Genomic DNA, 114,915 nt, shown 5'->3' on the forward strand with positions numbered 1-114,915 from the left:
TCAAACAGTTTCTTTGCCTTTTTCACATTAGAAATATCTTTTTTCGATTGCGCGCTTGCAGAAAAGCCCTTCATTTCGTTATGTACGGATGAGAGGCTTTTATTATCCTTCACCTTGAAAATAACCTTTGTTGTCTGAACTTCACTTTTTGCTGCAATATTGTTTTCAGTTAAAATTGTTCCTGCTGTTTTGCCTTGCAGCTGCTTAATATTTAATCGATCCGCCTGATTCTTTATTTCCTCTTTAAGGAAAGACGGTACCGACTGTAAAGCTTTGTCATATAGCCGATTGATCGCTTTTTGATCCTTTTCAGTGACCTTATATGAAGATGACGTTCCGTTTTCTGACACATCGTCAAATAACGGCTTTAATGTCACAAGGTCCTGATAGATTTCATTTCTTGCTGTTTTATTGAGTGCGAGCTTTGCAACGATAAACGGTGCTGCTTTGTAATAAAGGCTTGTCAGTTCTTTGCCTTCTGCTGTTTGGCTCAGCTGCTCATCCCGAATCGCTCTCAGCTTATCCAGAATGCCTTTTCCAGATTTCTTCTGATCGACACTCATTTCAACCGGACAAGCTTCTTCCTCTTCTAAATCTGATGGCTGTTTTTTGGTGCCTTTATACCCAATCGTATACTTGGCTTCCGCAGCTGCTTTTGCTGTTCCGCCGTCCTCTGGTTCTTCTTCTCCGAGGTATTCAACTTTTACATAGTAAGGGCCGCTCCACGCGTATGGAAAAATGATTTCGCTTTTTCCATCCTCCGCTGTGAAAGATCGATACATCTCAAACGTTTCATCTTTAAGCGCTTTTTCCTTACTTGGATATACAGATACATTCAGTACTGAATCACTCTTTACGGTCAGTGCCATATGTGAGTTTTTCTGAATATCCGTCTTTCCCGGAGTCACTTTGTACCATTTCACCTGTTCCGGCTCCTTCATGGCGCCTGTCTGCTCTTTGCCGTTTTCCAGAGCAGCCGCCTGATCAATCGCTCCGGCCGCTGCGGCTTTGGTTCCCGGAGAAAACAGGCTGAAAATCAGTGCAAAAATAAGCACTGCCGCCACAAACGAGCTGAATTTTCTACGTTTCATGATATCCCTCCTGCAAAATAATGAATCTCCTTGAAGGTATCATAATTTCATAGGACGAGATACCGCTTACAGGGAATTTTAAGGTTATTTTAAATGATTTGGTATATAAGGGGATAATTATAAAAAAACCCAACTCTATCAAAGAGCCGGGTTCACGGGATTTTCGATTAAAATAATTGAAAACCGATTGGCAAATGCAGACCAAGCAGCACTGTCAGCACAAGAACAATGACAAAGCCGATCCACAGGCCTCCTGTTGATTTTTCTTTTTTCTTGCGGATGAGGAGCATTTCCATCAGTCCGATGGTGATAATGCCCAGAATCATTTTGCCGGCATATTCTCCGTTCCAGTTGGCAAAGCGGACAAACAGCTCAGCTCCTGTCAAAATAATAAGGATATAGAATAACCGCAGAATCATATGAGTGATCTTTGCGCCCTTCGCACTTCCTGAAGAATACAGCGAGTAGCTGACGAAAAGCAGAATCAGCGCCACTACCCATGTTGTAATATGTAGGTGTGTCATATATGTTCCCCCTATCAGATAAATTACCCCACTTATAGTACCATGAACATGTCCTCTGCCACAAAGAAGATTGTCAGAAAAAACGGGCGGGTCCAGGTCCGCCCTCCAGTTTTATTCAGCCGATTTGGTTTGACAGCGTTCCGATCGGGTCGATTGTAATATCAATTTTGTCGCCTGGCCGCAAAAATTTTGGGGGCGTAAACCCCTTGCCGACACCAGACGGGGTACCGGTGGCAATGATGTCTCCCGCTTCAAGCGTCATCCCCTTTGAGAGGGTTTCAATTAATTCAGGAATAGAAAAAATCATATCGCTTGCTGAACCGGATTGGCGCAGCTCACCGTTGACTCTTGTTTCAACCTTGAGGCGCTCCGGCTCCTGAATCGATGATTTATGTACAAGCACGGGTCCCATCGGACATGTCGTATCCAGGCTTTTTCCAATAAAAAACTGCTTATGCCTTTTTTGCAGATCACGCGCCGTGATATCATTCACAATCGTATATCCGAAAACATGGTCATATGCGTCTTCTTTTGAAATGCGGGTTCCGCTTTTTCCGATCACGACAGCAAGTTCTCCTTCATAATCAAGCTGGGAGGTGACCTCTTCATGTCCCTTGACGATATCTCCATGCCCCGTAACCGTTACCGGCGATTTAGTAAATACCATCGGATGCTCCGGAATATCAGCCTCACTTCCCATTTCAATCGCGTGATCCCGGTAGTTTTTGCCGATGCAGATGATATTTTTTGATGGCTTCGGAATGGGTGCATGGAGCTTCACCTCTGATAATGAATACATAAATGATCCAAGCTCATCATTCGGTTTCTTCGCCCACTCGGCCAGCTGCCTTGCATGCGCAACGAATTTATCCCCTTCTGCGATACATTCAATCAGCGATCCCGGAATCGTCTCAAGTTCAAACAGTTTTTTTTCAGCCTTTTGCAAATCCATAATTTTCTCATCATCAATGATCAGGCCGACAAACATTCGGTTGTAAAGTTCCCCTGTCGCAAATTTCATGTTATTCCTCCATCATCTTTTAAATCAGAATGCTCCTTCATGTATTCTCTGTCGAATGCTGAAATCCCTTTTTCTCATATTCGTTTTCATTTCGTTTCAGGACGGGCTTGCTGTACATATCATACAAATGTCGTTTTGAGAAGGAGGAAAGAATATGGAGAGCGTGCATTTATTTTTTCACCGGGAGCAGTTGAAAAGGAAAGGTACTGCCAAGGGGCTTTTCGTAACAGACCGATCTGTTTCTCCCATTCTTCTCACACAGCGTGACAGAGCGGAAAAGGCATCCTATGAAATCAGCTGGGAAAGGTCTCTGCTTGGTGAAAGGACACTTTTTTTGAATGCGGAACAGGATGATCCGTCCCTGATGCGGCGCAGACTCGCCTATTGTTTTTTTGACCAGATCGGCGTACCTGCTCCCGCTGCCTCGTACAGCTTCCTGACCATCAATGGCCAGCCTGAAGGCATTTATTTGAACATTAAGAACCATCAGCCAGCCGGTAGAACGAGTTACGAAGTGAAGACCGCCGATCCAAGGATTCCAGTGTCTGTTTTTAACGATGATTCTTCCGCATTCTTGCATGAATTTTTCATACTGATCCGCACAGCTGGAGATGACGAATTGGCCGAACGCATTAAATTGTATCTGGATGTCAAGCTGTTTTTTTTGTGGCTGATTGGCAATGCCTGCACCAATCAAGGCTTTTATTACACATTTTGTTTAAATGAATCCAGCCGGATTTACGTTTCTCCGATAGAGACTAGATCACTTGCCTTTCAAGGAAGGTATAATGAGGACCCGCTTCTGGCAAAAGGAGAGACACTTTCGTCAAGGCTTCTTTCCATTCCCGCCTTCCGTTCGCAATATCACACATTAATGAAAAACGTGCTGAACCGGTCGTTTACTATTGAACGATTGTCTCCTTTCATCAGCGAATGGCATCTTGACATTTGTCAAAGAGCTGATGATGATCCTTTTCTAAAAAAAATCCCCTTTCAAATCGAAAAGGAGCAGACAAACATACTTAGAGAAATTGAGGAACGGCAGGACTTTTTACAAGCACACTTAGCAAGACTATAGTCCTTTCTCCTTCAAAAAAGCCGCAGCAAAAAATGTCGCTTTTTTAGTCAAATTGACGAAAGGCAACCTTTTCAGCCAAAATAGGTTATACTAACGATATCCTGTATTTATATCAAAATAAAATCTAGAATTGGAGATAGCGTAATGAACTGTAAAATTGAAGAAAAGAGAATCACACTAATTGAAACAGCACAAAAATACGGCATGAATTCAAAGGAAACGATTCAATGCAGCCAAGAGCTGGATATCCTGCTGAATACCCGGATAAAAGAAGAAATGATGTTTTCGGGATATCTTGAAAACTCCCGTATGTAAACCATTTTCGATAACGATTCGAATACACCACATGCAACTCCGCTTTTTGCTCAGCACTTCTGGGATATACCTCAGGGCGAGAATGTGCCCGCCCAACAATCGAATACCGCAGCACGACATACTCCAAAAAGCATTTCTACACGCAAAAACACCAAAGAAACAAACCAAAATAACCATAGGCGGATCGCGGCATCCTTAGCCGCATGTCCGCTCAACTTATACACAAAACATAACGGCTCGAAAAATTAAAGCGTTTTCACCAAGAGCCGATATGTCCCCTTTAAATTTCTCTCACACATATGTGCGTTTGTCATAAGCTATCGTGAATAGCCCAAGTGAAATCAGAATTGTATTTTCACTTTACTTGTTTTTTTAAAATTTTTCAACAAAGGATGTGCTCGTATGCCAGCCATTGTCGGAGCGTTTAAAATTAATGCGATTGGTACGAGCGGAGTCGTTCACATTGGGGACTGCATTACGATTTCTCCTCAGGCTCAGGTCAGAACATTTGCCGGCGCTGGCAGCTTTAATACCGGCGACAGCCTCAAGGTGATGAATTATCAAAACGCGACGAATGTGTATGACAATGATGCGGTTGATCAGCCGATCGTAGCCAATGCGTAAAAGGAGTGAGGCTCATGAACTTCTATATTAATCAAACCATTCAAATCAACTATCTCCGGCTGGAATCAATCAGCAATTCCTCCATTCTGCAAATTGGGAGCGCCGGATCAATCAAGTCTCTGTCAAATTTGTATAATACGGGCAGCTATGTAGAACCGGCACCAGCGGTTTCAGGCACAGGGCAACCGCTCCAGCTGCAGGAACCCGACACAGGTTCATTGGTCCCGCTCCAGCCTCCTGGCCGTTAATCATATGAAAGAGGTGAAGAACATGTATGATCAATCTGTTTCCTCTTACTTGCAAAACTTGAATTCCTTTGTTCAGCAGCAGGCGATTCACATTCAGCAGCTCGAACGCCAGCTGAAGGAGATTCAAACTGAAATGAATACGATGAAACAGCGGCCGGCCACTACCATTGAGCGTGTGGAATATAAGTTTGATCAGCTGAAAATTGAAAGGCTCGACGGGACTTTGAATATCGGCTTAAATCCGACTGATCCGAACAGCGTCCAAAACTTTGACGTCAGCCAGTCGACACCGCAAATCGGGATGATGCAGCAGGAAGAGAGCGCTCAGCTCATGCAGCAGATCCGCCAGAATGTCGACATGTACTTAACCGAGGAAATCCCAGATGTTTTGGAGCAGCTTGAAAACCAATATGACAGCAGACTTGACGATACAAACAGACACCATATCATTGAAGACATCAGAAAACAAATGGACAGCCGAATCCACTATTATATGTCCCATATCAAAAAAGAAGAGCATACACCGCCTGCACAATATGCAGAACATATCGCTGAGCATGTGAAGCGTGATGTGATCCGCGCTGTAGAACACTTTCTGGAGCATATTCCATCCGAAATGAAAGGAGATGAGCAAGCATGATCTTTACAGTCATCAACCGCAGCTTGGAAGTCGGGGACATCCGGATGAACGGTGTGTCCAGTTCCTCCGTTTTCCACATCGGAGACACTGAATCGATCTACCTGTCTTCTATTTTTGATACACCGCCTGAATCTCTTATTATCGGGCCGTTTGCTCCGCTTGCGCCAGAATAATGCTTAAACGCATATCGCGCATCAGGCTAGTTAAGTTTAATTCTCTCGGGATCGCAAGTGTGTTTCAAGTTGGCGACACAAATGAAATCGATATGAGTGTAAAAGTATTTGCTGTGCAGCGTTCTCTGTCCACGTTTTACCATAATGAAGGCTCATTTAACAAAAAGGAGTATCAGATCTTTCAGCAGCAGGCCGTGAAGCCGCTCCCCGAAACAGGTGTACAAAGCGCGTTTTGCCACGAGGTGCCGGCTATTTATGTTCGCAGCATCAAAATTCAAGGGGTCTCAGCCTCTTCTGTTTTACATGCCGGATCAGCTTCGCATATTCGCGGTGATGCGAGACTCAAACATATCAGACAGATTCAGTCTCCGCGCTCACAATCGCCCGCCAAGAACATATAATAAACAGAGACTTCGATAAAGGGTGTCGTTTATGCCAGCAATTGTCGGGCCTATAGCTATCAATTCCATATCGGGCGGAGTCGTAAACTTTGGTGATTCCTTTTACCTTTCTCCGAAAAGCTCTTCAAAATCTGCGCTCGGTTCGGGAGCAGGAAACACGGGAGATTTCCTTCTATTAAATAACGCAGTCAACGCGACAAATTATATAGACCCCGATGTCAACGATCAGGATATGGTTGGAAACGGATAAAAGCAGCCGCTCTGCAAAGAGATGGCTGCTTTTTAGTCATTTTTTCTTTTTTCGCTCATTTGATTTCTTGGTTTTGATCAGCTTTTCAGGCGGCTGTTTTCTGATCCATTTAACAAACCGGGCAAGCTCTGGATCGCTTCTGAGCTTTTCTATTCCGTTTAAGCGTACAGCGATCTCTTGATTAGTATATAAGGCATGAATTTGTTTATGGCAAGGAATACAGAGCATCGCTGTCGGCAAAAACGTTCCGCCTTCTTCTTTCGGTGTGAGATGGTGCTCTGTCAGCTGGACATCGCTCCGGCCGCACAGCTCACATATTCCGGCAGTCTGCTTTGCCATACCAGCTCCCCCTTTACATCAACTCAAGTGATACCAGTGTACCGCGGCCGCTCGGTTCAGCCGGATGGACGATCAGTTTTTTCGGAAGCCGTGCACGCAGTTCCTGCACATGGCTGATGACACCGACAGCCAGATTGTCTGACTGAAGTTTTTCCAAGGCCGTTACAACCGTATCAAGCAGATCTTGATCCAGTGTGCCGAATCCTTCATCTAAGAAAAAGAACTGGAGCGGGTATTCTCCGCGAAGCTGGATCTGGGCAGACAGCGCAAGAGCAAGTGATAGCGAAGTGAGGAAGGTTTCTCCTCCAGACAAACTGGATACCGGGCGTCTTACGCCTCCGTTCGCATTATCCCGCATCACAAAGCCGCCCTCAGAATCTACTTCGATGGCATAGCGCTGTCTCGTCAGCATGCCGAGTCTTGCTGAGGCGTCCCTCGCAACGCTTTCAAGCTGCTCCTCAGCTAAAAATTCGACGAAGGTATTGCCTTTAAACACAGCTTGCAGCTTGTCCAGCCTGTCGATATGCGTCTGCCACTTTTTCAGTTCCACTTCAATTTCTTTAAATCGTTTATGATGGTCGCGAATGACGGCCAGTGCTTTCGCAGCCGCGCCTTTTTCCTCTATAGCAGCGCCAAATGCGTCCTCAGCTTTTTGTAATGCTGCAACGGTTTCGCTCCATTCGCTCTCTGATATCGCTCTGCCATCAAGTATCTCTGCTACTCGTTTTAAGTTTGCAGCATTTTGCTTCAGTTTATCCATAAACTGGTCTATGCCGGTTTTCATCTTTTCAAGTTCATCGGCTGGGATGAGACTTTGTTCAACCTCCTCAGTCCGGGTAAAGCAGGTGTTTTTGGCATGCTCAAGCCAAGCAGCTTTTGCTTTTTCCAATCTCCCCTTCGCCTCTTGAAGAGTGAGCTCGCTTGCCGAAGCGCGGCTTTTCGCCTGATTGAGGTTCATTTGGGCGCTTTGCAGTTCTTCATATAAAGATTGTTCTTTTTCCTTTAACAGCTTTAGATCCTGCTGGACAGAGCGGAGTTTGACTTGAATAGAATCTCCTTTTGCATAATCTCCAAGTTCGTTCTCATAATCAGCTATCACGCTCTTGATGCGTTCAGCGGCATAATGAAGCTCCAGTTTTTCCCGTTCAAGCCGATGCCCCGATTCCCGCAGTTTTTCCTTTTGTGCTTCATGCTCAGCAAGAAACGCGATACTCTTCTCAATTCGTTTTTCACATTCTTCTGCAGCCCGGTCCTTTTCTTCAATGGCTTGCTGCCATTTTTCTGCTTCGTCCACAGATTGATCCTGAAATGCTTCTTTGAACATGTTCAGACGGCTGTCCAATGAGGTTTGAAGCTCGGTGATGATGCTTTCAATACGGTCAGCCTCTCTTTTTTCAAAACCGATTTTTTCATTAACCTGCTCGGCCTTTTTTAAAGACTCCTGATAGGCGCCGATCATTTGTGCCATCCGTGTTTTAACAGAAAGAATGTCCTGCTTGATTCGTTTCCATTCAAATTTGGCAGTTTCAAATGCTTCATACACCGGCTGATTCTCGAAGGAAGCCGCCGCTTCAAGGTTCTTCGCTTGACTGGTCTGCAAAAACGGACACTGTTCTATAAAGCGCGCGGACTGTTCTTCAAGCGTAATTTTGGCTGAAAGAATCTCTTGGCTGAGAGCTGCTGCCTCCGTCAATAACACATCTGTCCGTTTGATGTCCTCTTCAAGATGGCTGTCGGCTTCATATGTTTCATGTACTGACGCGGATGGATCGTGATCGGTTGAACCGCAGACCGGGCAAGGCTTTCCAGCGGTCAGTTTTTGCGCTAACTCTTTTGTCAGGAGTGCCATCCTTGCTTTTTCACGCTGTAGGTGAAGCGTATGTTGATTCTTTCTAGCCTCTTCAGTCATACGTGTTAATGAGTGTTCCGCCTCGCACACCAAATGGTACACGGTTTGCACAGCCTCATATGCCTGAATGATGTTGTTTTCTTCCGCTTCCGTCCTTTGAACAAGTGTATTCTTCTCTTCATTCATCTTCTGCAGCACGAGGCTCAATTCGTCACTTCGATTTTTCTCTTTTTTGATTTGCTCTTCAGTTTGCCTGATGTGCAATGCCATTTCTGCGGCCTGCTGGCAGCTTCTTCGCTCATCGGATGTCACCTGCAGGGATTTGAGCTGCTGCTTCAATTCCGTCTGTCTGTTTTGCCCTCGTGTCAGGCGGTCTGTTACCGTCTCCAATTCACTCATGACAGATTGAAGAGCCTCTTCTTTCTGCCGGAGTTCAGCCTTTTTGCGCTCTTCCTCTTGCTTGGCCTCACTCAGTTTCATTTCGATTTCCTGCAAACGGGAAAGCTGTTCCTGCTTAGTTAAAAGCTCAGGCTCTTTCTCGCTTTTATGCTGGCGCCACGCTTCATACTCTTCATGTTTTTGCTGAAAGAAAGCATTCCGGTCTTCTAAATCCTTGCGGGCTAGCGTTTGTTCCTTTTCAGCTTTCGCTTCATGCTGGATCGCTTCTGCGTATCGGTCCGCATAGGGCTTAAGAGCGGCGGCTGTTTCTGCTTCCAGCAGGCGTTTTTGCATAATGTCTACATGCGGCTGTTCTTCCGCGAGACGTTTTTTCTCTTCTTCATAAGCGGATTGTTCCTTTTGGACATTCCAAATCTCCTGATGCTCCGTAAATCGCTCTTTCGCCTGATCACGGCTCTTCCTCATCGCTTCCAGCCTGGTTTCGGCTTGTTCGAGAGCCTTTTCCGCTTGCTCAACTGCCTCTGAACTCGCCTCACCGAGACCAGACTGCTCAGCGAGCATTTCATTTTTTCTCGCGTTGGCCTCCTGTGCCTGCCGCCTCAGTTTTTTCACAAGCCTGTCTCCGTATTGCTCCAAATGAAATAAACGCTGAAGCATATGCCTGCGCTCTGCCCCTTTTAAAGACAGAAACTCAGCAAATTTCCCTTGCGGCAGCACCACCGCTCTCGTAAAATCGTCGATCGTCAGCCCCAAGAGCTCCTCCACTCTTTTATTCACTTCGCTGGCTTTATCAGCCAGCACCGTATGCTCATCCTTGATTTCGATGAAGCGGCAAAGTGCCGTTTTCACCTTCATTTCATCCGTTCTCTTAAACACACGCTCAACTTTGTATGAGATTTGATGATTCGACTGAAGCGCAAAGGTAAAGGAAACAGACAGCGTATCTTCGGCGTGATTTAAGATTCCGTGCGTATTATTTGCCGCCCGTTCCACCTTTCCGTATAAAGCAAGCGTCATTGCGTCGAGAATAGAGGATTTACCGCTTCCTGTCGGGCCGAAAATGCCGAAAACACCAGCACCGGAAAGGCCTTCAAAATCTATCGTCTGCTCCTCTCTAAAGCTGTGGAGCCCCTTAATGCTTAAGGCGATTGGCTTCATTTCGCATCCTCCTCTTCAACGCCTGATGCAAGCTCTAAAAACAGCTTCACCATTTCTTCATCCGGCACCGCGCCGCCAGTTTGTTTTTCATAAAATTTCTTAAAGCGGTCCTCGATTGAGACATGTTTAACCTCGATCCGTTCCCGGTCTTTATTCTGTTCTTCAAAAACCGGCCTGATATGGATAAAACCCGGGTGCGCCTTCCGCAGCCTGTGAATCTCTTCAAGTGACAGCTGGTCCGTGACACGGATTTCCAGGTCAATCCAAGCATTCTGATCCCTGCCTTCATCCAGCCAGCTGTACACCTCACTTAATCCATTTGCCGCTTTCCACTTCACAAGGGGCTTGCCGCTTGATAATAATACCTCACGCCAAGTGGCGTCTTCCCCCGGCTTTGCGTCCACAATCGTCACTGATTTAGCGTAGCCTGCTTCAGAAAAGCTGTAGGCGAGCGGAGATCCTGAATAACGCGCAAGCGTCCGCGCCCGCTTGATCGTTTGCGGGCGATGCAAATGGCCGAGCGCGACGTAAGCGGCATCCGCAGGCAGGCTTTCAGCAGCCACCGTGTATGCACCGCCGACTTCAATCGGCCGCTCTGAATCGGTTTGGTTTCCGCCTGCGACATAAATATGGCTGGCGGCAATCTTCACTGCATCGTTCCGGAAACGGCTTGTCATATGTTCAAACGCCTGCCTGATTTTCACGTCATAATGATCACGGAGCAGCTTTTCATCAAACGTATCGGATAGCACTTCATTCAACCGCGCTTCTGATGGATACGCCAGCGCTCCAACCGCCAAAAGCTCCCCTGCTGAGGGCACTTCAATATGAATCGGCTCTGTTGTCGGATAACCGATTAAATAAATGCCGTTTTCATGTGTCAGCGGTGAAGCGGCGGACAAACGATCAGGATTATCATGGTTTCCGGCAATGACAACGATCGGGCGCTTTCCTCTGTCACTGAGCGCAGACAGGCTTTCATAAAACAACTGCTCAGCTAAAGCCGGCGGGTTCACGGTGTCAAACGCATCTCCCGCCATTACAATGGCATCAATTTGCTCATCCTTTACAATCGTATTCAGTTCATCCAGCACATCGGCCTGCTCACTCAGCCTGCTTCTTCCTTCAAGCGTTTTTCCAAGATGCCAATCAGCTGTATGTAAAATCCGCAAATGCTTTCACCTCTCTTTTATATAGAAAACGAGACCCGCTCCGCCTGAAATCCCGGAGCTTACGGATCTCGCTATAATGTGAGAATGTGCCCTCCGTCAAAGAAATAAAGCGCACATCCCTTTACCTTTGTTTTTGCAATTTGCTCAACTGCCTTCGTGTACAGCTGAATTTGGGTATCATATCGTTTCTTCAAGATCGGGGCCGCTCCTTCAAATCCATGTTGGAATTTGCCCTCAATCCGGTCCGACTTATAATCCAATAAATATAATCCGTCCTCAGTTTCATAGAGACAGTCAATGATCCCCTGCACTAAAAGCGGCTCATCCGCCTCGTGTGCATCAGGATAGATCTCCTTAGCCGGGAGCGCCAAGCTGAAAGGTATTTCCCGGTCCTTCCATTTCGCACCGATCAGCTGTCCCCCGATTTCTGTATGGAAAAATTGCACGATTTCTTCTATATCAATAGCGTCTTTTTGTTCTTCAGTAAGCAGCTCTTTTTCATAAAGCCTCTGAACCGTCTGCTCAGCTTCTTCTATCGACGGCACATGTGACAACGGGATATGCTGCATCACCGTATGCATGGCAGTACCTTTCTCTGCCGCTGTCAGGCCTTTTTTCATCATAAAAGCGGGACGTCTGTACAGAATGCTTCCGTCAGCCGGTTTTACAGGGGCCCTGCCGCTGTATTCATCCTCGTACTCTCTTTTTCTCTTGATCTCAGAAACCGACTGCTTTGTCCGAATTTGTGTCACCTCTTGATGCGGGTAGGTCCAGTTCAGCTGCTCGCGGGCTTTTTCATCAAACGCAAACGAGCCGGGAACTGGTTCCCCTCGGCGGATCGCTTCCAGACGTTCACTTTTTTCTTCCATTCTTTCTTCCACATCATCATCAAGCAAATCATAGGAATGAATCATTTGAACGGCAAAACGAGCTGGGTGGCCTGAGATATCAGCGTGTACTGGTGCACCGTTTCCAGCCAAAGCCTCCAAGTCTCTATGTCTGGCAAGAGCCGGTCCGATGAAATCTAAATATGTTTTCGCCTGATAGCGGTCAAATTCCGGAAGGAGCCAATCAGTTTGGGACGCGGATGCCTGCCATTTTGCGAGCTGTTTCTGATGATTCTTGCACGAGCCAATCAGAAACAGCTTTTCCTTCGCTCTCGTTAATGCAACATAGAGAACACGCAATTCCTCTGACAGCAGCTCCCTGCGCATTTTTTTCTTCATCGCAATGAGAGGCAGCGTCGGGTAGCTGATGCGCAATTGCGGATGAATATACTTCGTGCCGAATCCAAGCTCCTTGTCCAGCAGGTACGATTTATTTAAATCCATCATGTTAAAATTCCGGCCGAGACCCGCTGCAAACACGACTGGAAATTCGAGCCCTTTGCTGCTGTGAATCGTCATTAAGCGGACAACATCCTCCTGCTCGCTGAGCGCTCTCGCCGTACCAAGATCATCGCCCCGCTCCTGCATGCGTTCGATAAACCGCAGGAAACGAAACAAGCCGCGAAATGCCGTTGATTCATATTGGCGCGCCCTGTCATAAAGAACACGCAAATTGGCCTGGCGCTGTTTTCCGCCCGGCATCCCGCCGACATAGTCCATGTATTTCGTGTCGCGGTACACTTCCCAAATCAGCTCTGATACTGAGTGGTTTTTCGAAAAGACGCGCCATTTTTGCAGATGTCCGTAAAACGTATGCAGCTTTTGATAAAGCTCATCGTTCCGGTCACCAGCAGCCAGGTAGTCTTTCATCGCTTCATAGTACGGCGCTTTTTTATTTTCAAGCCGGATCAAAGACAGCTCGTTTTCATCTGCTCCGACAATCGGTGAGCGCAGAACAGAGGCAAGCGGTATATCCTGATACGGGTTATCGATCACCTTCAGCACTGAAAGCGCGACGGCGACTTCGACCGCTTCGAAATAGCCTGACGTTAAATTGGCGTAAACCGGTATGCCCTGTGCTCTCAGCTCTTCCATGATTTGCGGAGCCCACGGCATGGAGCGGAGCAAAATCACAATATCTCGGTATTGAATATTGCGATGTGTTTTCGTTTTTCCATCATACACCTTAAATGGCGATGAAATCAGCTTGCGAATTTCCTTAGCGATGGCTTTGGCCTCAAACTGCACGGTTTCAAGCTCTTCTGCTTCCTCGCTTGCATCCGTATCTTCTGCGTTGTCGATCAGCAGCAGCTCCGTTTCCGTCTCGTCATTGTCCGGATACGCTGCACCAAGCTTCAGCTCAGCCTGCTCGTCATAATCGACCTCACCGATTTTGCCGCCCATCAGCTGTTTAAATAAAAAGTTTGTGCTGTCTAATATATCTGAACGGCTTCGGAAATTTTTATTCAAGTCGATTTTCCGTCCCGTGCCTTCCCCGCTCTCTGTAAACCGTTTGTATTTAGAGAGGAAAAGAAGCGGCTCCGCAAGCCTGAATCGATAAATTGACTGTTTGACATCGCCTACCATAAACAGGTTGCCAGTCTCCTCCGGCCCGCTTGTGACGAGCTGCAGAATCGATTCCTGTACGAGGTTGGTATCCTGATATTCGTCAACGAGCACCTCATGAAACTGCTCCTGATAAAACCTTGCAGCCTCGCTCGGCTCATATTCACCTTTGTCATTCTGAGCTGTCAAAATCGCTAAACAGTAATGCTCCAAATCAGAAAAATCGATGATTGATTTTTCCTGCTTCGCGGCTTCGAACCGTTTTCCATAGCTGATAACAAGCTGTACGAGCGTTTCAATGACAGGCTTCATCTCGGTTAGGCTTTTCAAGTGCTGTTCAGGACTTCTCGTAAAGTAGTCGGTTTTGAGCTTTTCGAGCAGTTTTTTTGCGCCGTTCCTCAAATCTGTCGCCTCTTCAAGGAGCGCCGGATCGAACTCATCCCCTTTTACTGCTTTGGCACGCTTAAAAGCGACGGCTGGCACACGACGATATAGTTCACTAAAATCGTCCTGGTGCTGAATCAGTTCATTAATCTGCGCTAGATCATCAAGAAAATTGTCAGCACGCGGCGCCGGGCCGCCCGGCGCTTTCGTCAGCTCAAGCGCGCGCAAGAGCTTTTCCTTCGCCCCGTTAAGCACCATTGCAATATCCTCTTTGACATATTGATAGAACGGTAGCTCCTCGATGGCGCTCTTTTCTGATACATCATACAAATGAACAAAGCTTTCCAGCCACGCCTCCGGGTTGGGATGGGATCGGGAATACTCGTACACTTGTTTAACGAGAAATTGGAGATCCAGATCGTGCCGGTCTGTCGTGTAGCGGTCAACAAGCTCAAAAAACGCCTTTTCGCCCTTTGCGTATTCGTCTTCAAATAGCTCGTCAAGCACTTCATCTCCAAGCAGCTCGCCTTCCGTCTGATCAGCTATCCGAAAGCCGGGATCAAGATCGATCAAGTAGTAATATTTTTTCAGCACTTGCAGGCAAAAGGAATGAAGCGTCGAAATGCTGGCCCGGTTCAAAAGAGAAAGCTGCCGTCTAATATGCAGCGAGCCGGGGCGTTGTACAAGCTCTTTTTCCAAGGCATCCGCAATTCGGTGTTTCATCTCTGCCGCTGAGGCGTTTGTAAATGTCACAACGAGAAGGCGGTCTACATCAATTGGGTTTTCCTCTGCGGTGATTTTCCGAATCATTCGTTCAACAAGCACAGCGGTTTTACCAGAGCCCGCAGCCGCTGCCACGAGAATATCCTGGCCGGTTGAAACAATGGCATTCCATTGGTCATCTGTCCATGTGCTGTCTGCCGGTTTAGGAATGTTCATTGCCATCCGCCTCCTTTTTTATCCACTCAAGTATCGTCTTGTCTTTTTCAGCTTTTAATGTGCGATACTCGTTTTCCTCTAGTGATTCATCAAATTGGCACACTGATTTGAACGCACAGTATGTGCACGGTGTCTTGTTCTTCATTTTGTACGGCTCAATGGATACGCGGCCGTCGGTAATTTGTTCGCCTGCTTCTTGGAAGGTACGGCGCACATGCTTTGTCAAAAGATCAAATTCCTTTTCACCGACTGCTGCCGAGTCTGATCTGAGAGAGCCGTCTTTTTTCAAGCCGGCGTTGATGATATTTGACCGTCCCTCTTGAAGGGTTGTATCCATGAGGCGAACCACTTCCTGATCGCCGAGGAGCAGGCCCTTCATTTTAAATTTCTTAAAAATCTCCTGTTCAATCTCGTCAAGCCCGAGCGGGAGATTAGATTGAATTATCGGATCATGAATATGGAAATACAGCACTCCTGCAGGCGTTGCCCTCATTCCGAGCCAGTCGGCTGAATGTGTAATCGATAAATCAAGGTACGTCAGCATTTGCAGCGCCAATCCGTAATATACTTCCGCTAAGTCAAGCCCTTTATCGCTTGATTTATAATCGACAATTCTGAGGAGCAGGCCTTTTGAGCTTTCAGCTTTATCCACACGGTCAATACGCCCAACGAGCTCCATCGTACAGCCGTTTTTCAGTTGAAAGGTCAGCGGCGGAAGCGGCCCTTTTCCTCCAAAGCCCAGTTCCAGCCCGATCGGTACGAATCCGCTCGCTTTCGCATGCTCGCTTAAAATACCAGACACACGCGTCACAATTTTTTGCAGTTTTTCCTTTACATAATAATGCCGGTTTGAGCTGAGCAAAATTTCCTTTTGCAGTTTCGGTGCCAGCCGCTCTACCGCATCATAAGAAAACAGCTCGCACTGCTCTTTCGTTAAATCTCGCCAATCCAGCTTTTGCTCACGCAGCCTGTCTGAAATCAGCTTTAAGCTGGAATGAAACAGCTGGCCAATATCCGGCGCTTCAAGCTTGAAAAATTGCCGTTCCTTCAGATGCAGCCCGTGTGACGCAAAATGGGAAAACGGACATGCGTTAAAGGTTTCCATTCTCGATACGCTGCCCTGAATGCGTTCACCATAGAGCTGTCTTGACACACTACGTTCAAGCTGCTTTACTTCATTCCGGAAAAACAGGCTTGAGAACAACTTTTTCGACTGCAGCCTGTCCGGCTCACTCATCAGCACATTGTACGTGCTCCACCAGACGTCGCTGATGTCATATTCCCGGGTCCATAATCTGAGCTGACTCGCAGTAAAGGACTGTGCCACGCTTTGATTGACGACATACTTCAGCTGTTCCTCATCGCTGACCTGCTCAGGTTCATTTGTCAACAGGCGCTCTTTATGATGCGGAAACAGTTCTTCCAGCCGTTTAACGACAATCGACGGCAAAAGCGTTTTTCCTTCCGCATCTGCAATCGGATACGATACATAAAGCCGGTCAGACGGACTTGAAAATGCCATGTAGATGAGGAAATGCTCATCAAGCAAACGCTCCCGTCCGCCTGAGGAAAGCTCAACCCCGATCGTTTTCAGCCATTCCCGGTCATCATCCGACAGAACCCCGTTTTCATCAGGGCGTGCCGGCAGAACGCCGTCGTTTGCCCCGAGCACAAAGGTACAGGATGTGCCATACATTCTGGACAAATCCATATTGCCGACAAATACCTGGTCAAGCGCAGGCGGAATAAGCGAAAATGTAAGCGACTCCGCGCCGGCTTCTATCATTTGCTGAAACAAATCAAGAGAAATCTCATCATCTCCCATCATTTCAACAAACTCCTCAAGCAGCTGAATGACTGCGTCCCACGCCTGCTGATGCTGCTGCGCTTCAATGATTCTGCCGTCTTCCTCAGCACGCTGCCTTTCCTGATCCAGCTTCAGCGGCACCTCCGTCTCTTCTAAATAGCGATAGAGCGCCTCCGCCTTCTCATGTACCGTCTTTGCTTTTTTCATTCGTTTTTGAAGCTGAAAAAGCGGCGGAACAATCCAATCGCGGGTGTCATTCAACATGTTTTCCATTTCGATTTCCTGATCGGTCTGCGCGAAATCATCATCCAATGATACAAAGCGCCTATATTGGAAACGGTCGCCCTTTGTCCAGCGGTCGCCTTTGATCCCATAAGCGATACAGTAATTTTCGAGCTGATCGACCTGTTCTCTCACTTTGGCCCTCGGTTCATTGAGCGGGAATAGCAGTTCGGTTTTCACACAGCGAAACACCGCTTCATAACGCCAATTCCCTTTCAGAACATCAAGGCTTGACCGGATAAATTCGATTAACGGATGGTTCAGCATAGATGCTTTTCCGTCAATGAAATAAGGAATCTCGTAATCTGCGAAAACTTCCTTCACCATATCCTTGTAGTCTTCCGGCTGGCGCGCAAGAATTGCTACATCCTTATAGCGATATCCTTTCTCTCTGACGAGGGCGTGAATTTCCCGGGCAATACCTTCCAGCTCAGCTCGTCTGTTCGCGGCCTGCATCACAGTCAGTACTTCTTGTTTTTCTGCGTAAAGAATGGCCGGACGCGCTTCATACTGCGCCTCTAGATGGGCCAATTCGGGCGTCTTTGTATGCCGCTCAGTCCCGCTCAGCTCTTTATACGTAATGTCCAAATTCAGTTCCTTCGCCTTCTGATGCAGGCGGTAATAGGTTTTCCCCGTCATTCTGAACAATTCCAGTTCATGCGGCTCCCGCTCATATGACGGCTTGTCCGCTGTGAGCGAAAACGTGATGTGCTCTGCATGAACCATAAGCTGCTCCAGCACCCTGAATTCCTGCGGTGTAAACTGATAAAAGCCATCCACATAGATATGCGCGCCTTTTACATCTTCTGCAAGCGGGATATGCTCTGCCAGCAATGTCAAATAATCCTCAGAGTGAAGATATTGATCTGCGAGGCTTTTTTCCATTTGCTGATACAGAATCGATAAGTCATGGAGCTTTTCAGATAACACACGTTCTCCGCGATATTCGGAAGCCGTTCCGCTTTCCGCCATCCGGCGGATATCCTCCGGTTCCAGACAATACCGCTTAAACTCTGTCAGCATCCGCTCAACCTGTGCGGTAAACCCGTTTTTGTCACTCGCTTTTTGATAGACTTTAAACTCCTGTTTATGCTCCTCAATGAGCTTCCGCAGGAGCATTTGTACGCCGGTGCTCGTCAGAAACGGCCTGCTCATTCCTCCCGTATGCTGAAGGATGCGCCAGGCCAATCGTGAAAAGCTGAACACTTGAGCGCGTATCATCCCGCCCATATCTGGCGTTTTAGCAAGCTCATATTCCATTAAAAACGTCATTTGATCCGGGACTAGAAAAATGATCGGCTTCCCGAATGGAGCCCGGCGCAATTCATCCTGAATGCTGTTGATGATCAGCTTCGTTTTTCCACTCCCGGACCTGCCTACTAAAAACTCTGCTCCCAAATTAGAAGACCCCTCTCTTTTTATCTTTATATATTTTATCGAATGTTGACGAAAATGACCAATCTGATCTATTGGTAAAAACGGCCTTTTCACATATAAAAAGCTGATTATCCCCGCACATCTCTCCTTGCCCAACATATACTTTTACAGAAGCCCAATTCCTAGGAATGGAGTTGAATCCTCTTGCATTACAGTTACTATCCCTATCCGGTGCCATACCGGGAAGATCCTGTTTTGATTCGGAATTTGCAGAAGGCCATCAACGGAGAATTCAGTGCAATTCAATGCTACCGCAGGCTTGCCGAACTAGCCGACCGCGATGAAGTCAGAAAACAGATTGAAGAAATCAGACGTGACGAGATCCGCCACCTTCGTGAATTTTCTACACTGTACGGATCGATTACCGGCAAGCACATCATGCCGAAACAAACGGAAGAGTGCCCGGACCATTTCACGAGAGGACTGGACGCCGCTTTTAAAGATGAACAAGAAACCGTCGACTTTTACTTGCGTGCAGCCGAGGAAACGTCAAACTTAAAAGCGAAAGGCATCTTCACGCGCGCCGCACGTGATGAGCAAAATCACGCTGTTTGGTTCCTATACTATCTGGCCAAACGTTAGATATACCCGTTTTAGGGTATATGTACATATCTCCTCAGCTAAAAACACATTCCTCCGTTTTTTTCAAATGCAGCCGGGAAACATAAAACCATACATTGCCATACAGGGGGAATCAACCATGGAGCAATATTCAGAAGCTTGTATTGAGGCTTGCATTGATTGTATGGAGGCTTGCAATCATTGTTTTACAAAATGTTTGGAAGAAAGCGCGCACCACGATCTCAGCGGCTGCATCCGGCTTGACAGGGAATGCGCGGATATTTGCGCCCTGGCAATCAAAGCCATGCAAACGAACAGCCCGTTTTTGAAAGAAATTTGTGCACTTTGCGCCGATATTTGTGAAGCGTGCGGCACTGAATGCGAAAAGCATGATCACGATCATTGTCAAGCATGTGCGAAAGCCTGCTTCGCCTGCGCTGAACAATGCCGCAGCATGGCGGCGTCTTAAAAGACGGAGAGGGTTCAATGATTGAACCCTCTCTTTTTATTTGGACAGCCACACGGAGTACAAATCAATCCATCCCTCTTCATCAAGCACCAGGCCTTTTACATTGTTACTTGATGTCACCTGTAGCACATTTTGATACAGCGGAATTGCATTCAGCTCCTGTGTAAGCTGACGGTCAATGTCACGCAGGATATTCATTCTCGAACAGCGGTCAGGCATGGAAAACATCCGCTCTATCATTCCCGAGCAGAATTGTGTCAGCTTTTCAGATAGATGCTGGCACAAGAAACTGTTCTCCGACAGCAGCAAATGCAGAAAACCAAACTCGGTATCTTGATAAAACGTCGCACTGTCATGAATGATATCCGCCATCTGCACGACTTCCGGCCGTCGCAGATCATCAGCATCACAGAATCGAAGTGTAAGCTTGATCCCGTGTTGGGCGCACATATTTTGAATCCATTCGGCGTCCTCACGATGATCCGTTTCCGAAAAGGTATACAGCACCATTGTTTCGCCCTCGTATCCGCTTTTCTTCAACAATTCAGATGGCGTAACGCCCTCTAACTCAAAAGAACTCGGATGCCAAAACGACGTAACCGGGATTCTTCGGTGCCCTCCCGCTTCACGAACGAGCCGTTCAGAGGAAATCAACAGCCGGAGCGCTTTTCTAAAGCTTCGGTGCTGAAGAGGCCCCTTCTTTTTCAGATTGAGCGACAAATACTGGACATGCCGCTCATCAAAAACAGTTTGCTGCTCAGGACATGTTTGTTTTTCTTGAATGGTAAATCCGTTCATCTCACCGGCTTGTTCAGAAAACACAAACTCCACGCGATCCAAATAGGGGCGCCCCTTAAAGTAGCGCTCATAGGCTTCAAGCACAAGCATCCAGCCGTGATGCTGATTCACCCGAAAAGGCCCTGTTCCATTGATCCCGCCGTCCTGTTCGGCCGACAATATGGACAGCCGTTCGTCACAAAGAGCATACGGCAAAAACTCATTCGGCTTATCAAGTATGATCTCCACACAATAAGGGCCCTTTTCTAAGACTTGTTTCACTCCGTGCAGCAGCCATTTATACGGGTTGTCAGCCAGTTCCAAAAAGCGCTGAAACGTAAACGCAACGTCCCGCGATGTCAGCAGCTGCCCATTATGAAACGACACACCTTTTCGAAGAAAAAATCTCCACCGTTTTTTTCCGTCCTCTTCCCATCCATGAACCAAATGAGGCTTCGGCTCCTGCATATCCGGATCAAACGTGAGAAGCGTATCAAATATCTGTTTGACGAAATGGCCCTCAGACCGCAAAAATATTTGGCATGGATCAAAACTGCTGGCAGATTCAGGGGAGATGAACATCCGGAGAACATCCTTTACCCCGTCCCGGCCGGACTCTGTCACAAAACCAAATACCTCAGAAAACCACATACCATATTCATTTTGAAGCTCCGGAAACGCGGACTGATACTGCTGAAGCAGCTCCTGTGCCTTTTTAAGCTTTCCAGCCATGGTATATTCCTTGGCAGTTTGAAGAAGCAGTTCCTCAGGCCTCCGAAGAAACGCGATTTTTGATTTACGCCCACGCCCCGCCCCGCTTTCCCGGGTAATCCAATTGCTGTTCTCCATCTTATGTAAAATGAGCTTTGCATTTCTTTCCGTACAAAATAAACTGGCGGCAATCTCAGTGAGCGTCATTTCGTTCATTTGCCCATACTCAACCCGTCCTGTTTTTACAAGTGCCACGTAGTGCTCAATTAGCTTCAATCCCCGCACCTCCCGACAAAAGGGGAACTTTTATCTCTTCTTTTCTTCACTTTTTGGGTCGCCGCCCCTTCTATACACTACTACTATATCAAACACCGAAAGGCGGCGATCACATGCTGACCAGCTTTCAATCTATTAAATCAAGATATACCGCTCCCGTTTGGCTCCGCTTTTTCGGCGAAATGCTGACAAGCCTGACAGGTGCAATGATGGGACCTTTTATGGTGCTGTATCTGCATGAACAATTAAACGGCAATGTCATGATGCCAATGCTGATCATCAGCCTTCAGCCATTTTCTGATCTTTTCCTGACGCTCGCTGCCGGACGGGTGACGGACCAGCTTGGTCGGCGTACAGCGATTTTGATCGCATTGCTTCTGCAATCATCTGCAATGACAGGGTTTGTATTTGCTGAGCATGCGTATGTTTTCGCCATTCTTTATGTCGTGAATGGCATCGGAAGATCGTTATACATTCCCGCTTCCCGCGCCCAAATCGCTGAAAACACGCCAGAAAGCAGACGTTCGGAAGTATTTGCGGTCATCAACGCGATCTATTCAGCCGGCCTGACGGCAGGGCCGCTGCTCGGAATGCTCCTGTACAAACAAAATCCTGAATGGATATTCGCTTTAGATGCCGCAGCCTTGTTCATCTACTTTCTGGCAGCTGCATGGAAACTTCCTGAGACAAAGCCGCAAAACACAGCTGTGACACAGGAAAAGTCTGCGAGCTTTACGATATACAGGCCCGTCCTGCTTCTTTTGCTGCTTTCTCTCCCCATCAGCATGTTATATGCGCAAACAGAAACAACATACCGACTGTTCAGCAAAAATATGTTTTCTGATTATCTGTCCATGCTGACCATCTACTCAGCAGCAAAGGCTTTATTCAGCTTTGTTTTCCAGGTTCCTCTTGTCAAAGGGACTGAAAAGCTTACAATGAAAACGATTCTTTTCATTACTTATATCTGCTACTCCCTTGCGGCTGCAGGCTTTGCATGCTCAACATCCCCGACAATGCTTTTAGTGACGGCAGCGGTGATGACGGTTGGCGAAAGCATCGGATTAACTCACATCCAGACCTTCATCTCAAAATTGGCACCGCCTCATTTGCTTGGCCGGTTCTATGCTGTCTATGGTCTGCATTGGGATATATCCCGCTCAATCGGACCGCTCGCGGGCGGGCTGATCCTGACATCGTTTGGCGGAGAAGTGATATTTTACGCCCTTGCCGTGTGTCTGCTGGCAGCGGGTTTATGCCTGACTTACACAATAGAGAAGCTCGAACATAAGGTCATAAGAAAAGTGAATCACTAATAGAAAATAATTCATAATTTCTTTATCAACAAAAATATACTATAGTAATAAATACATTCACTACGTGAACAATTGGAGTGTTACGCGAAAAGGAAGAAGGGTTTACATTGAAGAAAGACGAAAATCTCCTCAAAGATCTATGGTTTATCGCAATCAGTGCAGCCGGGGGGTTTATTCTTTCATTAACCGGAATATCAATTGGATGGATGATCGGAACGCTGATTGTCGCCTGCTGCCTCGCCATGATACGGCCGGCATGGCTGATGATGGCACCAGACCAAAAAGGAATTAACCGACGATGGCTCGCCCTCGGGCAGATGATCCTCGGCATCGAATTGGGCCAAAAGCTGAATTTATCCGTTCTCTCTGTTCTCAAAGACCATTGGTTTTCAGTCGGCGTTATGCTGATATTGTCTATCCTGCTGGCCATGCTGTCAGGATATGTGCTTTGGCGTTTCAGCAAAACGGATATGATGACTAGCTTTGTCGGCACAGCTCCCGGCGGGCTTTCCGCCATGCCGAGCATCGCACAGGAGGTCGGCGCCAACACCGCCATTGTCAGCCTCGTGCAAATGATGCGGGTGCTGCTCGTGGTCCTTTCCATTCCGTTTTTGGTTATCATGATCTATACAAAACAAGACAGTTCCACAAGTGCTGCGGCAGGGCTTTCTTCAGCAACGACAGATTTTAGGCTCGCTCCCGTTTTGTGGACCGTCATTCTGATTCTCGCTGCCTGGGGAGCCTGTAAAGCGGCGAAATGTTTAAAGTTTCCGGCTCCATGGCTGCTTGGCAGCATGCTTGGTGTAGCAATTGTACATGTTGGCGGAGCTGCGGCGATAGGGCACGACATGACGGCATGGTGGCCGTCACAAGCGAACCATGTATCACAAGTATTTCTCGGGGCAACGATCGGCTCTAAAATGTACAAAAGCATGTTTGCCGGCGTCACCCGCATTATCATCGTCGGGTTTATCTCGTCCGTCGGTTTAATCGCAGCTATGTTTTTGAGCGCCGTGATCGTTTCCGAACTGACAGGAATCTCGCTCATCACCTCTGTTCTGGCATTTGCGCCCGGCGGGATTGCAGAGATGGCGACGACGTCAGTTACATTACATGCTGATTCCACCTTTGTCGTTGCGGTTCAGGTCATCCGCGTCATCCTTGTCATTGCCCTGCTGCCGCCGTTTTATCGTCTGCTTCACCATCTCCATGGTGAAAAAAAAGGAAAAGAGGGCTCGATCAGCAGCAATGCATAATTGGAAACAAAATCCTTCCATGATACACTTATAGCAGATGGGGAAGGAGTGACTCTTTTGCTGCGCGACAATCCAGAGAAGGCAATGCACTTATATTATGGCATATGCTTAGGAATCTGGCTGATTTATAATTTGGTGGCAACCGGCTCCCCCGGACTGCCGCTTACGATTTTAGTCGGAGGAAATTTGATTTACCTCATCATCCTGAAAAAGAAAGAAAAAACGTAAAAAACACGCACCGCAGTGCGTGTTTTTTATTTGAAAATGCCGGGAAGGCCTCCTTCAATTTCTTCTGACGTCGGATACCATTTTGTCACAAGATCACGAAACAGCCGTTCCGCAAAAAGAATTTCCTCCTCGGTATAGCGGTCAAAAAATGACAGAAAACGCTGTTCAGCCTTCTGATGATAATATTTGTGCAAATTGTGCAGCTTTTTTCCAGCAGGCGTCAATCGGAAGTAGACTTCCTTTTTATTATCGCTGAGCTGTGTTCTGTGCAGGAAGCCTGCGCCGAGCAATTTTGTGCTGATGCGTGATACAGTCGCTTTTGTCGTATTCATTTTTTCTGCTATCGACGTGACATTGATTGGTTCATTGTCCCCGACACAGGACAGAACATGAATTTCTGTCATCGTCAATTGAGATTTACTCCCGTGCTCTACATCCAGCTTCCTCAATTCGTCGGATAAAAAAGCTTTAATAAGCCCCTCCCATTTCTCCTGCTGATGAATGAGCTCCGCATACAATTCAAAAAGATTACGTTTCGTATGATCTGTGTTCATCGGGTCTTCCATCCTTTTTCATTCGATTGTTTCTTCTATCATACCGTTTTGTTACAGATGAAACAATCGAATTGAATTATACTCGGCTGGTGACGGAAAACCAGCGGCTGATCCCTTTTTGAATCACCTCGGCACAATCGGGCGCTGATGCATCTACCGCCCAGGCTACATGTCCATCAGGACGAATCAATATGGTATGCACATCCCGCAACTTTTCATTCGGTTCTGCAAGCGAGGCGTTTACCGTTCGTAAGCCTTTCACTTTGATATGATCATCAGCTTCCTGCATCAACGACAGCAAAACGAATGTCCCGTTTCGGAGAAGGCTGTACAGCCATTCCGAACTGGCGTCGGAAAGAATCAGCTCCATATCAGGGAGCCTTGCCCCGTTCAAACGATGCGGCGGCATGATGAGATCAGCTTCATATCTGACATCGAGCGCAGAAATTTGCCCCGCTACATATCGATTCACATCAGGGAAGGCCAGCAGCTCCGACATCATCCCCCGCAAATGGAGGCCTGCTTGAGTAAAATCGATCAGCCTTGTCTGTGCCTCCGTGTTCCTCAAAAGCCCTTCAGCTGCCGGGTGCCGCTCGCCATGATAGCTGTCCAAAAGCCATGAAGGCGCAGAGCCCTTGATCGCCGCCGCCAGCTTCCACCCAAGGTTCATCGCATCCTGAAGGCCGACATTCAATCCTTGCCCTCCCGCTGGAAAATGAATATGTGCGGCATCACCTGCTAGAAAGATTCTGCCGTTCCGATACCGTTTTGCTTGGCGCGCGGCGTTTCCGAACCGCGACATCCACGAAGGGTCGGTTAAACCGAAGTCAGTCCCGCAAATTCGCAGAAGGTCAGCTTTCAGCTCCTCCTCAGTCACCGGCACATCTTTCGGCGTTTGTGTGCGATAAGGGCTGACGACAACTACACGGTATTGGCCTGGTGATAACGGAACAATCATAGCACCGCCCTCTTTTGTGCAAAGGGACAGTACTCCTGACGGCGGCGGAGAAAGGAGCACCACATCTCCAAGCGCAGCGGTGACAGTACTGTCTGTTCCCGGAAACTCAATTCCAGCCTGTTTCCGAACGGTACTTCCACCGCCATCGGCACCAACGGCAAACTTACTTGTGATCGTCCGTACACTGCCGTCCCGATCCTTAAAAATCGTTTGCACCGCTTCCCCGTTTTGCGTTACCGCGAGCGCCTCTGCACCCCGAAACACCTCTGCACCCAGACGTCGTGCATGATCTTCAAGCAGCTTTTCTGTTTTGGACTGCGGGAGCAAAAGCGTGTAAGGGCAACTCGTATCCAAGCCTGAAAAATCCAGACGGGTATCCAGCATTGAAAAATGTCCGGAAGGTATCTTGCTTCCCTTGGATACGAACCGCTCTAAAATCCCTCTCATCTCAAGGAGCTCCAGCGTTCGGGGATGCAATGTCAACGCTTTGGAATGTGGAACAGGTTTTTCAAGCCGTTCAATCACACATGTTTTCACCCCGGCCATCGCAAGCTCAGAAGCCAGCATAAATCCGACCGGCCCTCCACCTATAATCACTGCTTCATATTTCATCATCATTCACCACTCCTTTTGTTTCATAAAAAAACGATTAAAACCCAATAAAAATGGACCTTCAATCAAAAAGTATACGAATATTGTTACACTCGTAACAATATTGATTATAGCTCCTTACAAATTTTTCTTCAACACATTTTTCCAAACGGCATACAAAAAGACGCCTCTTCAATTAGCGTCTTTTTATTCGGCATCAGAAATCACACCGACAATATTTTTTTCTCTTATCGGACCAAAATGCCGACTGTCGAAGCTGTATATGCGATTATCTCCAACGACAAAATATTTTCCTTTCGGCACCTTGCTGGTTCCCGTCACATCTTTCAAAGAAAAATCACCTGTTACATGGCTTCCGGCAGAAACGGATTTTAAATGCTTCAAAAATGGCTCAGCAACCTGCTTTCCGTTCACATACAGCTGATCATCCTGATATTTGATCGTTTCACCGGGCAAGCCGATCACCCGTTTAATCAGCACTTTATGATCAGGGCCTTTAAAAAGAACGATGTCAAAACGATGGATGGTTTTAAATCGATGTGAAAATTTATTGACCAACAATTCGTTCCCTTCCTGAAACGTCGGGTTCATACTGACACCTTCTACCTTGTAATCAATAAAGACGGCATTTTTAACCTGAATGGCGAGAACGACGGACACTACACCGGCAAGAAACAAAAACCGTTTTTTCATGTTACTGTCTCCCTCCATCATGCTCACGCTGACTGGCTCTTACATGCAGATGCCGCTCCACCTTTTTGCCGACATACCATAAGACAGTGATCACCAATACGGCGATGACCGTTCGAATCGGCTGTGTAATCAGCGCGTGCAGATCATATCCGATGAAGCTGATCATAAAAATCATGACAAGCTTCCCTGAGGCTGCCGCCAAAATAAACGGCCGCGTTCCGATCCTTGACAAACCGGCAACAACATTCACCGCGGCTGACGGTGTAAATGGAAAACAAAGCAGAAGAAACATGGGGCCGAAGCCGTGTCTTTCCACCCATAACATCAGCTTTCTGACAGACGGATGACTGCGGATAAATCCAAGCAATTTTCTCTGTCCGTATTGACGGACGATCAAAAATACGAGAATGGAACCAGCAGTTGATCCCGCCCAGGACAGGATGAATCCTTCCCATAAGCCAAACGAGTTCGTATTCGCCACCACAAACACGATCAGCGGCAAAAACGGGAGAAACGCTTCAATTAAAGGCAGCAGCACAGCTATGAGCGGACCGAAAGCCCTATAGCTTTGAAATAATTCAGTTAAATGTTCTTGTGTCAAATAGGATAAAAAATGCTCCAACATTTATACTCCTTACCAGGTTTGTCTATCCTTATTCTACACATTATCAGCAGAAAACTAAAAAGTTTTGGTGTTTTTTTCTGTCTTGAAACATTTCACCAGCCGATATAGAATACAAATAGAACAAATGTTCCCTTTAGAAAGAAGGAGTCAACATGCCGAATCTGCAAGAGGAAATATACGATTTAATTGAACGTGCTCTCTTTTTGCCCATGGCCATTACGATTTTTAACCGTGATCTCGCCGCAATTGAAGAAAGCACATTAAAATTGAAGCATCCTTATAAACAGCTTATCAGCGAATCATTAAAAATAGCACAAAAGGATTTGATAGAGGTCAGAAAAGAACTGAGGAAGAGGAAAATTGCGATCCGCGAGATGGAACGCGATGAGGCGTTTACGCTCTATGTATTTGTCATGGACGGTTATGAAGAAAAGCACCGCTATTTTAATCCCCGAATCCGTGAGCAGGTCAGCGAATTATTAACATACTATCTATTTGCCCCGGACAGGACCTGAGCCTTTTGAATCATATTGTCCGTTCCCTCTTCGGGGCGATCCTGATCATAAATTTCAGACAATTCACACTATACAAACAAAATAAATTTATTTATAATTCGAACCACAGCCTTTCACCCCGAAATATGACATGTACTGCCATATCGACGACACCATTTTCAGTACGGCCGGGCTTGTACACCCCCAATCCTAATGAGAAGGAGGATTTTATGAAACTGATTCACGTTCTCGCCGCGTTGCCCTTTATCGGAATCTTACTCGGCATCCCTTTTGCAAATAAAGTGACCCCCTATGTGTTCGGCATGCCGTTTATCCTTGCCTATATTGTGATGTGGGCTCTTTTGACCTCTGCGCTGATGGCAATTGTGTATGTCCTCGACAAGGAAAATAAAAAGGAGGAAGCAGAATGAACGCAGCTCTCATCATCATTTTTGGCGTCCTGCTCTTGAGTATTTTTCTCGGTATACGCGCCCAAAAAGGAAAAGACATGAACCTGGAGCAGTGGACGGTTGGAGGACGCGGCTTCGGAACTGTGTTCGTCTTCCTTTTGATGGCAGGCGAAATTTACACTACTTTTACGTTTCTCGGCGGCAGCGGCTGGGCCTACGGAAAGGGCGGTCCAGCCTTTTATATCATCGCCTACGGATGCCTGGCCTACATCCTGTCTTACTGGCTTCTTCCGGCAGTTTGGACGTACGCGAAACAGCATAAACTGATGTCGCAGTCTGATTTTTTCACAAAAAAATACAACAGTCCGCTGCTTGGCATTCTCGTTTCACTGGTCGGCATCGCCGCACTCATTCCCTATCTTGTACTGCAGCTGAAAGGCCTCGGGCTGATTGTATCGGAAACCTCGTACGGCAAAATCACCCCGACCGCCGCCATCTGGATCGGTGCCATTTCCATTACGGTTTATGTTATGGTTTCCGGCATTCACGGGTCAGCCTGGATATCGGTTGTGAAGGACATCATGATTCTGGTTGTCGTTCTGTTTTTAGGTGTGTATTTGCCAATTCATTACTACGGCGGATTTCAAGACATGTTTCAGCAGATTGAAACGGCAAAGCCTGGCTTTCTTACGCTGCCCGAAACAGGACAAAGTACGGCGTGGTTCAGTTCAACCGTACTCTTGACAGCGCTCGGGTTTTACATGTGGCCTCACACGTTTTCCGCTTCGTATTCAGCTGAAAATCCAAAAGTCTTTCGCAAAAACGCCATCATCATGCCTTTGTACCAGCTGGTCCTGCTCTTCGTCCTTTTCGTTGGCTTCGCGGCTATCCTGCAAGTTCCAAATCTGAAAGGCGCAGACGGGGATCTATCGCTTTTGAGACTGTCCCTGCAAGCATTTGACCCATGGTTTGTCGGAATTATCGGTGCTGCCGGACTGCTGACAGCACTTGTGCCAGGCTCTATGATCTTAATGTCCGCCTCCACGCTGTTTGCAAAAAATGTGTACAAGGTGATCGCACCCCGCACGACAGAACAGCAAGTATCGGCGCTTGCTAAGTTTTTAGTGCCGGTGATCGCGCTGATTTCGGTGTATTTTACCTTCAAAGGCGGGAATACCATCGTTACGCTGCTTTTGATGGGCTACAGCCTTGTCACACAGCTATTCCCCGCCCTTTTGTTCAGCCTGTTCAAGCATAATATGGTGACAAAGCAGGGAGCCTTCGCCGGCATTATGGCAGGTGTTGGAGCAGTTACTTATATTACAATGACGGAAACGACGATCGGCACTTTATTTCCGGCGCTGCCGCAAGCCGCAAAAGACTTGAATGTCGGCATCGCCGCCCTGCTTTTGAATATCACGGTCATGACGGCAGTCAGCCTTATGACAAGGAAGGCGAAAAGCGCTGCGGCCGATCAGGCGGCTTAAGCAATAGAAAAAGCAATCTGGACATCAGATTGCTTTTTCTTATTTACCGTTCACAGGCGATAAGATCTTTATCGCGGTCTTTCTTTTTATTGGCATCATAAAGGTCCTTAGAGACGTAAGGCTTGTACTTCGTTTTTCCGCCTTTATTTTTCACCTTCGATGTGCGGGCCACTCCGCCTTTGTATACTTTGTTTAACTCCTTGCAGTTCTTATAGACCTTCACCTTTGTTTTGGCTTCCGCCACATGGTCAGCTCCGTATGAAAAACCGAAAACGAGACCGAGTGACAGCAAAACCGCCGCCGCTTTTTTCATGACAATTCACTCCCCCAACACCCAATATTTAGTTGATTTATAGCTCGAATTTATCATAATTCATATAGTCTTATTTGACAAGATAAATATGGAAGAAGGGTTTGTTTTTCTTGTTTTCTTTTTCCTTCACTATTCAAACTGCCAACACATGTTTTTCTCCACATGCTCAGGGGTACACATACGAATGTACACCAAACAGAAAAGGAGCGTTGATGATGTCTGATTCAAATCTTACGAATCCTATAAAAGCATTTTTCCATGATGAATTTCCTGAACAATATCAAGAGCCGCCAGGCCTGCAAAAGAACATGAAGCCTCTCCCTGATTGCGGAGAAAAAAGCTACAAGGGGTCAGGTAAACTAATCGGCCGGAAAGCGCTTGTCACCGGCGGCGATTCCGGCATCGGCCGCGCTGCCGCGATCGCTTACGCCAGAGAAGGCGCCGATGTGGCCATTAACTACTTGCCCGAGGAACAGCCAGATGCTGAAGAGGTAAAAGAACTGATCGAAGCAGAAGGTCGAAAAGCAGTGCTGATCCCCGGAGACTTGAGCGACGAATCCTTTTGCCAAGATCTGGTCAAACAGGCGCAGCAGGAGCTCGGAGGACTGGATGTGCTGGCGCTCGTTGCAGGCAAACAGCAAGCAGTCGAAAACATCGAAGATCTGCCTACTGAACAAATCTATAAAACATTTGAAGTGAACGTCTTCTCCCTTTACTGGGTTGTAAAAGCGGCGCTTCCGTATTTGCCGGAGGGAGCTTCAATTATCACAACTACCTCAGTTGAAGGCTATAATCCAAGCCCGATGCTGTTAGATTACGCAGCAACGAAAAACGCCATTATCGGCTTTACCGTCGGACTGGGAAAACAGCTGGCTTCCAAAGGAATCAGAGTGAATTCAGTTGCGCCCGGACCCATTTGGACACCGCTGCAAATTTCCGGCGGACAGCCGACGGAAAACATCCCGAAATTCGGACAAGGCACGCCTCCAGCTCCATTAAACCGCGCTGGACAGCCAGCGGAATTGGCGGATGTTTATGTATTTTTAGCTTCAGAGAATTCAAGCTATGTAACATCTCAGGTATATGGCATCACCGGGGGAATTCCGACGGCATAGCTTTATGAAAGGAGCTGCCCTGCGGGTCAGCTCCTTTCCATTTTTCTAATACCGCTCCCCGAGCTCACGCAAAATAAAATCATAAATCATCTTCGTCCGCTCTTCCTTCGGGTACAGCATAAATTCCTGCCTTTTCGGCACGTGGTGGTCGATTCTGTCCTGGAATTTGGTTCTGAGCCACGCTGTTCGGTATACCTGGTTCTCGAACGAATTATAGGAAATCGGCAGCTCCATCGTTTTCCCATTCGAAAACGTCACTTCCGTATCGTCGAATTCAGTCGCTTTGAATTCTTTTACATGCACATGGGAAATCCAGCCGCATTGAGGTCTTGTCGAAGAAAGTGTAGGGAATAAAAAGATTTGGTTCGAAGGGTCCACCATGATTGGCGGCTTGTGTGAAATTTTTGTCACTTCATAAGTTCCTGCTTTTCTTCCCGCATAGCTTGATCCAAAAAATCGGCAGCTTCTGTCGACAATTTGCAGCGGCTTCATGCTGACATAAAACACACAATCTTTTTCAATAATTTTGGAACAGATTTTGCCGTCTATTTCTTCTGGCAGCACGGCAATTGTTGCGCCGTTCACTTCATACGATTCTAAAGGTGCGTCTGTTTTCTGACTCATATTTTGGCCTCCATCCTTTTTCTGCAAAATTTATACTAATAATCTATCATCTGTTTTTATAAAACGACAGGTTTTTTTAACAATTAAGATAAAATCATCTTTTAATGATATTTAATGGTACTAAATGACTAGTAATAAACCGATTTTACTTTGATTAGACTTGCCGGTTTACGGCATTTTGCAGGATATGTCGATAGATTGCCAAGTATTAGTTGTCTAAAAATTATAAAAATTTATTGATTTTTTCGACCGTTATCCATATACTATAAAAAAGGCATTGGGGGGATTCTTTATGAAAGAGAAAAAATCGTACACTGAGCTCATGAAGTCCCGCAACACGCAAAAAACAAAAGAACTTGATGTCACAATGACGGATGTCTATATTCAAATGGTGCTCGATGAATCCTTGTATAAGCGTCGGCTGGCCATGCTGACGGACCAAATCAACAAAGCCTTGGACGAAAAAGATAAAGATGCGTTTCTGACGCTCTCTAAAGAATATGCAACGCTCAAGCAGAGCGAATAAGCCAATCCTTAAGGATTGGCTTTTTATTATCCATTCACAATGGTTCCGCCATTGACGTGAATTGTCTGTCCTGTGACATATGTGGAATCGTCGCTGGCTAGGTATAAATAGCTTGGCGCCACTTCGACCGGCTGTCCCGGGCGCTCCATCGGCACGTCTGAACCAAACACTTCCACGTCTTTTGCGGCAAAGCTGGCCGGGATAAGCGGTGTCCAAATGGGACCCGGTGCCACCGCATTTACCCGTATGCCCTGCTGAACAAGCGACTGGGAAAGGGATCTTGTAAACGTGACGATCGCTCCTTTTGTCGCTGAATAATCGATCAGCGTTTTATTGCCTTTATAGGCGGTAATTGAAGCGGTATTAATGATAGAGCTCCCTTTTTTTAAATGAGGCAGCACTGCCTTTGTTAAGTAAAACATGGAAAAAATGTTTGTTTGGAAGGTTCTGAGCAGCTGGTGGCTGGTGATTTTTTCAATGCTGGGCTGGACATGCTGCTCAGCTGCATTGTTAACCAATATATCAATGGATGGAAACGCTTGGCTTGCCCGCCCGACTACATCATTGCAAAACGCTTCATCCCCGACATCTCCTGCAATCAGCAGGCATTTTCCCCCTTCCTTTTCTACGTACTGCTTTGTTTCCTCGGCGTCCTGATGTTCATTCAAATATACAATGACCACATTAGCCCCTTCTTTTGCAAATAACACCGATACAGCGCGTCCAATTCCGCTGTCTCCTCCAGTAATAATAGCGGTTTTGCCCTCTAATTTTTTCGCTTTCTTCGGCTTATCAAAAACCGGACGCGGGTCCATGAGATATTCAAAACCAGGCTGCTGGTTCTGGTGCTGGGGCGGTAAAGTTTTCTTTTTTTGATTCGCCAATGAAATCACTCCTTTTCAACCTTATTATGTTATGAACAATGCCTGCTTCCTATGTATGAAAAGATAGAATATGGAAAAATTAAGAATAAATCTGATTGGAGGTATAACGGCTTGGCTAATCAACATTTTGCAAAGGAAGCACCTGAAACATACTGGAAAACATCAACTGACCTGCCTTCTTTTCCTGCACTTCAAGAGGACATTGAATGTGACGTCACCATTATCGGAGGCGGGATTACAGGAATTACAACGGCATATGAACTTACGAAGAGAGGCTTCCGTGTTGTCTTGATTGAAGCAAATCAGGTTCTCAACGGAACCACTGCCCACACAACGGCTAAAGTTACCGCACAGCATGACATGATATACGACGAATTTATCCGCAATTTCGGATTAAACCATGCGAGGCTTTATTATGAAGCAAACCAAAATGCAATTGATTACATAAAAGGGATTGTGGATGAACATCAAATTGACTGTGAATGGATTGAGCAAGACGCATATCTTTACACAGCAAATGAAAACGCTGTTCAAAAAATCCGCACTGAGCATGAGGCATACACAAAACTCGGAATTGAAAGAGACCTTATCAAGGATCTTCCGATTCCCGTAGGTTCTAAGCTGGCGCTTGTCATGAAGAATCAAGCTCAATTTCATCCGCTGCAATACTTAAAAGCGCTTCTGGAGCAAATTGTTCAAAAAGGCGGCCGAATTTATGAAGAGACCGTTGCGCTTGATATCAAAAAAGGCGAAAGGCCCGAAGTGATAACAAAAAGCCGGCACGCCATTAAGAGCCGCTTTGTCATATGCTGTTCCCACTTCCCTTTTTATGACGGAGGCGGGTTATATGCTGCGAGAATGTATTCTGACAGATCTTATGTCCTCGCCATCAAGCCGAAGATCGAGTATCCCGAGGGCATGTATTTGAGTATCGATCAGCCGTCAGTGGCCCTTCGCTATACGGTTGCAAACGGTGAAAAGCTGATTCTCTTCAGCGGAGTAAGCCATAAAACAGGCCAGGGAAAAGACATGTCCACACATTATGAAACACTGAGACAACTGGCCGAAAGCACCATCGGCATCGAAAGCATCCCATATTATTGGTCCACCCAAGATCTTGTGACGATCGACAAAATCCCGTTTATCGGGCCGATGTCGGAAAATGAGGATAATATTCTAGTAGCGACCGGGTTCAAAAAATGGGGCATGACTGCATCGGGGGTCGCAGCCACTTTATTATCGGACCTTGTAGAGAAAAAAGATAATCCTTACGAAAGCATTTTCACGCCGTCCCGGTTCCATCTGAACCCCGGTTTGCAGAAAGTGATTTCCTACAATGCCGATGTCGCCAAGCATTTAATTAAAGGAAAGCTTGAAAAGCCTGATGTCCAATTTGAAGACATTGCGCCTGGAGAAGGAAAAGCCGTCACCATAAACGGCAGGCGGGCGGGCGCATTTCGGGATGAGACAGGCTGCCTCCATCTCGTTGATACAACCTGTACCCATTTAGGCTGCGAGGTCGAGTGGAACGACAGCGAGCATACATGGGATTGTCCGTGCCACGGATCACGCTTTAAGCCTTCTGGCGAAGTTGTAGAGGGTCCGGCCATTAAACCATTAAAGCAAATAGATCCCGATTAAACCGTTCATTTTAATGAACGGTTTTTCAAATATTTTTCATCTGCAGCTTCATTCATGTTTCCCTTGGCCGATAAAAAAGTAAAAGGCTTAAAAAGCCAAAAAGTAAAAATTATATTTTTTCCCAAGGGGGATCATTGTATTGTTATTTAAAAAAGAGAGAAAACAAGAAACTGCTTACTTTTCTGATTCAAATGGACAGCAAAAAAACCGCATCCAGCTCACAAACAAACATGAAGATGTCAAAAAACAGCTCAAAATGGTCAGGCTGGGAGATGCTGAGCTTTACGTGTTGGAGCAGCTTCAGCCATTAATTCAAGAAAATATCGTATTCATCGTCGATGCGTTTTATAAAAACCTTGACCATGAAAGCTCATTGATGGATATCATTAATGATCACAGCTCAGTTGACCGTTTAAAACAAACGTTAAAACGGCATATTCAGGAAATGTTTGCAGGCGTTATCGATGATGAATTCATTGAAAAGCGAAACCGAATCGCCTCCATCCATTTAAAAATTGGCCTTCTGCCAAAATGGTATATGGGCGCGTTTCAAGAACTTCTTTTGTCAATGATTGACATTTACGAAGCTTCCATTACAAATCAGCAAGAACTGCTGAAAGCCATTAAAGCGACAACAAAAATCTTGAATTTAGAACAGCAGCTTGTCCTTGAAGCATTTCAAAGCGAGTACAGCCAGACCCGTGATGAACAAGAAGAAAAGAAAAACCTTCTTCATCAGAAAATTCAAGAAACCTCTGGATCGATTGCCAATCTGTTTTCAGAAACAAGCAGATCCGTTCAAGAGCTTGTGGACAAATCTGAAGGCATTTCTCAAGCATCCAAAGCCGGCACGGTGACATCCAGCACTGTTGAAGAAAAGTCGATCGGCGGGAAAAAAGAGCTAGAAGTCCAGCAAAAACAGATGAACAAAATTGACACAAGCCTTGTCCAAATCGAAAAAGAAATGGTCAAGCTGGATGAAATCGCGCAGCAAATTGAAAAAATCTTCGGCATCGTCACAGGCATAGCTGAACAAACAAACCTTCTCTCGCTCAATGCCTCCATTGAATCCGCCCGCGCCGGAGAACACGGCAAAGGCTTTGCTGTCGTGGCAAATGAAGTGCGGAAGCTTTCTGAGGACACGAAAAAAACCGTCTCTACTGTGTCTGAGCTTGTGAATAATACGAATACACAAATCAACATTGTATCGAAGCATATCAAGGACGTGAATGAGCTAGTCAGCGAAAGTAAAGAAAAAATGACGCAAATTAACCGCTTATTCGATGAAATCGTCCACAGCATGAAAATCAGCAAAGAGCAATCAGGCAAAATCGACGTCGATCTGCAGGCCTTTCTTGGAGGGCTTCAGGAAGTCAGCCGCGCCGTTTCCCATGTGGCCGCTTCCGTTGATTCGCTTGTCATTCTGACAGAAGAATAACCATCAAAAACCGGCCTGCCATACGGCCGGTTTTTCTGCGTTCATTATGTAAACTTAATTTAAAAATAAGTTGACATAATAATAGCCTGCATTTATTGTATAACCATATTTGATTACTGTTTGGAGGATTCACAATGCTGAAATTAATTGACATGATGCATATTGCTATTTTCACCGCACTGATGGCAGTGCTCGGCTTTATCCCCCCTCTCTTCTTATCCTTTACACCCGTTCCAATTACATTGCAAACGCTTGGTGTCATGCTGGCAGGCAGCATCCTCAAGCCAAAGTCTGCTTTCTTAAGCCAGCTTGTCTTTTTGCTGCTCGTCGCCTTCGGAGCGCCGCTGTTGCCTGGCGGACGAGGCGGTTTTGGTGTGTTTTTCGGACCGAGCGCAGGTTTTTTGATCGCTTATCCACTCGCTTCATGGCTGATCAGTTTAGCCGCTAACAGACTGCGAAAGGTGACAGCAGTGCGTCTCTTTTTCACTCATATCGCATTCGGCATCATCTTTATTTATCTGCTTGGTATACCGGTACAAGCTTTTATGATGCATATTGATTTGTCACAGGCCGCCTTCATGAGTCTTGCATATGTGCCCGGTGATTTGATAAAAGCGGCTGTATCTGCATTCCTGGCAATAAAAATCACTCAAGCCTTGTCTCTTTCTGATACGATGTTTACAAAAGGAGGATGACACTGCATGACAATTACTCATACCTATTCATCTACTGCCGAAACATCGCCCGGCCGTGTAGCGATCCTAACTGAATCGGAGCAAATCACGTACCAAGATTGGGATCGGCTTGTCGCCCAAACCGCAAATTGGCTGCGGTCACAGCCAAGCATGCCGAATCGTGTGGCATTTTTGCTCCCAAATAGTCTGGCGTTTTTACAGCTGTTTGCTGGAGCCGCAGCGGCTGGATGCACGGCCATTCCCCTCGACACACGCTGGAGCCCGGTTGAATGTATGGAGAGGCTATCCATAAGTGATGCGGATCTAGTGGTTACTTCAGACTTTTACAAAAACAAACTGATACATAGCAAGACACCCGTTGTTTTGCTGGATAACTGTATGGCAAATATTGAAGAGGAATCCGCTGCTCCCTTACCTATCATTGACCCGGAGCACCCCTTTTACATGGGATTTACGTCAGGCTCTACAGGAAAACCAAAGGCCTTTACGCGGTCTCACCGCTCATGGATAGAGAGCTTTACCTGTACAGAAACAGATTTTTCGATCTCATCAGATGACACGGTGTTGATTCCAGGAACGTTAATATCCTCTCACTTTTTATATGGGGCAGTCAGCACTTTATATCTCGGGGGAACGGTTTGTTTGCTGAATAAGTTTTCTCCTGCCCAGACAAAGGAATGGCTGAACCGTGAAGCCGTCAGTGTTCTTTATACCGTACCGACAATGACAGACGCACTCACCCGGATCGAGGGCTTTCCCGACAGCCCTCTTAAAATCATTTCATCTGGTGCAGACTGGCCGGCAGAATCCAAGAAAAAGCTTGCCGCTATATGGCCCCATCTCAGGCTGTACGATTTTTACGGCACTTCAGAGCTTAGTTTTGTGACGTTTTCTTCACCGGAAGACAGCAAACGGAAGCCGCATTCAGCCGGCCGCCCTTTTCATAATGTCCAGATTGAAATCCGCGGCGCCAAAGGAGAACGCTGCCAGCCAGGAGAAATCGGAAAAATATTTGTCAAAAGCCCGATGCGGTTTTCCGGCTATGTGAACGGCAGCACACCAGATGAATGGATGACAGTGGATGATATGGGCTGCGTTGATGAGGAAGGCTTTCTATACATATCAGGAAGAGAAAACGGGATGATCGTATACGGAGGATTAAATATTTTCCCAGAAGAAGTTGAACGTGTGCTACTCTCCTGCCCAGAGGTTGAAAACGCGGCTGTCGTTGGAATGCCGGATGAGTATTGGGGAGAAATCGCTGTAGCTGTCATTCGTGGAAGCGCTAATGCCAGAAAGCTGAAAGCCTGGTGTAAACAGAAATTAGCCTCCTATAAAATCCCGAAAAAATGGGTGTTTGCAGACAGCTTGCCGGAAACGAGCAGCGGAAAAATTGCCCGTTCCAGAGTGAAGAAATGGCTGGAAGAGGGTGTACAGTATAAATGAATGCGGTTATTGTTGATGCAAAACGAACGATCTTCGGAAAACAAAATGGACTGCTGAAGCCTTTCCTGCCGGAGGATTTGGCGGCTCCCATCATCCGGTGTCTCAGCCGAAAGCTAGAGGATCAAATTGACGAGGTCATTCTAGGAAACGCTACCGGCAGAGGCGGCAACCTCGCCAGACTGTCAGCCCTTCAAGCCGGACTGCCTTTATCGGTTCCCGGGATGACAATTGACAGACAGTGCGGCTCAGGCCTTGAAGCCGTACGCTATGCCTGCAGCCTCATTCAAACGGGAGCCGGCACGATGTATATCGCGGGCGGCTCAGAAAGCAGCAGCCAATCCCTTTTTTCAGAACGGGCCCGCTTTTCTCCAGATGCGATCGGCGATCCCGACATGGGCATTGCCGCAGAATATACAGCGGCACGCTATTCCATCAGCAGAAGCATGCAGGATGAGTACGCGCTTCTCAGCCATCATCGCAGCAGGAACGCGCATGATGAAGGATTCTACCGTGAAGAAATTGTTGCTCTCGGGGAATTGGATACGGACGAAGCATTTTTGAAGACGCGGCCGATAAAAGCAATTATTCCCCGTGCAAAGCCGGTTTTCGACACCAGCTCCGGAACAGTCACAGCAGCCAACAGCAGCGGCATAGCAGACGGAGCAGCTGCTCTTTTAGTAATGGAAGAAGAAAAAGCGGCAGCCCTCGGACTTAAGCCTGTGCTTCGGTTTATCGGCAGCGCTGTCAGCGGTATTCACCCCAACTATCCGCCCGCGGCACCGGTTGATGCGATTCGTCAGCTCTTACATACACACGATGTAACACCTGATGATATCGATTTATTTGAAATCAATGAAGCCTTTGCCGTCAAAATTTGTGTCTGCTCGCAAGAACTCGGCATTCCCTTTTCAAAAATCAATGTGCGCGGCGGCGCATTAGCTCTTGGCCATCCATACGGTGCATCAGGTGCGGCTCTGGTAACCAGATTGTTTTATGAAGCGAAAAGACGGACAGACTGTCAATATGCGGTTGCAGCCATCGGAAGCGGCGGCGGAATCGGACTGGCTTTATTATTTAAAGTGCTTGCATAGGCTTTTTCATAGGATGCACGCTTTCGATTTAGTATAATAGCAATATGAATAAAGTCAGGAAGGGGATTTTATGACAGCCGTTTGTTTAGTAAGACATGGAGAAACCGATTGGAACCTGCAGCAAAAATGCCAAGGCAAAACCGATATCCCGCTAAACGCAACAGGTGAACGCCAAGCAAGAGAAACCGGAGAATATGTAAAGGACTTTTCTTGGGATATTATTGTGACGAGCCCGCTGAAAAGAGCGAAAAGAACCGCGGAAATTATTAATGAATATCTGCATCTTCCGATTGTCGAGATGAATGATTTTAAGGAACGCGATTACGGCGACGCGGAGGGCATGCCGCTGGAGGAACGGACAAAGCGCTATCCAGATAACATCTATCCGAATATGGAAACCTTAGAAGAACTCACTGACAGACTGATGGGCGGGTTGGCAAAAGTGAACCAGGCGTATCCAGACAAGAAGGTGCTGATCGTGGCGCACGGTGCGGCAATTCACGCCCTGCTGACGGAGATATCCGGCGGTGACCCTGAGCTTAAAAGCACTCGCCTCGTAAACGCCTGCCTCAGCAACATTGAATTTGCAGAAGAAAAATGGCGGATTAAAGACTATAATATCAACAGCCACTTATCCGGCTTTATCAAATAAGAAAAGACAGGCGTCAGCCTGTCTTTTCTTTTATTTCTTATCAGCCGGCATCTCTTTCTGAAGCTCGTCCAAAATGGCATTCGCCCCGTCTACACTGCGGCGCAGAGACCACACTGCACGGTCCACGTGGTATACATGCCCGTTTTTCACTGCCTTCAGCTTTTTCCAGAGGACATTCTTTTCGATCGGGCGTTTCCCGTCGGCGTCGAGGTCATCTGTTTTTCCTGTCATCAGGATGATCACATCCGGATCTGTTTTCAGCAGCTGCTCCAGTGTCATTTTCATATTCACGGAGTCGCCGCCATTGCTTGAATCGCTATTGCCTGACGTACTGATTGCATATCGATAGCCGACCTGTGTTAAAAGTCTTGATGTAAAGAAGTTTTCATCCCTGGCCATAATCGTATCATTTGTATTTCCGATCAAAAGCACGGACTGGCTGTTCGCGTTGATTTTCTGCTTTGTCTCGCTAAGCTTTTCTTCATGCGCCGTCAGCTTTTTCTCCATTTCCTTCTCCTTGCCGACTGCTTTTGCAATCGTAAGGGAAGCGTCAATTGTATCCTGATAATCGGCATTTAAATTATTAAGCGCAATCGTCGGCGCGATTTTTTTCAGCTGATCGTACACCTTCTTATGCCGGGTCGTGTCAGCAATAATTAAATCGGGTTTTAATGAAGAGATTTTTTCCATGCTTGGCTGTGAGCGAGTGCCGACAGATGTGTAGCCGTCAATTTTCTTCAGCACATCCTTGTTGATCAGCTGCTTCGCTTTGTTGTCATCGGCAACCCCGACAGGCGTAATGCCGAGATCAAGCAGTGTGTCGATAAAACCAAGCTCAAGAACAACAACCCGCTTCGGATGCTCAGGCACATTCGTCTTTCCTAAATCATGTGTTATCGCCACTTTATGTTCTTTGCTGTTTTGATTGCCGCTTGTAGACGAGCAAGCAGCCGTTAAGACAGAAAGAAGTAAAACTGTAAGAATAATCAGTGTTTTTTTCATAGTTCCAGTCTCTCCTGTTAGCAGTTTCTATGATTAAGATGTCCAAGATTAGTATAACACGGAATGAGAATCATTATCACCAATTATTTTTCAAATGAGAATAGAAAGTTCCGCTTTCCAGGTCAATCTTGTTTCTTTAACATAGCGCAAACAAGAAACGGAAGATTGTTTCGTGGCACAGCTTAACACCCTGTTCACAAAAAAAGCTTGCAGAAACATACATTCCCTGCAAGCTGATCCTGTTAAAGCTTCACTATCACTCTTCCTTGAATGCGATTTTGCAAAATCTCTTTTAACGCAGCAGGCGTTTCTTCCAATGAGACTTCCCTATCCACAATGGTCAGCAGCTGATCAGGCTTGAGATCAGAAGCCATGCGCTTCCAAACAGCGGCTCTTACGTCCATCGGACAGTATACTGAATCGATCCCGAGCAGGCTTACTCCGCGAAGAATAAAAGGATACACCGTTGCAGGAACTTCTCCTCCTCCGGTTAAGCCGCTTACCGCGACAGCTCCGCCATATTGAATTTTGCTTAAAAGCGAGGCAAGCTGTTTTCCCCCGACTGGATCAACCGCTCCCTGCCATTGCTGCTTGGACAGCGCCTTAAGCGTTCCGTCATAGACATCTTCCCTGCTGATTACTTCGCTTGCACCGAGCCGATTCAAATAATCAGCCGCCTCCCGGTTTCCGGTGCTTGCCACCACATCATAGCCCCGCTTGTTCAGCATCGATACCGCAATTCCGCCGACACCGCCGGTTGCTCCTGTGACTAGCACACTGCCTTTTTCCGGAGACAGGCCGTTCTGTTCAAGCCGATGCACTGATAACGCCGCAGTAAACCCCGCCGTTCCGTACACCATCGCTTCTTGTAACGAAAGATTCTGTGGCAAAGGCACCAGCCAGTCACCAGGCACCGAAGCGTATTCACTTAATCCGCCATCACGGGAGACGCCGAGCTCATAGCTTGTCGCGATCACCTCATCCCCCTCTGCAAAACGCGGATCATTGGAAGAGACGACCGTACCCGCAGCATCAATGCCTAAAATAAGCGGATACTCTCTGACGATATTGCCTCCTGCTTTTCCGGCCAGACCATCTTTGTAATTAATGCCGGAATAAGCAACTTTAATCAGGACACCATCCTTCGGCAAATCCTCTGTTGATATGGTTTTCACTTGGACTGAAACATCATCGGCATTTTTTTCTGCCTGCAATGCTTGAAATAACGTTGACATTCGGCACACTCCTTTTCATTTATATCGTAACCGAAGAACGTTCCAAAAACCAAATCATCAAGCCGCCATTTTCACTTCGCCGGCACATTGAGATGATAGTGGACAAATGCGGTATCCTCTTCATAGCCATTTTGCTCATACAAGCTTCTTGCCTTCCGGTTGTGGTGCTCAGTTTGAAGCGTTAAACTTTTTGCCCCGTTTTCCGCTGCATAATCCTTTGCGGCCAAAAGCAACTGGCTGCCGGCTCCCTTTGTACGCGCATGAGGAGCAACAAATAAGTCATTTAATATGTAGATTCTTTTCATTGACACAGAAGAAAACGCGGGATAGAGCTGGGAAAAGCCTATGAGCTCTCCATTTTCTTCTGCTATCAAAATAATAGACTCGTGATTTTTCAAACGCGCTTTCAAAAAAGCCTCCGCCCCTTGCAAATCGGATGCCTGTCTATAAAATTCCCGATATTGGTTAAACAGCGGCGCGATGGCTGCCGCATCTGAAATCTTTGCTTGGCGAATGTTCATCTCAGTTCTTCCTCCCTCTCAATCATTTTTTCATTCTATCCCTAATCAAATTTTTCTGTAAAGTTTATTTTTCAGAATACTTTTATCATCATGCATTGAAAAAATATCACGATAATATCCATTGTTCTCACGAAAGCATATGCAGGTCATTCGAACGAATTTTTTCGACAGGAATTTGCCGGGACTCAGGAGCATTTAACCTGAAAAAGCATGACATTTCAGCATAATGAACATTTACTCATGTCTATTTTCGTTCTTTTCTGTATGAAAATAGTTATTTCGAGTCTCTACGGAAATAGCGAGAGATGATATACCTAAATAGAGATAAAATCATCTCAAAAAAATGGGTCTACTAAAATATTATTCCATCTATTACAATAAATTCACAGAATAGTCTTTTTAGTAAGTCTACTCTGAATTTTTTAAAAGGAGAGGGTAAAGAGTGAGAAACAAAAAATTGTGGATCAGCTTGTTGTTTGCGTTAACGTTAATCTTTACGATGGCGTTCAGCAACATGTCTGCGCAGGCTGCCGGAAAAAGCAGTACAGAAAAGAAATACATTGTCGGATTTAAACAGACAATGAGTGCCATGAGCTCCGCCAAGAAAAAGGATGTTATTTCTGAGAAAGGCGGAAAAGTTCAAAAGCAGTTTAAGTATGTTAACGCAGCCACAGCAACATTGGATGAAAAAGCTGTAAAAGAATTAAAACAAGATCCGAGTGTTGCATATGTGGAAGAAGATCATATTGCACATGAATATGCGCAATCTGTTCCTTACGGCATTTCCCAAATTAAAGCGCCGGCTCTTCACTCTCAAGGCTACACAGGCTCTAACGTAAAAGTAGCTGTTATCGACAGCGGAATTGACTCTTCTCATCCTGACTTAAACGTCAGAGGCGGAGCAAGCTTCGTACCTTCTGAAACAAACCCATACCAGGACGGCAGTTCTCACGGTACGCACGTAGCCGGTACGATTGCCGCTCTTAATAACTCAATCGGTGTTCTCGGCGTAGCGCCAAGCGCATCATTATATGCGGTAAAAGTTCTTGATTCAACAGGAAGCGGCCAATACAGCTGGATCATCAACGGCATTGAATGGGCCATTTCCAACAATATGGATGTTATCAACATGAGCCTTGGCGGACCTTCTGGTTCTACAGCGCTGAAAACAGTTGTTGATAAAGCCGTTTCCAGCGGTATTGTGGTTGCGGCCGCAGCCGGAAACGAAGGCTCGTCCGGAAGCTCAAGCACAGTCGGCTATCCTGCGAAATATCCTTCTACCATCGCGGTAGGTGCGGTAAACAGCAGCAACCAAAGAGCTTCATTCTCAAGCGCAGGTTCTGAGCTTGATGTGATGGCTCCTGGCGTATCTATCCAAAGCACACTTCCTGGAGGCACTTACGGTGCTTACAACGGAACGTCAATGGCGACTCCTCACGTTGCCGGAGCAGCAGCTTTAATTCTTTCTAAGCACCCGACTTGGACAAACGCGCAAGTCCGTGATCGTTTAGAAAGCACTGCAACATACCTTGGAAGCTCTTTCTACTATGGAAAAGGGTTAATCAATGTAGAAGCAGCTGCCCAATAATATCAAAAAGAAGCAGGTTCCTCCATACCTGCTTCTTTTTATTTGCCATTATCCTGTTCTGTGGCAGGATGTTCCGGCGTTTTCTCTTCTTTCTCCGCATGTTGAATCCGTTCCATGATCGAAGGGTGGCTGCCTCTGAAAATCTTCACAAGCACCGGAGGATCAACCTGGCTCAGCCCCGTCACGGCCAAATCCTGAAACGTTTTAACAGCGGCTTCTCTGTTCTCTGTCAACTCGATCCCATACTGGTCAGCCTTATTCTCCTGATAACGCGAGACAGCATTAGAAAAAGGCGAAATCGCAAAGCTCAAAACAGAAAACAAAAGCAATAACAGCGGAAGTGCCGCAAGATCATGCCGCCCTTCTAAATGAAACATGCTGCGGGTTAGGCGCACCGTCCGCTTGTATAGCTTATCAATGACATAAAATCCGGCGAGCGACACGAGCAAATAGCCAGCCAGACCGATGTAAACGTGCTTCATGACATAATGGCCCATTTCGTGGCCCATTATAAACAGAATCTCTGAATCGTCAAGTTTGTTCAGCGTCGTATCCCACAATACAATCCGTTTATTGGCCCCAATTCCCGTAACATAGGCATTCAGCGCATTTGTTTTTTCCGACATGTTCACTTCATATACATGATCAGCCGGAATATTGGCTTCTTCTGCCAGCTCTAAAATTTTGCTTTCAAGCTCTTTATTTTTCAGCGGATAAAAATCATTGTATAAAGGATCGATAATGACCGGCTGAATAAAAAACAGAAACAGCGAAAATGGCACTGTTAACAGCCAGGCATATAACCACCATTTTTTTTCATGCCTTTTGATCAGCCAATAAAACACGAGAACGCAAAGCGCAAAGATTGGAAAGCTGATCCAAAAGCTGATAACCTGATCCTTAGCCCAGCTGGCCGTAGTCTGTGTGGAAATATTGTAGTCAAGTGACACCTGATAGCCTATCCAATCTAAAGGCAGCGTCACCAATGTGGTAATCAGCGAAAGTACAAATACAAAACCAACGATCTGCAAAAACCGAAAAGGCACGGCCGCTTCCATCCATTTCTTGATTTTCTTTGAAACGCCGCTGACCAGCAAAACAAAAAACAGAAACCAATCAAGAGGTACCTCGATAAAAAATAAAAAATTCTTGATATTTGAATACTGCTCGGCCACCTCCAAATCAGACGGCTTCATGAAAGAAGCCGGATCAGCCTGCGTCCCTTTCACGGCTTCCGGTATTGCGGAATCACCGGACAGGAAGAAATACCAATAAAAAAACAGCCCGTACAGCACGTAAGCAAGCCCTGCTGCCGCAATCCATTTGCGCATAACACCTCACTCCTCACATCAACCCGTTACTTCTATTGTAATCATAAATTCAAATTCTTAGAACCAAGCTGTGTTCCGCACTTTTCCATCCTTTTAAGCATGGAAAGCCCGATCGCTGGGAAAACTAACAATGTTTGGAGTGATGCAAATGAAAAAAATAGTGGCAGCCATCGTGGTAATCGGTCTTGTGTTTATTGCATTTTTCTATCTTTACAGCCGGTCAGGCGATGTGTATCAATCGGTAGACGCGGATTTGATCACACTGTCTTCAAGCGGCCAAGAAGATATTAAGATTGAAAAAAGGCAGCACGTCAAAGATATGCTGGACATTATGAATCAGGGAAAACAGGTGAAGACAGAAAAAACATCAGCCCCTGATTACGAAGGGACAATCAAGTTTCATAAAGACCGGTACGACTCATTCAGGCTATGGATTGACGGCAGCCAGCAAGCCGTATTTTTGAAGGATGGCACATACTACAAATTAAGCAAAAACGATACAAAGGCGCTGCTAAACATTATGAAAAAAGAAGCAAAGGATTGAAAATGAAAAAGCGAAGCTAGCTGCTTCGCTTTTTCATTTTATTGAGGCAAAATATCTCTTAGCGCCCTTCTGAGCATTTTCCCCGTCGCATTTTTCGGAATGTCGTCAAGAAACGTAATGGCGGCAGGCCGCTTGTATTTCGCCAGATGCTTTTCACAGTGCTGCATGATGTCCTCTTCTGTTATGCCAGAACGTTTCGGTACCACATATCCCTTTACCGCTTCCCCGCTTTGGGCGTCCGGCACGCCGATGACAACGGCCTCCTTGACGTCCGGGTGTCTGTACAGCACCTCCTCCACTTCCCGCGGATACACATTGTATCCTCCTACAATGATCATGTCTTTTTTCCGGTCAACAATGTAAAAATAGCCGTCCTCATCCCGTCTTGCCAAGTCCCCTGTATAAAGCCAACCATCTTTTAACGCATGCTCTGTTTCCATCGGCATTTTATAGTAGCCCTTCATCACATTGGGTCCTTTTACGATCAATTCGCCTACCTGGTGAGCGGGCAGCTCGCGTCCGAGCGGATCTACGACCTTGTTTTCGACATGTAAGATACTTGTCCCGATGGAGCCCGGCTTTCTGCCCCTGTCAAACGGGTTAAAGCATGTGACAGGTGATGCTTCCGAGAGCCCGTAGCCTTCCAAAATGGTAACGCCGAATTTTTCTTCAAACGCCGTCAGCAATGCGACTGGCATGGCCGCTCCCCCCGAAATGCAAAGCCGGATGGAAGAAAAATCATCTTCTTTTCCATTCTCATGCTGAAACAAATAATTATACATCGTAGGAACACCGGCAAAAATGGTCGCCTGCTGCTGCTTAACAAGTTTAAAAACAGATGCCGGACTGAATTGAGGCTCAATCAAGACAGTTGCGCCGCTCATCAGCGGTGCATTCATGCAGACAGTTAAACAAAACACGTGAAACATGGGAAGAGCACAGACCACATTGTCCTTCTCATCCATTCCCAAATAGCCTGCGACATCGTTGGCATTGCTGTACAAATTCTGATGAGTCAGCATCGCGCCTTTCGGTTTTCCAGTCGTTCCTGACGTATATAAAATAACCGCGGTATCATCAGGAGCAAGCTCTTGGTTTTGTTTAGCGGCAGATGTCGGCCGCACTATTTTTGCAAACGTTGTCATTTTCATCCTGACCTCTGGGTCCGCGGCTTCCGGCTCAGCCTCTCCCGTCTGGCATAAAATGACGAGCTCAACCTTTGGCAGCGATTCATGCATGCTCTCATAAAGCGGCAAAAGCTGGCTAACGCCCACGATCGCCTTTACATCGCCATTTGTCAGCATATAACCAATTTCTGTCGGCGTGTACAACGGATTGATGGGAACAACCACGATCCCGGCTTTTAAAGCACCAAAAAACGCGATGATAAAATCAGGCGAGTTGCCAAGCAGCAAAGCTAGATGGTCCCCTTTCTCCATACCGGCTTCCTGAAGGCCGTCCGCAAATCGCTGAATTTGTTCATTCAGCTCTTGATACGTCATCATGTGATCCTTAAACCTGCATGCGATGCTGTCGGGCTTCTCAGATGCTGTTTCTTCCAATTTTGAAACAAGATTCATTCTCCCACCCCTTAAAGTGAATGAATAGTCATTCATTATTGAAGCCAAGCTTTCTCCTCCATTATAGAGAAACAGAAAAAAACACTCAAGAGCAAAAAGCCCCGAGTGTCAGTTCAGTCATAGTTTCTTCAATACTTCAGCAATCGGCGTATCTCCTTCTGTCAGATCAAAAGCCCGATTTTCCGTATTGTTTTCATCTAAAGAGGCAATGACCGTTTTTGCAACGTCATCACGGGAAATATAACCCCGCTCCAGATCCTTCGCAGCTGAAACAGTTCCCGTTCCAGGCTCGTTGCGAAGGCCTCCCGGACGGATAATCGTATAGGTTAAACCGCTTGCTTCCAAAATTTTATCGGCATAATGCTTGGCCACATAATAAGGTTTGAGTGCCTCATTCCAATTTTCACGGTTATGGGCTTGCAGGGCGCTGACCATAATAAACCGTTTGATTCCGGCAATGTCCGCCGCTTCAATGGCTTTTGCCGCTCCATCAAGATCCACCAGCAGCGTTTTATCATAGCCTGTACTGCCGCCGGAACCCGCTGTGAAAATGATGGCGTCGCAGCCTTTTGCCGCGGCGGCGATTTCTTCGGGGCTGCCCTCCAGATTCGCAAGCACAGCTTCTGCACCGGCAGCTTCGAGAGACGCTTTCTGTTCTTCTTTTCTGACCATCGCTCTAATGGAATGATCAGGATGATCCCGGAATAAAGAGACGAGTCTTTGCCCGATTTGTCCGTTCGCTCCGATTAAAAACACTTTCATCTGAATCCCTCCTGCCTCCATTATTTCAAACACACAACCGCTCTTTCAAAAGAAGTGCTTTGCCTTAATAAATTAGATCAAGGAAATCCTCTTTCGTAATGTTCCCAAAGTAATGCTTGAGATTCACATCTTCGAGCACCTCAGCGATGACACTCCGTTCGTATTGTTTTCCGACCAGCAGGTTTTCAATATCAGATACATCACCGACACCGAAGAAATCTCCGAAGATTTTGCAGTCCTCAATTTTGCCTTTCTTGACTTCCAGGCGCAAATCGATCGACCCAACCGGATAACGTTTCGAATGATTAAGGTTAAATTTCGGTGAGCGGCCGTAGTTCCAATCCCAATTCTGATAGCGCTCTTTCGAAATTTGATGGATGGTCTCCCAATCTTTTTCTGTCAGCTTATACTCCGGCACGTTTCCAATGTCGTTTGTGTTAAAAATATGGCGAAGCAAATGGCTGCGAAATTCTTCGGTGGTCATTTTATCATCGAGAAACTCACTGATGTTTGCCACTCGGCTTCTGATCGATTTGATGCCTTTTGATTCAATTTTATCCTTTTTCACCTTTAATGCTGACACAACATGATCAATGGCTGAATCAAACATGAGGGTGCCGTGGCTGAAAATACGGCCTTTCGTTGCAAACTGGGCGTTTCCGGATATTTTCCGGCCATCCACTACAATGTCGTTCCGGCCGCTTAATTCCGCTTCAACCCCGAGTTGATGTAACGCCTGAATCACCGGCTCAGTGAACTTTTTAAAGTTATGAAAGCTGTCCCCGTCATCCTTGGTGATAAAGCTGAAGTTCAAGTTCCCCAGATCATGGTACACAGCGCCCCCGCCTGATAAACGGCGGACGACGATAATCCCGTTTTCCTCTACATATTTTGTATTGATTTCTTCTATTGTATTTTGGTTTTTCCCAATGATAATAGACGGTTGATTCACATAAAAAAGCAAATACTGCTGTTCAGGGTCTAAATGCTTGACACAGTACTCCTCGATAGCAAGATTGATCCGCGGATCATTGATATTTTGATTGTCTATAAATAACATGGTGCTCCTCCTTTATCCTTCCCACACAAAACCTGATTTCGCAATATTCACTTCACCGTTAAAAACGGTTTTCGCTTCTTTGTGAAGATTGTCATGCACGCCAAAATGCGGCAAATGTGTCAGCAGCAGCTCTCCAGCTCCCGCTTCTTTTGCAATGCGCCCGGCTTCCAGGCTGTTCATATGGCCTGCGCTTGTCCCGTCTTGATCCGCATAAAAATTACATTCTGAGATCAGCAAATCAGCATCTTTCGAAAACGGAATAAATGAATCCTGATAGCTGGAATCAGCAGTATAAACGACAGTGTGGCTGCCGTCAGTAATCCGCATGGCATAACACGTCACCGGGTGAATCGTTTTTAAAAATGTGATCGTAAACGGACCGGCAGTCAGCGGCTGATCCGGCTGATAGGCAATGCCTTTCGTATGTGTTTTATATGTAAGCTTTTGAAACTGTTCTATATCAGCATCATGTCCGTAAATCGGAAGCGTATGCTCTCCTTTGCCGAGAAACGAACCGACTTGCTTGGCAAATTGCAGCGGCCCGATATCAGCAATATGGTCATGGTGATAATGAGACAGAACGACCGCATCCAGCTTTTCCGCCGGCACATAGCCGAACAGCTTAGACAATACGGCACTGCCGCAATCGACAAGCAGAGAGTAATCACCTGACTGAAATAAATAGCCTGACGTCGCTTCATTTGCGGCCGGGAAACCGCCATAGCATCCGATAACTGTAACTTTCATAATGTCCTCCTATCTTTTCAAGAAAATTGTTCCTCCTTCAATATACCCATTTTTCTTGAAAAAAGCATGTTTTAAATATTGTATCAAAACAGTTATTGATTTTTACAATCTGTTATATTACAATGAAGTCACTACAAAGGGGAAAGAGGGATTGGTTATGCTGGGAAAAATCACAGAATTTTTTAGAAACCTGCCTTCGAAAAAGTGCGCGGAATGCGGAAAAAAGATAGAAGAGCAGCATGAGTGCTATGGTAATATCTGCAATAACTGCATAAAAGTAAATGATTTGTCATAAGCAAAAATCCCACGCCCTGCGCGTGGGATTTTCTTATTTATTCACACATATCTTAATTTTGAAATAATAGTCAGGTTAGGTCAAAGCTCACCCGATTTTAGATAATTCTGGTGATTATCGTGTCATCACTGAATATTCTTTATTTTCGAAATATAATTTACTGTAGACGAATTCATTTCTTATCTATTATAATTTGATCTAATAGTGAGATTAAATATATGTCTATTCATGATATATGTTGATACTTTGTTTTTTGGGAGGTAATCTATGAAAAGAATTAAGTTTGGATTAGCCACACAAATATTCGTTGGACTTATTCTAGGTGTTATTGTTGGCGTCATTTGGTATGGCAACCCAGCATTGCCTACTTACCTGCAGCCAATTGGGGATCTCTTTTTACGCTTAATCAAAATGATAGTGATTCCTATTGTTGTCTCCAGCTTAATCATCGGTGTAGCCGGTGCAGGAAATGGAAAGCAAGTCGGTAAACTAGGCTTCAGAACGATTCTGTACTTCGAGATCATCACGACTTTTGCCATTATTCTCGGACTAGCCCTTGCAAACATCTTCCATCCGGGTACAGGAGTTAATATACACGAAGCTCAAAAATCGGACATCAGTCAATATGTTGAAACCGAAAAAGAACAAAGTAATAAATCAGTGGCGGAAACATTCCTCCATATTGTGCCGACAAACTTCTTCCAGTCGTTGGTCGAAGGGGATCTTCTAGCCATCATCTGCTTTACAGTACTATTTGCATTGGGTATTTCCGCGATCGGTGAAAGAGGCAAGCCAGTTTTAGCCTTTTTTGAAGGCGTATCCCATGCCATGTTCCACGTTGTAAACCTTGTGATGAAAGTGGCGCCGTTCGGCGTTTTCGCGCTAATCGGAGTGACTGTGTCTAAATTCGGGCTCGGTTCTCTTATCTCTCTCGGAAAGCTCGTCGGATTGGTGTATGTCGCACTTGCTTTCTTCTTAATTGTCGTATTTGGAATTGTCGCAAAAATGGCCGGCATCAGCATCTTCAAATTCCTTGCTTACATGAAGGATGAGATCTTACTGGCGTTCAGTACATCAAGCTCTGAAACGGTTCTTCCGCGCATCATGGAAAAAATGGAGAAAATCGGATGTCCGAAAGGCATTGTTTCATTTGTGATTCCGATCGGATATACGTTTAACTTAGACGGTTCCGTTCTCTATCAATCCATTGCCGCGCTGTTTTTGGCACAGGTATACGGAATTGATTTGACAATTTGGCACCAAATTACGCTTGTGCTTGTCTTAATGGTGACATCTAAAGGGATGGCTGCCGTGCCTGGTACTTCTTTTGTTGTCTTGCTTGCGACGCTTGGCACCATCGGCGTTCCGGCTGAGGGACTTGCCTTTATTGCCGGCGTAGACCGTATCATGGATATGGCACGTACAGTTGTCAACCTGACTGGTAACGCGCTTGCTGCTGTTGTGATGTCTAAATGGGAAGGCATGTTTAACCCTGCGAAAGCAGAAACTGTTATGTCCCAATCGAAAACAGAGCAAAACGCAACCATTTCCGGTTAATGAAAAGCCTGCGGGATTCTTATCCCGCAGGCTTTTTTAGTCTTGAACAAGCTCAAAAAGCTCTGTAATCAAAACCGTATCTTCATTCAGCTCCAGGTCACCGTTTTTAATCAGCTCCGCCCAAGCCATCCGATGATCCTTTTGAAATTCGTCAATTCGGTCTCCATTGCCCTCTCCTTTGACTAACCTCATATCAGGCGCACCAAAGGTGGTTTCAAAGACGTCTGTCACTTTTATATTGCATCTTGGATTGTCATGTTTATCATAAACGGTAACAAGCTGACCAGCTGTTTGATAAACGTCCCTCAATTCATCTTTTGAATATAATGATCTCGGCGCGCACGTGGCTGTTTTTTCTCCGGCAATGATCTGCTGAATCAGCTGTTCTCCCAGCCCGTCATCACCTTCCCAGCCGAATATGCTTTTCAGCTTATAAATCTTCATTCGCCCTTCCCCCCTTATACCATTTGTGACTGTACATAGTAATACAGAAGCTTAGCGGTATGGCGAAGAGATGATTTATGGGTGCGTTCAAATGCATGGGAAGCGTCAATTCCCGGCCCGATGAGGCCATGCACAATATCATGCCCGGATTTGATTGCTGCTGACGCATCAGACCCGTAGTACGGATAGATATCAAGCTTATAGTCAATATGATGCTTCTCGGCTAATTGAACTAAATGTTTTCTGAGCTGGTAATGATACGGCCCGCTCGCATCCTTCACACAGATTGATACTGAATATTCATCTGTGGCCTGTCCGTCTCCGATAGCTCCCATATCAACCGCCAAATATTCGACCGTTTCAGGAGGAATATTCGAATTTCCGCCGTATCCGATTTCTTCATTATTGGAAATAAGAAAATGGGTTGTATACGGCAGTTCAATGTCTTCTGTTTGAATTTGATGAATTAAGCGGAGCAATAAGGCGACGCTTGCTTTGTCATCCAAATGGCGCGATTTAATAAATCCGCTTGATGTGATTTCGACACGGGGATCAAACGACACAAAGTCTCCGACACCAATGCCAAGCTCCTCCGTATCTTTTCGGCAGTGAACAGGTTCATCTAGGCGGATCTCCATATTCTCTTGATTCCGCTCGGCCTTTCCCGCGTCTTTGTATACGTGCACAGACGTTTGATGCATTAAAATGGTGCCTGTGTACGTTTTTCCTGAGGCGGTTTCAATTTGGCAATACTCCCCCTCAATCGAGTTGTAGCGGAACCCGCCGATTAAGTCGATTTTCAGCCGGCCGTCCGCTTTAATTTCCTTCACCATAGCGCCGAGGGTGTCAACGTGCGCCGTCAGCATGCGATGCCGGGATGTGTCGCGTCCTGGAAGCGTTGCAAGTAAGCCGCCCTTGTGGTTCCGAACCGTTTCTACCTTCCATTCTTTTAAAAGGCTTTCAATATAATTAATTACCTCATATGTATTTCCTGTCGGGCTTGGGATCGATACCAGTTCTTTAATGAGCTCCATCGTTTTACGTACGGACGTCATAGGGCATTCCTCCTTTTATTTTCTACTTAAAATATACTCTTTTACCGAGGGACCCGTCCAATCTTTTCCTATCAATCTCTCATATGCTGTAGAGAGCATGGGAAGAGGAGGGATTTCTATGTGCTGTCGTCATTCACATGAACAGAAATGTCGTTGTCACGATTGGTTCGATGATTTTTGGTTCTTTGACGAGTGGTTCGATAAAGATTTCCACGACCATTGCAAGAAAAAGAAAGAATGCCATGACCCTTGCGAGAAGAAGAAAAAGAAACACCATTGTTTCTCTTGTAAAAAACACAGACATTCTTGCTGTCATTGCTAAAGACTGAATCAGAAATATTCTGATGACCCATGCTTAATGAATATTTCCATTCACATTTTTCCAAGCGGGCTTTGCTGCTGCTTGGACCTTTTATTGAAACAGCCTTTTTGCTTTTACAATCCAATACACTGATAAAGCAGCCATAAAAGCAACAATGATTTCAACAGCAGCGGCATGCTCTACGATTCCTCTTTGATATAAAACCGCCGGGACATTAAACAGTGCATGTAAAAGAATAGAATACAACAAAAACAGCGGCCGGCGGCTTTTAACCGCGTACAGGACTAGCAGCGACAGCCCGATTTGGACAGCAATGGCGCTGATTCTTTCTATTCCGCCCAGCAGCCATTCATACGAAGGGGTATGCAGCAGCTGCTCCTGTATCGGCAAAAGCGCCTGTTTGACGTCGCCATTGACCAAAAGCTGTTCAAACGTCCCGCTATTGATAGCAAATGCGTATACAATAAGTGAGATAGAGGACAAACCTGTAATCAGGATGGCTTCAAGCCCGCCATGGCCTGCCCCGAAAGCCAGGCCATCCGCCCAAGTACGATGGCGCTTCATAAAAAATCGCATCATCAAATACCTTCCGCACTCCTCAAAAATGCCGGCCATCAAGCAGCCGTAAATGCCATACCACAAAGGATGTTGCATCGCTTCTTTTGTCACTTCATTCACTTGCAGTACATACACATGAACGCCGCCTTCCAGCAGCTGTGCGAAGACAAAAAACGTAAGAGCGCCAATAAAAAACACTTTAAGCGAGGCGCCATATTTCCGCTTAAACCACACAATCAGCCCGATCGGCAACAGAAACGCAATAGCCCCGGATAACGCCAAAAAGACTACTGCTTCTTGACTGACCATTTTTCAGCCTCCTTTTTCTATTTCATAGCTTCCCTATCCTACACTTCTCTTTTTTTATCAAAAAACCTTCTTTTTAGTACCAGATACTAATATCTAGTGTTATAATCTGATCATAAGGAGTGATTCATATGTCAAAAGCAAAAATTACAGCTATCGGCACATATGCGCCGAGCAGACGCTTAACCAATGCTGATTTAGAAAAGATCGTTGATACATCTGATGAATGGATCGTTCAGCGTACAGGCATGAGAGAACGCCGGATTGCAGATGAACAGCAGTTCACCTCTGATTTATGCATCGAAGCAGTGAAGGACCTCAAGAGCCGCTATAAAGGCACACTTGATGATGTCGATATGATCCTCGTTGCCACAACAACATCCGATTACGCCTTTCCGAGTACGGCATGCCGCGTACAGGAATATTTCGGCTGGGAAAACACCGGCGCGCTGGATATTAATGCGACGTGCGCCGGACTGACATACGGTCTTCATTTGGCAAATGGATTGATCACATCCGGCCTTCATCAAAAAATTCTCGTCATCGCCGGGGAGACATTGTCAAAGGTAACGGATTATACCGATCGAACGACATGCGTTCTGTTCGGCGACGCCGCGGGTGCGCTGTTAGTGGAGCGAGAGGAAGAGGCGCCAGGATTTCTTGCCTCTGTCCAAGGAACAAGCGGGAACGGAGGCGATATTTTGTATCGTGCCGGACTGCGAAATGAAATAAACGGTGTGGAGCTTGCTGGCTCCGGGAAAATGGTCCAAAACGGCCGCGAAGTATATAAATGGGCCGTAAGAACAATCCCTGGCGAATTTGAACGGCTTTTACATAAAGCAGGACTCAGCTCTGATGGTCTCGATTGGTTTGTTCCTCACAGCGCCAACTTGCGCATGATCGAGTCAATTTGTGAAAAAACACCTTTCCCGATTGAAAAAACGCTCACTAGTGTTGAATACTATGGAAACACGTCTTCGGTCTCCATTGTTTTGGCGCTTGATCTCGCAGTGAAAGCAGGGAAGCTGAAAAAAGATCAAACCGTGATGCTTTTCGGATTTGGCGGCGGATTAACCTATACAGGATTGCTTATTAGATGGGGAATGTAACAAAAAAAAGAACTTGTTTCCAAGGAAACAAGTTCTTTTTCTTTATGAAGCCGGCTGTTCTTCCGATGTTTTTTCCTTCCGGCTTAACACTGTAAAGTAGGTAATGCTTAAGATAATCATGACAAGGGCGATGCCGATTAAGACGCCGGCCATCTGCCACATGTAGCCAAAGTCCCCGTTTGAAATGACCGCTCTGAATCCGTTAATGCTGTAGGTCATCGGCAATGCGCCGTGAATGACCTGATAGAAATTCGGAAGCAATTCCAGCGGGAAGGTTCCTCCGCTTGCTCCCAGCTGCAGCACTAAAATAATGACTGCGATAAAACGTCCAGGGTTGCCCATTGTGGTAGCCAAAAATTGAATCATCGCTAGGAAAGCGAGACTTGTAATAATCGTAAACACGTAAAATCTCCACGTGCTCTCTACCTCGAGCCCAATTCCCAATAGAAGAACTGTCGCCACAATCAGCGATTGAATGATTCCAACAAGCATCATGACATTGAATTTGCTGAAGAACCACTCAAAACCGTTTCTCGGACGTCCTGACGCCTCCTTCAGCGGGAAGACAACCGTCAGCATGATGCCGCCGACATATAAGCCCATTGACAGGATATAAGGTGTCAGCCCTGTTCCATAGTTAGGAACGGAATGAATGGCATCATCTTTGGTTTTCACCGGATCCGCAAACATGCCGTATGTTTGATCATCAGCATCGATATCTCCTGTTTGATCTGCCGCATCCTTCAGCTTATTAGACAGCTCCCCTGTGCCGTCCAATAGCTTGCCTAAGCCTGTATCAAGTGATGCAGATCCGTCGGCCAGTTTTGATGATCCGCTTTGGACCTGTTTAGACCCGTCTAACAGCTTAAACAATCCGCCGGATACTTGGCTGCTTCCTGTCACCAATTGCTCTGAGCCCGCTTTTGCTTTTGCGAACTGCTTATTATATTCACCAATGCCGGCTGTCAGTTTAGTTTGGCCATCTGTCACCTGCTGTGACGCATTGTATATTTTCTCAGATCCAGCAGATAATTGGTCAATCGCGTCTTGAGTGGCTTTTGCACCGTTATAAAGCTTAGAGGTAGCTTCCGGCAATGCCTTCACCTGGGCAACCTCCGCTTTCACATCTTCCAATGAGCTTTTTATCGTTGCGATGTCAGGCAGCTGATCAGCTGTAGGAAGTCCACTTAAAATTTCATCAAAATCAGGCGCATCAACTTGCGGAAGCTGCTTTTCAACAGAATTAATCAGCTGGCTTTTTTGCTCCGCTGTTAAGAAATCACTCGAGTTGATGAGATTTTTGAATGCCTGATCACGGTTTTTCAAGCTGTTTTCAAAGTCAGACAGCTGTTTTTTAAATTCCTTCATCGCAGTTTCTGACTTTTCCAGATTGTTCACAGCTGTTTCAAGCTGTGTTAAATCGAGCGCATTTATGAGTTTTTCCGCTTTTGCTGCTTTTTCAGAACCTTCTTGCGCTTTACTGTTGAGCTGATCCAGCCCGTTTGTAAGATTAGGCAAGCCCTGCTGCACCTTTTGAAGGCCGGCATTCAATTCATTCAGTTTGCCCGTCAGCTTGCCTGATCCTGCTGCAAGCTGACTAGATTTATCATAAATCTGGTTGCTGCTGTCCTGGAATTTACCGAGCGAGCTGTCAAGTGATTGGATGCCGCTCGTCACCTGAGCCGCTCCATCTGCAAGCTGCGCTGTTTTGTCACTGATGGTAGCGGTGCTTTCCTTCAGCTTCGCCAGATTTCCTTTCAGCTGGGCGCTTCCGTTTTTCGCATCCTTTGTGCCGTCATCAATTTTTTTCGCGCCGCTGCTCGCGTCGCTCAACCCTTTTGCGATATCTTTAAAGTTATCAAAAATAACTTTCGTATATTGCTCGGTCACTTCTTTAGACACAGAGGCTTTCAGTTTATCAATCGCTTTTTCGCCGATCGTTGCCCCTACATAGTTGGAACCGGCATTTGTATGGTATTTCAGATCCAATTTTTTCGGATTTTTGTCCAACACAGTGCTGGCATTCTTAGAAAAATCCTCAGGAATCTCGACAACTAAATAATATTTTTGATTTAATAAGTCCTTTAACGATTGGTCTAGATCATTGGAAAAATGCCAATCAAAGTTTTTATTATCCTTTAATTCTTTGACCAGATCATCACCAATTTGAAGTTTTTCTCCTTCATACGTTGCGCCCTTGTCTTGGTTGACGACAACGACAGGCAGCTGGTCAACTGTGCCGTACGGGTCCCAATAAGCCTTTAAGAATACGCCGCTGTAAATAAGCGGGACAAACAAAATGGCGATGATGGGAATCAATAATTTTTTACTTGTTACGATGTCTTTCCACTGACTTCGTATTGTGTTCATCCTGATGCCTCCATTCTAAAACTGACTCATCATGAAAAATGGTCATTTTCTTGCAAAGAGAAAGGATTATCTAGTTGGCTGACAATCCATTGACAACATACAATTCAAGCAGTTCCGCAATTGTCTCTTTATCAAGCGGGGGATGTTGTTTTTCCCAGTCAAAAATGAGCGCGATATAAAGCTTCAGCATCACAAAGGCCGTCAATTCAGGATCGCAAGGCTTGATTGCGCCGCTTTTGATCCCGTCTTCAATCTTACTTTTGATATAAGACAGTATGGCTTGCTCCATTTTCTGGATCACTTCCTGAACTGCCATTGTACCAATCTCGGCATTCTCTTGGAAAATCTTAATCGTCAGCTGATGTGTTTTCCTGAACTCCAGAATGGCAAACAGCGCTCTGTGCACATTTTCATGGAACGGAAGGTTCGGCTCCATCGCTTCATCCGCTTTTTGCTTCATTTCCTTCAATAAAGTTGTGAAAATCTCGTCAAACAGTTCTTCTTTGTTTTTGAAAAAAGTATAAATGGTTCCCTTCCCCACATTCGCAAGCTTTGCGACAAGGTCCATGGTCGTCGCTTTATACCCGAACTGCGTGAAAGACTTTGTAGCCGCCTCCAAAATGAGCTTTTTTCGATCTATTGACATCGTATATCACCCCAAAACTGACCGTTTGAACATTTCAGTCATTAAGTACATATGCAAATGTATCATAACCTGCTGCTCAATTCAATCATTTTTTTACACAATATTGCCATCGCACAGCATAAAAAAACCTCCGCTTTATGGCGGAGGTTTTAACTGAATAAATAGGTAAGCGCGTCAGACACGGCAGCTTTTCCTTGATCAATGCAGTCGGGTATTCCGACACCTTCAAAAGAAGCGCCTGTCATATAAACACCCGGATATGCGGCTGCCAGTGATTCACGCAGTTCCTTGATGCGCTGCTTATGGCCGACATGATACTGCGGCATGCTTTCATGCCATCGGGTGACACATGTCATTTCCGGTTCGCCGTTTATGTTCATGACTTTCTTTAAGTCTTCTAACACAATGTTGATAATGTCATTATCTGATAGATCGACAATCGATTCGTCTCCGGCTTTTCCGACATATGCCCGAAGCAGCGTTTTGCCTTCCGGCGCTGCGTGCGGCCATTTTTTGTTCGTCCACGTACAGGCTGTGATCGCAAAATCACTGTTTCTTGAAATGACAAAGCCCGTTCCCTCATGCTCCATTTGGACGGCGCCTTCCGGGAAGCCTAAAGCGACGTTTGCCACGGATGTGGAGTGCATATTTTTCAAATGGGAAATGGCAGGAAGCTCAGAAAGCATTCCCGCAGCCGCTTTATGCGGAGCAGTCACAATTACTGAATCAGCATCAAGTGTGACACCGTTATCCAGTTCAAGCGAGTAGCCAGAGCCGCCACGGCTGAGCTTGGTCACTTTTGTGCCTTTATACACCTTCGTCAGCTTTAATTGCTTTTCGATCTCTTCAACAAGGGTTTGCAATCCGGTTGACAGAGTCTGGAACTGTCCTTGTTTCTTTGCCGTCAGCTGCTGGCCTGAGCCTTGAGGCCTTGTTTTTTTCATGCCGAGAATCAGGCTTCTATGCTTTTGTTCCGTCTGGTAAAACTGCGGGAATGTCGACATCAGGCTGAGCTTATCAATGTCGCCTGCATAGATCCCTGAGAGAAGCGGCTCGATTAAGTTCTCGACCACTTCATCTCCGACACGTCTGCGAAAGAATTCTCCCAATGACTGATCATCCTTTGTTTTGCTTGCAGGCAGGATGAAATCCATAGCAGCTCTCGCCTTACCGGACAAGGAAAACAGACCCGTAGAAACAAACGGCGCAATTTTTGTCGGTATCCCCATTACAGCGCCCTTCGGCATTGGATGCAGGGTGCGGTTTACAAGCACATAGGATTGTCCTGTCGCATTGTTGACAAGCAAATGCTCAAGACCTAAATCTTTAACAAGCTGCGGGGCGCTTTTCTTCCGTTCCAGAAATGAGTCTGGCCCTCTTTCGATGATATATCCGTCTTTCTTGACAGTCTGGATTTTTCCGCCGACTCTCGGACTTGCCTCAACAAGTGTCAGCTCAAGCGGCAGATTCTTTTCTTTGATTTCTTTTTCCATATAGAAGGCGGCGGCTAAACCGGTAATGCCGCCGCCGATGATGACTACATGTTTTTTTCCGTCACTCATGTTCATCGCCTTCTTTAACGTCCTAATTTTTTTAATACGACTGTTGCCAAAGCATCAATAAACTCAGGCTTGGCATTCGGCATTTCCGGCCGGTAATAGCTTGCGCCGATATCGTCTGTAACCACTTTGCATTCATAATCATTATCATAAAGCACTTCTAAGTGATCCGCGACAAACCCGACAGGAACATATACAAACGCTTGATAGCCTTTTTGTTCAAATAAATCGCGAGTTAAATCCTGAACATCAGGTCCGAGCCATGGATCAGGCGTGTTCCCTTCACTTTGCCAGCCGACAGCATATTCGGAAACGCCTGCGCCTTCAGCAATCAATTTCGCCGATTCATGAAGCTGGTTCGGATAAGGGTCTCCAAATTCTTTGATTTTTTCCGGCAGACTGTGCGCGGATACGATGAGCATCGCATTTTCTCTTTCATCCTCAGGCATTGACGCATATGTTTCCTTCACTCGGTCAACCCAATATTTAACGAACTTCGGTTCATCGTACCAGCTTTCAACAGACGTAATCGTTAAACCGCCGAGTTTTTCAGCCTCTTCTTTGGCACGCTTATTGTAGGACTGAACGCTGAACGTGGAGAAATGCGGCGCCAGCACGATGCTGACTGCTTCTGTAATGCCGTCTTTATGCATCTCTGCTATAGCGTCTTCAATAAATGGCTCGATATGCTTCAGTCCGATATACGCTTTAAACGTGATCTCGTCCTGAATCTCATTCAAGTGCTGTTCCAGATTATGTGCCTGCTCTTCTGTGATTTTGGCAAGCGGTGAAATGCCGCCAATTGCTTCGTATCTGTCTTTCAAATCTTGAAGCATTTCAGGTTCAGGCTTTCTGCCTCTTCTGATATGTGTATAATAACGTTCGATATCTTCTTCTTTATAAGGCGTGCCGTACGCCATCACGAGAAGCCCCATTTTCTTTCTACTCACTGTTTACACCCTCTTTAATGATCTGATACAAACATTTTGACAGGATATCACCATGATACCAAAAGATATGCTTAGGAATATTGACCTATTTTCTTGTTTTGTGAATATTTATGGACAAATGCTGTCAGTTTTTTCAAGACCTCAGGACTGACGTCAGGAAATACCCCGTGTCCCAGGTTAAAAATGAAGTTGTCCGATTTCATTCCTTGATCAAGTATTTCCGCCGTTTTCTTCTCAATGACGTCCCATGGCGCAAGCAAAATGGACGGGTCCAGGTTGCCTTGCACTGTTTTGGTGATTCCTTTTGATCTGGCTTCATCAATGCTGAGTCTCCAATCCAGCCCGACAACATCGAGAGGAAGGTCATGCCAGTCAGCTGCCAGGTGGCTTGCACCAACGCCAAACATGATCAGCGGCACATTCTCCCCGGCAAGCTCTGAAAAGATCCGGTTCATCACGGGTTTGATGTATGTTCTGTAATCTGCCTGATTCAGCGCGCCGACCCACGAATCAAAGATTTGAATCGCTTTTGCGCCTGCTTTAATCTGCGCTTTCACATACACAATGATCATGTCGGCAAGCTTGGACATCAGCAGATTCCATGCATCCGGCATGCTGTACATGAAGGCTTTTGTTTTATTGTAATTTTTAGATGGGCCGCCCTCGATCATATAGCTGGCAAGCGTAAAAGGCGCACCTGAGAAACCGATGAGCGGGACGTTCAGCTGCTCATTGACAAGCAGTTTAATCGTCTCAAGCACGTACGGCACGTCCTGTTCCGGATCAATCTGGCCGAGTTTTTCAATGTCCGCCAGAGACCGGATTGGCTGATCAATCACAGGACCGATCCCGTTTTTGATTTCAACATCCACACCAATTGACGGAAGCGGAGTCATGATATCTTTATATAGGATTGCAGCATCGACTCCGTATTGCTCAACCGGCAGTCTTGTGACATACGCACAAAGTTCGGGCTGATGGGTGATCTCAAACAATCCGTATTTTTCCTTCAGCTTACGATATTCCGGCTGTGAGCGACCTGCTTGTCTCATATACCACACAGGCGTGTGATCCGCTTTTTCTCCCCGCGCAGCTTTTAAAAACGTCTCGTTAAACGTTTCTCGTTTACTCATCTGATTTCCACCTTTCATACTGCAACCATACGTTCGTATTTCTTGACTTATTACACTATACCTTGTTTTAGGCAAATGGTATAGAAATGAAGCTCAAAGTTCAAAAAATCGCCGAATTCCATTAAGAGGAAAACAATTTCGGCTGAACGTAATCGGTTCCTTCCCCTTCTCTTTTTGTCTGTGAATTATAAGGCACAATTTTATATGACGCGCCCGAAAACAAGTTGGCATAAGGGATTTCATAGCTCCCCTTCCCTTCAACCGAATCAAGAAGCGTCTCCTTTCCGTCCTTGTTTACATAAATTCTGTATACAACCCGATCATCCTCTTGGGCATCCCACTTTAATTCAATAGTAAAGAGCCCCGCTGCTTTAAATGTGTAATCGGCTGTAAGTGTTTTGACCGGCTTCAGCTCAATCGGACTTTCCAGTTCTTTGACGTTTTTAGGCTTTGTGAACACAGCACCGGTTTCTCCTGCCTGTGTCAAAATATCCTTAAACAGCCGCGTCGGGTACGAGCTCCCGGATTTTAAATAATGATTTCGGTCCGTTTTGTCATAGCCCATCCAGACTGCCCCGGTTATTTTCGGCGTATAGCCTGCAAACCAGGCGTCCTTTGTCGCTCCGGAGACGCCTGTATAAGTTGTAGAACCTGTTTTTCCCGCCAGATCGCCGTGATAGATGCCAGACGTGGCCGTTCCTTTTTTGACTACCTGCTGCAGCATTCTTGTCATATTCCAGGACGTCTGCTTGCTGAATACCCGTTTTCCTTCTCCTTTATGATCGGCTATTGTTTCCCCGTCTTCATCTATTATGCTTGAGATAAAGAACGGTTCAGTATACGTCCCATTCGCGGCAAATGTATGAAATGCGCCGGCAAGCTGAAGCGGTGAAACGCCTTTTTCCAAGCCGCCTAGAGCAAGAGCAAGCCCTTCATCAGGAATATCAATGCCGTTTGCTTTCAAATAAGATTTTCCTGTTTCGACGCCGATCTCATTCAGCGTCCAGACAGCCGGCGCGTTTTTGCTATACGTAATAGCATCAGACATAGTGACTTCGCCCTCATACTGGCTGTCGTAGTTTTTCGGCGTATAATCTCCGTAGGACTGCAACTCATCCTTCAATAGAGAATATGGCTTAAATTTCTTTTCCTGCATCGCCGGTCCGTATACTGCGAGCGGCTTAAATGTGGAACCCGGCTGGCGGACAGCTGTGACACGGTTATATCCTTTGGATGTGTAATCCCTTCCGCCGATGGCCGCTTCTACACCGCCTGTCTTGTTATTAATAAAGACCGCGCTTCCCTCGGCATTCTGATCTGTTCCGGGATAATAGCTTCCCTCTTTCATCACCTGATAAGCCGTCTTCTGCAGCTTCGAATCAAGCGGCACCTTGATCGTGTATCCGCCTTGAAGAAGCTGCTCTCCGGAAATGGAATACTTGTCTTCTGCCTCTTTGATCACAAGGTCAATGTAACTGTCAAACCAAGGTGTTTCCGACTGTTTCTTCACGTGCAGTCCAAGCGTCCGGCCCTGCGCGGTGACAGCCTCCTTCGCACTGATATAGCCTTGGTCATTCATCATACCTAGAATTGTATCACGCCGCTCCTTACTTTTATCAGGGTGCAAAATCGGAGAGTACGTAGAAGGCGCCTTTGGAATAGCGGCCAAAACAGCGCCTTCAGATACAGTCAAATCTTTTACTTCTTTATTAAAATAATAGTGGGACGCCGCTTGTATGCCGTAGACCCCGTGTCCGAAGTAAAGCTGGTTCAAATACATTTCAAGCAGCTTGTCTTTGCTGTAATCCCGTTCAAGATTGATCGCAATGATCACTTCTTTTGTTTTTCTTAGAAACGTTTTGTCATGTGTCAAAAAAATATTTTTGGCAAGCTGCTGGGTGATTGTGCTTCCGCCTTCCACCTTTCCGCCTGCTAATATATCGCGGTACACTGCCCTTCCGACAGATTTCGCATCAATGCCGTGATGCTCATAGAATCTTTTATCTTCAACAGCGATAAACGCTTCTCTGACTTGCTTGGGAATCTCATTGATCGAAACCGGCTCGCGATTTTCTGTATACAGGCTTGCAACCTCATCGCCGTTTTGATCAACAATTTTTGAAGAAGCATGAAGTATCAGCTTCTTTTCATCTATGACATAATGGCCGAGAAGAATAATTGAAATATATCCTATTAAAGCGAGAAAAGCAGTTAACACTAAAATAATGATAGGTATAAAAAGTTTCTTTTTCTTTATCTTAAACATGAACTCACCTCGCCTTTCTAAGGGTAGTATGGGAAAAATTGTTTGGAATTATGTTCGAAGCACTCGCCAATAGAAACTTATACCATTGTTTTGGTATACTAGCAAGCAGGAGGTGGCTGATATGAAGGTTTATATTACATATGGGACAGCCGATTTTTTAAAAAAGATCGTTGAGAAGCATCCCTCAGAGCATATCCTTTTGATGCAGGGGCAGGAAAACGCGATTTTGATTCATGAAACAAACGGAGATACCGTTTTCCAGGCACCACATGCTTATGAAGTCATTGACCAAGTCGGAGAGATCAAGCATCCCGGTTTTGCAGTATTGAACAATATTGCCGTCACTCAGGAAGGGCGACCGCTGTTTGAAAACAGATTTAAAAACAGAGCGGGAAAAGTCGAAAATGAGCCTGGCTTTGAAGCAATTCGAGTGCTCCGTCCGCTTGACAGTGACACCTATGTCATTCTGACATTGTGGGAAACGGAAAGTGCCTTTCAAGACTGGCAGCAGTCCGGTTCTTACAAGGAAGCCCACAAAAAACGTGGCACGTCTGCCGGAATTGACACGACGTCGATCTTCTCCCGGCCTTCGTACGTCACCACATATTTCGCTGTCGAATAGCTGCCGGCATGTCCGGCAGCTTATTTATTGGGAGAAAAGCAAAATGAAGCATACTTGCCCAGTCTGCGGGTTTAAGGGATTGACGGGTACGAGATGCAGCACGAGGATGGTTCATATTTAGAACCTGCGGAAAGCATCATCGCCTACAGAAAACAGCGGCTTGCTGACGGTGCTGTTATGTTTTCTCCTGATTGCTGTCCAGCGCAACAGAAAAAAGTGAAAAGCATGTTTTAACTGAACAGCTGAAACGTATCAATGCTGATCTTCCATCATAACCCAGACTTCTGTCCCGCACCTTCCGCCCGCCTATGAATAATCTGTAGGAAGCGGAAGGAGTGATTAATGATGGAAGTCGGGATTTTGCCTATCCATGTTCTATACGTGTTGTTTATCGGGGCGATTATCCTATTTATGCTGCTGCGGAAAGATACGACCTTTATTTCCTTATTCGGCATTTTTATCATATCGCTATGGGCCAGCCATTCACTTTCAGCTTCTGTCAGCAGCTTGTTCCACAGCTTTATCTATGCGGCCGGCGAACTGCTGCCCACGATTTTCATCATTTGCTTTATCGTTTCGATGAGTGATTTATTAACAAAAACAGGGATAAATGAAGCGATGATTTCTCCCTTTACAAGCCTTGTGAAAGGGCCCGTGACTGCCTACTGGCTGATTGGAGGCCTGATGTTCGCCATTTCTCTCTTCTTCTGGCCTTCTCCGGGTGTCGCTTTGATCGGCGCCGTCCTGCTCCCGGCAGCCGCACGCGCCGGTTTGACGCCTCTTGCAGCAGCCATGGCCATGAACTTATTCGGACATGGTTTTGCCTTGTCAGGAGACTTTGTCATTCAGGCGGCGCCAAAGCTGACTGCGGATGCAGCAGGCATTCCAGTGGGTGATGTCGTCTCGGCCAGCATTCCGCTTGTGCTGATTATGGGTGTGACAACAACAACCGCTGCCTTTATCATGATTCAGCGCGAGCACAGAAAACAGGAGCATCCCGCTTCTATTTCCCCCGTTTTTTCCGGCGATCAAGACAACTCACTGTTCTTGCCAAAACGCATGCGGTCCATTCTGGCTTTTTTGATTCCGCTTGTCTTTCTTGCTGATATTGCCTGCATGCTCTTGTTTAACCTGCAGGGAAATGATGCAACCGCGTTAATTGGCGGGTCTGCGATTTGTATCCTCCTAACCGTTCATATTCTCGTGTATAAGCATAAAGGGCTTGAAAAAATCACCGGCTATTTTATTGACGGGTTTAAGTTCGGTTTTAAGGTTTTCGGCCCTGTCATCCCGATTGCCGCTTTCTTTTATCTTGGGGACTCAGGCTATGAAAGCATAATAGGCGTTTCACTCCCTAAAGATTCCCACGGCATTGTCAACGATCTCGGCATTGCTTTATCCCATATGATGCCTATGTCAAAAGAGCTTGCCGCCGCTGCATTAACTGCCGCTGGAGCCATAACGGGCCTCGACGGCTCAGGATTTTCAGGCATTTCTCTCGCCGGCTCCATTGCAAAGCTCTTTTCGTCCGCTCTCCATGCCGACCCCGCCGTCCTGACCGCACTCGGACAAATCTCTGCCATTTGGGTGGGTGGAGGCACACTGGTCCCATGGGCGTTGATTCCCGCTGCGGCCATTTGCAAAGTTGATCCATTTGAACTAGCCAGAAAAAACTTCATTCCCGTCGCGATTGGCCTTTTCGTGACAACAATCGCAGCCGTGATGATGCTTTAAAACAGCGTAAGTTGAAGTTTTCAGAATTTTCCTATACAATCATGGAAAAGCATAGAAAAGGGGGAAGCGGCTTTGTCCATATCCACACTGCAGAAAGAGATAAACAAACAGCTCGACAGCTGTTTTGAAGAAATGATTGAGATCAGGCGCCATTTCCATATGTATCCTGAGCTCTCGTTTCGAGAAGAAAAAACCGCCGCATTTATTGCTTCCTATTATGAATCGCTAGGAGTCCCAATCCGCACGAATGTCGGCGGCAGAGGGATTTTAGCATATATAGAAGGAAGCGAACCAGGTCCTACAGTCGCTTTGCGGGCTGACTTTGACGCTCTCCCCATTCAAGATGAAAAAGACGTCCCTTACGCCTCCAAAGTGCCCGGTGTCATGCACGCATGCGGCCACGACGGCCATACGGCAACTCTTCTCGCAGTCGCCAAGGTTCTTCACCAAAACAGACATGAGCTGAAGGGAACTTTTGTGATGATCCACCAGCATGCGGAAGAATATTATCCAGGAGGCGCAAAGCCAATGATTGATGACGGCTGTCTCGAAAACGTGGATGTGATATTCGGCACTCATCTTTGGGCAACCGAACCGCTCGGAACCATTCTTTGCCGCCCCGGCGCCGTAATGGCAGCGGCGGACCGATTTACGATTAAAGTCCTTGGAAAGGGCGGCCACGGTGCTCATCCGCATGATACAAAAGACGCTGTCCTGATCGGTTCACAAATCGTTTCCTCTTTGCAGCACATTGTCAGCCGCAAGGTCAATCCCATTCAATCCGCCGTCATTTCGACAGGCTCCTTTATCGCAGACAATCCATTTAATGTCATCGCAGACCAAGCAGTACTCATCGGTACAGCACGTTCTTTTGATGAAAATGTCCAAGACATTCTGGAAAAAGAAATTGAAGCGGTTGTAAAAGGGGTTTGCAGTATGCACAGCGCGTCCTATGAGTATAACTATGAACGGGGCTATCCGGCGGTTGTGAACCATCCTGCAGAAACGAGCCACTTGGCCAGCATCGCCAAAAACATAGAGGGTGTTCAGCAGGTCATTGCCGGTGAACCGCAAATGGGCGGCGAGGATTTTGCTTATTACTTACAAAACGTGAAAGGCACTTTTTTCTTTACAGGTGCCGCTCTTGAACAGCCAGAGCGGGTCTATTCCCATCACCATCCGAAATTTGATATTAATGAAAAAGCAATGCTGACAGCAGCCAAGGTCCTTGCAGGCGCCGCGATCACCTACCATAAGCTATAAAAAAACAGCCGGGAATGTTTATTCTCCGGCTGTTTCCTTTATTATCCTCAGATGAAAAACGTGCCTTGCCGTCTCACCAAGCTGAGCCAGCAGCTTATAATTGGCAATCCCGCCGACTGCCGCTCCTACGCCCGGCAAAAGCTGAAAAAACTTCACGACGTCGATATAATCGCGATATTCCTGCTGGAACACTCTCCAGTCGATGCTCTTTTTCTCCGTCTCCCAATTTTCGATGACAGAAAAAAGCGATTTTCGGCCATCATCACTCGAAAACGCAAGCTGAAACACGAGCAGCAGGAACATTCTTTCTTGTGCATCCTTCACATCAAAGCCATATATTGAGGATAAAGTAAATAAACACCTCATCTTAATAGAAAGCAGCAGCGGGAAATCGGCAATGCCTAAAAATATGCCGCCTGCTCCAGTGCCGACTCCCTCAGCAGCCGCCACCTTCTGATAAGAAGCAATCGTTTTTTTCGCCAATTCGTTCTTTTCACTTAGCGAAAGTGTGCTTGTATCCTTCTTATAGGTAATGATATTGGAGCCCGCCATCGTCGCTTCCACCATTTTTTTCACGCTCTCAGTGACGACCGTATGGATTTTTTCAGGAATCCGCTCATTCACCTTCGTTTGCACACGCTTCGAAAAGCGTTCAAACATGGAATCCTTTCGCAAAAAATGCATTTTCCATTGAAGGGCTTCCTGCATCAGCTGATTATCTGTCATTTAACTACCCCTTTTTTAAGCTCACAGCTTGCCATGTTTTTTCAGTCTGGTTGTCATATAAGACGGCAGAACAACAAAAATCAGAACGGCAGAACCGATCAGCGCGTAAACAAAACCGGTCAAGCCGGCTGCATAGGCAGATGCAGCAGACATCAGCAGCGCTTGAACACTAAGTGCAGTTCTTAATAGAGAGAAATAGCTTTTCAGCTTCGTTTCTTTTTTCACAGGGTACAGCTCTTGAAGCGCCAGATGGTCAAAGTGGCCGAAGAGCGGCAGAAGCTGAATACCCGTAATGAAAATGGCAAACACAGTCAAAACCCCTGCAATCAGCGGGCTGGCTGAGACATACATGATGATCAGCGCGAAAATGATCGTTAACCTGACGAGAATGCCCAAATAATCACTCGAACGCAAAAAGGCGCGGGTGAACATATAGGCAAATGTTTTGCGCTGTTCAAACGGCACGAGCCGCAGCAAAAAGTCAAGATACGCTCTGCGTTTCGCTTGCTTTCGTAAATGCGGCACATCAGTGAACAGGTTGGCAATCCGATAGAAACGCTGCTTGCGTCTCAATTCGGACTCGATATGGCTCTCCCATTTAAACGTTTTCCGTTTTGCTGCCGAAGACATATACAGATAAAGAGCTGCCATAATGACATAGACAAGAAGCGCATACATATAAACAGATTGCAAAACAAAATAAAGAACGAGCGTATTCGCCGCAAAGCGAATAATGACATCCATCCGCTTCATGCTGCGGTCGTTTTGGAAGGTCATGCGCCATTCCATCACCTGATTCCACGCTTTCAGCAGCAAAAGCTGGACAAAGACCGCGGCATACGAAACGAGTGAAGCCCCCGGGGTGACTGCGAAATAAAGCGGCATCGCAACGATGCTCAGTGCAATCAGCGGAAACAGCTGAGACACATAGCTGTAGACAAACGCCTGCTTCAAGTAAGGCTCCATTTTTGATTCAAGAGGCAATAAGAAAACTAGGTCAGCCTCCTTCAAAAGCGTTCGCACATAAGAGCTTGTCAACACGAGCGAAAACAGCACGGCCATCACCCAAAAGGATGGAAAGTGAGCGGGGATGTCCCGTATCCATTTGCTGTACCAGCTTGCAGCGCCCGCTAGAAAAAAGATCAAAACAATGACGAGGTGATCGTTGAGCATATATTTCATGTATGTTCTTGTTTCTTTGATATGCTCCTGCAGCCGCGACTGCCAAATATCAAGCATATTATTCATGGCCAGCGTCTTCCTTTGTAAGCTCAAGATATAAGTCGTCCAGAGCCGCGTCTTTCATTCCAAACTGCTCTCTGAGCTCTGACAGCGTGCCGCGCGCCCGCACCTCGCCGTTATGTAAAATAATAAACGAATCACAATAGCGTTCTGCCGTTGCCAAAATGTGCGTTGACATCAGCACGCTCGCCCCGCCTTTTTTCGCTTCATTCATCCGCTCAAGCAGCGCGTTAATGGCAAGCGGATCAAGCCCCAGAAAAGGCTCATCAATAATGTAGAGCGCAGGCTCTGCCAAAAATGCGCACATAATCATTACCTTCTGCTTCATCCCTTTGGAAAAATGGGCCGGGAACCACTTCAATCTCTTTTCCATTCGGAATTCCTTTAATAGCGGAGGCAGCCTTTTCTCCATTGTTTCTTTTGACAGGCCATATGCCATGGCTGTCAATTCAAGATGCTCCATCAAAGTCAGTTCTTCATATAAAACAGGTGTTTCAGGTATATAGGTGAATTGTGAACGGTAGCCTTCCGGATCCTCAGCAAAGGTTTTACCGTTTAATTCGATTGAACCTTTATGCGGGTCCATCAGCCCGATGATGTGTCTGATTGTTGTACTTTTGCCAGCACCATTCAGCCCGATTAAGCCGACTATTTGATTCGGTTCAAGGGTGAATGATACGTTTTTTAAAACCGGATTTCTTGTATATCCGCCGGTTAAGTCATTTACCGATAGCAGAGACATAGTTTCTCCCCTTATAGTGTTTTTCTTCATAGTACCAAAAACAAGGCTTGATTTGAAACAATTCCCTTTTAACAAATGATGATTTTGCTGTCATAAAGAGACAGGGTTCTGGACATCATAATAGTCGTAGAGGAAAAGCATATCAACTGAAAAATGAGGTGTTTGTCAAAGACGTCTTAGAAACAGTTGGATAGAAAATAAACATGTCCAATGCTCAAACCATTTCTCTTCACTGAATTGATGAATTCTTCATGTATGAAGCAAATTGTCAAATGAGGTGTTTATCGCAGGAATCGTTAGGCATTAAACAAGTCTTCATTTTATTGACAAATGAGGTGCTTACCAAAGGCATAACACATTTTCTTCATATAAGCTCTTCCTCTGCATTCAGGGTGAACGCTCGCCGTTCATCCTGTTTTCTATTTTCTGCATTTCTGTGGTACGATGAGTGTATACATATTAAACAATTTCATAAGGAGGAACCCTCATGCATTGTGCAGAGAATTGTATCTTTTGTAAAATTATCGCCGGCGACATTCCATCCGCGAAGGTGTATGAAGATGAACATGTACTTGCCTTTCTTGATATCAGCCAAGTGACAAAAGGCCATACGCTTGTCATTCCGAAAACACATATTGAGAATGTGTATGAATTTACAGATGAATTAGCAAAACAATATTTCCATGCTGTTCCGAAAATCGCCCGCGCTATCCGGGATGAATTTGAACCGATCGGCTTAAATACGCTGAACAATAACGGAGAAAAAGCTGGACAATCTGTGTTCCACTACCATATGCATATTATCCCCCGCTATGGAAAAGGAGATGGATTCGGAGCGGTTTGGAAAACGCATGCTGATGATTATAAACCGGAAGATCTGCAGAATATCTCTTCCTCTATCGCAAAACGCCTGGCCTCATCATAAGATGAGGTTATTTTATTTGTGAACATTTCGCAAACATCCGTCAATTTCTTTTGATAATTCTAATTTTTTATCAAAAAACTGAATTTTTGTGATAGGATAATTGTATTATTTTATACATTAACGTGGAAAACAGGGAGAGATCATGATGGAACGTACAACGAATTTTAACGCAGGTCCTGCAGCGCTGCCATTGGAAGTTCTGCAAAAAGCACAGAAAGAATTTATTGATTTTAACGAATCCGGCATGTCTGTTATGGAGCTTTCCCACCGCAGCAAAGAGTATGAAGCGGTGCACCAAAAAGCGAAAAACCTCTTAATCGAACTGATGGGCATTCCGGAAGATTACGATATTTTGTTTCTTCAAGGCGGGGCGAGCCTTCAATTCTCAATGCTTCCGATGAACTTTTTAACACCTGAAAAAACCGCGCATTTTGTCATGACAGGTGCTTGGTCTGAAAAAGCACTGGCAGAGACGAAACTGTTCGGGAACACGTCTATCTCCGCTACAAGTGAAACAGACAATTACAGCTATATTCCGGAGATTGACCTTACGGATGTAAAAGACGGCGCATATTTACACATCACATCCAACAATACGATTTTCGGCACTCAGTGGCAGGAGTTCCCGAATTCCCCAATTCCGCTCGTCGCCGACATGTCCAGCGACATTTTGAGCAGAAAAATCGATGTGTCCAAATTTGACGTGATCTACGGAGGCGCCCAAAAGAACCTCGGCCCTTCCGGCGTGACTGTAGTTATCATGAAAAAAAGCTGGCTGCAAAATGAAAATGCGAACGTCCCAAAAATCTTGAAATATTCCACGCATGTCAAAGCGGATTCACTCTACAACACTCCGCCGACATTTGCGATTTATATGCTGAGCCTTGTTCTGGAGTGGCTGAAGGAAAACGGCGGTGTGGAAGCCGCTGAACAGCGCAATGAACAAAAAGCGCAGGTTCTCTACAGCTGTATTGATGAAAGCAACGGATTCTATAAAGGACATGCCAGAAAGGACAGCCGCTCACGCATGAATGTGACCTTCACGCTTCGGGATGACGAATTAACGAAAACATTCGTTCAAAAAGCAAAAGATGCGAAGATGGTCGGCCTTGGCGGACACCGTTCAGTGGGAGGCTGCCGCGCTTCTATTTATAACGCGGTGTCTCTTGAAGACTGTGAAAAACTAGCGGCGTTCATGAAGAAATTCCAGCAGGAAAATGAGTAAAAAGTCTGGCTATGCAAACCGTTCGTTTGGTATACTGTTTGCATAACACATTCTTATAAAGCCTTCGCAATAAATGATGAGCATATTATTGGAGGGCAAAAGCTTAGCAGAGGAGAGCATAGATATGAAAACAAAAGAGTTAGTCATTATGGCTCTGTTTGCCGCAATCGGCGCAGCGCTTCATTCCATTATTCCGCCCTTTTTAGGCGGCATGAAACCAGATATGATGCTGATCATGATGTTCATGGGCATTCTGCTGTTCCCGCGGGTGCAAAACGTACTCGTCATCGGGATGGTGACCGGAATCATTTCCGCGCTTACAACCGCATTTCCAGCCGGACAGATCCCTAACATCATCGACAAACCCGTATCAGCGTTTCTGTTCTTCTCCCTGTTTCTCTTGTTCAGAAAGAGCCGGAAAACAGGTGCAGCCGCTGTGCTGACAGTAATCGGGACCATCTTATCGGGAATTGTGTTTCTATCTTCAGCTTTATTGATCGTCGGTTTGCCTGGCGGTTTCGCCGCATTGTTCGCAGCCGTTGTTCTGCCGGCCGCTGTGCTGAATACAATCTCAATGATCATTATTTATCCGATTGTGCAAACCATTTTAAGACGTTCGAGCTTTATGGAAGCTGCTAAATAATTGTCACACAAAACCTCTTCCGCTTCCGGGAGAGGTTTTTTTAAAACAGAGCGCCCGCAGCATGTCAGCATGTTTTAAGCGAGGAGTTTTGTGAAAAAGATAAGACATAGTGTAAAGGCGGTTCCGGTTGAACAAACAAGCGCTTTTTGCCGGATCACCTTCTTGGGCGGATAAGAAGCAGCCTGGCTGAGAAGTCTGATATAGTAAACAGCGCCTGTAGCGAAGGCAAGGGTGATGCAGGATAACACAATCAAAAAGACAGACAACCTTCTCCCTCCTTTTCACTTAAAAAATATGCTAAAATAAAGCAAGCTATGTATAGAAGTTCAGGCTTTCAACAAAAATGAAAAATGCTGAATGAATCCTATTTTGAAGAAAAAGACGGGGTGATTGTAATGGCGAGCGGACGTTCTCTATTAACAGGACTATTCGTAGGCGGCATTATCGGAGGAGCAGCGGTTCTTCTTACTGCACCTTCCTCAGGAAAGCAGCTGCGTGAAAAAATGAAGACCAATTATGATTCTTTAGAAGAAACGATCAAACGCTTAAAATCAGACGGGCTTGCGTTAAAAGACCAGCTGATCAAGGCGGCAAAAGAAAGCACAGATGTGATTAAAGACGTAGGCGGCGAGCTCCAAACGTCAATTAAAAAATGGCAGGAAGAGATCAAGCCTCACCAGCAGGATCTGCAAAAAGAAATTGCTGATATTGAAGAGAAAATCAGACAGCTGGAGAAAACCTTACAAAACTAATATCCTATTCAAAAGAAAAAAATGCGGGCCGAAATTGGACCCGTATTTTTTTTAGGCCGATAAACCCTTCCGCCACAATGGTTTGTGAATTTATTAAAAAATTCTTACATTTTCATCTTTATTAATCTTTATTTTATTGGCATAATAGAGAAAAAGAAAAAGAGAAGCAGGTGACGTAATGAATCGAGTGGAACCGCCCTATGATGTGAAAGAAGCTCTGGTCTTCACCCAGAAAATGGCTCAGCTTAGCAAGGCTCTTTGGAAATCGATCGAGAAGGATTGGCAGCAATGGCTCAAACCGTATGACCTGAATATTAATGAGCATCATATTTTATGGATTGCGTATCAATTGAATGGAGCTTCCATTTCTGAAATCGCGAAATTCGGGGTCATGCACGTATCAACCGCATTCAACTTTTCAAAAAAGCTGGAAGAACGGGGATATTTAAGATTCTCCAAACGGCTGAACGATAAACGGAACACATACGTCCAATTGACTGAGGAAGGCACCGAGGTATTCTGGAGCTTGCTTGAGGAATTTGATCCGACACGAAACGCTGTTTTTAAAGGGTCACAGCCTCTGTACCATTTATTCGGAAAATTCCCTGAAGTGGCAGAAATGATGTGTATGATACGCCATATCTACGGCGATGATTTTATGGAAATTTTCGAAACGTCACTCACCAATATTGACAATGACTTTGAAAGCGTAAACGGAAAACTGAAGAAAAAAGCAAAGGACAGTACGGCGGATGAACCGGCAGAAGAGCTCGAACCTGTAAACAGTTAATCAAAATGCTTCATGATGTCGATAAAGACTTCCATCAGCTCTTGGTAAAGCCCCTGCTCGTACAGGGCAAAAATCGTTTCATGAACATCTAACTTTTCATTCAGCTGTCCGGCAAAAAGCGCAAGGAGCTTATCAAAGGTTACAAATCCTTGCGCTTTTTGTGTTGCCAGCTCTTCCGACAATTCATCGCATATCCCCATAACCTCTTCCCCTTCTTCCTTGCTCAGCCCTTTATCAATGAGAAGCGCATAGAAGGGGTACCTGTCCATATCTACTGTTTTCACTAATAATTGTATGTAATATTCTAATCGCTCAATGCGATGATCCATCGAATCCATCCACACCACTTCTTTCTATCTTTAATCTTATTTTAGCTGATAATTCACTGAGAAGAAAGTTCTAACCCCATATTTCGCAGTTTGTTTGCTTGTTTCAAAAAAATACCTGCCGGATGATATTTTTTCTTAAAAAAGCATTGATTTTTTCTCTTGGGAGGAGTAAATTATTTTGAGATTCTACTCAAGATGTATGGAAGGATGACTTTGATGAATTGCTGGAAGACCATAAATCTCATGAAGGATTATGGCGCCGTTCGCATAATATTAACTGCTGTATGTTTTATGATTTTGGTTTTTATCTCTACCTTTTTAGCTTTTGAGTTGCTGCGGCCTGGCACAAGCTTAAGCGATGAATATGTACCTTTATTCGGCGGTTTGCTCGTCGTTATTTTATTTGTACATAAAGTCATCCATGTCCTGCCAATCATCTGCAAAAAAAGAAAAATAGAAAAAAAGTTTTACATATTGCGCATGCGTACATGGAAACGAATACCAAAAACAACAATGCTGATTTCACTGGTAAGCCCGTTCTTGCTGATTACACCGGTATTGTTTTACGCCGCACTGGCGTTTCCGAATCACGCTCATTATTTCTGCATGATCTCGGGCATTCACGCCGGCTACTGTCTGCCTGACTTCCTGCTGGCCCTCAAGCTGATAAAAGCGCCGAAAACCGCTTTTATTGATCAGGAAGCAGACGGCTTGGATATTCTTGTTGAAAAGTAGCCACCCCCTGGTGCTGGCAGCGATTTTTCAATTTACATTCTATCTTTTTTAATAAATATTTGGTAATGTAATATGGGACAGTTCAGAGAGAGGGGGAATCTCCCATCATTTTATTCTATTTTATCGTGGCTGCCGTGTTTATTTTATATTTCATAAACAGGCTCACCAATACATTATGCCTTGTCAGAGAGATTCCTGAAGAGCGGCAAGATAAGGTATTCCGATTTATTAATGTATCTATATTAATTTTACTGATCTCTTCGTTTGTGGAGATCTCCTTTACAGTGTAAAAACGAAAGAAAGCATAGCTGCGATTGGGCAGCTATGCTTTTTTATGTTGATTAGTACAGCCAAGAAGCGCCGATGATAATCAATAAAATAAATAACACAACCAATAAAGCGAATCCGCCTGCAAAAACTTCACCCATCTTAAAAAGCACCTCCTGTAAAAAACTTTATTTACCAATTACATGTTATGCAATTCATGTTTGAAACGATTAGGCGCTAGTGAAAATAAAGGATCGCTTATGTTGCAAGCGATCCCCGGGCTGCTTAGTAGATGTAAGCTGCACCTACGATGATAAGCAAAATGAACAGTACTACGAGCAACGCGAATCCGTTAGAGTATCCTCCGCTCATGTTACATACCTCCTTTTCTTGATCAATATATAAGTATGCCATCAGCAAAAGTTTGACTAGACGAATGCCCTTTATTTAAAATCTTTTTACAGAAAGCCACAATATGTTATGATACGCATAGGTAATTTAATTTGGAATGATTAGGAGTGTTTGAAAACCATGAAAAAAATCGCAATAGCAGCTATCACTGCTACAAGCATCCTCGCTCTCAGTGCTTGCAGCAGCGGCGACAAAGAAGTCATCGCAAAAACAGACGCAGGCGATGTAACTAAAGGCGAGCTTTACACAAACATGAAGAAAACTGCTGGCGCAAGCGTCCTGACACAGCTGGTGCAAGAAAAAGTGTTGGACAAGAAGTATAAAGTTTCGGATAAAGAAATTGACAACAAGCTGAAAGAATACAAAACGCAGCTTGGGGATCAATATACTGCCCTCGAAAAGCAATATGGCAAGGATTACCTGAAAGAACAAGTAAAATATGAATTGCTGACACAAAAAGCGGCTAAAGATAACATCAAAGTAACAGATGATGAAATTAAAGAATACTGGGAAGGCTTAAAAGGCCAGATTCGCGCAAGCCATATCGTTGTCGCTGATAAAAAGACAGCTGAAGAAGTAGAGAAAAAGCTGAAAAAAGGCGAAAAGTTTGAAGATCTTGCGAAAGAATACTCAACAGACTCCACTGCATCAAACGGTGGTCAGCTGGGCTGGATTTCAAAAGATAACGAACAACTGGATTCCACATTCAGAAAAGCTGCATTCAAGTTGAAAACAAACGAAGTCAGCGATCCTGTGAAAACACAATTTGGCTATCATATCATTAAAAAGACCGAAGAACGCGGCAAATACGATGATATGAAAAAAGAACTGAAATCTGAAGTGCTTGAACAAAAACTAAATGACAGCAATGCCGTTCAGGAAGCTGTTCAAAAAGTCATGAAGAAGGCTGACATCGAAGTAAAAGATAAAGATCTGAAAGATACATTTAATACATCTTCAACAAGCAACAGCACTTCTTCATCTTCAAGCAGTTCTAAGTAATAAAAAAGCTGTGCAGGCTCATTGAGCCGCACAGCTTTTTTTATGCGATGGAATGGTTTTGATTTTCTTCTTCATGCTGCTGAGAACTGCGGCGTTCTCGCTCCTTTTCCATCCTCTCCATATAAATTTGCCCTTCTTTTTCAATAAAAGCCTGGTCTACTTTTTCTTCCTCTTTGGCTGCCGCCACAAGTTTATATGCGCTGAAAATGATGCCTACAATACAAAGATACACCCACCATGGAAAAAATAACACGGGCTCCTCCCCCTTTTGCATAGATTCTTTATTCTTAACCATATGCGGGAATGAGACGAGTTATGTGCGGGAAAGACGCATCAAAAAGGACTGAGCTGAATATGTCAGCATCAGTCCTTTTTAAGTTATTTATGAAATGTCGGTTTATAAAAGGAACGGTTTTCCAGCGCAAATACACGTTCAGTATACTCGCCCGGCTTCACGCGCTCAAGCGCTCTGTCCATCATATTCATTTTTGCATCCAGGTTGTCTATATAGTGAAGAATTTCCGCTTCTTTCACCATCGGCGGTTTCGGACTGCCCCATTCCGCTTTACCATGGTGACTTAAAATCAAGTGCTGAAGAATTAACACCTCTTCAGAATCAATTTGAAGCTCCTCAGCCGCTTTTGAAAGCTCTGTCACCATAATCGAAATATGGCCGAGCAAATTGCCTTCAACCGTGTATGAAGTGGAAACAGGGCCGGACAGCTCCTTCACTTTTCCAAGATCATGCAGAATAACACCGGCATAAAGCAGATCACGATCAAGAGACGGATATAAATCTGCTATTGATTTTGCCAGGTTCAGCATAGAGACAACATGATACGCCAAACCTGAGACAAACTCGTGGTGGTTTTTCGTAGCCGCCGGATAATCCATAAATTCAGCTTCATGTTTTTTCACTAAAAACCTTGTGATTCGCTGGATATTCGGATTTTTCATTTCAAATATATATTGAGTGATGGTATCCATCATTTCATTTTTCGGAATCGGTGCAGTTTCTAGAAAATCATCAATATTGACGTTTTCATTTTCGCTTACTGGTCTGATATTTCTTAGCTTCAGCTGGGTGCGTCCGCGATAATGGTGAACATCGCCGACAACCTTGACAATCGTCTGCGGCGCATAGGTCACTTCATCACTTTGCTTGGCATCCCACAGCTTTGCTTCAATATCGCCTGACTGGTCTTGCAGCATCAGCGTCAAAAACGGTTTTCCATTGCTTGCAATCCCTTTCGTCGAGGATTTAATCAATAGATACTGGTCCACCTGTTCGCCAACCTCATGTAGCATAATCCCTTTAGCCATTCTATTAAAGCTCCCTCCGTATCTTACATAATACCAGTATATCACATACCGATTTTCAGCTATAGAACCTCTTTTATGACACCAAATGGATAGTTTGGCTGCTATGAAATGCATCTTTCACATGGTCATGGCATGTAAAATACAAAATCTGCCTTCCGCCTTCGGTTAAATCATACAGAACATGTAATACACGTTTCAGCCTTTCCTGATCAAAATGAACAAAGCTGTCGTCAAGCTGAAACGGAAGCTTTGACCCATCCTGGCGCGTAACAGCCAGAGCAAATCGGATCGCTGTATACAGCTGTTCACACGTCCCTTGTGACAGCTCTTCCGCATGATAGACAGTTCCATCGCGATGCATAACCATGATCGAATCATCCGTTTCGGAAAAATAAATGGTTTGGTAGCTTCCGTCAGTCAGGGGGCGGAAGAATTCTCCTGCTGTCTCCAGAAGGCGCGGAAGCTCGATTTTTTTATGCCGCTCCAATTTGTTTTTGATCACCTGTTTGACCATTTGTATGGAGGCCCATTTTTTAGCCGTTTCTTTGACACGTTCTTTTTGCATTTCGGTTTGAAGCTTGAGATCTGACACCAATCCCGAAGCCTCTAATTGTTCCTGTTTGACTAAGAGCAGTGCGATTTGGCTGCGGAGCTGCTCGATCTCCTCAGTCAGCCGCTCTTTTCTTTCATTCTCGATGACTTGCTTGTTTTTCAATTCAGAAAGCGTATTGGAATCCGCCAGTTCAAGTTCCTCTGGGTACCCGCCTTGAAGCTGTGCGTTTACGTGATAAAGCTTGTTCTCCGTATCCTTCAATTGCCTGCTGATGTCGGCTGTGGCAAAAAACGCATCTCTGTCTTTTGCAGCAGCCGCGGCAAATAACTGTTCGATCTGTACGTGAAAATACTGTATTTCTTGCTCAAGCTCAAGCATCTGTTCCTTTGTATAATGAATATCTGTTTCAATTTCCTTTTTTTGCTTCTCAATTTCTTTTTCACGCTCAATGTTTTTCCGCAATGTGTGAAGGGCGTCCGAGATGGAGATGTCCTGACTATGAGGATGCAGCATGCTGATGCGTTCTTCGAATGTTCTCCGGTGCTTTTTCAGCCTGCCTGCTTCAATAGTCAGCTCATGCTTTTTCCTCACTTCTTTTTTGACATCCTTCATTAAGCTGTATGCATCAAGCAAAAACGATGGATCTTCGTTAAATCTGAGCTCATTCATAAAACGCTCGACCTGTGTTAAGGACGGGGCCATATCGGCTTCCCACTGTTCAAACTGCTGGATGACCCTTTCATACGCCGCCTCTTTTTGCTGAAGCGCTGCTCGCAGCGTGAGAAGATGCTGTTTATTGCGGTCGTCCTCCCATAACGCTTCTCTCAGCTTTTCAGCTTCTGCTGGTGAAATATCCGTCATTGGCTGTCTTGTCTCCCGGCTGTTTCGAGAAGACGTTTTTTTTCCTGATAAAAGCCAATACACAATAAGTGCAGCGCCGATACTGATGGCGGGAATCACCTGCTGCAGCAGAAAAAAGAGAACGATGAAGAACATACCAGCTGCAATGACAGTCTTTCTCTGTTTAGCCTGCTGTCTTTCAAAAAACGTTAGCTGCTCTCTCAGCTGTGCTTGCTTTTGGTGCTGCCCTTGTGTTTCATCATATGCGCTAAGTGCCGCTTCTTTATCTTTTCTTTGGCTGTCTTCAAGAATGGCGGACGAAGCGGCATGAACGGCTTTTTCTGCGTCTTCCAGCTCTTGCCGGGCAAGTTCAAACGTCTCGTCAAGCTGCCGTTTTCTGTCTCTTGCCTGTACATATTGCTGCACCGCTTGCTGAAGCTGCCATTCATAATCATATGACGTGTTCATATTCAGGAGCTCATTTTCATCTGTTTTATTGAGCTGTTCGAGACCTGCCGCTGTCTGTGCAGACGACTGGCGCAGCTGTGCCTGAATGGCTGCCAGCTGTTCTCCCCATGATTGGTACACATGAAATGATGCCGAAAGCTCTTGTATCAGCGTTTCTTTCGCCAATAGTTCTTTATCTGGGGTAAGCTTTTGCCTCTGTTTGTCCAGCTCTGCCATCTTCACCCGAAGCGCCTCAAGCTGTGCGGATTTCGGGTGAAGGTGGGATTCATATTTTTCCAGCTGGTGCAGTGCGTCAGCCGGAAATTGTCCTGCATGTTCCGGAAATTCCGCAATCACCTGTTCGAGTGTCGCTTTTTCATTCAACAGCGGCTTTCGCTCAATCGCTCCCTCTATCATTCGGATATGCTTCGCCGTCTCTTTCAATTCGGTTTCCGCGGCTGCAAGGCGGGCTTCAAACGTTCGTTTTTCCTCAAGAAGCTGATGATAGCCCGCTTCCTCTGCTTCAGCCTGTTTTAGCTTCACTGCCAGCTGCTTAAGCGTTTCCAGCTCCTGATTCAATTGAGGGTTTCGTCCGTTTGGTTTATAGAGCCTTTCGCTTTCCTTCGTCAGCCTTGAATCAAGCTTTGATACGGCTTCAGCTCCAAACAAACTGGAGAATAGCAAAAATTCCCCTATCTTGTCCCGGTTAAAAGCATGAATTTCCTGCAAGCCGAATACATCAAACGAATAAATGGCTTTGTACAACGACCTGTCTGTGCCCTGGAACAGTCGTTTTAAAACATCTCCATCCTTTACTTCGCCCTTTTCTGTATACACTCTTAACTTTTCGGCAGTCCCTTTCGTCCGTTCGATCTTCAGCACCCCATACTCAGGATGTTCAGCTTCAAGAATACCACCGTAGACACCGCCTGATTTCGGTTCATATTTTTTCGTTTTCGGAAAACCGAACAGCATGCTTTCAATAAATGACATCATCGTCGTTTTTCCTGCCTCATTTAATCCGTAGATAACTTGGACAGGAGAGGCGGAAAAATGAAAGGTTCGATTAGAAAATTTTCCATATTGGTAGATGTGTAAAGATATAATTCGCAAAGCTGTCACCGCCTCATGGTTCAAGCACCTTAAGCTGCTTTTTCAATAAAATTTGTGCCTGTTCTTTTATTTCCTTTACCTCCTCTTGGCTAAACCGGTCTGCGTGCCTTCTATACACTGGATGCCGCTCAAGCCCTTCCAGCACGTCTGACAGATCGCTGCGATCTATGTCTTCAAATAAACCGCCAAAAAAAGGATCAAGATTTGTTACGTTAGCTTCGTTTTCTGTCTCATCATCCAATGCTAGAGGCCAAACGAACCGTTCCTCCTCCGCTTCTTGCTCCTGAAGCGTTTCAAGAAACTCTTCCAAGGTGCCTTTTGGCGCCTTCAGCAGCCATTCTGGCGCAGTTCCTTGTAAAACAATCCTTACACAAACAGGGCTCCCCTTTTTTCGCAGCTTCGAAAACGTGTCCTCCACCATTTGGAAGAGAACGGTCATATTCTTTGCCTCCGTCACATCTACCGCTGCTTTTTCCCACAGGACATCATGAGCTCTCTGAAATTCATAAGATATTTCTCCGTTTGTCACATGAACGAGATAATAGCCTTTTTCTCCCGTCTCCTTCATATGGCGTGCTTGCGTGTTTCCCGGGTAAATGACTGCTGGGTGCTCGGCAGATAGAACCTGGCGTTTATGTATATGGCCAAGCGCCCAATAATCCATCCCGCTTTTCACGAGGTCATCATGTGTAAACGGGCAATACGGATCGTGTCCTTCAGATCCAGACAGCGTGCCGTGGAGCATACCAATATGAAACGGTGCGTCAGTTGATCTCCGATAGCGGGCGGCTTGGTTTTCCGTCACGGCTCTGGCCTGATAGCTGAATCCGTAAATGCTCGCTATACGCCTGCCTTCTTTAAAAAACGATTTTTCTTCTGGAACAGCGGACGAAAAAATATGGACATTCTCAGGCCATTCAATCGGCGTCCATTCCCCGCCAAGATGATCGTGATTCCCAAAAATGACGTACACCGAAATTCCGCACTCTCTGAGTCTTTCAAACTGCTTTTTCAAAAAGAGCTGGGCCTTTAAGCTTCGGTTGGCTTCGTCAAACAGATCCCCCGCCAGCAAAATGAAATCAACGTGTTCTCTCATTGCGGCGTTTATTATATGTCTCACGCTTGCAAACGTGCTTTCTTTAATCCGGGCAAAAATCGGCTCCGGCAGATGCGATATCCCGTAAAACGGGCTGTCAAGATGAAGATCTGCCGCATGAATAAAGGTTAGATCAGTCAACATTCTGCTCCTTTCCAGGATGAAGTACCCTTATTTTAGCACCGAATTCTTGCGAATGCACGTTCTGTCAATAAAGAAACAGCCTGAGAATCCCCAGGCTGTTTTCCAATCAGTTTTTCGCTAAACGAAGCGCTTGTTTGATCGCTTTGAACGCGCTTGAATTGCTGTAAATCAATACACCGCCTTTATAAATTCTGGCGCCGATAACAGCCAGGATGACAATGGTGAGCAGTGTGATTCCGATTCCGGCTGCCGCCTGCCAGAATGGAATATCAAGCATGCCGACGCGCAAGAACATAATCATTGGCGTAAAGAACGGAATAAACGAAGTTACCGTAATAAATCCTGCGTCAGGCGCATTCAATCCGAACATCGCGATCATAAAACCCGCGACAACCAAAAGCGTCATCGGCGTGATCGTTTGCTGCACGTCCTCTATTCTGCTGACAACGCTGCCGAGAAACGCGGCAAGTGTCGCGTACAAAAAGTATCCGAGCAAAAAGAAAATGACAGCATAGATGACAGTGGTTGCAGATACGTCGGTCAAATTAAGGAATCCGCCGACAGATGAAGCCGTTTCGCTCTTTTGGTTCAGCTTAAGCGACAGAGAGCCGGCTCCTATAATAATAGCAAGCTGTGTGATCCCGACAAGCCCGATACCAAGCAGCTTTGCAAACATTTGCTGGATCGGCGGCATACTTGAGATCAGGATTTCCATGACCCGCGAAGATTTTTCAGTTGCGACCTCCATCGCAATCATGCTGGCATACATAATCACTGAAAAATAAATGACAAACAGCATAATGTAAACAAGCCCTACCGTCTGGCCAAGCTCTTCCTCAGACTTCGCTCCTTCTTTCAGCGCCTGCTGCCCAACAGTAACGGGCGCATAAAGGCTGCTGATCGTTTCCTGCGACACGCCGAGCTCCGCCGTTCCGACAGCCGTTTTGGTTTGCGTCAGCGCCTGCTGCAGCGTTTGATACGTGCTTTCATCAGAAATCGTTAACGCTTTATATGTTCCTGAAATGGTCCCTTTTTCATCTCGTTTGATGATGAGCATGCCATCGAACGCTTCATCTTTGACTTGCTTTGTCACCTCATCCTCCGATTGCTTCGACAGCTTCACCTCAAGATCGCCGTCTGTATCGACCGCTTTCAGCTGCTTTGAAAAAATCGGATATAATTCGTTTGTTTCATCAATAACAGCGATTTTTTCTTTCGCATCGTCACCTTGAAACAAAGAAATGATCGACTCCAGATTCGTTACAGCTAAAACAAGCAGCACCGTGATGACAGTCGAAATAATAAAGGATTTTGCCATAATCTTATTTTTGTATGTATGAGAGAGCATGATCCAAAATTTATTCATAGACGGCCCCCACCTTTTCTATAAAAATATCATGCAGTGACGGCTCTTCAAGCTCAAATTTTCTGATAAATCCTTTTCCCTGAAGCATCGCAAAAATCTCTTGAGAGATGTCTTCATTGGCGATCTGCAGCTTGACGCCGTCGGCCGTTTCCTTCCATTGAAGAATACCCTCATGAGACTGCAAAAAGCGCAGATCGTCATCGGAGTGAATGGTAACATTCTTTTTACCGAAGGAGCGCTTTATCTCCTTCAGCTTGCCTTGCACGACCGGTCTTCCTTTCTGCAATATGCAAAGGTTCTCACAGAGCTCCTCCACATGTTCCATCCGATGGCTTGAAAATAAAATAGAAACGCCGCTGTTTTTCAGCGAGATCACAGCCTCTTTTAACAGCTCAACATTGACAGGGTCCAGGCCGCTGAAAGGTTCATCAAGAATCAGCAGCTCCGGCTTATGCAAAACTGCCGAAATGAATTGGATTTTCTGCTGATTCCCCTTTGAAAGCTCTTCCACCTTCTTATTCTCGTAATCTGTAATATTGAAGCGTTCAAGCCATGTCCCAAGCTCTTTTACAGCCTCCCGCTTCTCCATCCCTTTTAATCTGGCGAGATAGACAAGCTGATCCTTTACCTTCATTTTCGGATAAAGACCCCGCTCTTCCGGCAAATAACCGATTTTGTTGCTGATATGATAATTCACAGGACGGCCCTTCCAGCTGATTGAGCCCTCCGTAATGCTTAATAATCCTAGGATCATGCGAAACGTCGTCGTTTTTCCCGCTCCGTTTGCGCCTAACAGACCGAACATTTGCTGTTCCGGAATATCTAAGTCCAATCCGTCAACAGCTTTGTAATCTCCGAATGTCTTCGTTACGTGATCAATTGTAAGCACCGAATCTCCTCCTTCCCTGACCCATTATATACTAATTTTGGATGAAACATAATAGAGGATTTTCATTTCCTGGTTAGAATATAAATGAAGAAAGACTGATAAATCATGAAAAATGGAGGAGAAACCTGATGGCTGATTATTTCCTAACCGTTTTTGATCGTTCGGGGAACACACTGGTAAACGAGCGATTCGAGGCGGAAAATGAAGAAGCGGCAAAAACGCATGGTGAAGTTATCTTAAAAGAAAAAGAGCTTCACAGTCATACTCATCGTTTAGTCAATGCAGCCGGAAAGCTGATTTTGTTTCACAGATGATCAGCTTTCCGGCTGATCTGTTACGCTTGAAACTTCGGCTCCCGTTTCTCTAAAAAGGCACGGATTCCTTCTTGATGATCCTTAGTCATTCTCATTTTCTCTTGTGCGTTGCGCTCAAGAGAAAGCACCTTTTTCAGTTCTTCAAGATGGAGGCTTTGAAAGATGGCTTTCGTTTCGATCATCGCCAAAAGAGGTGAAGCCAACAGGGTTTCGATAATGGGTCTTGCACCTTCGGCAGGATCTCCGGTAAATGTTCCATCTAGAAGCCCCATATCGGCAGCTTCAGAGGCAGATAGTTTTTTCCCGCTCCAAATCAGCTTTTTTGCTTTTGCTTCGCCGATTCTTTTCTTCAGCAAATAATGTCCGCCGCCGTCCGGAACAAGCCCAATGCCAATAAAATTCATCGCGAGAACGGCGTTTTTTTCAGCGAGCACAATGTCCGCACAAAGCGCCAAGCTCAGGCCCAGCCCCGCAGCAGCACCGTGAATGGCTGCAATTGTCACTTTCTTCATCTGGTATAACTTCAGGGTGACAGCCTCAATCGTATCCATCAGTCGTTTAAATTGATCAGGTTCATGCTCTGACGTCATCATCCTGATATCACCGCCGGCGGAAAAGCCTTTCCCGCTTCCTCTCAGGAGAACAATGAGCGCCTCGCTTGCAGCCACCATTTCGACTGCCTCCTTCAATTCAGCCAGCATCTGTTCATTCAGGGCGTGATGGGCATCAGGGCGATTCAGGATAATCTCCGCAACAGCCCCATCACATTCATATTGAATAAACTCCATATGAAGCACCTCCATGTATACGCTTTCTTTTTTCTTTCTCCTATACATTCCCCGTCATCCCCAAATAAACCTTCATATTTTTCAAGGTCAATAGATACTGAAAAATGCATATTGTTTGAATGAACACATAAAGTTTTATATAGTGAAAAAGAAGGGATATCTTGATGGGAAAGGAGGAAAGAAACATGGATAAATTGCTGATCAGTTTTCTGTTAAGTTTATTTATGGTGTACTTTCCCCCTTCGGACGTGGTTCTGCCTTCCCAGCTTGAAGCAAGCTCTGACAGCTATGTGCCTATGTCTTCATATCCGCAGGAAACACAATCGGCAAAAACACCGTCGCCGGGCAGCGTGCACCCTGCTGAGCTGATCAACGCGTACAGCCCGCTGTCGCACTCTATCAGGCAGCTCTCTGTCAAGCCCCTTGACGAACCGCTGATAAACAGGCTGGAAAAAGCTTTTGCCGCCCCTGTCAAATACCAGTCTAATTACCTCCGAATATAATTTGCTCAAGTTTTATTTGTAACTCATCCCATCTTGCCAACACGACATTCGGAGGGATTTTCATTGAATATTAAAGAAAACGATCTGCCGGGCATCGGCAAAAAGTTTGAAATCGAAACGAGAAACCGCGAAAAAATGACGATAATCATTCATGATGACGGAAGAAGGGAAATTTACCGGTTTAATGACCGAGACCCGGATGAGCTCCTTTCAAATATTTCATTGGATGATTCTGAGGCAAGGCAAATTGCAGCTATTCTCGGAGGCATGGTCTATAAACCGCAAGCTCTGGAGTCCATCGAAATGGCCTTCAGCGATCTTATTATTGAATGGTTTAAGGTCGAAAAAGGCGCCAAATCGATCGGGCGCACACTCGGAGAGCTTGATGTCCGCCAGAACTACGATGTCACTGTGATTGCCATCATCAAACACAATCAGGAAAAGCTCCTAAATCCCGGAGCCGATTCGATTATTGAAGAAAATGACACCCTTGTCCTCTCAGGTGAGAGAAAGCATCTGAAGAAACTGATTCACGATTTTCTTTCTGGAGAGGGCGTGTGAGCGCCTATGGACCATCTTGTATTTGAAGTCGGAACTGCACTTGTGCTTGTGGCAATCGCCAGTGTGATCGCCAACAAAATTAAATTTTCAATTATTCCATTTCTGATTGTGCTGGGCATGCTGGTTGGGCCGCACGCGCCGAAAATGGGAATTATTGATCTTACATTTATTGAAAGCAGTGAAATCATTGAGTTTTTCGGGCGAATGGGCGTACTGTTCCTCCTCTTCTATCTCGGGATCGAATTCTCCGTCGGGAAATTAATCAAATCAGGAAAATCAATCGCGGTCGGCGGAACGATTTATATCTTGATTAACTTCACCCTCGGGCTGCTTTACGGGTTTATCACCGGGTTTTCCTTTCTGGAAGTCCTCGTCCTCGCAGGCGTCATCACAATCTCGTCAAGTGCGATTGTCGCAAAAGTGCTCGTTGATTTAAAAAGAACCGCCAATCCCGAGACCGAACTGATTCTCGGCATCATTATGTTTGAAGATATTTTCCTTGCCGTATATCTGTCGGTTGTTTCCGGCCTTGTGCTAGGTGATGCGACATCCGTAGGGAGTGCGCTCTTGTCCATTTTGATCGCCTTCGGTTATATGCTGCTGTTTTTTATCGCAGCCAGAAAACTCCCGCCGCTGTTGAATAAACTGTTGGACATTCGCTCAAATGAAGTGTTTATTATTGTCATTTTCGCAGCGCTCTTTTTTATCGCCGGGTTTTCAGAGACGATCCATGTAGCGGAAGCCATCGGCGCGCTGCTGCTCGGTTTGGTCTTTTCAGAAACAGAGCATTCCGATAGGATTGAGCACCTTGTCATTCCGTTCCGCGACTTCTTCGGTGCGATGTTCTTTTTCAGCTTCGGCCTCAGCATTGATCCGTTTTCGCTCGGTGAAGCGGTTTGGCTTGCGTTTGGTGCAGTGATTTTGACCATTGTGGGAAACTTTGTCGCCGGAATGGTCGCAGGACGACGCGCAGGGCTTTCTCATAAGGCTTCATCCAATATCGGGCTTACGATCGTATCACGGGGAGAATTTTCGATTATCGTTGCCAATCTTGGGATAGCCGGTGGACTGTCAGCCACATTAAAGCCGTTTGCCGCATTATATGTCCTCATTCTGGCCATTTTGGGACCGCTCGTAACAAAGGAATCTAAACGGATTTACCGCTTACTGAACAAGGTATTTAAATGGAAGCCTGATGTTCAGCCCGCAAAAAAATAGGGATAAAAAAAGCAGCACTGTGATCAGTGCTGCTTTGTCGTTTTCTCAAACATCTGCTCTAAATATTTGATTTTTTCGTCCGTGTAGTGTTCGAAGCGCTCATTATACGATTTCGGATCTTTCGGATTCGCAAAATGTGTGATTTTCCCTGTATCCCGATCAATAAATTTACTGGCAGCTCCGCAGCCGATGCCGATAATCGTCTGCACCTCTTCCATAATCATAATGTTGTAGATGCTTTCTTGCCCAGGCAAAGAGTATCCGACGTTTTCAAGGTTTCCAAGAATGTTTTTCTGGCGGTATAAATAATAGGGCACGTACCCATGCTCTTTCGTCCAAGCTACCGCGTCTTCCATCATTTGAGAAACCTCTTCCCTGCCGGCGACTTTGTACTTATGCTTGTTTCTCGTCATTTCTGACGCCCGTTTAAAAGAAAGGGTATGAACGGTCAGGGATTCCGGCATCAGCTTTTCCGTTTCGGAAAGACTGTGCCTAAACTCCTTCACGCCTTCCCCAGGCAAACCGATAATCAAGTCCATGTTGATATTATTCATGCCGTGCTGGCGTGACAGATGATATTTCTCAATGGTCTCTTCAACCGTATGGTGCCTCCCGATCGCCTTTAGCGTTTCGTTTTCATAGGATTGCGGATTGATGCTGATCCGGTCAATGTCATATTTGTTTAAAACGGCAAGTTTTTCTTCTGTGATCGTGTCAGGGCGGCCGGCCTCCACCGTAATCTCGCGAATGTTTTTCACATCCGGGAAGGAGCGGACCATTTCTTCATACAGCAGATCCATTTCTTCCGCTGTAATGCTTGTCGGCGTTCCGCCGCCAAAGTAAATGGTTGTCACCTTAACATCATGCTCCTTCAGCCATTCACCGATTTTCTGCATTTCGTAATGCAGCCCCCATAAGAATGAGCCGACTCTGCCCGCCTGTCCTTGAATGGCGTACGCAGGGAATGTGCAATACGCGCATTTTGTCGGGCAAAACGGAATGCCGATATAAATGCTGACTTCATCCTTTACTCGGTACAAATCCGGAACTGCCGCCAGCTGACGGTCAACAATTTCCTGCATGAGCTTGATTTTTTCATCGTGAATTAAATAGTCTTTTTTCAATTCAGCATGCGCTTGCTCCTTAGGCATTCCGCTTTGCAGCTTTTTATGAAGCAGCTTTGTGGGCCGGATTCCTGTGAGGATTCCCCACTTCTGCGTGATGCCCGTGTGCGCCTGAAGAAGATTGAGATACACATAAGACATTGTGTTTTTCACTTGCTTAAAAGCTTCTTTTTCATTCAAGCCGGGAGAAAAGGATTTTGTATGCTGCTCCTTTATGCCCGTTCCCTTTACTTCTCCCGAAACCGTCACATGCTCATTCGTTTGTGAGAACGCTAAAGAAATGACAACATCTGCGGGCTCGTCTCCGCCATACACAAGCTCGCACTCTTCATAAAACAAATTTGCAATATTTTGCAGAGGCCGATGCAGGCGGTCATCATGTATGCCTTCTATTTTTATTTGCAACTTCATCACCTAATTTATCAGATTCAAAACTTTCTTTAGTGTACAGAAATAAACCGCTAAAATCAATCCGGCAAAAAAGCCGCCGCACCTATTAGGGCGCGAGCGGCTTTTTTACACACGTTTCATGTGGAACTTATCAAGAAACCCTTTTCGCTGCTGCATTCGGAAATATTCCTTCATCATGTAAGCGACACCTTGCTCGTCATTGGACCTTGTGACCCAGTCTGCCTTTCTCTTCAGTTCCGGCACGGCATTCCCCATCGCTACCCCAAGACCGGCAAGTTCGATCATCGGCAGATCGTCATACTGATGCCCAATGGCCACGACATCCTCCATATTCAGGCCCAGTTCTGAAGCGACGAGGGCCAGACCCGCTTCCTTCGAGACGCCTTTCGGAACGATATTCAGCTTCTCATCGTTCACGCGAATCACATCAACCGCAGGGAAAGCTTTTGTAATCGTTTCTGTAATGTCATGCTGAATATCGTGCTCCGTGTACACCTCGATGACAGGTGCACTCACTGGCTCATCCATGAGGAGATCGCTTAATGATTCCACGAACTGGACTGGATAAAAGATCGGGTCAGACGGATGAATGAGTGCTTTCCCCAATAAATTCGAATTGACCTTCTTCTTGTTTCCGATGGAATACTTTTCGTGAAGAAGCCGAATATTGCATTGGTAGCTCTCCAATACTTGAACAATGTTAAAGGTATGATCATCAGAAATTCTTTTTTCAAAATACGGGGCGTCTATTTTCTCAGCGATATATGCCCCGCTATGGGTGATCAGCTTGGCATCAAGCTTTAGCGATTTCGCTATTTTCTGTGCTGAACGAAAGTGGCGGTTGGTCACGAGTGTGACGTAAATCCCTTTTTTCTTTACATATTCAATGGCGTCTTTCGTTGCCTGATGAATCTTCCCGTTCGACCGAAGCAGCGCTCCATCTATATTTAAGGCAAGCAATTGTTTTGACACAGAGATGTCCCCCTCCTTGATGACTGTACTTGTGTATAGGATATGACCCTGTCTCTGTGTTTAGAACAACCTTTTCTTAAAGCAAAAAAAGCCTGGCTCAGCAGACTTTATGTATGGCTTGTTGATAGGATACGATCGAAGCAGCCATTCTCCCTAATATCGTTATTTCGATTTACGAAAAATCATGTATCAGGAACCCCTTGTTTGACCAATGATGCGCTCCGAACACTTACTCTCTGTTGCTTATCCCCTCAATATAACGGCATGATATGCGACCGTATCCATTTGAAATAGGTAAGTGTAGGCGCTTTCAATGCTATTATCTCAGTTTTCCTTACCGATGACAAGGGTTTTTTTAACTAAAAAAAGTAATCAGCTTTTGTATATCCCTGGTAGGACTCGTTGTTAATTATTGGGATTCACCATTTGATTTAGAACATACATTCCCATACAATATAAATACTAAACGAAAGAGCGGTGTTGATATGGCTGATTTAAAAGAAATATTTAATGAAGAACTGTTAACTCGTTTGATCCATCATGTAAGGTCATCCTATCCTGACTTTAACAAAGACCAATTCAAGGATACGTTGCAGCTCGAAATCTGGCCTGAACTCACTTTAAAAGAGCGGATGCGCCGTATTACAGTTTCCTTATACGAAACTTTGCCAAAACAATACGTTGAAGCTCTGGCCATTTTACGGGAGACAGCTCCTCATTTTAAAGGACTCAGCGGAATTTTATTCCCTGATTATGTGGAGCAGTACGGGTTGGCGCATTGGGAAGAATCAATAAAGGCATTGGAATACTTTACACAATATTCGACCTCAGAATTCGCTGTAAGGCCTTTTTTGCTGTTAGACCAAGAAAAAATGATTGCACAATTGCGTACATGGTCTGAGCATGAAAATGAACACGTGAGAAGACTTGCGAGCGAAGGAAGCAGGCCCCGCCTGCCATGGGGAAAATCGATACCGGCTTTGAAATCGGACCCTACGCCCGTATTGCCGATACTTGAGAAGCTGATGCAGGACGAGTCCTTATATGTAAGAAAAAGCGTGGCCAACAATCTAAATGATATATCAAAAACGCATCCTCATTTGCTGGAAAAAGTCGCGGATCAATGGTATGGAACACATCCCCATACAGATTGGATTATCAAACACGCCTATCGGACCTTATTAAAAAAGGGTGATAAACAGGCCTTAGCGCTTTTTGGTTATGGAAATGCTGATTCGATACATCTACATGATTTAACATGCCGGCCCAGTCGGATAGCTATTGGCGAAAGCCTTGAATTTTCTTTCTATATTCATTCAGACAGGGATCAAAAAGTAAGAATTGAGTACGCAATTGATTTTGTAAAAGCAAGAGGCCAGCGTCATCAGAAAGTATTTAACATAACAGAAACAAATATAAGAAAAAACGAAACGAAGTCATACACAAGAATCCAATCCTTCAAGGATTTGACTACCAGAAAGCATTACAAAGGAATTCATACATTATCATTGATTATCAATGGAGAGGTAAAAGATTCATTGGATTTCCAAGTTGTCTGATGAATAAAAAATCCCTTCTTTTCCAAGAAGGGATTTACTGATTAGCCTTCAACACTGCCGTAAAGCTCTTCTAAAGGCTTCATAATGATTTTGTTCAATTCACCGATCAGCATGCTCATGCGCTGCTCCGCTTCCATCAGCTGAGAAATTTTTTCGTGCTGCTGTACAAGCGCAACTGTTTTTTGAGCCTGTGTCACTTCTTCTTGTGTAATTTCTTCCCCTGCCATTTGTTTTTGCTGGAGTCTAAGCTGCACATCACGGAAGTTTTCAAACATGCGCTTCGCTGATTCATCTGCGTTCACTTCGTCGTAAAGGTTTTTTAAACGGGTAAACTCTTCGCTCCCGCGTAATGCATTTTCCAGATCATACGCTACATCATAAAAATTAACAGCCATTGTAAATAGCTCCTTTCATCATTGCCGTTTGACATACCACTCCACTATAACAGACTATGGAGCTCCTTTCATTAATCAAAGACCATTTCTTCTTAAAATAGGATGACAAACAGTGCTTGAACCGCGCCTATCATTCCGCCAAGAAGGCCTCCCAAATAGGTAATCATTTTAAATTCTTTTTTTGAAATGGACAGCACCATTTCTTCAAGACGCTCCACCGGGAACTGATCCACCTGCTCCTTGACGATTTCCTCAAGACGCAACCGTTTAAAGACACTTTCAAGGTTGGCCGAAACCCCTTCAAGCAATTTGTCTAACAGTGCCGGCAGCATGTGCTGGGTCAGCTCAGGTTCATAACGAACGGTAAGCGTCCCAATCGTATTGTCGAAGAAAGGAGCAGTCGAAAATGCTTGCAGCACGCTTCGTTTCAAACTGAAAATAAGCGCCCTTGCATTCCATTTTTCGTCTGCTTCATTAAACGTATACTCCCTCAGCTTGCCCCATTCGTTTTTTAAGAGATCAGAAAGCAATTTATTTGTTTCCTCATTCCGCAAAAATTTTAGCAGTTCCGGCAGCACGCGATCCGCCAAGCTTGAATTGCCGAGAAACATTTGCACCATGCTCCCAAGCATGCCGCGCTCTTTTAAAAAGTCATCAATCATATTGCCGAGACGCATTTTCCCTTCATCACTTTCAAAATAACGGACACTCCGTGACAATATATATTCTGAAATCATCGGAATCTTTTCTTCAAGCTTTTCCTGCGCCTCTAAAGGCACCAGCTCTTTTAACGATTGATTCCCGTATCGGCGGAAAAGCTCATGCAGCTTATCATCCGTCCAACTGCTAATCCATGCATCTGCCGCTTCATCAGGACGCTTCACCCCGGCTTTTTCAAGCGCCTCTTTGACTGTCACCTCAGAAAGTGACAGCTTTTGAATCAGCTGTTCCCCCACTTGAAGAGCCTTCGTTTTAGCGGCCTCAGAGACGAGCCGCTTTTTAATGCCCTCAGGGGTTAAGAGATGATTGACCACCACCAGTCCCATTTGTTTTGCAAGCTCATCCCGCCGTCTCGGGATCAGCCCGGGCGTAAAAGGAACTCGTTTCCCAAACAAATAGTACGCTTTATACGGCCTAAACAGCATTTGAATTGCTAAATGATTGGTCACCGCTCCAATGGCAGCACCGATCACGATCATAAAAATAAAGGTTCCTGCAATACCCATTCCTATTCATCTTCCTCCATCTGTGCTTCAGCTTTTTTCATATAGATCATGTACCTATACGTATTATAGAGGCTCATGCAATCACTTAGCAAACAAGGAGACAAATTCCTGTTCTCAGAAAATCAGCTTGTTCTTTTGGAATAGGGCAAGGTAAAGAATCGTAATCTGTAAAGTAGAATACTGTCAGCTGCGTTCGTCCTGAATGTTTTTACCGTAAAGCTGCTGACACCCGCCGGCAGCTTTTGAATAAAAGGGGGAGTCTCATCATGATAACACTCGGTTTTATGTCCTTATCCCGCCAGCATGAAGCGGATTATTCCGCAGAACTGGCCAAAAGAGCACCCGAATTTGGCATACGTTTCGTTCGGTTTACACCATTTGATATTTTACCTGACACCTTGCGTGTCAAAGCATCGGTCTATCATTCCGCCAGCAGCACTTGGAACGAAACTGAAATGGCGATTCCAGATTATATTTATGATCGCTGTTTTTACGGCAAGGATTCACATTCCCAAAAAGCAAAACCGATCGTTGAGTGGCTTAAAAAATATCCGAAAACGGAATTTATCGGGCGGGGGCTTCCCGATAAATGGACCGTCCTTCACGATTTGCAGCAGAATTCTGTAATCAACCCCTATATTCCGGAAACAATGAAGGTGAGCCGCTATGAACAAATTCATTCCTTTTTATCCAAAGAAAAAGCCTGTATCCTTAAACCGGCATTCGGCGCAGGAGGCAGAGGCGTGATTCTTTTGAAGCTGGGCAAGAAAAACATCACCGCTACTTATCACATCGGAAAGGATAAGCAGACAAAAACGTTTTCCAACCAAACTTCTTTTAAAACATGGTGCAAAAAAGTGCTTCAGCATCAATATTTGCTTCAGCCTTACTTAAACATTCAAGATAAGGAACAATACCCTTGTGATATTCGCCTGTTTATGGAAAAAAACGAAGCAGGTGAATGGAATACAGTCGGAAAGGCAGTGAGACGCGGCTATAAACACGGGCTGCTGGCCAATTTGTCAGGCGGATCTGATGCGCTGACATTTGACTCATGGTTTGAGGATATACCGAAAAAACAGCAAGTGGTCTTACTGGATGATGTGTTTTCGATTACCCAATCGGTTCCGTATTATCTTGACGAGCGCTACGGGCCGCTGTTTGAACTCGGACTTGATATATGTCTTGCGAAGGACGGGAGAATTTGGATTTTAGATATCAATTCCAAACCGGGCAGGAAGTCAATCCTGCGTGTCTCTCCCGAGCAAAAAGAACAGCTGTACACTTGTCCTCTAAAGCGCTGCCAGTACCTGTTTTCTGAGCAAAGCCAGAAAGGAGTTCTTCCGCGTGAATCGTAAACGGTTTTTGATCGGCATAGACAAAACCAGTGAAAATACCCTGTTTCTGCCCTCTTCGCTGAAGCAAGACGGACTTTTGCATGCCGCGTTCGGAACGAAGGTTGTCAGATGCCATGTTGCTTACAGACGGCATCTGGAACAAACCGTGCTTCTCTCTGAAAATCTGTTTCATGAGCTTTTGCTCCCCCACCGAAGCCGGGCTGATATACTGATTCATGATCATACAGTGCATATCGGGCCGTTAGTCGGCATCTTTACGGCTGGGTTTACGGTATCTCTTGAGCGTCCTTTTAAGGATCGTTCCCTCTTTTTTTCTAAGCTTGTCACATTACATGAGCAAGCCGGAGGCTACTGTTTCGTTTTTGGCGCACATCAAATCAATTGGGAGGAAGGCACGATTGAAGGCCTCCTTTACAGGGAAAACGGCTGGGTGAAAAAAATCGTTCCATTGCCGAACGTCGTTTATGACCGTTTGCCTAACCGAAAAATTGAAGATTCTCTTCTCTTGCAACATACAAAAAAGAGACTGATCGATGAATATCAAATCCCATGGTTTAATAAAACGTTTTTCAATAAATGGAGCGTTCATCAATTGCTCGAAAAAGACCCGAGAACAGCTCCTTTTTTGCCTCGATCCGAGCTGACACCGTCTGTAGAGCTGATCGATGAGCTCTGTGATGCATACAAAAAAGTCTATATCAAACCGGCAAACGGAGCACTCGGCACCGGCATTTATCAGCTGACAAGGACAGATGAGAGTCTGACGGTGAAGCACACGAATGACGCCAAAACATTTACTTCCATTGATTATCCTGATGCCGCCGCTTTTCTTGCAGAATTTCAAAAACAGCACAGCCCATCTGACTTTCTCATTCAGCAAGGTGTTGATCTCATCGAATTTCAAGGCAAACCAGCGGATTTCCGTGTCCATACCAATAAAAACAGAAAAGGGAAATGGACAGTAACAGCAATAGCCGTAAAAATTTCCGGAGAAAACAGCATAACAACACATCTTTCTAACGGCGGCACTGTAAAGACACTTGCGGAAGTTTACGATGATCCCGCTGAAAGAGTTGAGGTCATTAAAAAGCTTTCTGCAGCGGCGCTGACTGCAAGCCATGTGCTTCATGATCATATCGAGGGGTTTATCGGCGAGATCGGTTTCGATTTTGGCATTGATCAGAACGGTAAAGTATGGATGTTTGAAGCAAATTCGCGCCCGGGCCGGAGCATTTTTTCTCATCCAAACTTGCATCATGTTGATTCTCTGACAAAACGAAGAAGCTTTGAATACGCGTCTTATTTATCTGAGAAGGCAATCACATCCCCTGAAGCGCTGTGGCCTTCGTAACCTGTCCGCTTTTTTAATAAAGCGGGCTTATCTTTATCCAAAGCTGGGACAAACTGCATCAGTAAGACCCTTCAATGATGTTCTCAAACAATGATACAATGAACATAAGCCGTTTAGATTCAGGTCAATTGATACTAAATGTAAGGAGCGTGGCCGTTATGATTTCTCATTTCAGCTGGAAACCTTTGTTCCCAAAAGAAAAGCTGCCCGGATGGAAAATTTCATTTTATTTTAAAGGTACTCATTATGAAGGTATCTATCATAAGAGCGGTGAGATTGAATGGGGAGATTTGTTTCCCGCCCGCGCTGACGAGCCTGCTCTTACAAACGAGATACATGAACTGATGCTTTATCATATTTATGACTAGCTTAGCCAAATGGCTAGGCTTTTTTTGTGCTTTCTCAACATTTACCATACAATTCTCCGCATGAGTTTCCGGCCATTTTAACATAATACGTAGTAACAAGCCGGCAAAGCATTGGGTTACGCCGAGGCGGCAGTGACACCCGAGAAGGGTTCACAGATTGGTGCAACTCCAGTTAACCCAACCATACTAAACAAAAAAGGAGATTTTACACATGGCTAACCAAAACTCTTCAAATGAATTACTAGTACCTGGCGCAGCTCAGGCTATCGACCAAATGAAACTTGAAATCGCTTCTGAATTCGGCGTTCACCTTGGAGCGGACACAACTTCCCGCGCTAACGGTTCTGTCGGAGGAGAAATCACAAAACGTTTAGTATCTTTCGCTCAGCAGCAAATGGGCGGCAGAGTTCAATAACAACTCAATATATGGCTATAGAGGGCGCGGTTTCCGCGCTCTCTTTATTTTGTCACCCATTTTTCCCACTCCACATATCCTAGAAAGAAAGGGAGGGAATCAGGGTGTCATTTATCACCATTGTGAATTGGGAGCTGGTTCAGTTCGTAAGTGTATCCATGATTCATGAATATGTTTCCCATCGTTCTGTCTATTGGTACAGGTATTCTTTCCCGCGCTGTTCAAACTGAGAACATCCTTTTATAATGAAAGGCGAGGAGGTTTTTTGATGAAAATCGCTTTATTAGGAGCCAGCGGCCGCGTCGGACAAGCCTTTTTAACTCAGGCTGCAGCAGATGAACGGTTTGCCATTCACGCTCTGATCAGATCTCAACATGCTGATCTTCCCCTTCCAAAAGATCGAATCGTCATGGGGAATGCCCGCCGCTTAGAAGATGTGAAAAAAATATTGGAGAATGCCGAAATTGTGATCAGCTGTCTAGGCACAGATGGTGATGATACCTTGTCAACTGCTATGGCACACATTCTCTCCACGATGCAGGAACAGCATATCAAACGGATTATTTCGATCGGCACCGCAGGCATTCTTGATTCCCGATATGAGCCGGGAAAATTCCGGTTTGAAACAAATGAATCGAAACGAAAGCAGACCCGCGCAGCCAAGGAGCATGCAAAAGTATACGAAATGCTTAAAGAATCATCATTAGACTGGACAATCATCTGCCCCACTTACCTCCCGGACGGAACAGCAACCGGCATTTATCGTACGGAGCGTAACGTTTTGCCTGAGGGCGGCACAAGCATTTCAGTCGGCGATACTGCTGACTTTCTATACCGTGAGCTCGTTACAGGAGAGTATGTCGGATTCCGAGTCGGGCTGGCTTATTAACTACATAATCAAAAACCCAAAACACGATTGTTTTGGGTTTTTAGCGTTATGCAATGGAATGTTTCTGTCCCTTTTGCAGTTTATACATTTGATAATATTGGCCTTCTAATGCCATCAATTCCTCGTGGTTCCCTCTCTCAACGATTTCTCCTTTATCAAGAACCAAAATCTGATCTGCATTTCTGATTGTTGAAAGCCGGTGAGCGATGACGAAGGTAGTGCGTCCTTGTTTGACGACATCAAGCGCCTTCTGGATTACGGCCTCTGTCTCTGTATCAATGTGCGCCGTTGCTTCATCTAAAATCAAAATTGCGGGATCAAACGCCAAAGCTCTTGCGAAGGAAATTAACTGCCGCTCGCCAGAGGATAGCGTGCTGCCTTTCTCAATCACGGGTTCATTCATGCCCTTTGGAAGCTTTTTTAGAAGCGGCTCGGCACCAACTTGCCGCAGTGCTTTTTTCATTTCTTCTTCAGTCTTTCTTTCGTCATCCAGACTTACGTTAGATCCGATTGTGCCCGAAAATAAGTACGGATCCTGAAGCACAATGCCCATATGAGATCTGAGTTCCTGTCTTGACATGTTGTAAATGCTTTTTCCATCAATTAGAACATCACCTTTTTGCGCATCATAAAAACGAAACAGAAGATTTAAAATCGAGCTTTTTCCTGATCCGGTATGACCGACGAGCGCTACGGTTTCGCCTTTTTGCGCGGTAAAGGAAATATGTTTTAATACCTCTTCACCATCTTGATAGGCAAATGACACATCACGAAACTCAACCCGTCCCAGCGCACGCTCCTTCGCCGGTTGACCTGCTTCTTCCGTATTCTTTTCTTCAAACAGTTCAAAAACACGCCCGGCGGAGACCCTAGCAAGCTCCAGCTTTGAAAACTGATTGACGATGCCAGTGATCGGCTGAAACAGCCGGTTCAAATAATCGACAAACGCGTACAGCACTCCGACAGAAACAATCCCAGCCGCATTCAGGCTCGCACTGCCAAAATGCCAAATTAGACAGACAAACGCAAGATTGCGGATGACATTGACCAGATTATGGGACATTAAGGAGTTTAAATTCAGCATTCTGTTTTGGAAATAAAAATGTGATTCATTTAATTCCTCAAATTCTCTCATCGTTTCCTTTTGATGGCGGAAAGCCTGAATAATGGTCATGCCTTGGATGGATTCATTCATTTTTGCGTTAATGTCACTGTTGATCGAGCGGATTTTTTGATTGTAATATGAGGCGTATCTTCGGTAAATGACCGACCACAGCCAGATCATCGGCACAATTGCCAGACATACAAACGCAAGCTTCACATCAAGCAGAAACAAAGCCGTGAATATCCCGAACATATAGATTCCGCTTGTCACAAATGTAGAAAGCACGGTGACATATAAATCCCTGATAGCCTCCGTATCATTGGTAATCCGCGCAACGACTTTTCCGGCCGGAAGGTTGTCAAAATATCGAATTGGCATTTTCTGTATGTGCGAAAACACGTCCTGCCTCATCTTTTGAATAATCCGATTGGCGCTCATCTGCAGTAGATAATTCTGTCCGTATTGAAAAAATACCGAAAACACCAGCAAGCCTCCATACAGGCAGATCAGAAACACCATTCCCTTTATTTCCGGCTGATAGAACCTGAAAAGTTCCTGCTTAGTCAGCTTTTCGGCAGTATATGTTCGGCTCACGTCTCCATTTGAGATCGTCAGCTTCCCGTCAGAAACCGTTCTATTTCCATCGAAGCTGACAGCCTGATCAACAAAATAAAACGCCATTCCCACTTGATAAATATGTGCTTCTTTTGCTTTTGAAACAGGTTCCTGCATTCGGTCCTCTCTGACATATGAGACGCCGTGAAACTGAACGGCATTTTTATCTTTTTCCGCAGCTTCATACCATGTTTTCTCAATGCCGAGGATATGGTCGTCTATCATTTTCTTGCCGATAAAGGGCCCGGTCAGTTCTGCACCGACGGCGACAGCTAGCAATAGGACGGCCGTGATTAGCAATTTTCGATAAAGGAGTGCGTATCTCCATAACGTTTTTCCTATTTTCATGCCCCTGCCTCCCCTTCTTCCGCAGTGAACAGCTGCTGTCTTTCATATTGTTCCCGGTACCACCCATTATTGGCCAGCAATTCTTGATGCGTGCCCCTCTCTGCAATGACGCCGCCGTCCATCACAAGGATCAGGTCAGCGTGCTCTACAGCAGATAATCGGTGCGTCAAAATAAATGTCGTTTTTCCTTTGCGGTTTTCTCTGATGTTCCTGATAATCGCAGCCTCTGTTTTGGCATCTACAGCGGAAAGCGAATCATCCAGAATCAAGATCTCTGGATTCGCCATAAGTGCTCTTGCAATCGAAATTCTTTGTTTCTGTCCGCCTGACAGTGCCACGCCTTTTTCGCCGACCATTGTCTCTAGACCTGCTGGAAGCATGTGTAAATCTTTTTCAAAGTATGCTTCAGCAATGGCTTGCTGAACCTCTTCATCACTCGCATCCTGTTTTCCGTATAAAATATTTTCTTTTACAGTCCGCGAAAACAGCAAATGATCCTGTGGCACATACCCGATCCACCCGCGGACCCGGTCAAGAGGGATCTGCTGAATCGGCACGCCTGAAAATGTAATGCTCCCTTCACCTAGAGGGTACTGGCGCAAAAGCTGCTTAATAATTGTCGTTTTTCCGCTCCCGGTTTTACCGGCAATTCCGACCGTCTGCCCTTTTCGCACCGCAAATGAAACATCCTGAATATTGCAGCTTGTTGAGCTTGGATATGTAAAGCTGACATTGCTGAAAACGATATCTCCAGGCTCTTTAAGATCAACGGGCCGTTTTGGATCTGTCACGTCCGGTTGAGAAGAAAGGGTTTCATTTACCCGGTCTAATGACGCATTGCCGCGCTGCATCACGTTAATGAGTTCACCAATTGCAAACATCGGCCAAATCATCATACCGAGATAAACATTAAAGGACACAAGCTCTCCAAGCGTCAGTTCGTTCCGGAACACAAGAAACGCTCCGTAGCCGAGCCCAATCAGATAGCTTGCGCCGACAAGCAGCTTCACCGTCGGCTCGAACAGTGAATCAATAAAAGCCACTTTCATATTTTTCTGATAAACATCAGCGGTCATTTCATTAAACCGGCGAACATCGTTTGTTTCCTGTACATACGCACGAATCACCCGCACGCCGGAAACAGATTCCAGCACCCTGTCATTCAGCGCCCCGAACGCATTTTGGGCCTCCGTAAACCGCTCATGAATTTTACTTCCATATAGGCTGATTGCAATCGCCATGACTGGAAGCGGGATAATCGCGGCAAAGGTCAGCTTCCAGCTGATCAAAAACCCCATCGTCAAAAAGATCGTCATCATAAACATCGTAGAATCGACTAACGTCAAGATGCCAAACCCTGTCGTTAAACTGACGGCCTGAAGATCATTCGTCCCCCGTGCCATTAAATCGCCTGTCCGGTTTTTTTCATAAAACGGCGGCGACATCGTCAGCAGATGCCCCATCAGCTTCGTACGAAGAATTTTCCCCATCAGATTTGCACCGCCAAACAGCTGGTGCATCCAAAAATAAGACATCATATACACGACTGCTGTCAGTACAAAAAAGATACCGATATAAAACAGCAGCCCTTCCGGAGTAAACGCCCCCGATTTCATATCATCTATGGCGTTCCCCAAGAGCTTAGGCGGAAACATTTCAATGACATTGACTGCTAATAAAAGGACAATCGCAATCGTATAGCGCAGCCAGTACGCCTTAAAAAACCAGCCAAGCTTTTTTAATACTGAAAACATCTATCCCCATCTCCTCATCAGCCGCCTTCTATTTTTTCCTTGCAGCTTTTTTCATCCAATTTGGCATGAACAGCCCTCGCCTCTGTATTTGTCTTCACATCCCATACACCTGTCTTTCCTTAGATTTTGTATATAAAAAAGGCATGAAGCGTCAGCTCCATGCCTTTTTTAACCGATATGTTATGCACAGCGCTTTTCAGCGCGCGGCCAGGCCTAAAAAACCGTTCACGAAAACAGAACAAAGGGTTTGCCGCGCCAATATGAAACTGTTTGATAAACATGCAAATTCCTTGGCATAGCAAACCCTCCTTCCATTCTGATTTCATCTTTTTATCATCATATAAACAAAACCTTTTTTTGTCAATCATTACTTGAATAGGAAAGGGTTAATTGTGCTCAAATTCGGGTAGTAGTGTTGTAAGACGCTTTGAAAGGGTGAGAAGGATGTTCCATGCTGACCGTATCATCGTTGCGTTTGACGGAAGTGAAAATAGTAAGAAAGCGCTTCAGACAGCCATTGATCTTGCTAAAACCGTAAATGCCGCTATTACCGTCGCCCATTCACATGATATGAAAGACAATCAGACCGTCATCGACCCGCCCAGACCCGCAGCTGAAGCAAGCTATATCAGCGGAGGCATGACAGGTGTTCCCGATCCGCTGATATCAGATGTTGCTTCACCTGAACCAATCATCTATGAAGACCGTACGGAAGAAGTCGTCGCCGAAGCCAGAATGATGCTGAATGAACAGCAGGCAGATGGAGATATTGATATATTAGAAGGCGATCCGGCTGAATCAATTATCGAGCATGCGAACCGCATTTCTGCCGATATGATCGTAACCGGAAGCAGAGACCAAAACAGGTTGAAAAAATTAATATTCGGAAGTGTAAGTGAAAAGCTTTCAGCGAAATCGGATATACCCGTCCTGATTGTAAAGTGAGCACGCCCTGTGCTCACTTCTTTTATATTCATAATTGTGAAAAAACATAGATTTTCGTTTTTTTCTGTTATAATGCTTTCGTGCCCAAAAGCGCAAAAGCATTAAAGATAATTATGGGGTGTTATTTTGGATTCTCAAAAAAAGCTGACGTTTCCGTTAGCCGTCGGTTTATTTATATTTATGTTATGCATTATTATTTCTTGCTTATTTTTTCTTCACGTGGAACCGCATATTCCGCTGTTTTTATGTGTTGTCACGCTTTCAGCAGCCGGATTATGGTTGGGATTTTCCTGGAAGAGTATTGAAAAAGGGATTGTTGACGGGATCAAAAACGGCGTACAGCCGATTATCGTTCTGGCGCTGATCGGCATCTTAATCGGCGCATGGATGTACAGCGGCGCAATACCGTCTGTGACGGTGTATGCCCTATCCTTTATTGAACCAAGCCACCTTCTGCTGACCGCTTTGTTTTCATGCATGATCATCAGCACACTTGTTGGCTCAAGCCTGACAACTGTAAGCACAATCGGAGTAGCACTGATTGGCGTGGCGAGCGCGGCAGGCGTCCCGCTTGAATGGACGGCAGGCGCAGTCATATGCGGCGCTTGTTTTGGTGATAAAATGTCGCCGCTGTCGGACACAACCAACTTTGCCGCCGGAATAGGTGAAATACCGATCTTCGAACACATTCGCCATATGACAGGCACAACCATTCCAGCTTTGCTCATCACTGTCGTTCTGTTTTATTTTCTCGGTTCATCAGTGTCAGTGGACGCTGCTTCAACCGATGATATTCAACAAGTCATAACCGCAATCAAAGATGCCGCAAACGTGACACCGTGGGCCCTTCTTTCCCCGCTCTTAGTCGTTTTGCTGGCAATTAAACGAGTATCAGTCATTCCCGTTCTGGCTGCCGGAATTATTTCCTCGGGAATTTTGACTGCTATATTTGTACCCGACAGCAGCCTGCAGGCGTTTATGACAGCTCTGCAAAATGGCACGAGTTTTGACACTGACAATGAGGCAGCCGCTAAAATTATCAACAGAGGCGGACTGCAATCCATGATGGGCTCAGTCTCTCTTATTATGATTGCTTTTGCACTAGGCGGATTGATGGAGAAAATCGGATTGATTTCAGCACTATTGGAAGGCGTCATGAAAGGCATCCGTTCAAAAGGTCGTCTTGTTGCGGCAACTGTCTGCTCAAGCATCGGCGTCAATTTGGCAACCGGCGAACAGTATTTATCGATATTAATACCGGGACAATCATTTAAATCCTTATATGACAAACAAAACATCCAGCGAAAATTTTTGACAAGATCATTAGAGGACGGCGGAACATTAATTAACCCGTTAATCCCTTGGGGCGTCAGCGGCGCTTTTATGGCGAGCGCGCTTGGTGTTCCCGTCATAGACTACTTCCCGTTTGCGTTCTTCCTCTATATATCGCCAATGATCTCCATTTTGATTGGATTTGTGAAAAAATAAAAAGAGCTCCGCTAATAGCGGGCTCTTTTTTTGTTGTTTTATGAAATGCTTGCAGCCTGTTGAATGCTTTCTTGAAAAGCAGCCTGAAGCTGTTTTGTCACTGGTCCGGGTTTCCCGCTTCCGACCGATTGTCCATCTAGCGTCACGACCGGAATAATTTCTGCCGTCGTTGACGAAATAAAGATCTCTTCCGCCTGTTTCAACTCTTCCTCACTGACAGGATTTTCATCCAGTTTGATCCCATTCTTTTCAATCAATCCTAAAATATTCATCCGGGTAATTCCATTGAGAATGAGCCGGTTAGCCGGATGTGTTCGCACCGTCCCGTTGATAACGGCATAAACGTTAGAGGATGTGCCCTCCGTAACAACGCCGTCCCTCAGTAAAATGGCTTCAAAGGCTCCCGCTTCATAGGCCTTTTGCTTCGTCATCACATTATACAGTAAATTCAGACTTTTGATATCGCATCTTAGCCAGCGAAGATCCTCATCTGTAATGGCCGCCACTCCGTATGCCTGCTCTTGCTCCGGTTTTTTCACAGCAAACGTGTAAGCAGTGGTTTGCGGCTCAAGGCCTGCTTCATATTGATGTTTTCGCGGGGCCACGCCTCTAGTTGTCTGGATGTATACCGCTCCCTCACTGACCGCATTTTCCTGTACAAGCTTTTGCAGGTCCCACTCGAGATCTTCAATGCTGAACGGCAGTGAAATTCCGATTTCAGCCGCACTTCTGAAAAAACGCTCTGCATGCTCACGTAATCCAAACAATACTCCTTTGTACACCCTGATCACTTCATAGATGCCGTCACCAAACTGGTAACCGCGATCTTCCAAATCGATCGATGCTTCACTGCGCCCAATCAGCCGGCCATTGACTAAAACCTTCATAAAAGCCCTCCCTTTTCGAGATTTCCCTGATGTATTTCAAGCTGTCATTGTCACTAATTCTATCATATTGGACATGCTGAAAAACAGAAAGATCAAGAGATCTATAGCGGAAAGGAGTTTATTTTTTCCTTAAAATCTGATATTTCGACAAATTTTCTATGTTCTTTCCAGTTTTATTCCTGTATACTTGATTGGTAATACATAGGTTGTAATCATATGGCATCTTCATAAGCTGCCTGCTGTACAGCATTATGTAGAGATTTTATGCCAATGGAGAGATTGTTATGCGACAAACGAGAGGAGAAGCTTCTCCTTCTGCAGTTTCGCTTGCTTTTAAATTTGCAAGTTTAGCAGTTTTATGTGTACTGCTTTTGCTTATGGTGATTTTGGGTTATTCCAACAGTTCAACGAAAGCAAAGGAAGTCACTGTCACAACAAACGGCCAGCTTCGAGATGAGAAGGAAAGCCTTAAGCTGAAAAACGACTCCCCTGACCTGCTGATAAAACATCTGCAGACAAAGCAGAACATGGGAGATAAAACAGTTTACTTAACCTTCGATGACGGCCCGTCAGCCGTTACAACCCGCTTGCTCGATGTACTGAAAAGCGCTGATGTAAAAGCGACATTTTTCATGCTTTCACCGCGGATGAATGAATTCAAGCAGGCGGTGAAAAGAGCAGAAAAGGAAGGCCACGCACTCGGTTTACATGGCGTGACTCATAATAACAGATTGTTCTATCAAACAGAGACATCTCCGTTAAAAGAAATGCAGGAGGCGCGTGACACGCTGCAAGACATTACAGGATATAAAACCGATCTTGTCAGAACGCCATACGGAAGCAAGCCGTCACTAACCGCCCCACAAATCCGCAATTTGGAGAAAGAGGGGTTTGTGTACTGGGATTGGACGATCGACAGCATGGACTGGAAATACCGGAATTCACAGTATGTGACCGCTGTATTACAGCAGCTTGAGAATATGGAACACAGCTCTTCAAGCCGCCCAAATGTAATTCTCATGCATGACCTTCCCGCTACCGTAAACGCGCTGCCGGTGCTAATCAATAAATTAAAAGAAAAGGGCTATTCCTTCGGAGTGTTAGAGGACACAATGGTTCCTGTTCATGAATAAAAAAGTGAGGCGCATAAGGCGGCTCACTTTTTTATGCCCAAATTTCGGGCAAACTCGCCGATTTTTTGATGGATGACCATGTCAAACAGGCTGTCACAATACGTTGGTTCAAGGTTTATGATGATTTTCTTCATGCCGGGGATCAGGCTTGCATCCTCAGGCACAAATCTCGCCGGAGCTACTTCGAGAGACGTGCCGATAACCAATAAAAGATCTGCTTGATCCAGCTTTTCATAAAGGGTGTCAAAGTGCAAGACGGCATCGCCAAAGAGAACAACATCGGTTTTTAATACCCTTCCGCAAATGTCACCATTATTTCCGGCGGCCGTGCACTCCGGCACCTCCCGCTCCAGTAAATGAGGAAGGTCATATCGGGCGCCGCATGCCGGACAAGCTGCTGTCTGGATTGAACCATGCAGCTCGTATACATGCCTGCTCCCGGCTTTTTTATGAAGACCGTCAATGTTTTGCGTGAAAATATCGACCTGCTTCCCTTGTTTCTCGAGCTCAGCTAAAAGCAAATGCCCTTCATTCGGTTCGAAGCTGCCGCTCATTTTCATCTGGAACAATTCTTTGAATTTGGGCCAAAACAGACGCGGATGGCTTAAAAAATAATCAAGGCTCATCGCTTCCATTCTTGAGGCATCCTCCGTCCAAATGCCTCCTGCTGAACGAAAGTCAGGAATTCCTGATTCTGTGCTCATCCCCGCTCCTGTCAGTACGACAATTCTCTGTGCTTCATTTAAAATTTTTTTGATTGCTTCCAACTCAACACCGCCTTTTTCTCTTATTTTACCATGAAAAAGACTCCGCCTCTGTCAGACGAAGTCTCTCTTTTAAGCCCGTTCCTTTTCCTCTTTATTTAGATTCACTTGGAATGGGTCGCTTTCGTGCTTTTGCTTTACAACAACCATTTGGCCGGGATATGCAAACTGGACGCCTTCCGCACCTAAAATATCAATAATTTTATAGTTGATATCCTCTCGAATATCAAGGTTTTCAGCCCAAACCGTCGTTTTTGTATAGAAATTAAAAAATAAATTATAGTAGCTGTCGGCAAACGTATCAAAGTTGACCATGATTGTTTCATTATCAACGCCTTCATGCTCCAGCAGCATTGTTCTGAGAGAACGAATGGAACGTTCAAGATTCTCAATCGGCGTAGCGTAGGACACATGGATGGAAAACGTAATCTGACGTTTGGTCATTCTTGTCCAGTTCGTGATCGCTTCCATCGACAGCGTAGAGTTCGGCACTGTTACAAGCGCCCCCTGTGCTGTTCTGAATCTCGTGCTCCTAAAGGTAATATCCTCGACTGACCCTGTTACCGTCGACGTCTCCACCCAGTCACCAATCGTAAACGGCTTTTCAGTAATAATAATAATACCGCCAAAGAAGTTGCTGATGGTATCCTTCGCAGCAAGCGCAAAAGCCAGTCCGCCAAGACCAAGGCCCGCTACAAATCCGTTGACATCATAATTGAATTCCTGAGCGATCACACTGACACTGAGCGCTATGATCACAAAACGGAGCAGCTTGGATAAAAACGGTGCCAAAATGTCATCCATGTCCAATTCGAAGCGCTGATTCACCTTATGGAAGATAAACGACGACGTTGCGGTCAAATTACAAAGCCCCCAGGACAAGAGCGCCACAATCAGCGAACGGTATATTTTGCTGATGACAGGCATTTGCTCGTCAAAAAACGGTGAATACCGGATCGCTAAAAACAGCCCAAGGGCAACAAAAAACCATCTGGCCGGCTTATCAAACGCCAGAACCACCTGTTTAAAAATTTCTGTTTTCGGCCGGTTTGTCAAATTAAAAAGCAGGTTAAAGAAATATCTCGTGAACAATTTTCTGAGTATAAGAAACACCAGCAAAATCGCCAAGCTGATGCCAATTTGTATGATGTTATCAAGCGTAAAATACTGCTGCAAATAATCTGGCATGACTGTCTCCCCTCTATCCCAATCGATTGTTTATTATACTAAAATATTCGTAATGATGCTTATTTAAATGTCTTTTGCAGCACAAAACCCCGGCGAAACGCCGGGGTCATTTCTCAATTCATCTATCAGCCAGATTCAATAGGGACAGTCACTTACCTTTTTTCGTTTGTGTCTGATCAAGGAGAGTTGCTTTTTGCATTTCAGCATCCGTTTCGGCTTTAATTCTTTCCTCCACTCTGATTCTCCCTTTTCCCATGATCTCGCCTCCTTTTTTGCTATTATAAAGGATCATATTTTGTTGTGAACATGTCGAAAGACCTAATTTTCTGACGAAATGTGTTCTGATACGCTGAATGTCTTTTTTTAGTTATACGCATTCCTCAGCCCGGACCATTCCGATATGGCAGAAAAAATTCACCACTTTGTATCGCTGTGCATATATGGATTTGATACAATAACAGAAATGCCCATACGAGGAGCTGACTTAGCTTGTACACCATTGCCCATCGCGGAGCATCAGGTTACGCTCCGGAAAATACGATTGCCGCATTTGACCTTGCGGTGAAAATGAATGCAGATATGATTGAACTGGATGTCCAGCTTACAAAAGACAGGCAGATTGTTGTGATACACGATGACAGAGTTGACCGAACGACAAACGGGTCGGGCTTTGTTAAGGATTTTACCTTGGAGGAATTGCAGAAACTCGATGCAGGAAGCTGGTACGGCCCCGCTTTTCAAGGTGAGCGTATTCCGACCCTGGAAGCGGTGCTCAAGCGCTACCACAAAAAAATCGGCCTTTTAATTGAGCTAAAAGGCCATCCGTCTCAAGTTGGAATTGAAGAAGAGGTGGGACAGCTGTTAGGGCAATTTTCTTTTTCTATCAACAATATTGTCCAATCCTTTCAGTTCCGTTCCGTTCAGAGGTTCCGCGAGCTTTATCCATCGATTCCGACAGCGGTCATTACAAGACCCAATTTTGGCATGCTGTTCAGAAATCAGCTGAGGGCCTTCCGCTCTTTTGCAAACTATGTCAATATAAAATACACACGGCTCAACCGTATGATGATTGGTTCCGTCCATAAAAGCGGCTTAAACATATTTGCATGGACTGTCAACAATGAAAAGACAGCGGCAAAATTACGAGCCATGGGCGTGGACGGCATCGTTACAGATTACCCGGATTTGATCATAAAGGATGGCAAACATGAAAAGATATAGCGCGGTTTTTATCGGAGGCGCGCTTGGCGCCTGCCTCCGATACGGATTAAACTTATGGATACACACTGGTCAGTTCCCTGCGGCAACCTGGCTGGAAAATGCGGCAGGCAGCCTTCTATTAGGCATTCTAACCGGATTTTTTATGATTGGGGCAAAACGCCCTCTGCTGTCAGCTTTGTTAGGCACCGGCTTTTGCGGAGGCTTCACAACAATGTCCACGTTTTCTAAGGAAACAGTGATGCTTTTGCAAGGACAACCCTCACTGGCTGTTTTGTATCTGGCAATCTCATTGATATCAGGGATCATATTTGCACTGATTGGTGTTTTTGCAGGACGGCGCATAGCAGACATTCAGCAAAGAAAGGGGCTGCAGGAAAGATGACACTAGCGGGTATTTTCATAGGGGGCGGACTTGGCGCCATGCTTCGCTTCTGGCTTGGCAATGTGATAACCGCCAGAGCCAAAGGTCTCAGCCTGCCCATTGGCATACTGACAGTCAATATTCTCGGAGCTCTCGGGCTCGGAATATTTACAGGGCTTCACGTTACAAATGCTTCGGTTTCGCTTATCATTGGAACGGGTTTTTTTGGCGCCTTTACGACCTTTTCCACTTTCAGCGTTGAAAGTGTTCAACTCCTAATGGCCAAACGTGTAATGGAAAGCCTCCTGTACATCGCCCTGACACTTTGCGGGTCGCTTTTGGCGTTTTGGTGCGGCTGGACAATCGCAATGTAAAAAAAACCTTGAGCTTATTTCTCGCTCAAGGTTGCACTGTTCAGCATCACAGGCTCGGGCAGCGGAAGCTTGCGGTGCGCCGTAATCCCTGTTGTGCTGCCGGCTTCTTCTTTTATATCGATTTGCTTGATTAATCGGCCGTCCATCTTCAGCACCTTTATCGTATATGAACCGATGCGAATGGATTCACCAGCCTCAATATCGATGTTTTCTTTTAATATCAATCCGCCGATCGTATCGACGTCTTCTTGAATCGATGCGCCAAGAAGGCTATTCACCTGATCGATCCGAACCTTTCCATCCATCACATAATGGCCGTCGCCAAGCTTTTGGATCAGCGGCTGTTCATCTTCATCAAATTCATCTCTGATCTCGCCGACAATTTCCTCAAGAATATCCTCTGTCGTCACAAGTCCCGAGGTTCCTCCGTATTCATCAGACAATATAGCCATATGAATGCGCTCGCGCTGCATCTTAATCAGCAAATCATGAACCGGGATCGTTTCAATCACTTCGATGACCGGCCGCACATACGGATGGATCGTCATTTTCATTCGTTCTTCTTCTGTCATAAACAGCAAATCTGAAAACAAATGCTTCGTATTGACCAAACCGATCACACTGTCTTTGTCCCCAGCTGTGACTGGCCAGCGCGTGTATTTTTCCTTCAGCATGACTTCAAGCATTTCAGCCATCGTCATCTCTGTGGATACCGCGGCCATTTCCTTCCGCGGTATCATAATTTCTTTGGCGATCCGATTATCAAATTCAAAAATCTTATTTACATATTTATATTCAGACGGATTAATCTCTCCGTTTTTTAAGCTCTCAGACAACAGCATCCTGAGTTCTTCCTCAGAATGGGAACCGTCATGTTCTGACGCAGGCTTTAAACCGAACATTCCGCATAAAAGCCGCGCCGATCCATTGAGGATCCAAATAAACGGAAACAGGAGCAAATAGAATAAACGCAAAGGACCCGCTATCAGCAAGGTCAGCTGCTCTGCCTTTTGAATCGCGACCGTTTTCGGGGCCAGTTCACCTACAACGACGTGCAGGAATGTGATCAAGCCATACGCGACTGCAAAAGAGACTGCATGAGAAACCGAGTCCGGCAAGCCGAGCGGTTCAAACAATGGATGCAGAAGCCGTTCAAAGGCCGGTTCACCCAGTACGCCAAGTCCAATTGATGTCAATGTAATGCCCAGCTGGGATGCTGATAAATATTCATCCAAATCTGTAATGACACGCTTTGCGAGTATCGCCCGTTTGTTTCCTTCTGTGATAAGCTGATCTATTCTGGATCTCCTTACTCTAACAATCGCAAACTCGCTTGCAACGAAAAACGCGGTTAAAGCAATGAGCACGCCAATTAAAATCAGACTGTCAATATCGTCCATTTAACCTTATCCCTCTTATTAAAGGATAAGGAGTCACCTCCTGATATAATCATTTTTCCTTAACATTGAGGTACGCGGTGTATTGTTGCCTAAGCAGAGGGCCCCATCATACCACCTCCAAAAGTCAAAGTTTGATTATAAATTGTATATTTTATTGTAACACAACTCATTCCAAAAATGATTTTTAATTTTTAGACTTTTATTATAGGGAAAGCCTTAATTGCACGCACTGCTTGGCAATTCTGCTGACTGCCTGAATTGAGGAGTAAAGATTTTGTGAATATATAAAAAAGAAAACAGCATGGAAAACTGTTTTCTCTTTCTTTGCCTTCTTAAGCAAAATCTTTATATAAAGAAATGAAAATATCCCGTGAGTTTTTAATCTGCTCGATCGGCACACTGAAGGATAAACGGAAATGCCCGCTCATTCCAAAACCGCTGCTCGGCACAATTAATAATTTGTATTTTTGGGCGGCATGCACACAAAATGCGACTTCATCTTCAATCGGCGATTTCGGAAAAACAAAGAAGCCTCCCTTTGGCATTTCAAATTCAAAACCGGCTTCTTTTAAAATATCTACCATTAAATCCCGGCGCTCCTTATACGCGCTTGCGTCTACTCTTAAATCATCCATTCCTGCCACAGTCCGCTGCATCATAACAGGGGCATTCACAAATCCAAGCGTTCGATTACAATACACAAAAGCGTTGATCAAAAGGTCCGCATTCGGCATTCGGCTGTCTAATCCGATATACCCGAGCCGCTCCCCGGCTATGCCGAGATCTTTACTGAATGAGCTGGCCAAAATCACACGATGATACGATTGAAACGGATTTGCCAGCTCTTCATCATAGATTAATTGACTGTACGGTTCATCAAACAGCACATAAATCGTCTGGCCGTTTTTTTCTTCTATTTCTTTTAATAAAGCGCCTAAATCGTCTATATTTTTCTGGCTGAGAACAGTGCCTGTCGGGTTATGCGGTGTATTGAGAATCAGCCCTTTTGTCTGCGAGGTGATCGATTGCCTTACCGCTTCAATGTCGATCTCGAACCGGTCTGTCAACGGGCAGCTGACGGCCTTGCCCCCATAGTTCTCAATATACAACTTATATTCGGCAAAATAAGGTGCGAGAATAATGACTTCTTCCCCAGGATTTATGATGCTTTTTAACGCAACATTCAAAGCGCCGCCCGCGCCCACCGTCATGACGATGCGCTCCGCTGAGAAATCAGCTTCAAAACGTGACCCCAGAAATTGCGCGACTTTTTCTCTCGCTGCCGGAAGACCTTGGTTTTGTATGTATCCGTGGCTGCCTTTTTC

General features: G+C 45.5%; 119 protein-coding genes and 1 pseudogene (2 of these 120 running past the window's edge). 59 read left to right on the plus strand and 61 right to left on the minus strand.

The window, feature by feature from the left end:
• The 3 genes from wprA to NZD81_RS10230 form a co-directional block, all read right to left on the minus strand.
• Positions 1-1,091, minus strand: partial view of a cell wall-associated protease WprA gene (gene wprA, locus NZD81_RS10220; protein WP_147771726.1) — the 5' portion only. Its footprint begins 1,594 nt before the window's first position; only the first 1,091 of its 2,685 coding nucleotides appear in the window; its start codon is at positions 1,089-1,091; its stop codon lies off the left edge, out of view.
• 167 nt (positions 1,092-1,258) lie between these two features.
• Positions 1,259-1,615: a YisL family protein gene (locus NZD81_RS10225; protein WP_014663470.1), complete on the minus strand. Its 357-nt coding sequence runs from the start codon at positions 1,613-1,615 to the stop codon at positions 1,259-1,261.
• A gap of 115 nt (positions 1,616-1,730) precedes the next feature.
• Positions 1,731-2,636 carry a fumarylacetoacetate hydrolase family protein gene (locus NZD81_RS10230; protein ID WP_147771725.1) on the minus strand — a complete coding sequence of 302 codons (906 nt, stop codon included), beginning with the start codon at positions 2,634-2,636 and terminating at the stop codon, positions 1,731-1,733.
• A 154-nt stretch (positions 2,637-2,790) separates the two neighbouring features.
• Here NZD81_RS10230 and NZD81_RS10235 point away from each other — a divergent pair, with 154 nt between their 5' ends.
• The 8 genes from NZD81_RS10235 to NZD81_RS10270 all read left to right on the plus strand — a co-directional run bounded on the left by NZD81_RS10235 (position 2,791) and on the right by NZD81_RS10270 (position 6,365).
• Positions 2,791-3,714, plus strand: coding sequence for a CotH kinase family protein (locus tag NZD81_RS10235; protein WP_069149331.1), 924 nt, complete (start codon positions 2,791-2,793; stop codon positions 3,712-3,714).
• Positions 3,715-3,858: 144 nt separating this feature from the next.
• The gene (locus NZD81_RS10240; protein ID WP_040083507.1) at positions 3,859-4,029 is read left to right on the plus strand and encodes an aspartyl-phosphate phosphatase Spo0E family protein; all 171 of its coding nucleotides are present in this window, start codon (positions 3,859-3,861) and stop codon (positions 4,027-4,029) included.
• Between the two features lie 402 nt (positions 4,030-4,431).
• Positions 4,432-4,653: a spore germination protein gene (locus NZD81_RS10245; protein WP_003233088.1), complete on the plus strand. Its 222-nt coding sequence runs from the start codon at positions 4,432-4,434 to the stop codon at positions 4,651-4,653.
• Positions 4,654-4,667: 14 nt separating this feature from the next.
• Positions 4,668-4,901 carry a spore germination protein GerPB gene (gerPB, locus tag NZD81_RS10250; protein WP_014663465.1) on the plus strand — a complete coding sequence of 78 codons (234 nt, stop codon included), beginning with the start codon at positions 4,668-4,670 and terminating at the stop codon, positions 4,899-4,901.
• Between the two features lie 22 nt (positions 4,902-4,923).
• On the plus strand, positions 4,924-5,541 hold the full coding sequence (gene gerPC, locus NZD81_RS10255) for a spore germination protein GerPC (protein ID WP_040083509.1): 618 nt from the start codon (positions 4,924-4,926) through the stop codon (positions 5,539-5,541).
• A complete protein-coding gene (gene gerPD / locus NZD81_RS10260; RefSeq protein ID WP_003233093.1) occupies positions 5,538-5,714 on the plus strand; it encodes a spore germination protein GerPD in 177 nt (58 codons plus the stop codon). The genes gerPC and gerPD overlap by 4 nt, the downstream gene beginning before the upstream one ends.
• Entirely contained in the window at positions 5,714-6,115 is a 402-nt protein-coding gene (locus tag NZD81_RS10265) for a spore germination protein GerPE (protein WP_041521292.1), read from the plus strand. Before gerPD ends, NZD81_RS10265 begins: the two co-directional genes overlap by 1 nt.
• A 31-nt stretch (positions 6,116-6,146) precedes the next feature.
• Positions 6,147-6,365, plus strand: a complete 219-nt coding sequence (locus NZD81_RS10270; RefSeq protein WP_003233096.1) for a spore germination protein — start codon at positions 6,147-6,149, stop codon at positions 6,363-6,365.
• Positions 6,366-6,401: 36 nt separating this feature from the next.
• Here NZD81_RS10270 and hlpB read toward each other — a convergent pair whose 3' ends face one another.
• The 5 genes from hlpB to addB form a co-directional block, all read right to left on the minus strand.
• Positions 6,402-6,704 carry an HNH nuclease-like protein HlpB gene (gene hlpB, locus NZD81_RS10275; protein ID WP_014663462.1) on the minus strand — a complete coding sequence of 101 codons (303 nt, stop codon included), beginning with the start codon at positions 6,702-6,704 and terminating at the stop codon, positions 6,402-6,404.
• A 13-nt stretch (positions 6,705-6,717) separates the two neighbouring features.
• Positions 6,718-10,110 (minus strand): exonuclease subunit SbcC, encoded by a 3,393-nt coding sequence (sbcC, locus tag NZD81_RS10280; RefSeq protein WP_289860436.1) that lies wholly within the window; start codon positions 10,108-10,110, stop codon positions 6,718-6,720.
• Complete coding sequence (gene sbcD, locus NZD81_RS10285; protein WP_136654704.1) at positions 10,107-11,282, minus strand: exonuclease subunit SbcD; 1,176 nt, start codon at positions 11,280-11,282, stop codon at positions 10,107-10,109. The genes sbcC and sbcD overlap by 4 nt, the downstream gene beginning before the upstream one ends.
• Positions 11,283-11,353: 71 nt before the next feature.
• Positions 11,354-15,058 (minus strand): helicase-exonuclease AddAB subunit AddA, encoded by a 3,705-nt coding sequence (gene addA / locus NZD81_RS10290; RefSeq protein WP_289860438.1) that lies wholly within the window; start codon positions 15,056-15,058, stop codon positions 11,354-11,356.
• Positions 15,045-18,545 (minus strand): helicase-exonuclease AddAB subunit AddB, encoded by a 3,501-nt coding sequence (addB, locus tag NZD81_RS10295; protein WP_289860439.1) that lies wholly within the window; start codon positions 18,543-18,545, stop codon positions 15,045-15,047. Before addB ends, addA begins: the two co-directional genes overlap by 14 nt.
• Positions 18,546-18,728: 183 nt before the next feature.
• Here addB and NZD81_RS10300 point away from each other — a divergent pair, with 183 nt between their 5' ends.
• Positions 18,729-19,166 (plus strand): ferritin family protein, encoded by a 438-nt coding sequence (locus NZD81_RS10300; protein ID WP_103031841.1) that lies wholly within the window; start codon positions 18,729-18,731, stop codon positions 19,164-19,166.
• A 118-nt stretch (positions 19,167-19,284) separates the two neighbouring features.
• Positions 19,285-19,614, plus strand: coding sequence for a four-helix bundle copper-binding protein (locus NZD81_RS10305; RefSeq protein ID WP_052438172.1), 330 nt, complete (start codon positions 19,285-19,287; stop codon positions 19,612-19,614).
• Between the two features lie 36 nt (positions 19,615-19,650).
• On the opposite strand, the gene NZD81_RS10310 is transcribed toward NZD81_RS10305, so the two are convergent.
• A complete protein-coding gene (locus NZD81_RS10310; protein ID WP_289860440.1) occupies positions 19,651-21,378 on the minus strand; it encodes an SgrR family transcriptional regulator in 1,728 nt (575 codons plus the stop codon).
• A gap of 113 nt (positions 21,379-21,491) precedes the next feature.
• Here NZD81_RS10310 and NZD81_RS10315 point away from each other — a divergent pair, with 113 nt between their 5' ends.
• From NZD81_RS10315 to NZD81_RS10325, 3 genes are all read left to right on the plus strand, one after another.
• A complete protein-coding gene (locus tag NZD81_RS10315) occupies positions 21,492-22,694 on the plus strand; it encodes an MDR family MFS transporter (RefSeq protein ID WP_289860441.1) in 1,203 nt (400 codons plus the stop codon).
• Positions 22,695-22,801: 107 nt separating this feature from the next.
• The gene (locus NZD81_RS10320; protein WP_289860442.1) at positions 22,802-23,950 is read left to right on the plus strand and encodes an AbrB family transcriptional regulator; all 1,149 of its coding nucleotides are present in this window, start codon (positions 22,802-22,804) and stop codon (positions 23,948-23,950) included.
• Positions 23,951-24,178: a hypothetical protein gene (locus NZD81_RS10325; RefSeq protein ID WP_069149321.1), complete on the plus strand. Its 228-nt coding sequence runs from the start codon at positions 23,951-23,953 to the stop codon at positions 24,176-24,178.
• A 26-nt stretch (positions 24,179-24,204) separates the two neighbouring features.
• Here NZD81_RS10325 and NZD81_RS10330 read toward each other — a convergent pair whose 3' ends face one another.
• The 4 genes from NZD81_RS10330 to NZD81_RS10345 all read right to left on the minus strand — a co-directional run bounded on the left by NZD81_RS10330 (position 24,205) and on the right by NZD81_RS10345 (position 27,620).
• Positions 24,205-24,732, minus strand: coding sequence for a MarR family transcriptional regulator (locus NZD81_RS10330; RefSeq protein ID WP_014663451.1), 528 nt, complete (start codon positions 24,730-24,732; stop codon positions 24,205-24,207).
• Positions 24,733-24,808: 76 nt separating this feature from the next.
• The gene (locus NZD81_RS10335) at positions 24,809-26,308 is read right to left on the minus strand and encodes a monooxygenase (protein ID WP_289860444.1); all 1,500 of its coding nucleotides are present in this window, start codon (positions 26,306-26,308) and stop codon (positions 24,809-24,811) included.
• Positions 26,309-26,488: 180 nt separating this feature from the next.
• Positions 26,489-26,995, minus strand: a complete 507-nt coding sequence (gene lepB, locus NZD81_RS10340; RefSeq protein WP_014663449.1) for a signal peptidase I — start codon at positions 26,993-26,995, stop codon at positions 26,489-26,491.
• A gap of 1 nt (position 26,996) precedes the next feature.
• Positions 26,997-27,620 carry a TVP38/TMEM64 family protein gene (locus NZD81_RS10345; RefSeq protein WP_014663448.1) on the minus strand — a complete coding sequence of 208 codons (624 nt, stop codon included), beginning with the start codon at positions 27,618-27,620 and terminating at the stop codon, positions 26,997-26,999.
• A 152-nt stretch (positions 27,621-27,772) separates the two neighbouring features.
• Here NZD81_RS10345 and NZD81_RS10350 point away from each other — a divergent pair, with 152 nt between their 5' ends.
• From NZD81_RS10350 to NZD81_RS10360, 3 genes are all read left to right on the plus strand, one after another.
• Positions 27,773-28,135 (plus strand): YhjD family protein, encoded by a 363-nt coding sequence (locus NZD81_RS10350; RefSeq protein WP_069839063.1) that lies wholly within the window; start codon positions 27,773-27,775, stop codon positions 28,133-28,135.
• Positions 28,136-28,344: 209 nt separating this feature from the next.
• Positions 28,345-28,545, plus strand: coding sequence for a DUF3311 domain-containing protein (locus tag NZD81_RS10355; RefSeq protein WP_003224377.1), 201 nt, complete (start codon positions 28,345-28,347; stop codon positions 28,543-28,545).
• Positions 28,542-30,011, plus strand: coding sequence for a sodium:solute symporter family protein (locus tag NZD81_RS10360; RefSeq protein ID WP_289860446.1), 1,470 nt, complete (start codon positions 28,542-28,544; stop codon positions 30,009-30,011). The genes NZD81_RS10355 and NZD81_RS10360 overlap by 4 nt, the downstream gene beginning before the upstream one ends.
• A 43-nt stretch (positions 30,012-30,054) precedes the next feature.
• Here NZD81_RS10360 and NZD81_RS10365 read toward each other — a convergent pair whose 3' ends face one another.
• Entirely contained in the window at positions 30,055-30,324 is a 270-nt protein-coding gene (locus NZD81_RS10365; RefSeq protein WP_014663444.1) for an excalibur calcium-binding domain-containing protein, read from the minus strand.
• A gap of 215 nt (positions 30,325-30,539) precedes the next feature.
• Here NZD81_RS10365 and NZD81_RS10370 point away from each other — a divergent pair, with 215 nt between their 5' ends.
• Positions 30,540-31,439: an SDR family oxidoreductase gene (locus tag NZD81_RS10370; protein ID WP_172641290.1), complete on the plus strand. Its 900-nt coding sequence runs from the start codon at positions 30,540-30,542 to the stop codon at positions 31,437-31,439.
• 45 nt (positions 31,440-31,484) lie between these two features.
• Here NZD81_RS10370 and comK read toward each other — a convergent pair whose 3' ends face one another.
• The gene (comK, locus tag NZD81_RS10375) at positions 31,485-32,063 is read right to left on the minus strand and encodes a competence transcription factor ComK (protein ID WP_282374146.1); all 579 of its coding nucleotides are present in this window, start codon (positions 32,061-32,063) and stop codon (positions 31,485-31,487) included.
• A gap of 292 nt (positions 32,064-32,355) precedes the next feature.
• Between comK and NZD81_RS10380 the strand changes: the two genes are divergently transcribed.
• On the plus strand, positions 32,356-32,589 hold the full coding sequence (locus NZD81_RS10380) for an IDEAL domain-containing protein (RefSeq protein WP_014663441.1): 234 nt from the start codon (positions 32,356-32,358) through the stop codon (positions 32,587-32,589).
• Between the two features lie 26 nt (positions 32,590-32,615).
• On the opposite strand, the gene NZD81_RS10385 is transcribed toward NZD81_RS10380, so the two are convergent.
• Positions 32,616-33,473, minus strand: a complete 858-nt coding sequence (locus NZD81_RS10385) for an SDR family oxidoreductase (RefSeq protein ID WP_071582267.1) — start codon at positions 33,471-33,473, stop codon at positions 32,616-32,618.
• A gap of 111 nt (positions 33,474-33,584) precedes the next feature.
• On the opposite strand from NZD81_RS10385, the gene NZD81_RS10390 reads away from it, so the two are divergent.
• The 7 genes and pseudogenes from NZD81_RS10390 (at position 33,585) to phoE (ending at position 40,436) form a co-directional block, all read left to right on the plus strand.
• Complete coding sequence (locus tag NZD81_RS10390) at positions 33,585-35,114, plus strand: FAD-dependent oxidoreductase (RefSeq protein ID WP_282374145.1); 1,530 nt, start codon at positions 33,585-33,587, stop codon at positions 35,112-35,114.
• Positions 35,115-35,370: 256 nt separating this feature from the next.
• Positions 35,371-35,748: pseudogene (gene hemAT / locus NZD81_RS21270) on the plus strand (heme-based aerotactic transducer HemAT); the annotation flags it as partial.
• Between the two features lie 6 nt (positions 35,749-35,754).
• Positions 35,755-36,552, plus strand: coding sequence for a methyl-accepting chemotaxis protein (locus tag NZD81_RS21275; RefSeq protein WP_390626372.1), 798 nt, complete (start codon positions 35,755-35,757; stop codon positions 36,550-36,552).
• A gap of 134 nt (positions 36,553-36,686) precedes the next feature.
• Entirely contained in the window at positions 36,687-37,247 is a 561-nt protein-coding gene (locus NZD81_RS10400) for a biotin transporter BioY (protein ID WP_052438173.1), read from the plus strand.
• Positions 37,248-37,253: 6 nt separating this feature from the next.
• Positions 37,254-38,693, plus strand: a complete 1,440-nt coding sequence (locus NZD81_RS10405; RefSeq protein ID WP_282374143.1) for an acyl-CoA synthetase — start codon at positions 37,254-37,256, stop codon at positions 38,691-38,693.
• Positions 38,690-39,784 (plus strand): acetyl-CoA C-acyltransferase, encoded by a 1,095-nt coding sequence (locus tag NZD81_RS10410; RefSeq protein ID WP_289860448.1) that lies wholly within the window; start codon positions 38,690-38,692, stop codon positions 39,782-39,784. Before NZD81_RS10405 ends, NZD81_RS10410 begins: the two co-directional genes overlap by 4 nt.
• Positions 39,785-39,854: 70 nt before the next feature.
• Positions 39,855-40,436, plus strand: a complete 582-nt coding sequence (gene phoE / locus NZD81_RS10415; protein WP_148342910.1) for a phosphatase PhoE — start codon at positions 39,855-39,857, stop codon at positions 40,434-40,436.
• A 30-nt stretch (positions 40,437-40,466) separates the two neighbouring features.
• Here the strand turns inward: phoE and NZD81_RS10420 are convergent, their stop codons facing one another.
• From NZD81_RS10420 to NZD81_RS10430, 3 genes are all read right to left on the minus strand, one after another.
• Complete coding sequence (locus tag NZD81_RS10420; RefSeq protein ID WP_136654717.1) at positions 40,467-41,438, minus strand: ABC transporter substrate-binding protein; 972 nt, start codon at positions 41,436-41,438, stop codon at positions 40,467-40,469.
• Positions 41,439-41,680: 242 nt separating this feature from the next.
• Complete coding sequence (locus NZD81_RS10425; protein ID WP_136654718.1) at positions 41,681-42,673, minus strand: NADPH:quinone oxidoreductase family protein; 993 nt, start codon at positions 42,671-42,673, stop codon at positions 41,681-41,683.
• A 71-nt stretch (positions 42,674-42,744) separates the two neighbouring features.
• Positions 42,745-43,194: a GNAT family N-acetyltransferase gene (locus NZD81_RS10430; RefSeq protein WP_014663430.1), complete on the minus strand. Its 450-nt coding sequence runs from the start codon at positions 43,192-43,194 to the stop codon at positions 42,745-42,747.
• Between the two features lie 442 nt (positions 43,195-43,636).
• Here NZD81_RS10430 and aprE point away from each other — a divergent pair, with 442 nt between their 5' ends.
• A complete protein-coding gene (aprE, locus tag NZD81_RS10435; protein WP_014663429.1) occupies positions 43,637-44,782 on the plus strand; it encodes a subtilisin AprE in 1,146 nt (381 codons plus the stop codon).
• A gap of 38 nt (positions 44,783-44,820) precedes the next feature.
• Here aprE and NZD81_RS10440 read toward each other — a convergent pair whose 3' ends face one another.
• The gene (locus tag NZD81_RS10440; protein WP_040083537.1) at positions 44,821-46,113 is read right to left on the minus strand and encodes a M48 family metallopeptidase; all 1,293 of its coding nucleotides are present in this window, start codon (positions 46,111-46,113) and stop codon (positions 44,821-44,823) included.
• 148 nt (positions 46,114-46,261) lie between these two features.
• Here NZD81_RS10440 and NZD81_RS10445 point away from each other — a divergent pair, with 148 nt between their 5' ends.
• Entirely contained in the window at positions 46,262-46,657 is a 396-nt protein-coding gene (locus NZD81_RS10445; protein ID WP_014663427.1) for a YhfM domain-containing protein, read from the plus strand.
• Between the two features lie 38 nt (positions 46,658-46,695).
• Here the strand turns inward: NZD81_RS10445 and lcfB are convergent, their stop codons facing one another.
• The 4 genes from lcfB to NZD81_RS10465 form a co-directional block, all read right to left on the minus strand.
• Positions 46,696-48,237, minus strand: a complete 1,542-nt coding sequence (lcfB, locus tag NZD81_RS10450) for a long-chain-fatty-acid--CoA ligase LcfB (protein WP_172641284.1) — start codon at positions 48,235-48,237, stop codon at positions 46,696-46,698.
• A 117-nt stretch (positions 48,238-48,354) separates the two neighbouring features.
• Positions 48,355-48,999 (minus strand): SDR family oxidoreductase, encoded by a 645-nt coding sequence (locus NZD81_RS10455; protein WP_014663425.1) that lies wholly within the window; start codon positions 48,997-48,999, stop codon positions 48,355-48,357.
• A gap of 64 nt (positions 49,000-49,063) precedes the next feature.
• The gene (lplA, locus tag NZD81_RS10460; protein WP_014663424.1) at positions 49,064-50,059 is read right to left on the minus strand and encodes a lipoate--protein ligase; all 996 of its coding nucleotides are present in this window, start codon (positions 50,057-50,059) and stop codon (positions 49,064-49,066) included.
• 12 nt (positions 50,060-50,071) lie between these two features.
• Positions 50,072-50,806: an MBL fold metallo-hydrolase gene (locus NZD81_RS10465; protein ID WP_289860452.1), complete on the minus strand. Its 735-nt coding sequence runs from the start codon at positions 50,804-50,806 to the stop codon at positions 50,072-50,074.
• A 157-nt stretch (positions 50,807-50,963) separates the two neighbouring features.
• Between NZD81_RS10465 and yhfH the strand changes: the two genes are divergently transcribed.
• Positions 50,964-51,101, plus strand: a complete 138-nt coding sequence (yhfH, locus tag NZD81_RS10470) for a protein YhfH (RefSeq protein ID WP_052438181.1) — start codon at positions 50,964-50,966, stop codon at positions 51,099-51,101.
• Between the two features lie 267 nt (positions 51,102-51,368).
• Positions 51,369-52,658 carry a glutamate/proton symporter GltT gene (gene gltT / locus NZD81_RS10475; protein ID WP_095432691.1) on the plus strand — a complete coding sequence of 430 codons (1,290 nt, stop codon included), beginning with the start codon at positions 51,369-51,371 and terminating at the stop codon, positions 52,656-52,658.
• Between the two features lie 36 nt (positions 52,659-52,694).
• On the opposite strand, the gene NZD81_RS10480 is transcribed toward gltT, so the two are convergent.
• From NZD81_RS10480 to NZD81_RS10495, 4 genes are all read right to left on the minus strand, one after another.
• Entirely contained in the window at positions 52,695-53,102 is a 408-nt protein-coding gene (locus tag NZD81_RS10480; protein WP_040083546.1) for an ASCH domain-containing protein, read from the minus strand.
• 14 nt (positions 53,103-53,116) lie between these two features.
• Positions 53,117-54,157, minus strand: coding sequence for a M42 family metallopeptidase (locus NZD81_RS10485; protein WP_014663420.1), 1,041 nt, complete (start codon positions 54,155-54,157; stop codon positions 53,117-53,119).
• A gap of 133 nt (positions 54,158-54,290) precedes the next feature.
• Positions 54,291-54,455: a hypothetical protein gene (locus NZD81_RS10490; protein WP_170295641.1), complete on the minus strand. Its 165-nt coding sequence runs from the start codon at positions 54,453-54,455 to the stop codon at positions 54,291-54,293.
• A 114-nt stretch (positions 54,456-54,569) separates the two neighbouring features.
• Positions 54,570-55,346: a YhfC family intramembrane metalloprotease gene (locus NZD81_RS10495; protein ID WP_014663418.1), complete on the minus strand. Its 777-nt coding sequence runs from the start codon at positions 55,344-55,346 to the stop codon at positions 54,570-54,572.
• Positions 55,347-55,474: 128 nt separating this feature from the next.
• Between NZD81_RS10495 and fabHB the strand changes: the two genes are divergently transcribed.
• Complete coding sequence (gene fabHB, locus NZD81_RS10500) at positions 55,475-56,452, plus strand: beta-ketoacyl-ACP synthase III FabHB (protein WP_040083549.1); 978 nt, start codon at positions 55,475-55,477, stop codon at positions 56,450-56,452.
• Between the two features lie 42 nt (positions 56,453-56,494).
• Here the strand turns inward: fabHB and NZD81_RS10505 are convergent, their stop codons facing one another.
• From NZD81_RS10505 to NZD81_RS10530, 6 genes are all read right to left on the minus strand, one after another.
• Complete coding sequence (locus NZD81_RS10505; RefSeq protein ID WP_040083550.1) at positions 56,495-58,822, minus strand: YhgE/Pip domain-containing protein; 2,328 nt, start codon at positions 58,820-58,822, stop codon at positions 56,495-56,497.
• Between the two features lie 70 nt (positions 58,823-58,892).
• Entirely contained in the window at positions 58,893-59,468 is a 576-nt protein-coding gene (locus tag NZD81_RS10510; protein WP_040083551.1) for a TetR/AcrR family transcriptional regulator, read from the minus strand.
• Between the two features lie 149 nt (positions 59,469-59,617).
• Complete coding sequence (gene hemY / locus NZD81_RS10515) at positions 59,618-61,030, minus strand: protoporphyrinogen oxidase (protein WP_103031822.1); 1,413 nt, start codon at positions 61,028-61,030, stop codon at positions 59,618-59,620.
• 14 nt (positions 61,031-61,044) lie between these two features.
• Complete coding sequence (gene hemH, locus NZD81_RS10520) at positions 61,045-61,977, minus strand: ferrochelatase (RefSeq protein WP_282374138.1); 933 nt, start codon at positions 61,975-61,977, stop codon at positions 61,045-61,047.
• A gap of 71 nt (positions 61,978-62,048) precedes the next feature.
• Positions 62,049-63,110 (minus strand): uroporphyrinogen decarboxylase, encoded by a 1,062-nt coding sequence (gene hemE, locus NZD81_RS10525; protein WP_282374137.1) that lies wholly within the window; start codon positions 63,108-63,110, stop codon positions 62,049-62,051.
• Positions 63,111-63,231: 121 nt separating this feature from the next.
• A complete protein-coding gene (locus NZD81_RS10530; RefSeq protein ID WP_282374136.1) occupies positions 63,232-65,376 on the minus strand; it encodes a transglycosylase domain-containing protein in 2,145 nt (714 codons plus the stop codon).
• 121 nt (positions 65,377-65,497) lie between these two features.
• Here NZD81_RS10530 and hmoB point away from each other — a divergent pair, with 121 nt between their 5' ends.
• From hmoB to sndC, 4 genes are all read left to right on the plus strand, one after another.
• On the plus strand, positions 65,498-65,998 hold the full coding sequence (gene hmoB, locus NZD81_RS10535) for a heme-degrading oxygenase HmoB (protein ID WP_014663410.1): 501 nt from the start codon (positions 65,498-65,500) through the stop codon (positions 65,996-65,998).
• Between the two features lie 93 nt (positions 65,999-66,091).
• Entirely contained in the window at positions 66,092-66,232 is a 141-nt protein-coding gene (locus NZD81_RS21280; protein ID WP_250634793.1) for a hypothetical protein, read from the plus strand.
• A gap of 108 nt (positions 66,233-66,340) precedes the next feature.
• Complete coding sequence (locus tag NZD81_RS10545) at positions 66,341-67,732, plus strand: hypothetical protein (RefSeq protein ID WP_282374135.1); 1,392 nt, start codon at positions 66,341-66,343, stop codon at positions 67,730-67,732.
• A gap of 72 nt (positions 67,733-67,804) precedes the next feature.
• Positions 67,805-68,995, plus strand: coding sequence for an N-acetyl amino acid acetylase SndC (gene sndC, locus NZD81_RS10550; RefSeq protein ID WP_282374134.1), 1,191 nt, complete (start codon positions 67,805-67,807; stop codon positions 68,993-68,995).
• A gap of 18 nt (positions 68,996-69,013) precedes the next feature.
• Here the strand turns inward: sndC and NZD81_RS10555 are convergent, their stop codons facing one another.
• From NZD81_RS10555 to ecsA, 3 genes are read right to left on the minus strand one after another with little or no spacing between them, the layout of a single operon-like run.
• Positions 69,014-69,721, minus strand: a complete 708-nt coding sequence (locus tag NZD81_RS10555) for an EcsC family protein (RefSeq protein ID WP_069839091.1) — start codon at positions 69,719-69,721, stop codon at positions 69,014-69,016.
• Between the two features lie 21 nt (positions 69,722-69,742).
• Positions 69,743-70,969, minus strand: coding sequence for an ABC transporter permease EcsB (gene ecsB, locus NZD81_RS10560; protein WP_071582288.1), 1,227 nt, complete (start codon positions 70,967-70,969; stop codon positions 69,743-69,745).
• Entirely contained in the window at positions 70,962-71,705 is a 744-nt protein-coding gene (gene ecsA / locus NZD81_RS10565) for an ABC transporter ATP-binding protein EcsA (protein WP_014663403.1), read from the minus strand. The genes ecsB and ecsA overlap by 8 nt, the downstream gene beginning before the upstream one ends.
• 487 nt (positions 71,706-72,192) lie before the next feature.
• Here ecsA and NZD81_RS10570 point away from each other — a divergent pair, with 487 nt between their 5' ends.
• The 3 genes from NZD81_RS10570 (at position 72,193) to trpP (ending at position 74,498) form a co-directional block, all read left to right on the plus strand.
• Positions 72,193-72,630, plus strand: a complete 438-nt coding sequence (locus tag NZD81_RS10570; RefSeq protein ID WP_003233231.1) for an HIT family protein — start codon at positions 72,193-72,195, stop codon at positions 72,628-72,630.
• 145 nt (positions 72,631-72,775) lie between these two features.
• Positions 72,776-73,855: a 3-phosphoserine/phosphohydroxythreonine transaminase gene (serC, locus tag NZD81_RS10575; RefSeq protein WP_041521287.1), complete on the plus strand. Its 1,080-nt coding sequence runs from the start codon at positions 72,776-72,778 to the stop codon at positions 73,853-73,855.
• 124 nt (positions 73,856-73,979) lie between these two features.
• Positions 73,980-74,498: a tryptophan transporter TrpP gene (trpP, locus tag NZD81_RS10580; RefSeq protein ID WP_282374133.1), complete on the plus strand. Its 519-nt coding sequence runs from the start codon at positions 73,980-73,982 to the stop codon at positions 74,496-74,498.
• Between the two features lie 74 nt (positions 74,499-74,572).
• Here the strand turns inward: trpP and yhzF are convergent, their stop codons facing one another.
• A complete protein-coding gene (yhzF, locus tag NZD81_RS10585) occupies positions 74,573-74,764 on the minus strand; it encodes a membrane protein YhzF (protein ID WP_014663400.1) in 192 nt (63 codons plus the stop codon).
• Between the two features lie 129 nt (positions 74,765-74,893).
• On the opposite strand from yhzF, the gene NZD81_RS10590 reads away from it, so the two are divergent.
• Together NZD81_RS10590 and NZD81_RS10595 are read left to right on the plus strand one after the other, a co-directional pair.
• Positions 74,894-75,250, plus strand: coding sequence for a YtxH domain-containing protein (locus NZD81_RS10590; protein ID WP_040083814.1), 357 nt, complete (start codon positions 74,894-74,896; stop codon positions 75,248-75,250).
• Positions 75,251-75,428: 178 nt separating this feature from the next.
• The gene (locus NZD81_RS10595) at positions 75,429-76,040 is read left to right on the plus strand and encodes an HTH-type transcriptional regulator Hpr (RefSeq protein ID WP_014663398.1); all 612 of its coding nucleotides are present in this window, start codon (positions 75,429-75,431) and stop codon (positions 76,038-76,040) included.
• Here the strand turns inward: NZD81_RS10595 and NZD81_RS10600 are convergent.
• Positions 76,037-76,378 carry a YhaI family protein gene (locus NZD81_RS10600; RefSeq protein ID WP_014663397.1) on the minus strand — a complete coding sequence of 114 codons (342 nt, stop codon included), beginning with the start codon at positions 76,376-76,378 and terminating at the stop codon, positions 76,037-76,039. The genes NZD81_RS10595 and NZD81_RS10600 overlap by 4 nt on opposite strands.
• Before the next feature lie 207 nt (positions 76,379-76,585).
• On the opposite strand from NZD81_RS10600, the gene NZD81_RS10605 reads away from it, so the two are divergent.
• Positions 76,586-77,104 (plus strand): DUF3267 domain-containing protein, encoded by a 519-nt coding sequence (locus NZD81_RS10605; protein WP_040083567.1) that lies wholly within the window; start codon positions 76,586-76,588, stop codon positions 77,102-77,104.
• Positions 77,105-77,211: 107 nt separating this feature from the next.
• Positions 77,212-77,394 carry a hypothetical protein gene (locus NZD81_RS10610; protein ID WP_024571667.1) on the plus strand — a complete coding sequence of 61 codons (183 nt, stop codon included), beginning with the start codon at positions 77,212-77,214 and terminating at the stop codon, positions 77,392-77,394.
• A 51-nt stretch (positions 77,395-77,445) separates the two neighbouring features.
• Here NZD81_RS10610 and yhzE2 read toward each other — a convergent pair whose 3' ends face one another.
• Entirely contained in the window at positions 77,446-77,532 is an 87-nt protein-coding gene (gene yhzE2, locus NZD81_RS10615) for a sporulation protein YhzE2 (RefSeq protein ID WP_003155248.1), read from the minus strand.
• A 124-nt stretch (positions 77,533-77,656) separates the two neighbouring features.
• A complete protein-coding gene (gene yhzE1, locus NZD81_RS10620) occupies positions 77,657-77,743 on the minus strand; it encodes a sporulation protein YhzE1 (RefSeq protein ID WP_003327753.1) in 87 nt (28 codons plus the stop codon).
• Positions 77,744-77,902: 159 nt separating this feature from the next.
• Between yhzE1 and NZD81_RS10625 the strand changes: the two genes are divergently transcribed.
• Positions 77,903-78,784, plus strand: a complete 882-nt coding sequence (locus NZD81_RS10625) for a peptidylprolyl isomerase (RefSeq protein WP_289860480.1) — start codon at positions 77,903-77,905, stop codon at positions 78,782-78,784.
• A 40-nt stretch (positions 78,785-78,824) separates the two neighbouring features.
• Here NZD81_RS10625 and yhaL read toward each other — a convergent pair whose 3' ends face one another.
• From yhaL to NZD81_RS10655, 6 genes are all read right to left on the minus strand, one after another.
• Entirely contained in the window at positions 78,825-79,037 is a 213-nt protein-coding gene (yhaL, locus tag NZD81_RS10630) for a sporulation protein YhaL (protein ID WP_003233252.1), read from the minus strand.
• A 125-nt stretch (positions 79,038-79,162) separates the two neighbouring features.
• Positions 79,163-80,107 (minus strand): 3'-5' exoribonuclease YhaM, encoded by a 945-nt coding sequence (gene yhaM / locus NZD81_RS10635; protein ID WP_069149299.1) that lies wholly within the window; start codon positions 80,105-80,107, stop codon positions 79,163-79,165.
• A 73-nt stretch (positions 80,108-80,180) separates the two neighbouring features.
• On the minus strand, positions 80,181-83,069 hold the full coding sequence (gene sbcE, locus NZD81_RS10640; protein WP_282374336.1) for a DNA repair/recombination ATPase SbcE: 2,889 nt from the start codon (positions 83,067-83,069) through the stop codon (positions 80,181-80,183).
• A gap of 4 nt (positions 83,070-83,073) precedes the next feature.
• Positions 83,074-84,300, minus strand: coding sequence for a metallophosphoesterase family protein (locus NZD81_RS10645; protein ID WP_282374131.1), 1,227 nt, complete (start codon positions 84,298-84,300; stop codon positions 83,074-83,076).
• A gap of 106 nt (positions 84,301-84,406) precedes the next feature.
• Entirely contained in the window at positions 84,407-85,666 is a 1,260-nt protein-coding gene (locus NZD81_RS10650) for an ABC transporter permease (protein WP_134975681.1), read from the minus strand.
• Positions 85,659-86,555: an ABC transporter ATP-binding protein gene (locus tag NZD81_RS10655; protein WP_040083572.1), complete on the minus strand. Its 897-nt coding sequence runs from the start codon at positions 86,553-86,555 to the stop codon at positions 85,659-85,661. The genes NZD81_RS10650 and NZD81_RS10655 overlap by 8 nt, the downstream gene beginning before the upstream one ends.
• Before the next feature lie 128 nt (positions 86,556-86,683).
• On the opposite strand from NZD81_RS10655, the gene NZD81_RS10660 reads away from it, so the two are divergent.
• Complete coding sequence (locus NZD81_RS10660) at positions 86,684-86,869, plus strand: YhzD family protein (RefSeq protein WP_243572021.1); 186 nt, start codon at positions 86,684-86,686, stop codon at positions 86,867-86,869.
• Between the two features lie 20 nt (positions 86,870-86,889).
• Here the strand turns inward: NZD81_RS10660 and NZD81_RS10665 are convergent, their stop codons facing one another.
• On the minus strand, positions 86,890-87,657 hold the full coding sequence (locus NZD81_RS10665; RefSeq protein WP_282374130.1) for an enoyl-CoA hydratase: 768 nt from the start codon (positions 87,655-87,657) through the stop codon (positions 86,890-86,892).
• A gap of 164 nt (positions 87,658-87,821) precedes the next feature.
• On the opposite strand from NZD81_RS10665, the gene NZD81_RS10670 reads away from it, so the two are divergent.
• The 3 genes from NZD81_RS10670 (at position 87,822) to khtU (ending at position 89,939) form a co-directional block, all read left to right on the plus strand.
• Complete coding sequence (locus NZD81_RS10670) at positions 87,822-88,160, plus strand: hypothetical protein (protein ID WP_014663387.1); 339 nt, start codon at positions 87,822-87,824, stop codon at positions 88,158-88,160.
• Positions 88,161-88,223: 63 nt separating this feature from the next.
• A complete protein-coding gene (khtT, locus tag NZD81_RS10675; protein ID WP_014663386.1) occupies positions 88,224-88,721 on the plus strand; it encodes a K(+)/H(+) antiporter subunit KhtT in 498 nt (165 codons plus the stop codon).
• Between the two features lie 6 nt (positions 88,722-88,727).
• Positions 88,728-89,939, plus strand: coding sequence for a K(+)/H(+) antiporter subunit KhtU (khtU, locus tag NZD81_RS10680; RefSeq protein WP_282374129.1), 1,212 nt, complete (start codon positions 88,728-88,730; stop codon positions 89,937-89,939).
• Positions 89,940-89,962: 23 nt separating this feature from the next.
• Here the strand turns inward: khtU and NZD81_RS10685 are convergent, their stop codons facing one another.
• Together NZD81_RS10685 and NZD81_RS10690 are read right to left on the minus strand one after the other, a co-directional pair.
• Positions 89,963-91,468 carry a coproporphyrinogen III oxidase gene (locus NZD81_RS10685; RefSeq protein ID WP_069149294.1) on the minus strand — a complete coding sequence of 502 codons (1,506 nt, stop codon included), beginning with the start codon at positions 91,466-91,468 and terminating at the stop codon, positions 89,963-89,965.
• Between the two features lie 111 nt (positions 91,469-91,579).
• Entirely contained in the window at positions 91,580-92,446 is an 867-nt protein-coding gene (locus NZD81_RS10690; RefSeq protein WP_069839102.1) for a Cof-type HAD-IIB family hydrolase, read from the minus strand.
• Between the two features lie 485 nt (positions 92,447-92,931).
• On the opposite strand from NZD81_RS10690, the gene NZD81_RS10695 reads away from it, so the two are divergent.
• On the plus strand, positions 92,932-94,005 hold the full coding sequence (locus NZD81_RS10695; RefSeq protein WP_282374128.1) for a DNA alkylation repair protein: 1,074 nt from the start codon (positions 92,932-92,934) through the stop codon (positions 94,003-94,005).
• 41 nt (positions 94,006-94,046) lie between these two features.
• Here NZD81_RS10695 and NZD81_RS10700 read toward each other — a convergent pair whose 3' ends face one another.
• Positions 94,047-94,400 carry a YlbF/YmcA family competence regulator gene (locus tag NZD81_RS10700; protein WP_003224239.1) on the minus strand — a complete coding sequence of 118 codons (354 nt, stop codon included), beginning with the start codon at positions 94,398-94,400 and terminating at the stop codon, positions 94,047-94,049.
• A 92-nt stretch (positions 94,401-94,492) separates the two neighbouring features.
• Positions 94,493-95,626: a DUF445 domain-containing protein gene (locus tag NZD81_RS10705; RefSeq protein WP_282374127.1), complete on the minus strand. Its 1,134-nt coding sequence runs from the start codon at positions 95,624-95,626 to the stop codon at positions 94,493-94,495.
• Between the two features lie 266 nt (positions 95,627-95,892).
• Here NZD81_RS10705 and spaC point away from each other — a divergent pair, with 266 nt between their 5' ends.
• The 6 genes from spaC (at position 95,893) to NZD81_RS10735 (ending at position 100,007) form a co-directional block, all read left to right on the plus strand.
• On the plus strand, positions 95,893-96,984 hold the full coding sequence (spaC, locus tag NZD81_RS10710; RefSeq protein WP_014663379.1) for a spore coat associated protein SpaC: 1,092 nt from the start codon (positions 95,893-95,895) through the stop codon (positions 96,982-96,984).
• Positions 96,974-98,335, plus strand: coding sequence for a spore coat associated protein YheD (yheD, locus tag NZD81_RS10715; RefSeq protein ID WP_014663378.1), 1,362 nt, complete (start codon positions 96,974-96,976; stop codon positions 98,333-98,335). Before spaC ends, yheD begins: the two co-directional genes overlap by 11 nt.
• Positions 98,336-98,484: 149 nt before the next feature.
• Positions 98,485-98,703 (plus strand): YheE family protein, encoded by a 219-nt coding sequence (locus tag NZD81_RS10720; protein WP_081483606.1) that lies wholly within the window; start codon positions 98,485-98,487, stop codon positions 98,701-98,703.
• Between the two features lie 211 nt (positions 98,704-98,914).
• Entirely contained in the window at positions 98,915-99,118 is a 204-nt protein-coding gene (gene sspB, locus NZD81_RS10725) for a beta type acid-soluble spore protein SspB (protein WP_014663376.1), read from the plus strand.
• A gap of 104 nt (positions 99,119-99,222) precedes the next feature.
• A complete protein-coding gene (locus NZD81_RS10730; RefSeq protein ID WP_014663375.1) occupies positions 99,223-99,348 on the plus strand; it encodes a hypothetical protein in 126 nt (41 codons plus the stop codon).
• Positions 99,349-99,386: 38 nt separating this feature from the next.
• Complete coding sequence (locus NZD81_RS10735; RefSeq protein ID WP_040083585.1) at positions 99,387-100,007, plus strand: SDR family oxidoreductase; 621 nt, start codon at positions 99,387-99,389, stop codon at positions 100,005-100,007.
• A gap of 46 nt (positions 100,008-100,053) precedes the next feature.
• On the opposite strand, the gene bmrD is transcribed toward NZD81_RS10735, so the two are convergent.
• The 3 genes from bmrD to NZD81_RS10750 form a co-directional block, all read right to left on the minus strand.
• The gene (gene bmrD, locus NZD81_RS10740) at positions 100,054-102,075 is read right to left on the minus strand and encodes a multidrug resistance ABC transporter ATP-binding protein/permease BmrD (protein WP_282374126.1); all 2,022 of its coding nucleotides are present in this window, start codon (positions 102,073-102,075) and stop codon (positions 100,054-100,056) included.
• The gene (gene bmrC / locus NZD81_RS10745) at positions 102,072-103,829 is read right to left on the minus strand and encodes a multidrug ABC transporter ATP-binding protein BmrC (protein ID WP_282374125.1); all 1,758 of its coding nucleotides are present in this window, start codon (positions 103,827-103,829) and stop codon (positions 102,072-102,074) included. Before bmrC ends, bmrD begins: the two co-directional genes overlap by 4 nt.
• Before the next feature lie 119 nt (positions 103,830-103,948).
• A complete protein-coding gene (locus tag NZD81_RS10750; RefSeq protein ID WP_282374335.1) occupies positions 103,949-104,110 on the minus strand; it encodes a hypothetical protein in 162 nt (53 codons plus the stop codon).
• A 163-nt stretch (positions 104,111-104,273) separates the two neighbouring features.
• Between NZD81_RS10750 and NZD81_RS10755 the strand changes: the two genes are divergently transcribed.
• Together NZD81_RS10755 and nhaC are read left to right on the plus strand one after the other, a co-directional pair.
• The gene (locus NZD81_RS10755; protein ID WP_014663370.1) at positions 104,274-104,774 is read left to right on the plus strand and encodes a universal stress protein; all 501 of its coding nucleotides are present in this window, start codon (positions 104,274-104,276) and stop codon (positions 104,772-104,774) included.
• Positions 104,775-104,900: 126 nt separating this feature from the next.
• Complete coding sequence (gene nhaC, locus NZD81_RS10760) at positions 104,901-106,262, plus strand: Na+/H+ antiporter NhaC (protein ID WP_040083590.1); 1,362 nt, start codon at positions 104,901-104,903, stop codon at positions 106,260-106,262.
• A gap of 38 nt (positions 106,263-106,300) precedes the next feature.
• On the opposite strand, the gene dat is transcribed toward nhaC, so the two are convergent.
• Positions 106,301-107,149: a D-amino-acid transaminase gene (dat, locus tag NZD81_RS10765; protein WP_014663368.1), complete on the minus strand. Its 849-nt coding sequence runs from the start codon at positions 107,147-107,149 to the stop codon at positions 106,301-106,303.
• A gap of 284 nt (positions 107,150-107,433) precedes the next feature.
• Here dat and NZD81_RS10770 point away from each other — a divergent pair, with 284 nt between their 5' ends.
• Complete coding sequence (locus tag NZD81_RS10770) at positions 107,434-108,282, plus strand: polysaccharide deacetylase family protein (protein WP_014663367.1); 849 nt, start codon at positions 107,434-107,436, stop codon at positions 108,280-108,282.
• A gap of 23 nt (positions 108,283-108,305) precedes the next feature.
• On the opposite strand, the gene srtN is transcribed toward NZD81_RS10770, so the two are convergent.
• The 3 genes from srtN to NZD81_RS10785 all read right to left on the minus strand — a co-directional run bounded on the left by srtN (position 108,306) and on the right by NZD81_RS10785 (position 110,490).
• The gene (srtN, locus tag NZD81_RS10775) at positions 108,306-109,049 is read right to left on the minus strand and encodes a sirtuin NAD-dependent deacetylase (RefSeq protein WP_282374124.1); all 744 of its coding nucleotides are present in this window, start codon (positions 109,047-109,049) and stop codon (positions 108,306-108,308) included.
• 69 nt (positions 109,050-109,118) lie between these two features.
• Positions 109,119-110,234: a small-conductance mechanosensitive channel protein MscY gene (mscY, locus tag NZD81_RS10780; protein WP_014663365.1), complete on the minus strand. Its 1,116-nt coding sequence runs from the start codon at positions 110,232-110,234 to the stop codon at positions 109,119-109,121.
• 148 nt (positions 110,235-110,382) lie between these two features.
• Positions 110,383-110,490: a YhdX family protein gene (locus tag NZD81_RS10785; RefSeq protein ID WP_009966908.1), complete on the minus strand. Its 108-nt coding sequence runs from the start codon at positions 110,488-110,490 to the stop codon at positions 110,383-110,385.
• 233 nt (positions 110,491-110,723) lie between these two features.
• Here NZD81_RS10785 and NZD81_RS10790 point away from each other — a divergent pair, with 233 nt between their 5' ends.
• Genes NZD81_RS10790 through crcB form a run of 3 tightly spaced genes read left to right on the plus strand, consistent with a single transcriptional unit; the run spans position 110,724 to position 112,190 of the window.
• Positions 110,724-111,455 (plus strand): glycerophosphodiester phosphodiesterase, encoded by a 732-nt coding sequence (locus NZD81_RS10790; protein ID WP_282374123.1) that lies wholly within the window; start codon positions 110,724-110,726, stop codon positions 111,453-111,455.
• Positions 111,442-111,837: a fluoride efflux transporter FluC gene (locus tag NZD81_RS10795; protein ID WP_014663363.1), complete on the plus strand. Its 396-nt coding sequence runs from the start codon at positions 111,442-111,444 to the stop codon at positions 111,835-111,837. The genes NZD81_RS10790 and NZD81_RS10795 overlap by 14 nt, the downstream gene beginning before the upstream one ends.
• A complete protein-coding gene (gene crcB, locus NZD81_RS10800; RefSeq protein ID WP_014663362.1) occupies positions 111,834-112,190 on the plus strand; it encodes a fluoride efflux transporter CrcB in 357 nt (118 codons plus the stop codon). The genes NZD81_RS10795 and crcB overlap by 4 nt, the downstream gene beginning before the upstream one ends.
• Before the next feature lie 14 nt (positions 112,191-112,204).
• On the opposite strand, the gene NZD81_RS10805 is transcribed toward crcB, so the two are convergent.
• Both NZD81_RS10805 and NZD81_RS10810 read right to left on the minus strand, forming a co-directional pair.
• Positions 112,205-113,590 (minus strand): hemolysin family protein, encoded by a 1,386-nt coding sequence (locus tag NZD81_RS10805; protein WP_014663361.1) that lies wholly within the window; start codon positions 113,588-113,590, stop codon positions 112,205-112,207.
• A 332-nt stretch (positions 113,591-113,922) separates the two neighbouring features.
• Positions 113,923-114,915 carry the 3' portion of a pyridoxal phosphate-dependent aminotransferase gene (locus NZD81_RS10810; RefSeq protein WP_282374122.1) on the minus strand. Its footprint extends 189 nt past the window's final position, so only the last 993 of its 1,182 coding nucleotides appear in the window; the start codon falls outside the window, past its right edge; it ends in the stop codon at positions 113,923-113,925.

The organism is Bacillus sp. B.PNR1, assembly GCF_030386235.1.
GTDB lineage: Bacteria > Bacillota > Bacilli > Bacillales > Bacillaceae > Bacillus > Bacillus stercoris.

Excerpts from the sequence above, each read along its gene's own strand:
- NZD81_RS10225 (WP_014663470.1), bottom strand. The coding sequence starts at position 1,615 with ATGACACACCTACATATTACAACATGGGTAGTGGCGCTGATTCTGCTT.
- NZD81_RS10230 (WP_147771725.1), bottom strand. The coding sequence starts at position 2,636 with ATGAAATTTGCGACAGGGGAACTTTACAACCGAATGTTTGTCGGCCTG.
- NZD81_RS10235 (WP_069149331.1), top strand. The coding sequence starts at position 2,791 with ATGGAGAGCGTGCATTTATTTTTTCACCGGGAGCAGTTGAAAAGGAAA.
- NZD81_RS10240 (WP_040083507.1), top strand. The coding sequence starts at position 3,859 with ATGAACTGTAAAATTGAAGAAAAGAGAATCACACTAATTGAAACAGCA.
- NZD81_RS10245 (WP_003233088.1), top strand. The coding sequence starts at position 4,432 with ATGCCAGCCATTGTCGGAGCGTTTAAAATTAATGCGATTGGTACGAGC.
- gerPB (WP_014663465.1), top strand. The coding sequence starts at position 4,668 with ATGAACTTCTATATTAATCAAACCATTCAAATCAACTATCTCCGGCTG.
- gerPC (WP_040083509.1), top strand. The coding sequence starts at position 4,924 with ATGTATGATCAATCTGTTTCCTCTTACTTGCAAAACTTGAATTCCTTT.
- gerPD (WP_003233093.1), top strand. The coding sequence starts at position 5,538 with ATGATCTTTACAGTCATCAACCGCAGCTTGGAAGTCGGGGACATCCGG.
- NZD81_RS10265 (WP_041521292.1), top strand. The coding sequence starts at position 5,714 with ATGCTTAAACGCATATCGCGCATCAGGCTAGTTAAGTTTAATTCTCTC.
- NZD81_RS10270 (WP_003233096.1), top strand. The coding sequence starts at position 6,147 with ATGCCAGCAATTGTCGGGCCTATAGCTATCAATTCCATATCGGGCGGA.
- hlpB (WP_014663462.1), bottom strand. The coding sequence starts at position 6,704 with ATGGCAAAGCAGACTGCCGGAATATGTGAGCTGTGCGGCCGGAGCGAT.
- sbcC (WP_289860436.1), bottom strand. The coding sequence starts at position 10,110 with ATGAAGCCAATCGCCTTAAGCATTAAGGGGCTCCACAGCTTTAGAGAG.
- addA (WP_289860438.1), bottom strand. The coding sequence starts at position 15,058 with ATGAACATTCCTAAACCGGCAGACAGCACATGGACAGATGACCAATGG.
- NZD81_RS10305 (WP_052438172.1), top strand. The coding sequence starts at position 19,285 with ATGGAGCAATATTCAGAAGCTTGTATTGAGGCTTGCATTGATTGTATG.
- NZD81_RS10315 (WP_289860441.1), top strand. The coding sequence starts at position 21,492 with ATGCTGACCAGCTTTCAATCTATTAAATCAAGATATACCGCTCCCGTT.
- NZD81_RS10330 (WP_014663451.1), bottom strand. The coding sequence starts at position 24,732 with ATGAACACAGATCATACGAAACGTAATCTTTTTGAATTGTATGCGGAG.
- NZD81_RS10335 (WP_289860444.1), bottom strand. The coding sequence starts at position 26,308 with ATGATGATGAAATATGAAGCAGTGATTATAGGTGGAGGGCCGGTCGGA.
- lepB (WP_014663449.1), bottom strand. The coding sequence starts at position 26,995 with ATGAAAAAACGGTTTTTGTTTCTTGCCGGTGTAGTGTCCGTCGTTCTC.
- NZD81_RS10345 (WP_014663448.1), bottom strand. The coding sequence starts at position 27,620 with ATGTTGGAGCATTTTTTATCCTATTTGACACAAGAACATTTAACTGAA.
- NZD81_RS10350 (WP_069839063.1), top strand. The coding sequence starts at position 27,773 with ATGCCGAATCTGCAAGAGGAAATATACGATTTAATTGAACGTGCTCTC.
- NZD81_RS10355 (WP_003224377.1), top strand. The coding sequence starts at position 28,345 with ATGAAACTGATTCACGTTCTCGCCGCGTTGCCCTTTATCGGAATCTTA.
- NZD81_RS10360 (WP_289860446.1), top strand. The coding sequence starts at position 28,542 with ATGAACGCAGCTCTCATCATCATTTTTGGCGTCCTGCTCTTGAGTATT.
- NZD81_RS10365 (WP_014663444.1), bottom strand. The coding sequence starts at position 30,324 with ATGAAAAAAGCGGCGGCGGTTTTGCTGTCACTCGGTCTCGTTTTCGGT.
- NZD81_RS10370 (WP_172641290.1), top strand. The coding sequence starts at position 30,540 with ATGTCTGATTCAAATCTTACGAATCCTATAAAAGCATTTTTCCATGAT.
- comK (WP_282374146.1), bottom strand. The coding sequence starts at position 32,063 with ATGAGTCAGAAAACAGACGCACCTTTAGAATCGTATGAAGTGAACGGC.
- NZD81_RS10380 (WP_014663441.1), top strand. The coding sequence starts at position 32,356 with ATGAAAGAGAAAAAATCGTACACTGAGCTCATGAAGTCCCGCAACACG.
- NZD81_RS10400 (WP_052438173.1), top strand. The coding sequence starts at position 36,687 with ATGCTGAAATTAATTGACATGATGCATATTGCTATTTTCACCGCACTG.
- NZD81_RS10405 (WP_282374143.1), top strand. The coding sequence starts at position 37,254 with ATGACAATTACTCATACCTATTCATCTACTGCCGAAACATCGCCCGGC.
- NZD81_RS10410 (WP_289860448.1), top strand. The coding sequence starts at position 38,690 with ATGAATGCGGTTATTGTTGATGCAAAACGAACGATCTTCGGAAAACAA.
- phoE (WP_148342910.1), top strand. The coding sequence starts at position 39,855 with ATGACAGCCGTTTGTTTAGTAAGACATGGAGAAACCGATTGGAACCTG.
- NZD81_RS10420 (WP_136654717.1), bottom strand. The coding sequence starts at position 41,438 with ATGAAAAAAACACTGATTATTCTTACAGTTTTACTTCTTTCTGTCTTA.
- NZD81_RS10425 (WP_136654718.1), bottom strand. The coding sequence starts at position 42,673 with ATGTCAACGTTATTTCAAGCATTGCAGGCAGAAAAAAATGCCGATGAT.
- NZD81_RS10430 (WP_014663430.1), bottom strand. The coding sequence starts at position 43,194 with ATGAACATTCGCCAAGCAAAGATTTCAGATGCGGCAGCCATCGCGCCG.
- NZD81_RS10440 (WP_040083537.1), bottom strand. The coding sequence starts at position 46,113 with ATGCGCAAATGGATTGCGGCAGCAGGGCTTGCTTACGTGCTGTACGGG.
- NZD81_RS10445 (WP_014663427.1), top strand. The coding sequence starts at position 46,262 with ATGAAAAAAATAGTGGCAGCCATCGTGGTAATCGGTCTTGTGTTTATT.
- lcfB (WP_172641284.1), bottom strand. The coding sequence starts at position 48,237 with ATGAATCTTGTTTCAAAATTGGAAGAAACAGCATCTGAGAAGCCCGAC.
- NZD81_RS10455 (WP_014663425.1), bottom strand. The coding sequence starts at position 48,999 with ATGAAAGTGTTTTTAATCGGAGCGAACGGACAAATCGGGCAAAGACTC.
- lplA (WP_014663424.1), bottom strand. The coding sequence starts at position 50,059 with ATGTTATTTATAGACAATCAAAATATCAATGATCCGCGGATCAATCTT.
- NZD81_RS10465 (WP_289860452.1), bottom strand. The coding sequence starts at position 50,806 with ATGAAAGTTACAGTTATCGGATGCTATGGCGGTTTCCCGGCCGCAAAT.
- yhfH (WP_052438181.1), top strand. The coding sequence starts at position 50,964 with ATGCTGGGAAAAATCACAGAATTTTTTAGAAACCTGCCTTCGAAAAAG.
- gltT (WP_095432691.1), top strand. The coding sequence starts at position 51,369 with ATGAAAAGAATTAAGTTTGGATTAGCCACACAAATATTCGTTGGACTT.
- NZD81_RS10480 (WP_040083546.1), bottom strand. The coding sequence starts at position 53,102 with ATGAAGATTTATAAGCTGAAAAGCATATTCGGCTGGGAAGGTGATGAC.
- NZD81_RS10485 (WP_014663420.1), bottom strand. The coding sequence starts at position 54,157 with ATGACGTCCGTACGTAAAACGATGGAGCTCATTAAAGAACTGGTATCG.
- NZD81_RS10495 (WP_014663418.1), bottom strand. The coding sequence starts at position 55,346 with ATGGTCAGTCAAGAAGCAGTAGTCTTTTTGGCGTTATCCGGGGCTATT.
- fabHB (WP_040083549.1), top strand. The coding sequence starts at position 55,475 with ATGTCAAAAGCAAAAATTACAGCTATCGGCACATATGCGCCGAGCAGA.
- NZD81_RS10505 (WP_040083550.1), bottom strand. The coding sequence starts at position 58,822 with ATGAACACAATACGAAGTCAGTGGAAAGACATCGTAACAAGTAAAAAA.
- NZD81_RS10510 (WP_040083551.1), bottom strand. The coding sequence starts at position 59,468 with ATGTCAATAGATCGAAAAAAGCTCATTTTGGAGGCGGCTACAAAGTCT.
- hemY (WP_103031822.1), bottom strand. The coding sequence starts at position 61,030 with ATGAGTGACGGAAAAAAACATGTAGTCATCATCGGCGGCGGCATTACC.
- hemE (WP_282374137.1), bottom strand. The coding sequence starts at position 63,110 with ATGAGTAAACGAGAAACGTTTAACGAGACGTTTTTAAAAGCTGCGCGG.
- NZD81_RS10530 (WP_282374136.1), bottom strand. The coding sequence starts at position 65,376 with ATGTTTAAGATAAAGAAAAAGAAACTTTTTATACCTATCATTATTTTA.
- hmoB (WP_014663410.1), top strand. The coding sequence starts at position 65,498 with ATGAAGGTTTATATTACATATGGGACAGCCGATTTTTTAAAAAAGATC.
- NZD81_RS21280 (WP_250634793.1), top strand. The coding sequence starts at position 66,092 with ATGCAGCACGAGGATGGTTCATATTTAGAACCTGCGGAAAGCATCATC.
- NZD81_RS10545 (WP_282374135.1), top strand. The coding sequence starts at position 66,341 with ATGATGGAAGTCGGGATTTTGCCTATCCATGTTCTATACGTGTTGTTT.
- NZD81_RS10555 (WP_069839091.1), bottom strand. The coding sequence starts at position 69,721 with ATGACAGATAATCAGCTGATGCAGGAAGCCCTTCAATGGAAAATGCAT.
- ecsB (WP_071582288.1), bottom strand. The coding sequence starts at position 70,969 with ATGAATAATATGCTTGATATTTGGCAGTCGCGGCTGCAGGAGCATATC.
- ecsA (WP_014663403.1), bottom strand. The coding sequence starts at position 71,705 with ATGTCTCTGCTATCGGTAAATGACTTAACCGGCGGATATACAAGAAAT.
- NZD81_RS10570 (WP_003233231.1), top strand. The coding sequence starts at position 72,193 with ATGCATTGTGCAGAGAATTGTATCTTTTGTAAAATTATCGCCGGCGAC.
- serC (WP_041521287.1), top strand. The coding sequence starts at position 72,776 with ATGGAACGTACAACGAATTTTAACGCAGGTCCTGCAGCGCTGCCATTG.
- trpP (WP_282374133.1), top strand. The coding sequence starts at position 73,980 with ATGAAAACAAAAGAGTTAGTCATTATGGCTCTGTTTGCCGCAATCGGC.
- NZD81_RS10590 (WP_040083814.1), top strand. The coding sequence starts at position 74,894 with ATGGCGAGCGGACGTTCTCTATTAACAGGACTATTCGTAGGCGGCATT.
- NZD81_RS10595 (WP_014663398.1), top strand. The coding sequence starts at position 75,429 with ATGAATCGAGTGGAACCGCCCTATGATGTGAAAGAAGCTCTGGTCTTC.
- NZD81_RS10600 (WP_014663397.1), bottom strand. The coding sequence starts at position 76,378 with ATGGATTCGATGGATCATCGCATTGAGCGATTAGAATATTACATACAA.
- NZD81_RS10605 (WP_040083567.1), top strand. The coding sequence starts at position 76,586 with ATGAATTGCTGGAAGACCATAAATCTCATGAAGGATTATGGCGCCGTT.
- yhzE2 (WP_003155248.1), bottom strand. The coding sequence starts at position 77,532 with ATGGGTGAAGTTTTTGCAGGCGGATTCGCTTTATTGGTTGTGTTATTT.
- yhzE1 (WP_003327753.1), bottom strand. The coding sequence starts at position 77,743 with ATGAGCGGAGGATACTCTAACGGATTCGCGTTGCTCGTAGTACTGTTC.
- NZD81_RS10625 (WP_289860480.1), top strand. The coding sequence starts at position 77,903 with ATGAAAAAAATCGCAATAGCAGCTATCACTGCTACAAGCATCCTCGCT.
- yhaM (WP_069149299.1), bottom strand. The coding sequence starts at position 80,107 with ATGGCTAAAGGGATTATGCTACATGAGGTTGGCGAACAGGTGGACCAG.
- NZD81_RS10645 (WP_282374131.1), bottom strand. The coding sequence starts at position 84,300 with ATGTTGACTGATCTAACCTTTATTCATGCGGCAGATCTTCATCTTGAC.
- NZD81_RS10650 (WP_134975681.1), bottom strand. The coding sequence starts at position 85,666 with ATGAATAAATTTTGGATCATGCTCTCTCATACATACAAAAATAAGATT.
- NZD81_RS10660 (WP_243572021.1), top strand. The coding sequence starts at position 86,684 with ATGGCTGATTATTTCCTAACCGTTTTTGATCGTTCGGGGAACACACTG.
- NZD81_RS10665 (WP_282374130.1), bottom strand. The coding sequence starts at position 87,657 with ATGGAGTTTATTCAATATGAATGTGATGGGGCTGTTGCGGAGATTATC.
- NZD81_RS10670 (WP_014663387.1), top strand. The coding sequence starts at position 87,822 with ATGGGAAAGGAGGAAAGAAACATGGATAAATTGCTGATCAGTTTTCTG.
- khtU (WP_282374129.1), top strand. The coding sequence starts at position 88,728 with ATGGACCATCTTGTATTTGAAGTCGGAACTGCACTTGTGCTTGTGGCA.
- NZD81_RS10695 (WP_282374128.1), top strand. The coding sequence starts at position 92,932 with ATGGCTGATTTAAAAGAAATATTTAATGAAGAACTGTTAACTCGTTTG.
- NZD81_RS10700 (WP_003224239.1), bottom strand. The coding sequence starts at position 94,400 with ATGGCTGTTAATTTTTATGATGTAGCGTATGATCTGGAAAATGCATTA.
- NZD81_RS10705 (WP_282374127.1), bottom strand. The coding sequence starts at position 95,626 with ATGGGTATTGCAGGAACCTTTATTTTTATGATCGTGATCGGTGCTGCC.
- spaC (WP_014663379.1), top strand. The coding sequence starts at position 95,893 with ATGATAACACTCGGTTTTATGTCCTTATCCCGCCAGCATGAAGCGGAT.
- sspB (WP_014663376.1), top strand. The coding sequence starts at position 98,915 with ATGGCTAACCAAAACTCTTCAAATGAATTACTAGTACCTGGCGCAGCT.
- NZD81_RS10735 (WP_040083585.1), top strand. The coding sequence starts at position 99,387 with ATGAAAATCGCTTTATTAGGAGCCAGCGGCCGCGTCGGACAAGCCTTT.
- bmrD (WP_282374126.1), bottom strand. The coding sequence starts at position 102,075 with ATGAAAATAGGAAAAACGTTATGGAGATACGCACTCCTTTATCGAAAA.
- bmrC (WP_282374125.1), bottom strand. The coding sequence starts at position 103,829 with ATGTTTTCAGTATTAAAAAAGCTTGGCTGGTTTTTTAAGGCGTACTGG.
- NZD81_RS10750 (WP_282374335.1), bottom strand. The coding sequence starts at position 104,110 with ATGTTTATCAAACAGTTTCATATTGGCGCGGCAAACCCTTTGTTCTGT.
- NZD81_RS10755 (WP_014663370.1), top strand. The coding sequence starts at position 104,274 with ATGTTCCATGCTGACCGTATCATCGTTGCGTTTGACGGAAGTGAAAAT.
- dat (WP_014663368.1), bottom strand. The coding sequence starts at position 107,149 with ATGAAGGTTTTAGTCAATGGCCGGCTGATTGGGCGCAGTGAAGCATCG.
- NZD81_RS10770 (WP_014663367.1), top strand. The coding sequence starts at position 107,434 with ATGCGACAAACGAGAGGAGAAGCTTCTCCTTCTGCAGTTTCGCTTGCT.
- mscY (WP_014663365.1), bottom strand. The coding sequence starts at position 110,234 with ATGCCAGATTATTTGCAGCAGTATTTTACGCTTGATAACATCATACAA.
- NZD81_RS10785 (WP_009966908.1), bottom strand. The coding sequence starts at position 110,490 with ATGGGAAAAGGGAGAATCAGAGTGGAGGAAAGAATTAAAGCCGAAACG.
- NZD81_RS10795 (WP_014663363.1), top strand. The coding sequence starts at position 111,442 with ATGAAAAGATATAGCGCGGTTTTTATCGGAGGCGCGCTTGGCGCCTGC.
- crcB (WP_014663362.1), top strand. The coding sequence starts at position 111,834 with ATGACACTAGCGGGTATTTTCATAGGGGGCGGACTTGGCGCCATGCTT.
- NZD81_RS10805 (WP_014663361.1), bottom strand. The coding sequence starts at position 113,590 with ATGGACGATATTGACAGTCTGATTTTAATTGGCGTGCTCATTGCTTTA.